This window comes from Shewanella sp. WXL01 (assembly GCF_012263345.1).
GTDB classification, from domain to species: Bacteria; Pseudomonadota; Gammaproteobacteria; order Enterobacterales; family Shewanellaceae; genus Shewanella; species Shewanella maritima.
Genome location: NZ_JAAIKQ010000001.1, coordinates 1 through 115,343, shown reverse-complemented (window position 1 = coordinate 115,343; position 115,343 = coordinate 1). Strand labels below are relative to the sequence as shown.

The following is a 115,343-nucleotide window of genomic DNA, read 5'->3' as shown; positions in this document are numbered from 1 at the left end:
TGGTAAAAAATCCCTTTGGTTAAAAATTACTTTGGTAAACATCGACGTGTTTGAACAAGTGTAGGAGTTGCAATTCAGCGCCGCTGAATTTATCATCAGCGGCGTCTTTGGGGAGTAACTTACTGCTAGCACAATAAAGCTGCAGTTTGTACATCAACATAATTGGTGCAAAATCACCATGGTGTATGAGATCTTCTTGCCACATCAGTGACATAGGATTTAGTGAGACCATAGACAATACACACGAACCGAGGTGGGGCGTGGCGTATTGTCTTGGTTTGAACAATCCCACCTCTATAAGAATCTAATTGTGAGCGTACTAGCTATTTCTATCACCACAGTCGCACTGGCTGAGATTGGTGACAAAACTCAACTACTGTCATTGCTGCTAGCCAGCCGTTACCGTAAACCTGTACCCATCATTGCCGCGATTTTTCTGGCAACCATCGCTAATCATGCACTAGCGGCCTATCTAGGTGTCGTCGTCGCCGACTACTTATCACCACAAATACTTAATTGGGTGTTAGTTATCAGCTTTCTTGCCATGGCAGCCTGGGTTCTGGTGCCAGACAAACTAGATGATGACGAGCAAATCTCCAATAAAGGGCCATTTATCGCCAGTTTCATTGCCTTTTTTGTGGCAGAGATTGGCGACAAAACCCAAATTGCCACCTCAATTCTAGGCGCTCAATACGCAGACGCACTTGCCATGGTTGTACTAGGCACCACCATAGGCATGCTATTAGCCAACGTCCCTGTGGTACTAATCGGTAAGCTGTCGGCCGACAAGTTGCCGCTAGCGCTTATCCGAAAAGTCACAGCTGCATTGTTCGTACTGCTGGCAGTTGGCGCAGCATTTTATAGTTAGCTTATCTTCTGAATTACATGCACTTAGAAAGAATTTTGAATTTATTTCAAAATTCTTTCGTCTTTTTTCATCGGGCTTCGTCTTATAGGTAAGTGAATTATTTCGATACCTTTTAACGATATAAAAATCCAGGAAGCCCCAAATGATTAAAGTTGTAAGTTTTAAAATCTGTCCTTTTGTTCAACGCGTCACTGCTGCACTAGCGGCGAAAAACATTGCGTTTGAAGTTGAATACATCAGCCTAAAAGACAAACCACAGTGGTTTTTAGATATCTCGCCGAATGGCCAGGTGCCAGTGCTGATCACCGAAGCGGACACCGCACTATTTGAGTCTGATGCCATTATTGAATATATCGAAGATGAATACGGCTCATTAGAACTCGACGTCACGAATGAGCAGCGTGCACTAGACCGAGCTTGGAGCTATTTGGGAACTAAGCATTACTTGGCCCAATGCAGCACCATGCGTAGCCAGGATGAGCAAACCTTTGTTGAGCGCTGCGGCAAGTTACATAAAGCGTTTGCTAAAGTTGAGAAACAGCTAAGTGCTCAAGCTAAAGCCAGCAAAGGCAACAAGTTCTTTAAATCAGATAGCATTAGCAATGTCGATATTGCTTGGTTGCCACTATTACACCGTGCACATATCGTCAAACAAGCAACCGGACACGACTTACTGTGTTGTCTACCCAAGGTGCAGCAATGGCAACAAAACCTGCTTGAGTCAGGGCTTATAGAACAAACTGTAGCTGATGATTTTGTTGAAAAGTTTAGTGATTTTTACCTCAGCAACACTTACATTGCTGAAAATGCACCGAGCTGCTCAGACAGTTGCTACGAAATGTGTGGTGAAATGTGCAGCGAAGAGTGTTGCAGTGATGATTGCTGTAAAGACGATTGCTGCAAAGACGACTGCTGCAAAGACGACTGCTGCAAGGATGATTGTTGTAAAGACGACTGCTGCAGCGAACAAGTTAAAGCGGATTGTTGCCCAACAACACCAACCTCAACTAAAGGTAGCTGCTGCTAACAATTAGCATTTAACTACCAACCCTATCTAGGCGGGCTGTCATCCAAACCGATGGATATCACAGCGCGCCTAGATGGTTTGCATATAACCTGAATTTGGGATAAGGAAGTGTCAATAGCGCTCTGAAACAGCGCTATACCTAGCTTAATGTTTCTAGCGAGATAGTTTTGTTTAGTTCAAGGCAAAGTTGCGCGTCAATAGCTGGTCTATTGCAAGTAGCTTCAACACCCTCTTTATTACTAAGAGACGAGCAAAAATAGCCGTTAGAAACCGATTTATTGTCCCGAGTTCAGGTTATATAGTTATACCCAAGCTTAAAAAGAGAGCAAATATGACAACAGAGGTTGAGGTAAACATTGAGCTGATTTGGTCACAGTACCGCAGCAGTTTAAAAGCATTTCTCGCGAAAAACGTTGCCAATTTGGATGACGTGGACGATCTGTTACAAGAAATTCTAATCAAGAGCTATCACAGTTTAGATAAGCTCAATGATGCGAAAAAACTCAAGTCCTGGTTATTCCAAATCGCTAACCGCACCATCATCGACTTTTACCGCAGTCGCGCCAGTTACAATAAAGGCCAAGTAACTGGCTCTCTTTACGAAAATACAAGCCAGCAACACAGTGAAGATTCAAGCAACGCTCTGCAATCAGAGCTTGCAGCCACGCACTCTTTGACAACAGAGCTCATCGAAAGCGAAGATATCTACCAACAAATGTCAGCCTGTATTACACCATTTATCAATGCTCTTCCCAGCGAGCAAGCTGAGCTGCTCACTGCTGTTGAGCTAAATGGGGAAGCACAAAAAGACTACGCGGCGCGAAAACAGATTAAGTACTCGACGTTAAAGTCTCGAGTGCAAAAAAGTCGCCAGGCACTGCATGGGCTGCTCAACCAATGCTGCAAATTCACCTTAGATGCACACGGCAACTTAATCGAGTACACACCTAAATCAGGTAAGTGCTGCTAAGAGGCCACTTACCAAAAACTAGCGTTACCAGTATTCAGCGGCATCTAACGCGCTAACACATTGCGATGTAACCCCTTGCACATCAATAGCCTTACCCGACAGTGATTGGGCTATCCAACCATTGGGATAACTGAGCTTATGAGGGGCTTGCACCACATCTTCAGTTATCGCTTCAAAGCCTACTTTACAGTAATAATTTGGGTCACCATAGGTGAATAACCAGTCGACATTACGCTCAACTAATTGTTGCTTGCCCCAGTTTATTAACTGCTGCCCAACGCCTTTACCTTGCTCGCTTGTCGCGACCGCAACTGGTGATAACAAATAACAGCTGTGACCGCTAGACACTGGCATAGGCGTTAGCATAATCGCGCCAACCAGTGCGTCATCTTCAAAGGCCAATGCACCAACTAGCTCATCTGCGTCGGTAGTGTCGAGCATATTATTTACAAGCTCGCCAATTACCTTACCTTCAGCTTCCCCTTCAGAGTCACTAAACGTGTGCTTAAACAGCTCAATCACACTGTCATGATGGTGGTTTTGATACTTTATAAACTGCAACATAAGGACATTTCTCGAATGAATAACCAAGCTTAATTATACCCAGCCTAAAACAGTGTTGCAGCAAAGCGAGTTGTTTCTGGGCCGCAAATTACCACCTTCTAAAGAAGACGGATTTGCGTGCGCCCCTTAGAAGGTAACCTAATCAACTGAAGATATAGCTTAGAGTTGCGATAGCATTTAAAGCCTTTGAAAACATGGATGTTTTCGTCGATCATTCTTGTAAAATAGAGAGGGGATGTGCTTGCTGCGAGCTTTAAATGTCATTGCAACGGAGGCTAACGATTGCCCCGCAGAGATTTAGAGTATTAGAACTGACTGACGATGTCTGAATAAACGATAACCGCTTACTGAAATAGATAATTTAGGACTGAAAACCCAAATGCACCGCTTAACGGTGCATTTTGTTATTGAGCTGCGCAGATTTACGACTCAGCGAAACGGTCTAAACAACGTTGTTCGCGGCGCTTGCCTTGCTTAGCAATTTTCGCCTCGACTTCTTCAGTGCTCATCTCTTTAAAGTCTTCGCTCTCAAGACTTTTCACTAATTTGTCGATTTTGCGAATACGTGACTCTTTTAACTCATAAAACATCTTCGCTGGTGAACGGTCGAATTGATCTGAATCGATCATGTCTTCACGCATCAGCTCTTTAATGTCACTAGCAGAGAAGCCATCAACTGCTGCCTGCATCATGCTGCTCTCATAATTACCTAAAAACTCACATTGCTCAGCAACCGATGCTTCGACAGGAAAGGTTTGATCCAGGTTCCCCGTATCTGCACTACTGGTAAGCGACAGTAGCAGTAATACCGCTACAACCGCGCCACCACCAAAGATAAGTTTCTTTTTATTATCTTCACCGCCAAGTGCTTGGTTAGTGTCATTTGTTTGCTTAGTATCAGTCATCATCTTCATCCTTTTGCTTGTCGGTATTAGTTAGCAAGCCAACGGCGCATCTCATTTTTTGCGCTAACAATTAGCTTGTTATTTGACTTGGGATGAATGATAAGTAGATGTTTGCCACAGACACATTGACGTAAGGGTAAATTATTTACGCAATTTTATTTTCTATAGCTAACTCGTCATCGGTACTCATACAAACCCTACGAGCTATTGGAGTAAGTTTTCTCGGCAGGAATGCCGTGGCGAAGCCATCACGGCGTCTTGCGGAAATAGCGCGTAGGATTGATTCCAAATGGGGTACACATGCAGTCACTCAGTGCGATAGATGCAAACAAAAACAGCCACCCAATCTGGGGAGCTGTTTAATCTAGAGACACCTTAACGCTTAAGCGTTACTTAGCTTCAACTACATGAGCTGGTTCTTGGGTCGACATTTGGGCTGGCACAGCAAAGCTGTCGCCATAATCCTTGTCGTAAGCCTCTGCATCGACTTTTACCCCTTTTACGCGCTCAACCACCATGTAGTTTACTGGTACTAAAATCAGCGTAATAAAGGTCGCAAAAATGATACCAAAGCCCAGTGATATCGCCATTGGGATTAAGAACTGCGCCTGAGTTGATTGCTCAAGTAGCAAAGGCATTAAACCAATAAAGGTAGTCAAACTGGTCAACATGACGGGTCTAAAGCGCTTAGCGCCCGCGGTTAATACCGCTTCAACCAGCTCCATGCCCTCTTCACGCTTCTTGTTGATGAAATCAACCAATACTAGTGAGTCATTGACCACCACACCAATCAAGGCCAGCATACCGAGAATACTGAAAATAGTCAGCGGGCTGCCCATCAACCAGTGACCAACAACCGCGCCGATTAGACCAAATGGAATCACACTCATCACAATCAACGGCTGAATGTAAGACTTAAACGGAATCGCCAGTAAGCTGTAGATCATGAAGAACACAAACACTAGACCCCACTGCAGTGAGCCAAAGCTGTCTCTTTGCTCCCTCGCCTCACCTTCAAGCTCGTAAGTTACACCAGGATATTGAGCAACTAGACCATCTAGGTACTCTTTCAAGCTCGCCTGAAGCACCGTCATATTAGTATTGTCTTTGTCGACATCAGCGGTGACGTTTAAGACGCGGTAACGATCAATACGCTTAATGGTTGATGGACTTTTTCCTGAGGTCATTTTAGCTACATGCCCTAAAGGTACTTGAGTACCCTGGCCTGTACTAATCAGCACTTTTTCTAGATCAGCTAATGACTTACGCTCATCAAGTGGCAAGCGTACCATCACCTCAATATCATCACGGCCACGCTGAATACGCTGTGCCTGTGAGCCGTAGTAATAACTACGCACCTGGCTGACCACTTCACTGCGGGTTAAACCAAGCGCCTTACCTTGCTCAGTTAACTCAATGTGCAGTTCCTCTTTACCGTCGGACAGGCTATCAGCAATTTCAAACACGGTTGGATAAGTCGCTAAATGGGCTTTTACCTCTTCAGCCACCTTATCTAACGTTTCAAGTGAGCTTGCTGCGAGTTGTACATCAATAGGATCTGAACTTCGACCAATTTCAGCACGGTAAGTTAACGACTCAGCTCCCGGTACATCACCCACCATTCGACGCCACTCTGCAACAAGTTGTGCAGAGGTGATATCAGATACCCGTGACTCTGGCGGCGTGATTTCAAAACGCACATTACCCGCATTAGAGGTACCACCACGACCGCCAGTGGTTTCCAGGATATTCATGATGATGCTTTCACCTGTAAGCTCATCGATATACTTGTCTTGTAAGATCTTGGCTTTATCAGCTATAGCAACTAGGTGTTTATTAGTCACTTCAAATGGTGTACCTGCTGGCATTGTCAGGCTTAAACGCACTGTCTCGCTCGGGATACGTGGGAAGAAAGTAAACTTAGTCCAGCCTGTTGAGATTAACGCAGCAATAATCAACAGGACGCCAGTAAATAAGCTAAGCGTCGCGGCTTTGTTCTTCAACGCAATACGCAGGAAAGGCTGATAGAACTTAATAATCGCGCGCTCAAAGCCATCAGCAAAAGCTTGCTGCAGTTGCTCTAGCTTGTTTTGCTTTTTCTTCTCATGGCGAAGTTTGATGTACTTAAGGTGCGCTGGCAGTACAAACTTAGATTCAATCAACGAAAACAGCAGCACAGGGATAACTACAATAGCAATCTGAGCGAAGATAGCGCCACGTGTACCTTCAATGAACAGCATAGGCAGGAATGCCGTCACTGTGGTCAAAATACCAAAGGTAACCGGTGCCGCAACTTCCTTAGTGCCATTGATCGCTGCTGTTTCACCATTAGGTGCGGTTTTTAAGTGGCTATAGATATTCTCGCCGGTAACAATGGCGTCATCCACCACGATACCCAACACCAGAATAAAGCCAAATAAGCTCATGACGTTTAACGACACATTAAAAAACGGCATGAAGATAAATGCGCCCATAAATGACACAGGAATGCCGATAAACACCCAAAAAGCGATTGATGGACGTAGGAACAAAGTCAGCAGTAACAGCACTAAAATACCGCCTTGCATCGCGCTACCCGCTAAGGTGGATATGCGGTTTTTCACAATCAGTGAGTCATCGTCCCAATAACTTAGCGTATAACCGGCTGGTAAAGAGTCTTGGCGCTGATCAATGTAATCTTTTACTTTGTCAGCCACTTCAATCGCACTTTGCTGACCGATACGGTATACATCAATAAATACCGCCTTTTCGCCGTTAAATCGTGTACGAACCGGTGTTTCTTCAAAGCCGTCCTGAACATAGGCAATATCACTTAAACGAATAATGGTCCCGTCAGCCGCTGTCTTAATGACGATGTCAGAAAACTCATCTTTATAGTAAGCCTGACCTTTTGAACGCAATAGAATATCGCCACCATCGGTGCGCAGGTTACCGGCCGAAATATCGGCACTAGAAGCACTAATAGCATTAGAAATTTGGTTTAACGTTAAATTGTACTGTTGCAGCTTATCTTGCGGTACTTCAAGCGTGACTTCGTAATTGCGTACCCCTGCAAGCTCAAGTTGAGTAACCCCCTCTAAACGCAACATCTCATCGCGAACCACCTCGGCAAACTCTAGGGTTTCTTTTTCACTGTATTGACTAGTCACAGTAACAGCGAGTACATCTCGCTTGCGCTGAGCTAAGGCAATAACGGGCTTTTCAGCATCTACAGGAAAGGTGTTAATCGCATCAACGCGACTTTTAATGTCGGCTAGTAATTCACGAGGCTCATAGCCACTATCAATTTCAATGTTGACGTTAGACGATGATTCCGAGGAAGTTGAAGTAATTTTCTTGATCCCTTCTAGATCTTGAACCGCCTCTTCAACACGAATAGTCACGCCTTTTTCTACATCCTCAGGCGTTGAACCTTTAAGCGATACTCTAACCGAGACCACTTCTGATTCGACACTAGGAAACACTTCTAGCGGAATGCGCGTTGATAATGAACCAAGGCCAATCACCAACAAAAACAGCATCAGTAAGTTGGCGGCCACATGGTTACGGGTAAACCAGGCTATCATAGGGTCGCCTCCTTCTTAGGAGCGTTTTCAGGTTTACTGCGCGGCTTGTCACCATTACCACGAGGGCCTCGTTCGCCAGCTGGAGCGTCAGCTGTGCGCTGACGTTTAGGTTTCGCTTCACCAGCAATGGCTACTGGCGTACCCGAACTGACTTGACCGAGCGAAGTTAACACCAATTCATCCTGTGGGCTTAAACCTGACGAGATAACAGCATCAGTGCCATTTTGCCAAAGGATATTCACATCTGTGCGTAGCAATACTCCATCGCGTACACGATAAACATAGCTGCCCTGATAAATGGCGCTACTTGGGATAACAATCGAGCTTTGGAGCGTTTTACCTTGTATTTTAGCCGTAAGGTATTGGCCAATTTTTAGTGGCGTCTGCTTACCCTGTTGGTAGCTAAACGGATCATCAATTTGCGCAACAACGTACAATTGCTGCGAACTGTCATCAATCGCGCCTTCAGTGCGATCTAACTGCCCTTGCCACAGCTGACGACCCACTAAGTCAGACTCAAACTCAACCGGTGCAACGGCTGACTTACCTTGCTCTGGTAGCTCGACCAGGGCCAAATCTCGGTTATGAATTGGCAAACGGATTTCCACATAATCAGTAGCATAAATCGTCGCTAGCTCAGAGTTGCTAGTCACCACGCGACCGATATCAACATTTTTTTGTAAAATACGGCCATCAAATGGCGCTACTACTTGGGTGCGCTCGAGTGCTAACAAGGCTTTGTCTAACTGTGCCTGGCTCGACAGCATAGCAGCTTGCGCGGCGGCTAGTTGCGGCTTACGTAACACCAAGTCGTTTGGCTCGCGGCCGTTGCCTAAACGCTTCCAATCGATCAAGGCTTGTTCAACGCGCGCTTGCTCTTCCAGTAAACTTTGCTGTGCTTGCAGCAATCCAGCCTGAGCAACTTTAACCTCAGCTTGATAATCACGATCGTCAAGCTGCACTAGCACTTCACCCTGCTTGAAGAAACCACCTTCACGGAAGTTTTGGCTAATGGTTAAGATCTGCCCTGAAGCCTGTGCCACCAGCGAGCTTTGGGTACGCGGCTTGACCACGCCAAAGCTACTGACCTCAATTTGATAGGCTTGCGGTTTTATGGTTTGCGTCTCGACGGTCACATTGGCGGCCGACTTTTTAGGGCCGCGTTTTGAGGTTGGCGGATTGCTGGTAATCCACATGATTGCTGCCACAACGACTGCAACGATGGCTACAGGAATAAGGTATTTTTTATTTAGCATTTTATTGTTGTTCCCCATTCGCTTGAGCCACAGCGACTTGCGCCTGGCTTGCTTGACTATCTTGCATACTAATGCCTTTATCTAGCTCACCACCTAACGCTAGGTGCAGCTGGATACGGTTAGCAATAATTTGATTTTTAAGATTAATAACTGAAGTTTGCGCGACAAAAGAGCGGTCTTGAGCATCGAGCACTGTGGTGTAACTTTCTAAGCCGCTTTGGTATTTCTCAAACGATAACGTTTCTGCTTGTAGCGCGTTTTCTTGCGATTTTAGCGTTGACTGATATTGCAGCTGTAAGCTGGCATCTAAGTCGAGCGCGTTTTCAACCTGCTCAAATGCACTAAACAAAGTATTTAAGTACTGCTGCTCTTGCTGCTTCAAAATCAGCTTTTGTTGCTCGGTTTGTGCCTTTAACTTGCCCGCGTTGAAGATAGGCGACGTTAACCCAGCAAACACCGACCAGCTGGTGTAGTCACCGTCAATCAAGTTAGCAAACTCACTACCACTGCTACCAAAGCTGCCACCAAGACTCAGCGACGGGTAGCGCTGCTTTTGGGTGTAAGCAACGTTGGCATCTTGAGCTAACAATTTATACCAAGCGCTTTGTAGCGATGGCTTGCGCTTAACCAGCTCGCTCGGCACACCAACTGTAATACCCTCAGGCAATAGTGGTAGCTTAGCGTCCACCATCAACTTAGCCGCGGGGTAACCACCCAGCAGGCGCTCAAGGGAGCGAATATCACTATTAAGCTGATTACGCTGAGATATCAGGTTTGACTGCTGGCTATAAAATTCATTTTGTGTGAGATACACATCAAGTGCAGTGTTTAAACCCTGCACATAGCCCGACTCAATGATCTCAAAGCTCACTTTAGCGTTGTCAGTTCGCTGCTCGTATAACTTCACCAGAGCTTGAGAACTCACCACCTTGTAATAAGCGGAAACTATGTCTGCAACTAAGGTATCGCGGGCTTGTTGATAGTCAGACTCAGCAACCAATAGATTAAGTTTGGCAGCGCGAGCACTGTCAGACAGCTTGCCCCAAATATCTAGCTCATAGCTAAGGTTCAAACTAGCACTATTGCTATTTGACTGACCGTCATTATCGCCATTACGTGCGGCATTGACTGAACCTGTGAGCTCAGGCCAAAAATTAGCGTCATTCACGTTGAGTTGCTGTTTTTTTACTTCCACTTCCAGTGCAAGCTGTTGCAACTGCTGATTACGATTGAGGCCGATACTGGCAAGCTCTAGCAATTGCTCGGTAGCAATGGCATTAACCCAAGGTTGATTCTCTTTTAATGCTTGTGCATTGGTGTACCAGGTTTGCGGCAACTCAGGGGTAACTTGCGCCTCGTCCAAATAGCTTGTGCTTGAACAAGCTGCCAATACACTCAGCGATAGGGCTAACGCCACTTTAGTGACAGGTTTACTCATCTGTCTCGCTTCCTAGATTTGATTATTTTTATGATTATGATTTTAGTGATTTGCGATACGAAATAAAATGCGATTTAGATGACTTTGCACGCTTTTACAAAGCGCCTCACACTTGACGGTAAATTTGTGTAAACCTAGGAGAATTAACGAAAATAACGATTATAAAAACGGCAGCCATTCAGTGCGATAAACCATTAAAATCAGACACTTGAAAAAGTATTCGATACAATTCATTCACTTTAACTACTGCTATTGCTTAAGTGAAACAAATACACACTTTCTTACAATCTGTGGCGAAGGCTCTGACAAGAGCTAAAAGCACACGTTCCTAAGGCAACCAAACGCCATCAACTAGATATTTCCGAGATACTTAAGCACCAACAAACAGCATGTAACTCGCAGCAATGGAATACACCAGCAAGATGCTAGCGAGTGTGGTAAATGGTTTACGTTTCATCCACTTAACCGCGCGGTACATAGGGCTTGTTGAATATTCATCAACGGCTTCACCTGCTAGGTATGCACTAAGTACCTGCTCAAACTCACTGGAGGAAGCAAACCTTTGCTCGGGCAACTCGCCCACTGCGCGCTTAATAATCGCGCTTAACTCTAGTGGCAGCAGCTTTTGCATCTGTGCTTTTTCAGCCTGCTGCTCAGCGCTTTCCATGGCAAAGCGTTTCGGCTCACGGTAGATATCAAGCTTGAAGCTTTGAGTGAACAAATAGTGCAATACCACGCCAAGAGAATACACATCAGATGCTACACTCGTAGGCAGCCCGGCTTGCTGCTCTGGCGCGCTCCAATTACGAGTAAACGCTTTAACACTTGTTAGGCTCGACTTTTGATGGTCAGCTTGCTTTTCAGGCTCTTTAGGTGTCTCCGCCTTGTATTTGCGTGCTAAGCCAAGGTCAATTAACACCAATAAACCTTGCGGGTTCACAATAATATTCTGCGGCTTAATATCGCCGTGATACATGCCCTGACTATGCAGGTAATCCACGGCGTTTAGAAGTTGCTTAAATAGTTCGAGTTTGAGCTTATGCCGCGCTTTGGAGCCCAGCTGAGTATTGATACGTATCAGCCAATCAGTGAGCGGCTCACCATCAATAAAGTCCATCACAATACACGCTTGTCCAAGTACCTTGGATGCCCCATAAATACGGCACAAATTGGGGTGATCAAGCAGCATCATTGCAGAGGCTTCGTTGGCAAAAACCGCTTGCTGCTGGGCAGAGCTAAGTTTATCAGTGCGCAGCACTTTAATGGCCGCGTTATGCACTGTGGAACTTTGCTCATCTAAGCTGCTTAAGCGCTGCTCGCCTAGGAATACGAGTCCCATACCGCCGGTCTCTGACACTAGCTCAGTAATGGTAAAGTCCATCACCTGCTGCCCAATAAATGCCTCGGCTTTAAGTGCTTGAGTTTGCTGACTCTCAGTTAACATCTGCTCAGACAGCATTTTCTCTGCCTCAAGGGGCGTATCATCAATAAGCAGCATCTTATTTAAAGTTTGCCAATCTTCGCTACTCAACTGTGATTTAAGCTCGGTAAGTTTTAGCGCTAATTGCGCTTGTGGTAAATCAGCTATCTGAGGATAGATTTCGGCTATATCAAGCGGTTTAGACTGTTGCGACATGGGTTTATTGATGACTTTGTTGTGGTTTTATTTTTGTGGATCTATTGTGACTTAAATTCAGCAAGAGCGGGCAAAATTAACTCTGCTCTTGCAGGCTTAGGCTTCGTTAACAGGGTTATTTGTAACTGGACCATTTCTAACTGAACTCTTTCTAACTGAGCTTGGCACGCAACCACACAGTGGCAAACTTGAGGTCATTGTCGACAGTACGTGGCGACAACTCTAACATATCAGCAACTTGCTGGTGAGATACCATTGCAAAGTGTTTTAGCTCAAACACCTCAGCCTGACGCGGATGAGCCTGCTGCAATAGCTCTAGCGCCGCAGACAAATTGAGGTTTTCAGTCCAGTTTGGCAGCTCTACTTCAGTTTCATCCAGTTGTTGATGCAAAAACTCATGCTTGGCCTGCTGCTTGTTGACCATGGATTGATGCGGCTTACCAAACAATAAATGCCACACCGACACACGCACATAGTCAAAAAACTCCTGACGGCTCGCAAAAGGTTGTTCGTCATTACGCCAGCGGTGCAGCTTAACTACAGACTCACTAGCAAGCTCGGTAATGGAGGCATCATGCAGTAAGGTTTGATTTGGTTGATGCTGACTCAAGTAGCGCTCAACAATGGCGCGAATATCCTGATAGGCATAGGTGAGAAACTCAGCGCTCTGGCTTTTATCGCGACTTTGCCAGCCTTGTAACAACTCAGTGGCATTAGCTAGCTCTCTAATAGACACTCTATTGACTCCTTCACCTATGTCAGTTTTTCTAGTTTAAATCGTTACTAAACGGCGGCTCTCAAAGGGTGAGACTTAATATTCCAGCTTAGTGTTATTGAGATAAACGCGGACAATTAAACAACTGATATTTTTCCATAATTATGCCAACGAGTTAACCCCCATCGCTCACACATATCACCACAATTACTTTTTCAACCTGAGCTCTGGATAAGGAAGTGGCAATCACTCTCTAGGTCTGAGTTATACCTTCCATTATGTTTCTAGCGAGATAGTTTTTGTTTAGTTCAAGGCGAAGCTGCGCGTCAATAGCTAGCCTATTGCAAGTAGCTTCAACGAAGAAATGGGCAAAAATAGCCGTTAGAAACCGATTTATTATCCAGAGCTCAGGTTTATAACTAATGCATACCAGCTGCGGCCAGTTGCAACTCAGGGAAAAAGAAGTCGATACGAACCACAGTTAACTTCTTGTTGTGGGTGAATGTTTCGATCCAGTAACGATTACGCATCTGTGTAATCCAGGGAACGGGGTCATGGCCATGGACTACAGCATCAACGCCGCTGACGCTATACCAGGGTTTACGCTCATCAAGCGGCCTGTGCCAAAGGAGTTGCCAAATATCATGCTCGGACAACTCTCCCGACTGCACATGCTGCCAGTCTAGCGGCGTATTGGCGTGACTAATGCCTATGGTTTTACCAGCAAACTCTATGGTGCGCGCCAGTGGCATAGTCACATCAATCAGGGTTTTCCAACGCATGAGCAAATCAAGCCTGTCTAGGTATGGTGTTATCCATTCACCACCTTGTTTTTGCATCATTTGCCAGTATTTACTTGATTCAAATCCCTTTAAAAACAACTGTTCGTGATTACCCAACACTGCGTAAAACCATTTTTCAGTTAACAGGTTAAGACAATCAATGCTGGTGTCACCTTTATCAATAATATCGCCAGTGCAAAACAAGCGGTCAGTTTCATAATTAAAGCCAACCCTTTCAAGCTCAAACTTGAGGGCATCCACTTCGCCGTGGAGATCACCGACAATATAATCCTGCCCTTGAATATTAGCCTGGTGATAAATATGCTGTTTACGCGGGGAAAATTTCATCACGTAACTCCTTGTTTATGCTTTAATTAAAACACCGATAGCTAGCGCAGCGAGGCTAAAATTAAGCCTCGCCCACTCCTTGCTCGCCCTCGTCCACTCCCCGAGCTGCGAACCATCTCCGTAGAAAGACTGTTGCAGCTCAAGCTTGAGAGTGTCGTTCACATCTGCAGGATGTTTGCCGCCAGTAAGTCACGGTCGAGGCTAACGTCGTCTTTCTCTGCTAGTTCAATCATGTAATCGAGCTGACACTCGTTATAAATGTCGTTTTGCTTTTCGCTCATTTGATCCATCAAACCTTTTACGCCCGCTTTCTTAAAACAGGTGTTGAGCATCTTCATTTTCATGTCAACGTCAAACGAGTGGTTCCACTCATTAATCCAGGTAAGCTGCTCTTCTTCGCTTGAGCCACCGCAGCCCACCAGCATCGCGCTGGTCAATGCAACCAATAAACCTGTTTTAATACTTGTTGCTAATTTCATGTCGATTTCCTTTATCTGCGTTATTTGAAATTTTTGCTTAGCGCTGTGGTTTACCTCAGCGCCTCAGTTGTTGATAACGAGGATATAAATCAACGCCCTGAAACAGCAGTGACGTAAACAAAATCAAATTACGCAAAAATAATTAGTCGATTGAATTTGTTATGAAAAGCAATGTTATTTAGGAAGTAACAGAAGTGAACGCAATTGATGGCAGGCAATAAAAAACCATGCCTTGGACTCAGCCCAGGCATGGTTATTTGTTTCCTTAGCGCACTAGCGCTGAAATAACAATTAAGGTGGTATTTAGCCGTTAGCTTTTAACAACCTTTGATATAGGGAATCTTTAAGCTCGGCGCGGTCATGCTTTAATTGATGCATAGCTTCATCATCAATTGGTGCATTCTTTAACTCTAAGGCGCGGATTTCATCATCCAAGCCGTTGTACTTTTTAGTATCCGCTGCAAAGGTTTCATCACTGGCTACTAACTTGGCGATAAGCTCGCTGTGCTCTGGAAACTCATTTGCTAACGAATGACTCTCACCCAACATATATTGCACTCCTTTGTGATAATAAACTGGTTCAAGTATAGAACTGAAAACAGCACTTGATTAAGTTTATTAACTCACGTTCGTCAGGAGAAAAATGAGATCAAGATCACACCAGATGTGATTATCAACAACTTGTTGGTGACGCTACATTTCTAGCGGTTCAACCTCATTAGCCCTAATTTTCTGTTGCTTGACCACTTGCAAAGCAAAATACACAAAGTAACCAACAAGTGGCATGAGGAATAATCCGGCAAGCCACCACCAGTGCTTATTGAAGTACGCAAATGCACCAAGGTAAATGAAATGAACGCCGTAACAAGCAAGAAAAGCCAACATGATGTAAAAGTCATAAGGCTTAAGAATAAAACTAGCACTAGCAAAGTCTTGAACGTAAATGAGCAGTAACGCAAAAGCCAGGCCGAGCAACCCAATCAGATTAAATTTTTTACTAAATATCATTGATATTCCAACTCATACTCTCAAATTTATGCATGCTGACCTAGCTAACACCAACCTATTCGCTAATCATACGACCTAAGCCACTCTTATCAAACCTGTTTATCGAACAGCAGAACCTATACCACTCACTTTAAGGTACTGACCTTATTGGCCTCAATGCTCAGAAGCTAACCTGAGTTCTGGATATTAAATCGGTTTCTAACGGCTACTTTTGCTTATTTCTGTGTTGAAGCTACTTGCAATAGGCTAGCTATTGACGCGTAGCTTCGCCTTGAACTAAACAAAACTATCTCGCTAGAAACTTAATACCATGTATAACTTAGGACTATAGAGTTATTGGCACTTCCTTATCCAGAGTTCTGGTTAGATATTTATGTTACTCATCGTTAAGATGTGTGACGGTAAATTTTCAGGGAGAGTATCAATGAATTCAATTATGGTCGCCAACCGCAAGGTAACCCCATCTAAAGTGGTGTGTATTGGCAGGAATTACGTTGACCATATCAAGGAATTGGCGAATGAACAGCCCACTGAACCGGTGATTTTTATTAAGCCCAACTCAGCTATTTCGCAGCAAATAGTCTTAAGCGGCGGCGATGAAATCCACTATGAAGGTGAAATTTGCTTTGCTGTCCAATCAGGGCAATTAAGCGCCGTGGGCTTTGGGCTGGATTTAACGAAACGCCAGGTTCAATCGCAACTAAAAGCCAAAGGATTACCCTGGGAGCGAGCAAAAGCCTTTAACGGCTCCGCAATATTTAGTGATTTTGTAACTCTGCCGAGCGATATAACTGAGCTGCATATGGAGCTATATATCAATGAAAAGCTCACTCAGGCAGGCGACTACGCACAAATGATCTTTAAACCCGCTGAGTTTTTAGCTGACATCAGCAACTTTCTCACCCTTGAAGATGGTGATGTAATTATGTCTGGCACCCCAAAAGGCGTGGGGAAAATAGATGTGGGAGACAAATTCACCGCCAAAGTTTTTGCTGGCGACAATTTGATACAAGAGTGCACTTGGGTGGCGCAGGATTAGCGTGCTAATTTTGATTGATACTGCCCACGTTTAGTTAAAAAAATCAGATAAGAAACTAGCTCAATAACATACCGCCGCAAGGATTTTGCGAACGCTTGAGCTAGGTCAATCATAACGACAAGGAAGTGATAATAATGGAACTTTTAAGCGCTTTTTTTGGCGCCCATCCCTTTGAAATTACCTTCAAAGTATTCTTAATCTGCGTTAGTAGTTACCTAGCGATAAAACATTTTAAGCTAGCTCACAGCTGCCCAAAACCACAACACAATTACCGCGCTATCGTGTATTTAGGGATTTTACTAAGCATCATTGTATTTGGCGTAGGGGAAGTACTTCGAATTACCGCTAGCGTGCCCGCAGAACGCATCGTTTATTATTGCGATGTTCCAGCATTCTTGATTGCAATAATCGTCATCTTCTATGCATTCAAATTGATAATGAGCTCAAGCAATAGCTCCCATAAGGAAAACTAACTAAGGTCTTGGACATGTAACCTTTGGGACGCTAAATATTTAATCAGTAAATTATAGTTGTTCAACTATAATTTACTGTGCATACTGCGACACACGACTTTTAACTATAAAAATCATAGATAGGTTCTAACTTTAAATTACAGCTAACCACCTGAATAATCAGTGGTAATATCAACTGAGCACAGCAGTTGCATCAACTCCTACATTGCTATGAACAGCTCGTTTATGTAGCAAGCTCTCCCCCATAACCTTACACACTAAAATTATGGAAAAACCATGAAATCGAATCAAAGAGTTAAGAGCATGCAATTTGGGATTTTAGCTAAAGTCTACCGTGACGCTTATTCAAATTTATATATTGAAAGTAATGCTGGTAAGAAGTTAAAAATGACAACGAAGTTCCCTAGAATTAACTTTATCGAGCAAAAAGCTTTGAAACTAGTTGGTAAACAGGTAGCTATATATACTTCAAAAACAACTGGTGACTGGTCTTCAAGTGAATACTTTTGCGACATTGAAGCCATCGCAAAAGGCAACACAAATTCAATCCACCCCAAAGAAGATGACATATTTTGGAGTGATGTTTCTGGTAAGGATTTACCATTCTAACTAACTTAGCATTCACTTAGTTCCATTGAAGCTTTCCACCTTCAACGCCATAAACTGACCATAACTAAAATGCATGACTAAATGAAGAAGTGACACAGAATCTGTTACCGGGTTACATAGTTGCTATCTATGGCTCTAAGCCGATGCAAATAAATTTCTAAAGTAACCTTGTGAAGACCATTTCCCAGGTTGTTCTACAGGATCCCAGGACGTTATTACCACAGGTTTATTAATAAGAGACTGAGCTTTTTTAGTAATGTTACCAGCCCTGTCAAATGTACTTGTTTTCATATACCAACGCGCTCCATTTGCGAGGGTAATTACGGTACAAAGTGAGCCTCGATAGTTTTGATTTTCCTCAACTCTAATTAGGGTGTGAGGAGAAATTTCTTTAACAGTACTATTTTGATTTGCAGCTTTTGCTCTCTCATCTGCAAGTTCTTGTTTTAACTTTTTGTTTGCTGCTTCTAAAGCAATATTTTTTTCTTGGTATCGCTTTTGAAGCTCAGCAACGTACCTATCTGTTTTACTTTGAATCTTCTCAACTTCTGCTTCAGTACGGGAATGGCTAATATCCTTAACTAAATCAGAATGCTTGCTGAGCTCTCCACGAATATATTTAGGATGAAGAGTCAAGAGATGCTCTGAGGTGAGCACACCATCTTTTCGCAAATTCTTCATTACTTCAGATAGATAATGCTCAGTATCCTGATCATTTCTCCAGGCGGTAACAAACTTAAGGTGTTCGTTAATCTGTAGAACCACAAATGTGCCTTCGCATTTTTCCTGAGTGGTAGGGTTTAGTATGTAGCCTTGGTACTTTAATCTTTCAGGCCTATGCGGACTAGGTTGTGGCTCAGAGGTCGTGTATAGCTTCAGCCATGTATCTGTCTTACAACTAAAGCCAAACCTTAGTGGGAAAGAATCTAGGTTGCAGTGCTCATCGTGTTTATTAAGGACTTCAAATTCTACTATCTTCATAATACTGGTAGCCTGATTAATGATTGCCCAACTTGATCATAACGTGATTCTATTGATTATTCAGAACTAATCTCGCTTTGTCACTTGCCTGATAAGCTCTAACTTGCACCTTAGTTTCCTATACTCAACATTTGGCTCTGTTGCCGACAACTATAACCTTTATTGCACAATCCACCACCTCAGTTAAAACGCAACTGCCTCACCATCTTGCGGAATCGACACTTTATCGCCTAAACCACGGCGCTCAAGCTCAGCAGCTAAAGTTTTACGGTCAATTGGGCAGTGGTTTAAGGCTTCCATATGGTTAGCAATCACTTTACCTGGTGATGCGCTAATAAACTCACACACTTCATCTAACGCCATTAACAGGGGTTGACCCACATCCATTTGCGCTTGCCCTGCTGCCACCACGGTAATATCAGGTTTAAGCTCGCTTAGTGCGCGTTTTACATCTGCCGTAAATACGGTATCACCGCTAATATAGATACTTGGCTCGTTTGGAAGCTGCAACACGAAGCCTAAACCGTTAGCCATCACTTTATGGATCCAACCATGTCCATGCTGACACGGCACAGGCGTTATTGTGCCACCGGCAAACTCCTGCGCTTGCCACGGCATTAATGGCGCAGCGATATTCAAACCTATTTTTTGCAAGTAGCTGGCATCTTTTGCAGGCGTTGCAACCGGAATATTTCGTGCGGTTAGAAACGCTTCACCTGCTGGGTCTAAATGATCTGCGTGCTGCAATGGGCGAATGCCAAAGGTATTAGAGTGAGTCAGTAAACAATGGGTAACCTTATCTAACAGGTCATTGGCATTGCTTGGTAAATCTACCGTCGGATTCTTTTGCGCTTTAAAGCGCAGCAAACTAAAAGGCGGCAGAGAACCTTTTGCCCCGAGCATAGGATCAATAAGAATAAACTTATCGCCAGATTCGATGATAAAAGTTGCGCTACGTAAGTGATGAATCTTCATAATATGCTCCAACAAAAAGTGGTTTAAACCAGCAAAAATTGATGATGTTAGTTTGCCTATTAACCAGAAGCGTCAACAGTGGCCCATAAGTCATATTTCGATGCTTTTAGGCCAACATTCAATATGTCAGAGCATATAAGAAACCAGATTTTGTAGCCGCATTAAAAGCTAATCCTTTTGGCCTAATTTGCCAACTAAACTATTATTGAGCCAAAGTCTTCATTTACTACATCCAAATGCCTCTACCTCTCGATGTCGCCATTGTCGCGTTTGATAATATTAGCCCGTTTCACCTAGCTGTGCCTTGCCTAGTATTTAACGATGCTTTTGTTAGCCCTAACCCTGCGGACAAACCGTTTAACGTCACTGTATGCGCCGAGCAAAATGGTTCGCTTACAAGTAGCTCACCCATTGGGCTTAACATAGCAAGTGACTTAAGCTGTCTTGAGTCGGCAGATATTATTATCATCCCCAGCTGGCATGACGTTGCACAAGCACCGTCAGCTAAACTTATCGATGCTCTTAAGCAGGCCAACCTTCGCGGTGCAACAATTGTGGGGCTGTGTTTAGGGGCATTTGTACTGGGTTATGCGGGCTTGCTTGAAGATAAAGCGGCAACAACCCACTGGGCGTATTCGGATAAATTTGCCGAGCTATTTCCCAATGCTCTGCTCGATGCCGACCCGCTGTTTATTGAGTCAGGTAACATCCTCACCTCAGCAGGCACTGCAGCAGCGCTAGATTGCTGCTTACACTTAGTGCGTCACTTTCTCGGTAACGCAACAGCCACACAAATCTCACGCTTAATTGTCGCGCCGCCTTATCGCAGCGGAGGTCAAAAGCAGTTTATTCCCACACCTGTGCCGCAAACTAAAGGCAGCCAGGCAAACATTCAGCGAGTGTTAGATGAGATATTGGGTGACTTACAACAGGATTACAATGTAGATAGCGTCGCGCAGGCTTGCGCTATGAGTCGGCGCAGTTTTACTCGCCATTTCAAAGCACTCACAGGCGATAGCTTTAACCACTGGCTTATAAGTCAGCGACTTAATTACTCTCAGCAATTGTTGGAGCAAGGTGGATTATCAATAGCCAGAGTCGCTGAATTAGCCGGTTTTAACAATGAAAGCGTGTATCGCAAACACTTTAAAGCAGCCTACGCCATTGCACCTAAGCAATGGCAATATGCATTTGCAGGGCAAAGCAGCACTTAGACTTAAAGCCCCCCAAGGGATAACGCATCTAGCGTTAACGGACCTTGAGCTAACTCGCTAGAAGTTAAGAAACCATTAAGCGCGCTGTTTCTCAGTCACCATGGTATCAATCAGCCTTAACAGCTGGTTGCTCGATGCTTCCATTTGCTCAACGTATTCCACAATCTCATTTCGCAGTTTGGCATCGCTTTCCCAGCCTTGGTCTAGCAAATCGATTGCCGCGCTAATTGAGCTATGCACTTGAGCATGCGGCTTCTCAATCGCGTGATACGAGCTAGTCATATTGAAGTGAGCACCATGCTCGCCATAGTACCATTGACCAAACGAGCAGCTATGGGTATCAACCGAAACCGCTTCGCGGCTGACTAAGTCGCTTGGGTCTGATATTGCGCTATAGGCGGTTTGTTTAAACACCAGCAGGTCGGTTTTTACCAGTGCGCCTGCTACCTGATCTTTAGCAAAGGCGGCATAGCTATTCGTTTGCTTAGCAGAGGCGAGTAAGTCCTCAATGTTAGCGTGCACCTGTGCCACCAGCTCATTGGCATCTGTGGTTGACTGAGTTGACTGTTTCGACAGCCCAGTAATAGTTTCCACTCGGGTGGCAAATGACGCCAAAATCGCATTAATTTCATCGGCAATGGTTTTGGTTCTGTCAGATAACGATTTCACTTCTTCCGCCACCACAGCAAAGCCGCGGCCATGCTCACCAGCTCTTGCCGCTTCAATCGATGCGTTAAGCGCCAACAAGCTAGTTTGGTCAGCAATATCAGTAATGTTTGATAGCGACTTGGTGATCACCTTACTGTCAGTTGCTAACTCGTCAACCACGCCAGAAACCCCCTCAACATTGTCACTAATGGTGCTTAACGCACTGACAATATGAGCAACAGACTCAGTACTTTGTTGAGTTGATTCAGCATTGTTACGAGCAAGGCGCTCAACCTCAGCGATTTTCTCGTTCATCACATTCAAGTCGGTTTGGCTTGCCTGCAAATCTTCAATTAAAAAACGGGTGTTTTGCGCATATAGGCGGCCATTGAGCTCATTTTTGGAGATGTACTCAATGTTGGCTTTCATTGCCGCCAGCGACTCATTTACATGCTCAAGTGAGTGCTTTAGTGAGCCAGGTAAAGCTACCGGAAAAGTCGGTCGCGAGAAATCATTCTTAGCGGCATAACGAAAGCTGCTTTCCACTTCGTTGAAGTAATTTTCTAAAACATCGAGAAACTCATTTAACTCCCACGCCACCTTGCCAACTTCGCCTAAGCCTTTGGCATCGGTTATTCGGCCACTTAGATAGCCGCGATTAGCGTCCAACAAAATGGCGTTAATTTTTTCTAGTGTCAGCAAGTATTTACTCATACTTGAGCTAACTTTAAGCGCCACCACAATCAATACTGCGGCGACGATCATCATCGGCCAAAAGGTATTGCTAGTCACATAAGCATGCAGCACCAAAAACAGCGCGCAGGCAATAAAAATGCCCACAAAGACTTTGAGCTTAGTGTGCAACATAGGGTTGGCTTTGTAGTGTTTATCACTATCAGCAAGTTTGGAGGCAGGTTGCGCGTTTATCATGTTTACTTCCTATTTCCCTTGCTCAAATAAGTTGATCACCAAATGCTGATACTCAATATTCATCTGGTCTAATTGCTGCTGTAGATAGGCAAGAGACTGCAGCTCGGCATCTTTACCATTACGCGCAGCACGCTCTAACTGGAGCATCTTTTTGTAGATAGGTTCAATGGTTTCAATAGCGCTGCGGGGTGGGCAACGACGCACAGATAGGTAGCCACAATGCTTACCATTAGCGTCATATTCCGGGGTCACATTGGCAAACACCCAATAATAACGACCGTCTTTTCGCAGGTTTTTCACAAAGCCGAAGAATTCTTGTTGTTTTTTTAGGGTTTGCCACATGAAACGATACACACCTTTTGGCATGTCAGGGTGGCGGACGATGTTGTGGTTGACGTTAAGTAGCTCTTCTTCGCTATAAAGCGCTATCTCCATAAAAATGCGGTTTGCGTAGGTCAGATGCCCTCTGAGATCTGTCTTACTGACAATAAACTCGCCTGCATTCATCCTAATTTCTTCATTGATCACGCTAATGCCGTCGGTCAATTTATTTGCTGCCATATTCCATTTACCCAATCATGCTTACCTAGCTTTTAAGCCACTTGTTAAACTATGCAGTCGACTAAGACCACACATTTAAAGTGGTCTTATGAGATATCGGTCACAAATATAGCGTACTGAAAATAGGGTTAGAAATTTGCGAGGAATTTAACCGCACGCGGTTTGAACACATTCTGAGCAACTAGGAGTAAAAGGGGTAAAGCAAACCTGACAGCTACAGGCTAACCATTTGAAAGTTATAACTTTGATAACTCAAAATAGCTAAATGATACAGTTTGTAATCGCAGTGGCAAATGTAGGCTTTAGTGCCTACTTCATCGCTGCTTTGACATAAACATCAAAGCGGTTTTTCTTGGTGGCGATAACGGTACTTGGCTTTTTACCAGCGAGATCTTCGGCATAATCTGGGCGCTTCACCACCACACGCTTAGTGGCGAGCTCGTATGCGGGGGCAAGCAGGCCGTCGGCATCTAAGTCTGCACCTACCAAGGTTTGGAATACACGCATTTCTTTTTTCACTGCGGCGGATTTTTCACGATGTGGATACATAGGGTCAAGGTATACAACATCAATCTCATCTCCACTAACCTTAGCGGCATCAGCTAACGCCTCAAGGCTAGAGCCATGAAATAGCTGCATACGCTCGCGCATCCAAGCGCCAATTTCAGCATCGTCATAGGCGCGGCGCAGACCATCTTCAAGCAGTGCAGCCACCACGCTATGACGCTCAACCATAGTGACTTTACAACCTAGGCTAGCCAGCACAAATGCATCGCGTCCAAGGCCTGCAGTACCATCAACCACTGTTGGCGTAACACCTTGCTTAAGTCCAACAGCTTTAGCGATTGCCTGACCACGACCGCCGCCAAACTTGCGCCTGTGGGCGACAGCGCCGCTAACAAAGTCAACACTAATGCCAGCTAACTTCGGCTCATCACGCTTATGCAAAGTTAAGGTATTTTGCTCAAAACGCAGCTCGAACTCAGCGTCTTGTTGCCACACCAAATTCCAACGCTGGGCGATGTCGACAAGAGATGGATACTGCTGATTGAAAAATACCGGAAATTGCAACTGACTAACCCTACCAATAAGTGAGCGGCTATTATGCCAAAACCCGGCATCACTGAGAACTGTTGTGAGCAATAGGGCCTGTTGATCTTTCAAGATTACTTTTGCAGCTGCTTGTTGGAAATTTATACAAGGCAACGACTTTGATGTGTGGTTATTCCACATGAGTAAGTCGTTAACACAGTAGAAATGACAACAAGCGCTGCCTGAAAGGTTCGTTTAAAAGCGCTTTACTCTACGTTACGAGCCACTTGTTTAGTCGACTAAACTGCATAGCTCGCGTCTTGATTAAAGTGCTTTTAATTCGAACAAATTCTAATCAGCAAAGATCAACAGGCCCTAATTACAGCAACTAAAAAAACTTACCCGATGGCCCTGGAAACACCACAGGACTGACATTGCCGTTGGCAGCAACACTGGCAACACCAAACAGGTAGTTATCTATGACCATGTTTTCCACCGTAAACTCGGTCACCTTGCCAACATACCGACTATGTGTCCATTCTGGCGCAGTAGTCGAGCGCCAATAAACGCGATAACCCACGACACTATCATCAGTTGATTTTTGCCAGCTTAGGGTGGTACTTGGCGACACGTGACCAAAGATATTTACTTGCTGCGGCGGTGCTGGCGCCCACGCCATTGACGCAAGGCTAATGGCGTTTAACGCGGTGAGTTTAGCGTTAAAGTCAAAATCGACACCTTCGATGGTATCGCCATACTCAATGCCATCTTCAATACGTAAATCCTGATGCTGGCGATGATAGTGCTCATTCGTTTCCATCACGCGCACCGCTGGGAAACCAGCTTTATTAAATGGCAGGTGATGACCGCCGCGGCCGAACCTATCCAAGCGATAAACTAGCTGAACATCAAGGTTGGTCATGTATTGGTCGACCAAACGTTTGATGTTGCGCGCCAGATTACGTGAGGCGGAATCATTCTCGCCGCCACCAAAATAGCGTTGGCGCGCTTCATCTTCAGTCTCAACGTAACGCACTCCTTCAGAGAATACGCGCACCGTAGAGTTGTTGATTACACCATTAATACCCGCGATATTGCCGATCATGTCATTATTGAGCACACCTTGAACCCGCCAGCCCTGCTCTTTAGCGTAATCAGCTAAAATCTCGCCGCCGTATAAACCTTGTTCTTCACCCGAAAGCGCAGCGTAAACAATGGTGCCATTAAACTTATACTTTGACAGCACACGTGCTGCCTCTAACGCGCCTGCGACACCTGTCGCATTGTCATTCGCCCCAGGTGACAGTGATTTGGCATCTAACACATCGGTGACTCGCGAGTCGATATCACCACTCATCATCACTACGCGCTTAGGGTCGACACTACCACGCTGCAATGCAATCACATTGACCACTTCAGTTGGCTCTGCAATACGCTTACCTTGCACGGTTTTTGCCACGGTAAACACTTCTAAACAGCCGCCACACTCTTTAGATATCTGCTTAAATTCCGTTTCAATCCAGCGCCTTGCTGCGCCGATACCTGTGGTGTTTGACTCGGTATCAGACAAGGTATGGCGAGTACCAAAGCTCACCAGCTTAGTCACATCAGCGCGCAATCTATCGGCACTTGGCGCGGTTGCAATATCATACAGGCGCATATCTTCTTGAGATGGCGCAGGCTCGGCAATCGCGCCAAGCGAGCATACTGCAACAAGCGATGTCATAAGTTGTGAAACTAAGCGAGACATGATGAGTTCCTTAAAGTTATGAATACTGACAACGTCGACCAACAGGCAAACAGATTATTAGTTCTACTAAATTAACCAAGGTGAGTCCAAACAATCACTGCAAGTATTTGTTTCAGAGTTCATTTGGCAGAAGTAAGGAATAACGGTATTAATTAGGTGAGCGGCAGATCAGCTGGCTCTGTGGGCTTTTTGATAGCGTTTATACAGAATTTGTACTCGTTTTACATAGGCCTGAGTTTCGGGAAATGGCGGCACACCGTTGTGCTTGAGCACATTGCTTGGGCCGGCATTGTAGGCAGCGCAGGCTAGCTCAAGATCACCTTTAAATTGCTTGAGTAGCTTGGCAAGGTAGCGACTGCCACCATTAATATTGTCAGCCGCATTGAGTGAGTCCAGCACGCCCATTTCTTTTGCCGTAACTGGCATCAATTGCATTAAGCCTTTGGCGCCCACGCGGGATACCGCCTTTTCTTTAAAGGCAGATTCAGCATGAATAACTGCGCGAATAAGCGCCGCATCTAACTTGTGCTGGCGAGCGGCATTATTAACAAAGTGCTTATAGTCAGCAGTATTAAGCGGGATCTTATACCAATCGATAGTTGACTCTGGGCGGCAGGCAAAACACTCATACAACAAGACTTGATAGTCATTGTGCTGTGGGCTTTTATCGCTGAACACCGTAATGCCATCAGCATTTTGATATTGGTATACACGGCGCTTTTCCACCCCGATATCATTTAATATGCCATTTTCCGAATAGCTTGCTTTAATACTGCGTTTAGGTGCTTTAACTGAAGTGTCCTGTTCAAGAGGATAGTCGTTGTTAAGCACCACACTATCAGACTGATGTTGCTCAGGCGGAGACAGTTTAATCGCGGTTTTGCCTTGTTGACTCAGGCTTAGCTTGGGTTTAGAAATGGATTTTGAGCTGGCGTCTGTGCCTGAACCCGCAGCAAGCGCGAATTGGCAGCAAGCCAACAGCGCAAAACACAATAATTGCACTAACGTACACAACTTATTAACTCGCAGATAAATAGGTACGTTAGTGGTTTGGGTCACAGCAGCTTTCCTTACTAGACTCGCTCAAAGTTAGTTGATAGCTGGAGTGGCAAAGGTTGGCAGTGGTGAAAGGTTAGTTACGCGTGTGATCACTGCGCCCGGTAGTAAATTCACTCCAGAATTTAGCTCGGTTACGGTTTGATTATAGAAGCTTTGCACAGTCTCGATATCTTGAGCAAGTTGGTTTTGTTGCTGTTTTTTCTTGGCAGAGAAACTTGTTTCACCAATTAGCACAAAAAACTCATTCAATTCTTTATCGAGTCGTTGCCACACTTTAAGCATGGTGGCTAAATCAGTGTCGAGCTTTTGATCCCATGCGGATTCAGCTTCAAGCAGTTTTAGCTTATGGAATTTATTGCGCACATTGGCAGACCAAGAAGCTTGAGTCTCTTTAGAAAATGCCTGCAGCAGTGCTAAACGTAGGTCAATTTTCTGCTGTATGGTTTTAAGGGCTTTGATTGCTGAGCTACGACGCTTATTAAGACCGGCGTACCACAAGCAGCCTGATATCAATGCCAAACCTAGGCACAGTATGATGGCTAACATTGCTAAATCCTTCGTTTTTTGTGCTTATGGCGCACTTTTTTATTTTTATATTTAGCCTTAACTCGACTTTAGAAATTCAGCTGATGTTGTGTAATTACACTCAGTTGAAGCTACGAAATACGAGCTTAGCTAGACTAATACTAAGCATAAAATGCGACCGAGATCACCTTTTCATGGCTTCAAGATGTAAAGCCTGATGAACACTAGCTAACCATAAAGTTCTATAAACCCACCAATTCAGCCATTTAAGCATAAAAGCACTGTAAAACAGCTCATTAACAAGTTTTTAAGAACAACTTAAACAGATGAAAAATTAAAACTTATATAATTCAGACAAATAGCTAAAAATCATTAGTGAGACATTTTTAATCACTCGATCAAAAATTATTATATTTTTCGGCAGGCGATCAATGAACTAACTGCTCTTTTTACCCTGTACAATTGGACGCTAAGCTCAGGTTAGCATTAGCTTCGCTTTAACTGCCTCAAATACCCAATCTGAACAGTTTGTAGATTAAGGATATGAATTTCAGGCATAAAAAAGCCCAATCGTAATGATTGGGCGAATGACTTGTTCAATGGGGATAAAGGTAAGTCATAAGTGAGGCGAGCCTCAATGTTCCACATCCATGATCTTTATAATAGGTAACCTAAATTCAGGTTAATCTCTCATCATATTCTCTAACTATGTTTTCTAAGCATGCTCGCTAAACAGAACATGAAAACAAATAGTTACTTGCGTTCGCGCACGGATCATCGCTGAGAGCGGTTAGTGCTTTTCTAATTCGGTTATCAACGCTTCTACTCTTTTGCTGAAGTCATTAGCTTCAACGGCAACATCGACATAATTAATGACGTACTCATCAGACATAACTATGTGCAACTTGATATCGTTATTGCGGCAAACCACCTGAAACCAAGCTCGGTCTGAACGTGAGTTAATTTGCCCTAGCGAACCCGACTTAATATCGTCCTTTGGGCAACGATTAATGGCCTTGATTTCATCGTAGGCGTCATGTGCTTTAGCTGCGATGTCGCGCAACTTGTAGGCATCTGCTTTAGTGAGTGTGCTTAGCGAAACAAAGTCTGCACCTTTCGATTCGTACATTGTCCAATAGGTGTGCTCACGGTCAGTGTTTACCGTTACCTTCATAGTCGGCAAGCTTACACTGCCATCAATAGTGATCTCTTGAATTAGGGCTTGAGCTTGCCAACTCATCAACATGACAACTAAACCGATAATCTTCTTCATCTACTGGTCCGCCTATGTGGGTAACTGAAACAAGACGAAATACTAAAGAGATTGCTAAAGTAGCTCTGTTCTTAAAAGAACATAACCTACAAAATTGTCAGATATATCATTAGATTTTTTGAATGTAACATTAATAACAGTAAGTTATGAATTGGCAGGAACAAAAAAGCTCGGCATAAGCCGAGCTTTTTTCAGTTAACTAAGATTATCTCACGTTAACCTTGGCTTTGAGGTTTCGCTTTTTTACGTGCTTCACGCTCACGTTTACTAAAGACTTTCTCAACCACGAAGAAGAACAGTGGGATTAAGAAAATACCTAAGAAGGTCGAACTCATCATACCGCCAAGTACACCAGTACCTAGAGCATTTTTACTACCTGAGCCCACACCAGTACTAATCGCTAACGGTACAACACCGAAACCAAACGCCAGTGACGTCATTAGGATTGGACGTAAACGTACACGAACTGCATGCAGCGTTGCATCCATTAAGTCCGCACCTTTCTCATAGAACTCTTTGGCGAACTCTACAATCAAAATCGCGTTCTTGGTTGCGAGGCCGACTGTAGTCAACAGACCAACCTGGAAGAATACGTCGTTAGGTAACCCGCGACCATTCATTGCCAACAGTGCACCAATCACACCCAACGGCACCACAAGAATAACCGCAAACGGCACAGACCAGCTTTCATATAATGCTGCAAGTACCAGGAACACCACCAAAATAGATAGCGCATACAAGGCCGGAGCCTGATTACCTGACAAACGCTCTTCATATGACAAGCCGTTCCACTCAACGCCAAATCCAGGCGGTAGCTGAGCGACCATTGCTTCAATATCTGCCATTGCATCACCGGTGCTGTAACCCGGAACAGTTGCACCTTGAATGTTTACCGCAGGTACACCGTTAAAGCGTTGTAACTGAGGAGAACCGTAATTCCATTGCCCTGAAGCAAATGCTGAAAACGGTACCATTTCTCCTTCTGAGTTACGCACATACCATGAATCTAGGTCGCTGGGTTGCATACGATATGCAGCTTCACCTTGGACATAAACTTTTTTCACACGACCACGGTCAATGAAATCATTGACATAAGAACCACCCCAGGCCGTTGCCAGTATGCTATTGACGTTATCAATATCGACACCTAACGCACGAATTTTTGCTTGATCGATATTGATTTCATACATAGGCGCATCTTCCTGACCATTAGGACGCACCCCTACAAGGTTAGGATTTTGAGAAGCCATACCCAGTAGTTGGTTACGAGCATTGATCAGCGCGTCATGTCCTTGACCACTGCGGTCTTGTAGATATAAATCGAAACCGTTGGCAGTACCCAGTTCAATAACAGCAGGTGGTACAAAGGCAAATACCAATGCTTCTTTTATTTGAGAGAAGCGAGCCATTGCACGGCCAGAAAGTGATTTTACATCTTGCCCCGGATCTTGACGCTCAGCCCAGTCATGTAAACCAACAAACGACATCCCCATGTTTTGGCCCATACCTGCAAAGCTGAAACCAGCTACGCTAAATACAGATTTAACGTTTTCACCTTCCTCTTCAAGATAGAAATCACTAATTTCTTCTAATACCTTGATGGTACTTTCTTGGGTCGAGTTGGTAGGCAAAATAGCCTGAGTAAACATAATGCCCTGATCTTCATCTGGCAAAAATGCAGTTGGCATGCGAAGGAAAATCCACGCGGTAGCAACACCAATCATTAAGTAGACAAACATCATACGAACGCTGCGTTTCAAGATAGACGCAACACTCGCTTCATAACGCGAAGTCAGTTTGTCAAAATTACGGTTAAACCAGCCGAAGAATCCCGTTGTAGCGTGAGTGTGACCTTTTGGTAATGGTTTTAGCATGGTGGCACAAAGTGCTGGTGTCAGCACCATAGCAACAAACACCGACAAGGCCATTGCAGATACAATAGTGATTGAGAACTGGCGGTAAATAACACCGGTTGAACCTTCCATAAACGCCATCGGAACGAATACCGCAGATAGCGTTAAACCAATACCTACTAGTGCACCGGTAATTTGGTCCATGGATTTCCGGGTTGCTTCAAGTGGACTTAAGCCCTCTTCACTCATTACCCGTTCGACGTTCTCCACCACAACGATGGCATCATCAACCAGTAGACCAATCGCCAACACCATAGCAAACATGGTTAGCGTATTAATGGTAAAGCCAGTTGCTGAAAGAATTGCAAATGTACCAAGCAGAACCACAGGAACTGCAATAGTTGGGATCAAAGTAGCCCTAAAGTTCTGCAAGAACAGGTACATGATCAAAAATACCAGTACAATTGCTTCAAGCAGGGTATGAACTACACCCTCAATTGACTTTTCAACAAATGGAGTTGTGTCATATGGGTAGTGAATTTCTAGCCCAGCTGGAAAATACTGCTTGAGCTCATCTAAACGCTCGCGGATGTTATTTGCAGTATCTAACGCATTAGCCCCTGTCGCGAGTTTGAATGCTAAACCAGCTGCTGGCTTGCCATTATAGAATGATTCAACCGAGTAGCTTTCTGCACCTAGCTCAACACGTGCAACGTCTTCAAGGTACACATTGGCACCTGAAGAATCAGATTTTAAAATAATGCGTTTAAATTCTTCAGGAGTTTGTAACCGGCTTTGTGCGGTAACAGTCGCATTTAACTCCTGGCCTGGTAAAGATGGTGCCCCACCTAATTGCCCCGCAGAAACCTGAGCGTTTTGCTCACGAATCGATGCCATAACATCAATACTGGTTAGGTTATATTGCGTCAGTTTTAGCGGTTCTAGCCAGATACGCATAGCATATTGCGCACCGAATAACTGCAGTTCACCAACGCCCGGAACACGGCTCATTGGATCCTGTAGGTTAGCAGCCACATAATCAGAAATATCATCTTTGGCCAGCGAACCATCTTCAGATACAAACGCAGCAACCATTAAGAAGCCAGCACTGGACTTGTTAACGTTAACTCCTTGTGCTTGAACTTCTTGTGGTAGCAGCGTCATCGCCGCTTGCAGCTTGTTTTGTACCTGTACTTGCGCAATATCTGGGTCGGCTTCAGCATTGAAGGTAAGGGTAATTGTTGCGTTACCAAAGCTATCACTGCTTGAAGAGATATAACGCAAGTGGTCAATACCCGTCATGCGTTGCTCAATAACCTGCGTTACAGTGTCTTCCATGGTTTTAGCGGAAGCACCTGGGTAGGTAGCATCAATGACAACAGTCGGTGGCGCAATACTTGGGTATTGGGCAACAGGTAGGTCTTTAATAGCTAAGACACCTGCCAGCATGATTAAAATAGAGATCACCCACGCAAAAATAGGACGATCGATGAAAAAACGTGCCATAACGATTTCCTATTTAGTTGGTGTCGAAGTTGACACGACTTGTGGTGCTACTGGTGCTCCAGGGCGAATTTTCTGCAGCCCTTCAACAATGAGCTTATCCCCAGGGACTAAGCCATCGACAATACGCCATTGGTTGTTAATTGCTTCGGCAGTTTTAACCATGCGAACTTCAACAGTATTTTCAGCATTAACCACCATGACCATCGGCTGACCTTTAGGGTTACGAGTTACTGCCTTTTGCGGCACTAAAATTGCGCTAGGGTCAGTACCAGTATCTAAACGGGCACGAACATACATGCCTGGTAGCAATAAACCATCAGGGTTTGGAAACTCAGCACGGATCGTCACAGAGCCAGTTGCTTCATCAACACTGACTTCGGCAAACTTCAGAACGCCAGCATGTTCATATTCTGTACCATCTTCTAACAACAGAGAAACAGACGCATCTTCAGATTGCTGTAACTTACCGGCGCGTAACTGAGACTTGAGGCGTAACATTTGCGCACTAGATTGGGCAATGTCGACATTAATTGGATCTAATTGCTGGATAGTTGCAAGTGTAGAGTTTTGGTTTGCTGTTACCAATGCTCCAGCTGTAACTGAAGACTTACTAATGCGGCCTGAAATCGGTGCTTTTACTTCGGTATATTGCAAATTAATTTCCGCAGTATTGATTGCCGCTTCAGCTACAACTACACCAGCTTTTGCTTCTTGATAAGCAGCAAATGCTTCATCGTAATCCTGTTTACTAATCGCGTTGGTTTGCACCAAAGCCTCATAGCGCTCAGAAGTCGCTTTCGCAGAGCTTAATGCTGCTAAAGCACGAGCTAAATCAGCTTTAGCGCTAATCAATGTTGCTTCATAAGTTGCTGGGTCAATTTGGTACAGTGATTGACCTTGATCAACGATACCGCCCTCAGTGAAACCTCGTGAGGTAATGATACCTGTAACCTGCGGGCGAACCTCAGCCTCTAAATAGGCGCGGCTACGACCTGGTAGCTCCACTTCAATAGCTTGAGGTGCAGCTTTAACGGTAATGACTCCAACTGGGGTGGGCGGTCTTTGCTGCTGTGATTGGCCAGCTTGTTGTGCCTCTTGGTTACAAGCTGATAGCCACATTGTGGCTGCCACAACAGCGGCAATTTTGAGTGCTTTGTGCATGTTATCTATACTCCTAATGCATCCCCTAACTCGCCCACTTTGGTGGATCATATTATTCCTTGGGGATAATACTTTTTATTGCTTAAAAATTAGCTGGCGCCTTTATCTCACAGGCGTTTAGGGCTCACAACAAACTTGTGAGCCCTAAATTGTAAACAAATAATAAGATTCGCTCCGCTGTTATCAATCCATTAACATTCCACAAATTTTGACGACACTTAGACACGCAAATTAGTAAAATGCTAAGCAAATGTTAGTGGTTAAAATCTCTCTTGCCTAATAATTCGATCAATAAATGACCAAGTTAAACTCTGGTTTGTGAACTTAGTCAAAACAGCGACTTATATATTGTTAGCCACTGGTTTTATTGCTCCATTACTAGCGGTTTCGGTTTCAGCGCTGAGCATGGGCTTCCACCATGCATGGGTCGAACTCGCCTCACCAATCACCACTTCTTCACCAAAACGTGGCGTCACCAGCTCTACATTGTGCGCCTGGGCCAATTGGCTGATTTTCTCTAATGGCTCAAACCAGTCATGCAGCGCTAGGTCAAACGTACCGTTATGGATCGGCAACATAGTTTTACCTTGTAAATCGATATGCGCTTGCAAGCTCTGCTCAGGCAACATGTGAATATCGCTCCACAATTCGTTATACGCGCCTGTCTCCACTAAGGTTAGGTCAAACGGACCAAAGCGCTCACCAATCTGTTTAAATCCACCAAAATAACCACTGTCTCCACTAAAAAATATGCGGTGCTGTTGCCCTTGGATCACCCAGCTAGCCCATAATGTGTGGTCTCTATCTAATAAGCCACGGCCTGAGAAATGCTGAGTTGGGGTCGCTGTTAACTTTAATGAACCAAGCTCAATGTCTTGCCACCAGGCAAGCTGGGTTACCTTAGCGGCGTCAATGCCCCAATCAATCATATGGTCACCCACTTTCAACGGGGTAACAAAGTGCGCCACTTTTTCATCCAGGGCTTTAATTGCCGCCTTATCTAGATGGTCATAGTGATCATGGCTGATTATCACCGCTTTAATCTGTGGCAACTCTTCAATGCTGATTGGCGACTGATGGAAACGCTTAGGGCCAGCCCATTGCACAGGTGAAGCTCGCTCACTAAATACAGGGTCAAGTAAGATAAACTCACCATCGATACGCATCAGCAAAGTTGAGTGCCCCAAACGATAAATAGCGTCATGCGACTCAGCAATCAGCTGCGATTTGGTCAATGGCACAACTGGTACCTGCACCGTCGGTGCTGGCGCAGCGCGTTTGGCTCCAGCGTAGGCTTTCATAATCTGCCATATGTCACCTAAACCACTTTTATATTCAGTTTCACTATTGATGAACTTGTCACCACTGGTTTTTTGTTTGCTCATAGTACTTGCCTCATCTTCAACGACCGATTCAGCTTTGACGTACTTGCACGTATATATGCTCAGTGCGATGGCAAATAGCGCCATTAATGTGGCTGCAATTGTCATTTTCACCTTTCGACCTCTCAAAAAAGTAAACTACACGGTTTAGTTTACTCATGTTATCTTGAAAAGTAAACTACCCAGTGTAAAATACTCATCAACATTTTTATGCCCCTGTGCAATCAGCGAGACAACACCATGACAACCGAGCAAAAGAAAACCCGCAGTGAAATAAAGCGTGAGGCAATAATTGAAGCCGCACAGCAAGCTTTTACTGAATGCGGTGTGGCAGCAACGAGCATGGATAAGATTGCAGAACAAGCGCAAGTATCTAAGCGCACCGTGTACAACCACTTCAAAACAAAAGAAGAGCTGGTGATGCACCTAGTAAATCGCTTGTGGGAAGAGTCACTCGCGCGCCCTACGCTTGAGTATGATGCCGATCGCGACTTGCAAAGTCAGTTGACGGAGTTGCTACTAGGTGAAATCAACCAAATGGCTCAACAAGTTAATATTGATGTTGCCCGCATGGCAATTGGCCACCTGTTTTACGACACCACAGGTATGAGCCAGGAAATGCAACGTTTGAAAGATTCAGAAACAGCAATCCTACGCTGGATAAAAGCGGCAAAATTAGATGGTCGTCTAGAAGTCAGCGCCCCCTTATTTGCTAGTGAGCAGATTTGGCACCTAATGAAAGGCCATTGTTTCTGGTCACATATCATAGGTAACTTACCTCCGTTACCTGAAAGTGACCGACTGCATCTAGCTAAAGAGACTGCACTGATGTTTCTTGCTCGCTACCAAACAGACAAGTCATAAAATCCTCACTCGACGACGATAGAGCCAATACAGTGAGATAGATCACACAGACTCAACAACCAATGTATCACTTTGTATCTCTATGTAAATTAACGCAAAGATGCAAGTTAAAGCCATTGAATAATTTAGAGTGGGCGAGTAAATTTGCGAATATATGAATTATTCAATACGCCTTTATGAATATCAAAAGGTGAGAGTTTACACGGAGGTTAACTAAATTGATGCTGCACAAACTGTTGGTCAGGTTTACGCTACTATTGTTGCTTGTTAGCAACACGGCTATAGCGACTGACAATGCAGCTGCTCGTATGAAATACACCTCGGTAAATATCACCCCAAACTCAGTTACCGAAGCGACCGCGACAGAGAAAAATGTTGCCGAGCGTATCTTATATATCGCCGAAGATCACACCATGCTGCCAGCAGATATTGCCAAAGAAGCCGAGCAGCTATTGCAACTTTCTAAACAGAAAAACTGGCTCAAAAACGAGGTAATGGCTGCAGCAGCAAAAGCCTCGATGCTGAGCTATATGGAAGACATTCCAGAGGCCTTATCGCTAATTAATCGCTACTTACCGATAGCCCAAACCAATCACTATAAATCCACAGAGATTCGCCTGCGTTTAGCCTACCTAACGGCAAGTGACGCCATGGGACAGTCAGATGAAGCCCTGCAGCAAATTCAGCACTTATTAGATTTAATCCCCACAATTTCAGATCAAACGCAAATTGGGCGTGTCTATCTCAGTATTGCTGAATACCAATACGCCCAACGCGACTTTGGCGAATCGCTTACCTATATGCAAAAAGCCTATCAGCTATTTGCAGCATCAGATCACAAAGTAAAACTCAGTGACACCTTAAATGCACTCGCCAACTTATATAACGCCCTAGGTGATAGACAATCTGCGATTAGTTATTACCAGCAAGCTCTCGCGATGAAGCAAGAACTAAAAGACGACTACAGCACTGCAGTTATCGCCTATAACCTAGGCACAACCTACTCCCAAGATAGGCAATTTGATCTAGCCAAACAAACGCTAGCTTTAACGATAGAGCTCACTGAAAAAACAAAGGATGATGTCGGCACAGCGCTTGCTCAAATGGGAATTGCCGGGATTGCACTCAAGCAGGGGAAAACAGCTAAAGCTATTGAACTATTCTCCATCGCCAAATCGAGCTTTGAGCAAATTGGTGTAGCCAGAGGTTGTTTTCAAGCAACACTTGGACTTCATGATGCTTTCTACCAAACTCAGCAATATCAGCGCGCACGGGAACAATTAGAGGATTTACAACAGTTAGCGCAACAACTCGATTTAGATGACTTCTATGCAAAAGTGAGCAAACGTGAGGCTGACAACGCCGCAATAAAGGGTGACTTCGAACAAGCTTATATCAAACTACTTAGCTTTCATGAGCAAACCGTAGATAAGTATGAGCAGGAAAAGCAAGGCAATATTCAACAGTTAAAAGTGCGTTTTGATACCGAAATAGCCCAACAACAAAACCAACTACTGCAGAAACAAAATCAGGTAAAACAGCTTCAAATTGAGCAACAAAGTAACCAACGCCTCGTGCTGATATTGGCAGTATTAGTTGGTGGTATTATGCTGTTTTATCAATTTAGAAATCGCCAGTTCTATCGAAACCTTGCGATGAAAGATTCGCTCACATCTGCGGCAAACCGCCGGGCGATTATTAGTTCAGGCAAACAAAAGTGTGCTTGCGAGACTAACTCCACGACAGTTGTATTGGTCGACTTAGATAACTTTAAATCGATCAACGACACCTATGGCCATGACACTGGCGACGAAGTACTGATTGCATTTGCCCACGCCTGCAGACAAACCATGCGTAAACATGATGAATTTGGTCGTTACGGCGGCGAAGAATGGTTACTGTTGCTTGACCGTGCCAGCGAGCAAGATGTAATTGCCGTAATGCGCCGAATTCACAATACCCTAAACAAACAGGCTCTCAACGGTTATCCAAAGGATAAAGTCATTAACTTTAGTTGTGGCGTTGCAGTCAACCCTGCTCACGAGTCCCACCGACTAGACACGCTAATTAACCTCGCAGACGAACGTTTATATCAAGCCAAACAATCGGGACGTAATGCTATTGGCCTGACCGACCAGGTTGTTAAAATCTATCAAAGCTAATTGAAGCTAACAGACCTATCACCACAGAAACAAACGTTTAAGTATCAAACTGTTACACAGATTAAATAATCGTAAATTTTGCATTAAAACGCGTTGAATAAACTAGGCTAACAAGGTAACGTGTGGCGCTTAATTAACCAGTCTAGACACTGGTGTACTGATACGGACAGATTTCAAGGCTTAACCTGCATGCCACCTCACCTTGCATTCTATACTCGCTTGTTCATCACAACCGTGATGTTAACAACCAGCTTTGCAACTGTAGCCAAGCCCAGTAACATCATTGATGAAGCCGAAATTGCAGCAGGCAATGTCACCCAACTAACTATGCTTCAGCGTATTGAATACCTAGCACAAGACCAAGCATTAGCTCCTAACGACATCATTACCGAAACCGAGCAGCTCATTCGCCTTGCTCAGCATAATCAGTGGCTAAAAAATGAAGTGATGGCTGCAACGGTGCAAGTTGAAATGCTTGCATATATGGAGCGTGTTGAAGAGGCAAATACCCAAATTAACCACTACTTGCCCATTACTGAATCTCAACACTTTCAAGAGCTCAATATCAGGATGCAGCTCGCTCAGCAACGCATAAGTGATTCAGTTGGATATTCAGAAGAGGTCGAGCAACAAAAACAACTACTACTGGAAATCGCACCCACGTTAAGTAATCGGCACCTGGCTGGGAAAATTTATCTGTCGGTAGCCGAGCGCCAGTATGCTCACAACCAGCTAGATCAATCGCTGAAAAACATGCAGCAAGCCTACAATATTTTCTTTGAGCTAGATGATCAGGTTAATTTAAGTGATGTGCTTAACTCATTGGCAAACCTCTACAACTACCTTGGCGACGACCTAGCGGCGATTGACTACTTTAAACAAGCCTTAGCAATCAAAAAGCAGCTGAAAGACGAATTTAGTAGTGCCGTCATCGCCTATAACCTGGGGATCACATACAGCCACTTAAACAAACTCGAATTAGCAGAACAAGCATTGGCTGAGTCTTTCAGCCTCAGCCGTAGTATCGACGATGAAATTGGTGTTTTACTTGCCAAAGCCGGACTCGGCAGCGTTGCCCGTTTACAAGGTGATTATGAGCAAGCGATAAAACTTTATAGCGAAACTCGCGAGGCCTTTCTTGGCACAGGGGTAAATCGAGATATCTATAGCGCCACACTAGGTTTATTTGACAGTCATTTTGCGGCCGGCAACATAGCGCAAGCTCAGGCTTTATTGCCTGAGCTTGAGCAACTCGCCAGTCAACTTAACGCTCAAAACGCTTCGCTTAAGCTACTGCGACGACAAGCCAAAAACGCCTATGCCATGGGTGAGTACCAACAGGCATATAACAAAATGGAAAGTTATTACGAGCAAGAGTTAGCAGTATACGAGCACGAAAAAAAGAAGAAGCTACAAACCCTTAAAGTACGATTTGACACTGAAATGGCTCAGCAAAACAACGAGCTGCTGAAAAAAGACTTACAGCTAAAACAGCTGCAACTCGACAGCCAAAGTAACCAACGCTTGTACTTAATACTCGCCATTTTAGGGGGTGCGTTGCTACTATTTAGGCAGTTCAAACATCGTCAATTCTATCGCGATCTAGCGATGAAAGACCCGCTCACATCCGCTGCTAACCGAAGAGCTGTTATCAATGCGGGGCAACTAATTTGTGCCAACAGTCAAAGTGCTGCCACCATTATTTTGGTCGACTTAGATAACTTTAAACAAATCAATGACAGCTTTGGTCATGACACTGGCGATGAAGTGCTGATAGCCTTTGCCAACGCCTGCAAACAAACACTGCGCAAAAGCGACACTTTTGGGCGTTATGGCGGTGAAGAGTGGCTTATTTTGCTAGATCAGGCAAATGAGGGGCATGCTGTTGCTGTACTCAAGCGGATCCATCAAGCGCTTAACCAGCAAGCATTAATTGGCGTGCCAAACGACCAAGATATCAACTTCAGTAGCGGCGTGGTCATGCGCGAGGCTAACAGCGAGCTGCAGCTGGACACACTTATCAACCTTGCAGACCAAAGGCTATATCAAGCCAAAGCATCAGGTCGTAATGCAATTCAACTATCAGAACAATTGGTCGCTCTATCTTCCTAGGCCCTAGTTTTATATAGATTTTGTTGAAAGTCTTTCTTTATCAAGGCTCTTTTTCAACACTGCACTATCATTACAATGACCAACACTCGAAGAATATAGGATCACGCTTTTATGGACTCGTCTAAATCTCTACTCGCTTTGGCATTACTAGCAACCAGCACCATTGCAGCTACAGTGACCATCACTGGAGCCTATGCAGCCGACAAGCAATCTCACCTGGTAAGCGCCAGCGACATAAACTGGGGTTACTTAAACCCACTAAGAGGCGACAAGAGTCCGGGAGCGGCCGACCTGTGGGGCGACCGTACTAAAAATACCGCAACTGGCATGTTAGTGCGCTTTAAAAAAGGCTTTTCATCACCACCGCACATCCACAACATCTCATACCGCGGTGTTGTGATAGACGGTCTAATGCATAACGACGATCCGAGTGCAGAAAAAATGTGGCTACCAACCGGCTCATTTTGGACTCAACCAGCGGGTGAAAACCACATTACAGCGGCAGATGGTCAAACAAACCTTATCTATTTAGAAATCGATAGTGGCCCTTACCTTGTGCAACCAAGTAGTGAGCATTTTGACAATGGTGAGCGCCCGATTAACCAACACTCAAGCAATATGGTGTGGTTAGCACCAACTGATGCAACGGCTGTAAATCAGTCTAACGCTCAGGTTACTTATCTTTGGGGCAGTACCAAAATAGGTGAAATGGGCGGCGCCATGATCAAGCTGCCAGCCAAATTTGATGGCGAGCTAAAGGTAACGGCTGATGAATTTCGCACCGTGGTGATTGCCGGTGAACTTGACTATCAATCTAAAGAGCAACCTAGTATTAACCTAAAACCTGGGAGCTATGTTAGCTCAAATGGCGAGTTCAGCCACCAGCTGCAAACCGAGGTTGCTACCACCTTGTATATCAGAACAAATGGCAGCTTTAATTTAAACAGCAAATAACTACTGATTCTACAAAATGAAGGTTGACTGGTTATCGCTCTCAATGATAGCCAGTCCACCCAAATAGGCTGAGCAGCCTTAAAAGTTGTCAAGGGACTGTTAACACCGCCTCCCATTCAATACAAATTCAAAGCATTCCACCACCGCGCAAACAATCAACAACAACCAGTAACAGCACCCCTACCGTTTACAACAAGTTTGCAACAGCGCTTTTAGTAACACTCACAAAACACATTAAAGAAGTTTAGTGGTGAATCTCTGACTATCATTCTCATCCATTCTTGATAAGGCATACTTATCAAACACTTAAATGGCTCAACAATGGAATTGCCTAAGCGCCATATGAAGAGCAACAACAATCTAGTCAGAGAGATTATTTAATGAAAAAGTTCATCTTAGCTTCAATCGCTACTGCTGTTTTAGCAACTTCAACTGTTTCTGCAAGCGAGTTCACCATCAACCCAATGATTGGTGCTTCTAACAACAAAGCATTTGGTACTAGCTTTGCTGCTGGTGTTGAAGCAGGCTATGGCGATGTGCTTATGGGTTACACCTACACTGGCACTTCAGAGAAGACGTCTTCTGAATTCATCTACGACGGCCAAGAAGCATTCACCAACAGTAAAGACGAATTTTCTGCTCACTCTATCTACGCGGGTTACCAGTTTGACGTTGCGGCAGGTAAGTTAGCGGTTAAAGCTGGTGTTGAAATCTCTAAGCGTAAAGCTAATGGCTCATTTGGTTGGGAAGCAATGACACCAACACCATTCTCAACTGCAAACAACGAAGGTGGTATGCTGCAATCTTCAGTGAAAGGTGAATCTTTGGTTCGCCCAATGGTTGGTTTAGGCTACCACTTAGACAACGGTTGGAACTTCAACTTACACTACACTTTCCACCGCAGCGACCGCCAAGCTACAGCTAACTTTACAGGCGCTTATATGAGTGCAGATGGATTTGAAGAAGAAAGCATCAGAAACGTTAAGACATCACTTAGCGACAAAGACATGAGCACTTGGATGTTCACTGTTGGTTACCGCTTCTAAGCAGATAAGCTAATTAGTTTTATAGCTAAATAGCCAAAAAAATACCTCATGCTAGTGAGGTATTTTCTTGAACAAACTTTGCCTTGCAGCACTTTTACCAGCCCAGAGACAGTAACAGTGCGGTTTATTCAAGCAAGTTTGTCAGTTAAGGGATTCTCTGACACCAAGGATGGTTCTCAATCGCTTACGTCACCGACCTGGGTTCGCAATAATAAGCTGCTTTCTGCCAGTAATAACGTCAATTCCAGTGAATTACATGTGGTTATCACCCACGCTCAGCGAAATGATTTTGCTGATCTCGGCAAGTTTTAAACCGGTTTGCTGTTGATACTCATTGAATACTTGCTGGGTTTGCTTAAGCCCTGATTTCGACGTAAAACCACTATCGACTAACTTATTGGCTTTTAAATAAGCTTGCACATCTTGCGATAACAAAAAGGTATCTTTACCTATCGAGCGTAAAAAATACGGCCCTGTATTACCGCCCAAACGCGCGCCTTTTTGCTTTAGAATTTGCCATAAACCCACAATATCATCGCTCGGCCAGTGAGCAATAAACTCAGCAAAACTGCCGTGTTCACGGGTCATTTGCTGCACCATATAAGCGTTATCAACAATCGCCTGAGTTTTCTTTTGGTGGCGAATAAGCGTTGGGTTAGTTGCGCGATCTTGAATCTGCTCTGGCGACAACATCAATACTTTAAAAGGATCAAAGTCGAAAAAGGCTTTCTCATACTCAGGCCATTTGTTCTCAACCACTCGCCACACAAAGCCGCTTTGAAATACCCGCTTACTCATTACAGATAGTAACTCAGCGTCGCTGTACTCGCTTATTTGCGCGGCGCTCAGTGTGTCTGGCAACAATAATTCAACCGCATCAGGCCCGCCTTTACGCTCGCAAGCACGTTGATAAATAGACGAGAACTTTTCTAACTTAGCCACTTTGTGCTCCACAATATTTAATGGTATCTGCTATCTAAGCTTATCGAACCTAGGCGACTCTCTTTGCTTGCTCGACAGCTTGCTCAGGTACAGATTGTAATTTAGGTGCGAGATTTTGCTCTTTTTTAAGCTGTAGGAATTCTTTCCACTTCACCACTTCTGCTGGCATTTGTGGTTGCTCACCGTCAAAACCTGCTTCACGCACTAGTTCTGCAATCGGCACTTGTTTGCCTTTATGCAAGAACACACCGCGCACATGCACAATGCAGTGCAAGCCACGTTTAGTGACAAAGCGATGCTCAATGTAGAAGTATTTTTGATCCCAACCAACTATCTTGGTCTCAATTTCAAACTTTTCCATTGGCTTAATATCACGGATAAAAGTGAATTCAGAAGCATTAACAATCGGCAGCCAACCCAAGCGTAAAAAGCGTTTCATAAAGCCCATTTCAGCAATCATATGGGTGCGCGCTAAATCCATAAATGCTGGGTAACGCGAGTTGGTGAGGTGCATATTGATGTCGCAATCAAGCGGCAAGGCGCGAAAGCTAATACGGCTTACATCTAAAAAACCAATACGTTTAGTGCGATGAATACGCCACAGAAACAGCCAAATCAGGCGAAAATACAAGTTCATGACTACTACTCCTTAAGTCAAGCGCACAAGGCTAACAAAGGTCATACCAGCGAGCAAGAGTTTAAATCTGTTGCACTAATAACATTAAAGAATGTGATAGATACGGGTGTTTTTTCTCAGTCAGAAGCATTAGCATTAGTGCGCCTAATGGATAAGCCATTAGGGGTAATTCTCAGGGCGGGGCGAAATTCCCCACCGGCGGTAATTTATGTCAGGCATTGCCACATAATCAGCCCGCGAGCGCTCGATACGTCGAGGTCAGCAGATCTGGTGCCTTCCTCCAACATTGAGGGATATTCCAGAGCCGACGGTTATAGTCCGGATGAAAGAGAATAGAAAACCACTAGCAGCCCACGCTGTTAGTGCGCTTGCTATGGCCTGTAGGCCACTTTCCAAAGCCCTGATCCTTGATATTTTTTGGAGTAAACCATGGATCAGTTATCACTACTTGCGCCTTTTGGCGACCCAATTGAACGCGTTGAAAAAGCCCTTGCCGCACTTAAGCAAGGTAACGGCGTGTTACTGCTAGACGATGAAGATCGCGAGAACGAAGGCGACATCATCTATAGCGCAGAGCACCTCACGGCAAAACAAATGGCGCTGATGATCCGCGAGTGCAGCGGCATTGTGTGCTTGTGCTTAACCGACGAGCAAGCCAGCAAACTAGAATTGCCACCAATGGTTGAGAATAACAACAGCGCTAATCAAACTGCGTTTACTGTATCAATTGAAGCCAAAGTTGGCGTGACTACTGGCGTGTCAGCCGCAGACCGCGTAACCACGATTAAAACCGCAATCAACCCAGATGCAAAGCCAACCGACCTTGCCCGCCCAGGCCATGTATTTCCACTGCGCGCCCGTAAAGGCGGAGTCATGACTCGCCGCGGTCACACTGAAGGCACGGTTGATTTGATGCAGATGGCAGGTTTGCAGCCAGCAGGCGTACTTTGTGAACTAACCAATGAAGATGGCACCATGGCCAAAACGCCTGAGATCATCGAGTTTGGCTTAACGCACAATATGCCAGTGCTGACCATTGAAGATATGGTGCTTTACCGCCAACAATTTGAGTTAAAGTTAGCTTAGCTAAAGCTCTGCAGCTACAAACTAAAAAGCGCAAACTGAATGTTTGCGCTTTTTAGTGTTGGGAATGTTTTTCAAGCATTAAACCAGAGGCATTTATCAAAAACGCGCTCATGGAACCAGACTTGTGACGTCAACTTTGCAATCTCTGTATCTGTTAACTCACTTGCGTGAGTAAATCGTTTTACCTCAACTAACTCAGTGCTGCACTGGGCAATCGTCGGCGACACTTTATCAAACTCGGTTAACCAAGCGTCACAATAATTGCGGTAGTCGCTTGGGACGAGCTTATGCCCCTGTTTCTTTAACCAACTAAGTGCCCGACTGTCATAAATAATTACTGGGCTTTTATACTTCAGCCACAACAGCTTTGATGCGGCTGACACTGCATAGGTGCCATATACAGCTTCACACTGCTTAGCGAGTTCAGTCACTAGGTCTGCCGCCGTTTCCTGTCGAGGAAGCTCTACAGAATCAAGCATCTGCTGCAAGTAATACAAGCGCTGCGGCTCATCTATTCTGCCGAAATTCCTCACCACTTTGTAATATTTAGCAGCGTGCAAATAACCTTCTCGGGCCACATTAGCATCCTTAGATGCCACTCGCTCACAAAAAGGCTTATCCCAATACATCCAATCATTTAAGTACTGAGCAGCAAAATAGCGAAAGTTGTTCAAACCATCCTCTCAAAAAGTCGTGAATACTAACATCATTACAGCGTCTGCAAAAACGCCTGATACTTAGCCATGGTTTGCTCGTCATCGAGCATATTAGTATGAGTCGCATCTGGCACAATAATCAGCTCTTTATTGGATGACTGACTCGCTTGATACAGCTTGTTTGATAGCTCTACTGGCACCATATCATCATTCTCGCCGCCAATAACCAATAACGGACCTTTATAATACTTGGCAAGGACTTGTTGGTTATCGACTTGTCTAAAGTTACCTACCACCTCGATATCCACAAACGGCATATACCAAGGCGTTTTCTCATCTACCCAATCATCAACATTGGTTGCAGAGCCATGCATCACCAAAGCATCAATTTGATTAGACTTAGCCAGCTGCCCAGCAATAAAACTACCCAGCGAATAACCATGTAACACCAACTGCTTTGGCTGATATGTTTGCTGCAGGTATGCAAGCTGCGCCTGTGCGTCGCTGAGTAAATTATCAATAGTAGGTGAGCCTTCACTTGCCCCTAAACCGCGGCGGTCAATCACCACAATGTCGGTTTGTAGCTCGGCGAGCTTACTCAGCACTGACAAGCTATGAGGCTCTACCTTCATGCCATTACCTTGAAAGAACACCAACATGGTTTCGCTGTTAGGGTTGTCGATGTAAAAGCCTTTTAAATTGACCTTATCTGCTGTGGTGAAGGCGATTTGAGATACCTTACTTGGCGCCATTGCGTGAGTGAGTTTGCCAACAAACTCTTGGGTGTAAGCCGTATGCCCATCACTACGAGCAATAAATTGCTGCTCGTCGATTTTCAAGGTACAGCCTGCAAGTAAAGCCATTAAAGCGGCGCCCAACACGGCTTGAGCAATTGATTGATTTGCCTTGCGCTTCCATACGGTCATAGATAGCTCCATTAGTTATTATCTAAGATTGAGATATTAGATTGATAGCGAAGAATATCGCCTGGCTGACATTGCAGGTGCTGGCAAATGGCATCCAGAGTAGAAAAGCGAATCGCTTTCGCGCGGCCACTGCGCAACACGGATAAATTTTGTGGGGTAATCCCCACTTTTTCAGCCAGCTCAGTCGACTTCATTTTGCGTTTTGCCAGCATGACATCTAATTCTATGATGATTGCCATATTGCTCACCTTAGCCCGTTAAATCGTTAACTGCGCTTCAGCGTCTAACTCATGAGCCTGTTGCATCACATAGCCCACGCAGTAGAAAATCAGCCCAACTAAGGCGAGTTTGATTTCATCACTACCAATAGAAAGATATATCGACAACGGCTCTGCACCAGCAAATAACCTGAGAAAAACCACCAGCAACAGCGGATAGAAAAGACTTAACAGCACCCAGGCAAAAAACACGTAGGCGATACGGGTAAAGCAGGTAAAGTTCGCACGGCTAAACACTTCACCCCGGCTGTATAAACTAAACAAGCGTGCGAGTAGCCCATAGATAAACAGATATGGCAGCACCTCAACAGCGCCTACAAGCAATCCTGCATGAAAACCCTGCGCGTTAATATCTGCCACCAGCGCTTGCCAAGACGGTGAGAAATCAACACGTAGATAACTTTCAAACCATCCCCACCAGCTAAGGGTAAACTGATATTCAACGCCACCAGACTGGCCACTGACCGCCTCTCCTAGGGTCACTACCGTGATGTAGCTAGCAAGATGCAGCGTTGCCAGCAATAACAATAAAATATTTATCCAACGACTTAGGCGAGTGATCCGTTCCATGTATGCCTCTGTGAGCTTTAAAGATTTAGCACTAGCTAATATGAATAAGCTCAAGCTAACAAGACCACTCTTTCTCGACAACTAATTATCGTTTTTCGATAACAAAACCAAACTAAAGTTGTAGCCAACTAGTATCTATCTCCCATAAAAAAACCGACTAAAAAGCCGGTTTTATTACGTTGTTAAAGCGTCAGACTATGCTGCTATCCCACTATGGCGAAGCAGCGCATCGATGCTTGGTTCGCGTCCCATAAAGCGCTTGAATAGTTCCATCGGCTCTTCACTTCCGCCCATTTCCAGCACGTTCTCTAGGAAGTCTTGACCCGTTTTCTCATTAAAGATGCCTTCGTCTTCAAAACGTGAGAACGCATCGGCTGACAACACTTCAGCCCACTTGTAGCTGTAGTAACCTGCAGCGTAACCACCAGCAAAAATATGTGCAAAACCGTGTTGGAAGCGGTTGAAGCTTGGCGGTGTCATCACTGCAATTTGGCTACGTACTTCATCTAAAATGCCCTGCACGTTAGCGCCTTTGGCAGCGTCAAACTCATGGTGCATACGGAAATCAAATAGCGAGAACTCAAGCTGACGTAACATCATCATGCCCGACTGGAAGTTCTTTGCAGCCAACATCTTGTCTAACAGCTCTTTTGGCAATGGCTCACCAGTTTCATAATGACCTGAAATTTCAGCTAGCGCTTCTTCAGCCCAACACCAGTTTTCCATGAACTGACTTGGCAGCTCAACGGCATCCCAAGGCACACCGTTAATACCAGATACGCCACCTACATCAACTTTAGTCAGCATGTGGTGAATACCATGACCAAACTCATGGAATAAAGTGGTCACTTCATCGTGGGTAAATAGCGCTGGCTTATCACCAACTGGGCTGTTGAAGTTACATGTCAGGTACGCCACTGGCTTTTGCAGGCCAGTTGAGGTGACGCGGCGACCACGGCAATCATCCATCCAGGCACCACCACGCTTGCCAGTGCGAGCGTATAGGTCAAGGTAGAAGCTACCACGGTGTACATCTTGCACATCAAAAATATGGAAGAAGCGTACATCATCGTGCCACTTATCGAACTCAGTTTCTTCTTTAATATTTAGGCCAAACAAGCGGTTAACTGTGTAGAACAGGCCAGATAGCACTTTATCCTCTGGGAAATAAGGGCGAAGGATTTCTTGCGACACTTGATACTTATGCTGTTGCAGTTTTTCTGCGTAGTAGCTCAAATCCCAAGAGGCTAATTCATCAACCTTGTAGTGCTCTTTAGCAAACGCTTTTAGCTCAGCAAGTTCAGCTTCACCTTGTGCTTTTGAGCGCTCACCTAACTCGTTCAAGAAGCCTAACACCTGCGCTGGCGACTCTGCCATCTTGGTCGCAAGAGACTTATCAGCATAGCTGTCAAAACCAAGCAGATTAGCTAGCTCATGACGCAGGGCGACAATTTCATCCATATTGGCTGAGTTATCAAACTCACCGGCATTTGGGCCTTGATCAGAGGCACGAGTCACAAAGGCGCGGTAACACTCTTCACGCAGCTCGCGCTTGTCGCTGTGAGTCATCACAGGTAGGTAAGATGGGAAGTCTAACGTGAATAACCAACCGGTCTGTTCAGTCGCTTCTGCCATAGCTTTTGCAGCAGCAATAGCTGATTCTGGTAAGCCAGCTAGGTCAGCTTCATCGGTAATAAGTTTAGTCCACGCCTGAGTGGCATCTAACAGCTGGTTAGAGAAACCACTGGTTAACTCTGATAGACGCTTCACAATTTCACCGTAACGCGCTTTTTGCTCATCGGCTAAACCGATACCCGATAGCTCAAAGTCACGCAGGCTTTGCTCGATGACCATTTTTTGCGCTTGAGTTAGGTTGGCAAATTCCGCTGAGTCTTTAATAGATTTATACGCTTCATATAAACCCTGGTGCTGACCCACATAAGTACCGTAATCAGATAGCAAAGGCAGGCAAGCATCGTGGGCTTCACGCCATTCATCGTTACTAACCACTGAATTCATATGCGATACAGGCGACCAAATTTTGCTTAACTCGTCATCCACTTCTTCCAGCGGAGCAATAAGGTTGTCCCAGGTGTAGGTGGTGTTTTTGGCGAGTAGGTCATCAATGGCTTGACGACAGTTGGCAATCGCTTGCTCAACAGCAACTTGAATATGCTCAGGTTTGATTTTTGAAAACTGCGGTAACTCGCTGCCGCTTAGCAGTGGATTGCTCATAAGATTCCCTTGATGAATATGTAAAAGGTGCCAACTCATGTAAATGCTAGCTTAATGCTTAATACATGAGGGCTGCCAAGTGATTTTTCAACTTAATCTAATCGATTTAGCTGCTATCCAAATCTCGCAAGTGAGCAGAGCTTGAAGCATGGGTATAACAAGTCGGCTACAAGCCCAGCCTAGGGATACAAAATTTAACACCTCGCTCGCAAAATGAGCAAAAAATCCGTTGATATTGACGATATTCAACTATTATTGCCGCCGCGTATTTCAACGCAGTTAATTTGGGCGAAATTGTTTATGCAGAGTCTATCTATTCACAGAAGATCGAATCACAGAAAACCTACGCCCAGAACATCTGCATATATCAATTGGCACCAACAACCTAAGGTAAAGCGATGACCAGCAACTCATCATGGCTAACTCTCAGTTTTGCAGCGCTAACCGCAACGCTGCTACCTATTGCACACGCACAAGCTGCTGATGCGGATGAAACTAATGCTGTTGAAGCCAATGCAGTTGAAACTAGTTCTGTAGCAGTAAGCATCGACCTAGGTTACGAGTCTAAATACATTAGCGAGGGGCGCAATAACCTTGAAGATGGTGGCATTAGCTGGGGCATGTTGTCAGCGCAAGACGGCAAGCTCACCACATATGCGCTAGTCGGCCGCGCCGATCAACAGCACTATATTGAATGGCAACTGGGTTTTGAGTATGCCATTGAGCTAGGTGCTGATATTGAAGCCAGTGTTGGCTACCAAAGGGTCGAGGTTTATGGTGATGAGCGTGAGTCCGACAATGAGCTATTTGCCAGCGCAACCTATACTGGCAGCAAGTGGATTGAACCTAGCGTTGAATACACGTATTCAACTGAAAATGCCGGTTACTTTGTTGAAGTTAGTTTGCAGCACCATTGGCAGGCCACTGAACAACTCACCATCTCGCCTTATGCGATTCAAGGTTTTGACTTTCAGTACGCAACTGAACACTACAACGGCCCTAATCATTTCCAATTTGGCGCTGAGCTAGAGTACGCCATTAGCGATAGCATAGCTATTAACGGGCATATTAGTCGCACCATAGCGCAAGAAGATATTAAACGTGAATATGCTGATGACAGTGACATCAAGCTCAATGAAACCTTTGCGGGTTTTAGCATCAACATGACTTGGTAACGCTGACTGACTGTTAGCGCTCAACCTCACTTATATAAGCCAGCGGAATTTAACAAGAGGTATTTGTCGCCAATGCCCGCAACTGGCAAGTCCACACAGCTGAGCTACACTTAAAGCCCTCTGCAGGATGCAGCTTAACGAGCAAGGAGTGCTTATGTCAGCGAAAAGTGTCTATTCCACCAGTGATAACACAACTCATGTTTCTATCGGTTGTAGATTCCCCCGTCTCAAGGCCAAGCTAGCAGCTCAATTGTTGGCTACGTGCTTATTAATAACGCCAGTAACGGCTATCCACGCTGATGATTTAAGTCAGCTAATTCAGGCATCGAAAGCATCTACTGATTTAAACACTAGCCTGGGCACAAAAGATAAGCTCGCCCTAGGCACAGTTACCAATGCTCAAGGTGAACCAATCGCAATACCAGAACAAACCCAATCTAGCCTTGAGTTTGACGCCGACGACTATCTCGCCAACCCAAGAGTACGTAATCTTAATCAGCCCCAATCTTCAGCAAGCCGTGCTAAAGCTAAAGATAAAGCGAAATCTAGTACTAGCTATGTAGCCAATAACCCAAGCTGTCGCTGGCTGGCAAACCGCCTTAAGTATCTAGGCGATAAGCTTCACCGCAGAAGCGATAGTCATGGCGATCATTACCGCAATGAATTTACAGTGCGCAAACAAGAGTTTAATTGCTTAAAGTGCAGCGACACTGGGCCAGAGCAAAGCGACCACGCTCGCTGTCAGTATCGCCGCTAACTCAACCATTACTACTTGTTAATCCCCTCTAGCGAGAATGTTAATCAGCCCTTACAATGGCGTGCATACAAACATCACTAAGTGATTAACAGCGGAGATTATCATGGCTCAACATTTTGACTATATCGCCCTAGGTGCAGGTAGTGGCGGCATTGCCTCAGCAAACCGTGCAGCCATGCGCGGAGCGAAAGTATTATTGATTGAAGCGCAGCACGTCGGCGGCACCTGTGTAAACGTAGGTTGTGTACCTAAAAAAGTCATGTGGTATGGCGCACACGTTGCCGAAGCCATGAACCTCTACGCCAAAGACTACGGCTTTGATGTCACTGTAAATAACTTCGACTGGAACAAACTGGTTGAAAGCCGCGAAGCCTATATTGGTCGCATTCACCAAGCTTATGGTCGTGGTTTTGAAAGCAACAAAGTTACCCTGCTTAACGGCTACGGCAAGTTCGTAAACAACAACACCATTGAAGTTAATGGCGAACAGTACACTGCAGACCATATTCTTATCGCCACTGGCGGCGCGCCAACGATTCCAAACATCCCAGGTGCCGAGCATGGTATTGACTCAAACGGTTTCTTTGAGCTGCGCGAGCAGCCAAAACGAGTCGCCGTTGTCGGTGCAGGCTATATTGCCGTTGAGCTTGCCGGTGTCATGCATGCCCTAGGTAGCGAAACTCACCTACTTGTGCGTAAACATGCGCCGCTACGTAACTTCGACCCAATCTTAACTGATGCCTTGGTCGAGGCGATGGCAACAGATGGCCCAACACTGCACACGCACAGCATTCCAAAACAAGTTGTCAAAAATGATGATGGCAGCCTGACCCTTGAGCTTGAAAACGGTGAAAGCATCACAGTTGATACCCTAGTTTGGGCAATCGGCCGCTCACCAGCAACGGGCAACATTGGCATTGAGAACACTGACGTACAGTTAGATGACAAAGGCTATGTGATTGTTGATGAACAGCAAAACACCACAGCGAAAGGAATTTACTGTGTTGGCGATATCATGAAAGGCGGTGTTGAACTCACCCCAGTTGCAGTTAAAGCTGGCCGACTGTTATCAGAGCGCTTATTTGGCAACATGCCAGATGCAAAAATGGATTACTCACTGATCCCAACTGTAGTATTTAGCCACCCTGCCATTGGCACCATGGGCTTAACTGAGCCAGAAGCCATTGAACAATATGGCGAAGACAAGGTTAAAGTGTACACCTCAACCTTCACCTCAATGTACACCGCAGTAACGGCACACCGTCAAGCATGCAAAATGAAACTAGTGTGCGCAGGTGATAATGAAGTGGTTGTGGGTATTCACGGTATCGGTTTTGGTATGGATGAAATCCTCCAAGGCTTTGGTGTAGCAATGAAAATGGGCGCAACCAAAGCACAATTTGATGCAGTAGTCGCCATTCACCCAACTGGGGCAGAAGAGTTTGTGACTATGCGCTAGGGGATGTGTGTTAAGAGCTATGTGCTAATAGCCAGGCATTAACCCATAGCAATCAAACACTGAAAAGCTCGCGCATTTTGCGCGAGCTTTTTATTGGACGATTGTACTGCTTTTCTAAAGCCGCCCTTGGACATAAACGAGCTTTGCTTCTGACTTTCGAAGTAGGAAATTGGATTTAACTATCTAAGCGGCGTTAATCTTGTAGGAACAATTATTTTCAAAGTTTCTACGGTAAGTCGAACATCCCCAAAAAGTGCCATACTTACCCCGCCTCAATTTCATCTCACTACCGCAGTTTAAACACACTGGACGCTCATGTTCACAGCTAGAGTTAATGCAAACTTGATAACCATCTTTAATGTCATGACTCATAGGACTACCGCACTTATCACACGGAGTTTCTTTATGCTTACAACGTGGATAAAGCGTACAAGACATAAACTTGCCGTATTGACTAACACGAGGCTTAAGAACTCCCACCCTACAAGAGTGACAAACTGTTTTATCTACCTTAAGTTGTGTTAGGGAAACTTCAAACTCATTAGTCTCAACTGGATAATCGCCTTCAATAAGCTCAGTAACAAAGTTACTTACATCGGTCATGTCCGCGAGTAAGTATGCTCTGTGTTTAGCGCGGGTTATAGCTACATAGAATAATCGACGCTCTTCTGCATGTTCAAACGTATCACCTTGAGGAAGCAACGCATTAATAAGCGCGGGAGTTTGCTTCTCAGAAGGGAAACCGTGTTTACCTGTCGTTAGCCCCATAACCACAACGTAGTCCGCCTCTTTACCTTTAGATGCGTGGAACGACTGATTCTCAATGTCCAACATGTGATAACGCTGTCTGAGCCACTGTAGATAATTAGCATCTGGCATTTGATACCAAAACCTTGCCAGCAAATAGACTTTGTTTTTGTTTGGCGAACTAGATTCAACGACGCTGTTAGCAATGGACGTTAACGCTTTATCCAGTGGCGTCATCCCTTGCTCTTCAGCTCCTTGTCTAATGATGCTCACTGCTGGGTTGCTAACCTGAACTAGAGACTTTATCTCTTTTTTAAGCTGAACAGGGTTCTGCGTAACAAAGCGTGTTGCCACGTCTCCAATAGAACTATTAAATCTGAACGTCTTATCAAGCGTCGTTTTAGACGTTGCGCCGAAGTAATTTTCAAAGTCTGTCGTTAGACGAACATCTGCGCCACTAAAGCGATAAATTGCCTGCCAATCATCACCCACACAGAACAGCGATGAGTTTTCTTTATTGTCTCGAAGTGCCTTAACAAGCCTCGCCCTAGGCTCTGAGATATCTTGAAACTCATCGACGAGTATGTAACTCCAAGGGGATTGGAACTGACCTGTTTCGACATACGACAAAGCTTTTGAAATCATATCGTTAAAATCAATCACTCTCTCTTCTGTCAGAAATTCTTGGTAGCGCAGATACAGCGGCATCAACAGTTCCAAAGCCTTGGCAGTCTGCTTTGGATCAAGAGAGTTTTTTATGATTTTTTGAATAGCGGCATCATCAAGACAAGCAGCTTTATACAGGTCAACTAACGACCCTAAAAGGCGTGCTAGCTCCGTGACTTGTCCTGTTTGCTCTAAGTTATCCAATAACTCATTATCAGGCAGCGGATTCGTATTAACTTCACGAGCAACTAACTCACGCTCCAATACATCCAACATCGAGCGATTGCGGTGTTGATGGTAATACAGCTCGACATACCCTGTACCATACTTGGCATGCGTCTTCCTCTTCCACTCTATACCTTGTTGGTATCTCTCTTTATCGATATATGGAGGAGGATTGCCGTCCTCATCTGTACCGTAATACTCAATGTAGATGTCATAATCTGGCAGATAGAAGTCGGGTTCGTATTGTCGGTACTGCTCTGTAGCAACATCGATTCGATATTTAGCCTCATACTGGTAGTTGATGCCTTTTCTATAAAGCCAGTTGGCAATCACCATCTCACCAAAGCTCCTCACTTGTTCACCCTTTAGCGTGCGAACATCGTTATCGTTGAGGTATTTTAAGTGTTCGCCTTGAGTTTTGAACTCGAACGGGTCTTTTTCAACGAAATAATAGGCACTGAAATAATCGAGTAACGCTTTCTTATAACTAGTATTTTGCATCAGCGAGGCAATAGCTTCATTCATCCACTTCACTTTTGCCCGCATATCACCTTCCAAGGGTGATAAGCTCGGTGCTTTGCCTTCAACTTGTGAGATTATCTTCACGCCGAGGCTATGAAACGTGCTCGCTTTAACATCTTCAAATCCAAGTTTTTCCTTAATGCGCTCATCCATCTCTTCTGCAGCTATTCTGCCATAGGCCAGCATCAAAATATCGTTTGGTTGCGCTTGCCCACTTTTCACTAGATAGCCAGTTTTGCCAACCATAACGCTGGTCTTTCCTGTGCCAGCTCCCGCTAAAAGAAGGTTATTGTCGTTGTCAGTAATGCACGCAACTCTTTGTTTAGCAGTCAGCGGGTTAGATTCCACGTTACTGAAGAATGAATCAAAGGTGTTAAGCTCGCGCTCTACATACTCACGTCTGATATTCTCAATATCGGCTTGTTTCCAACTAGCAATTCGACTTAGCTGAGATGCTGTGTTTCTTGCGAAGTCGGATAGCCCCGAAGCCTTGTTCCAACCTCGCCAACGTTTGTATTCTGCTTTGGCAAAGCTCTGGATGCCCCATATGGCTGAGTCACGAAGAAATCTAGATTGGCATTTATTTTCCACCGAACCTAAGAACTCAGCTATATGCTGTGCGTTCTGGTTAGCCCATTGAGGAAAGAAACGGTGCGGATACTTGAAGGGGAGGAAATAGCTAAGCATAGAAAAGCGATAAGGCTTACCTTTTACGCTAAAACTTAAACAACCACCAGTGATTGAAGTCTTCAGAGTTGGGGCGCTATCCACATCTTCCCATTTGAAGCAACTGTGCTCATCACCTTGGTTGGTACTGATACCTGCTTCGCTGATCTCTACAATTCGCTGCTTCTTAAACAGCCGAGCAATAGGATTTGTGTTAAGCGTCCACTGAATCATTCTACGTCACCGCCTTACATAGTGGGATACCGAATAAAGTGGCGTAGTTTAACTCATTGGCGCTTCGCTAGTACTTGAGCTTTGTCAAGATTTGCTTTCTATCAACGGAGGAACCTTCGGGTTAGCAATTAAGCTAACAATAACCATACTTAACAGCTATTATCTTGCGACATGTAACACAGTTTTGGTGCATGTTTGAGTTTGGTGACACTCCCTATCACCACACCTAAATTCTCTATCCTTTAAAGCAACTAACCTCCTTAGAAAAAGACCAAGACCCCCCTATCCTACAAACCTTAAACCTTGGGTTAAAGGTTCTTACACGCACCCATGTCGGACTTATCGTTTAATAGAGCCATAGCAAAACGATAACCCAGTGGCGAACTTGATTTAACCACTACCGAATTTAACCGACAGAAGGTACATCCCATGAAAAAGACACTACTTGCACTAGTCATCGCATCAATCACAATGAGCGCTTCTGCACTGGATTTAGAAGGTGCAGACAAATACAAATCTTATGAAGAGCTTGGCATCATGCAGCCAGTTAGTGGCATCGTTGTTCCTGACGATAAGCAAGTGACTGCTAAAAATGCCATCTTTGGTGTGCCATACAACCGTTATGCATACCAACATATGCGCGAGTTCTTCGCATCAACTGATGTTGCACCTGCTAAGCAAGCTATTGAACTTGAGCGTGCTATCGACAACTCAGTTGAAAACATCAAAGTGAACAACGCAGACGGTGAAGCACGCACCTTCGACCAGTTCATGGATGAGACCTGGGGCGACTCAATCATCGTGGTACACGGCGGCAAGGTTGTTTATGAGAACTACCGCAACGGCATGACCAAAGACCAACCACACCAAATGATGTCAGTGACTAAGTCATTCGGTGGTCTAGCGGCAATGATGGCTGTTGAAGAAGGTAAGATTAACCCTAACGACAAGGTATCTAAGTACGTACCAGAATTAGCCGAAGACCGTGCTTTTGGTGGCGCAACCGTTCAACAAGTGATGGATATGACCAACTCGATGAACTACAACGAAGACTACGCCGACCCTGAAGCAGACGTTGCACGATACGGCGCAGTGCTTGGCTGGCTACCTAAGCAAGAAGGTAAATCATACCCAAATAACATGTATGGTTTCTTGCAAGACATTAAGCTGGAAAAAGGACTAGAACATGGTGAAATTTTCCACTACCAAACACCAAAAACTGACGCGCTAAACTGGGTTACGGGCAATGCAACTGGCGCAACCTTTGCCGACTTCGTTCAAGACGACCTATGGGCTAAGCTAGGCACAACCGGTGACACTTATGTATTAGTTGACCCAGTTGGTTTGGCAGTAGCAGGTGGCGGCTTAAATGCTAGCCCAGACAACCTAGCTAAGTTTGCCGCAATGATGCTAAACGATGGTCAATTTAATGGTGAGCAAGTGGTGCCAAAAGCGGTTATCGACCAACTAGCAGCAGGTGGTAGCACTGAAGCATTCGGAAAAGGCCCAGATGCAAGCAACAACATGCCTGCAGGTGAATGGAGCTACCGAGGTCAATGGTGGGTGAGCCATGAAGAAGGCGCAGAAGCATTTATGGCGATTGGTATTCACGGCCAATGGATTTACATCGATGTTGAGCGCGACGTAGCCATTGTTAAGCAATCTTCTCAACCTAAATCAGTGACTCCGGCACAAGAGCGTTACGACCTAAACGGCCTACGTGCACTGGTTAACCACTTTGCCAAGTAAGTAGTAAAGGTCTTAAAAGTAAAAAGCTCGCGCCAATGCGCGAGCTTTTTTATTGGTGGAAGTATTAACAATCCAAGCATTATAAAAGCGCTTTTAATTTAACGCCTTACCAATCGACGCCCCCTCTATTCGATGACACCAAGGGAGCATTGACAACCTAAAAGGGAGTCCAACTGCGCTGCGTATACAAAGTATCAACAGCATGCTTAGTACGTGCGGGATAAAAATAGAAGATAACCGCAAACTATGGCCCTTGACTCAATTTTAGAAAAACTAACATGTTGCTTTTGTCAACATGAACACGTATGTTGACAAAAGCAACATACTAATGGGAGGGAAATTAATGACAAATTTAGACAAAACTGTATATGAAGTTCGAAGCTTTAATAGATTTCACACTAAGTTAGTCGGTGCATTAGATGAGGGGTTGTTAGCCTCTAACTTCCCATTAGTACAAGTCAGAATTCTTTTTGAACTGGCAAACAACGAAAATTTAGCCGCTGCGGATTTAATTGAACGACTATCTATAGATAGAGGTTATTTGAGCAGAATGATTTCGGCACTTAGCCAACAAGGTTTGATAAATAAAGCCCCAGATGCAAAAAATAAGAAACGAATAGTGTTATCTCTATCTGACTCTGGCAAGGCAATTTTTGACCAGTTAGATAGTGCATCTTCACGAGAAATAGGTGAGCTGATCTCCACTTTATCTCGCCAAGAGCGATCTGAGTTGGTATCTGCCCTTAGGAAAGTTCGTCGCATGCTAGGAGAGCAACCAAGCAAACGAGAATATAGCTTGCGTGAACCCAAACCTGGAGACATGGGTTGGATAACCCACAGACAGGGATTGTTATATAACAATGAATATCAATGGGATTGGAAATTTGAAGCATTGGTAAGTCAAATTGTCGGCAACTTTGTCGTCAACTTTAATCCAGAATATGAACGCTGCTGGATAGCGGAAATGAATGGCGAAGTTGTCGGCTCAGTGTTCATTGTCCGTGAAAGCGATACGACCGCAAAACTACGACTTCTGTATGTAGAGCAAGCAGCGCGCGGGCTAGGCTTGGGCCAGAAATTGGTAGATGAGTGTATTAGCTTCTCACGCACTAAGGGCTATCAACGTATTGAGCTTTGGACTAACTCTGTCTTGCACTCGGCTCGCAAAATCTACGAAGCTGCAGGCTTTAAGCTCATCAAAGAAGAGCCTCACCATAGCTTTGGTCAGGATCTCATTGGGCAAGTATGGGCACTTGATCTATAACAAGCGCACCTCACAAAAACACTTTTAAACAGAATGAAGATGTCCAACTGCAGTGCTGTGATTGGCTGGCGACGTAAACAATCTTCTCAACCTAAATCAGTGACTCCGGCACAAGAGCGTTACGATCTAAACGGCCTGCATGCACTGGTTAACCACTTTGCAAAGTAAGCAGTAAAGGTCTTTAAAAATAAAAAGCTCGCGCATTTGCGCGAGCTTTTTTATTGGTAGAGGTATTAATACTCCAACTTACTTACATTCACCCCAAGAGATTTTCTCACCAGCGCGAGCTTGCTTAAACATGTCTGCGCACATTGGCTCAGTAAAGGCTTTTGTTTGAGCAAAGTTAATGTTGATTTGCGAACCATTACCTTCGTTGTAGTAAGTGGTATCACCTGTTTCTAGGTTATAGATGTAGGTTTCCCAAGTTGCGTATGACTCACCGTTTGTTGGGTCAATCAAGTCTTGAGGAACCTTGTTACCAAAGTCGAAGATACCTTTCATTTTACCGCGAGTATCAACCCAGTCAGCTTTAGGGTCTAACTTAGCGTGAGTAGTTGCATGGTAGCCACGAATATAGCGAGATGGCGAGCTGATATCACTTGGTAGCTCTTCTGCTTTGTTCAAGTCGAATTTTTTCGCATGCTCTAGGATATCTTGGCGAAGCGGCATGTTAGCCATTACGCGCAGGTCGCTGTTGATGTCACCACGGTGAACCACCATTTTACCGCCTTCATTCAATTGGAATAACGCGATATCGCCAGACTTATCTTGCACAGAGAAGTGGAAGCCATGCTGGTGCCCGCCAATACCGGTTTTCCATGCTGTTTGGAACTCGCCCGCTTCAAACGCATTAACGGCTTCATCAACAGTGGCGAATTGCGTCACCAAGAAGTTAACGATTTGCGACATATGAACTGTTGGCGCACCGTTATCTGCTGCATCTTTTACAAACTCTACAGAAGGGTTTTGATAAAGCAGTGATGCTGAAAGACCTTTATCGTTGATGGCTTCACCGGAAGTACCGTGGAAGGTTTCAACTTCAACGTAATCAACTGTGTGGTGTTTTACCGTCCAGCTTGCTGGGTTCTTGTACTCTGGTACTTTGTATGCTTCAACAGCAACACCTGCAGGGTAAGCTTTAGCGATAGATTGTAGCTCGCTGCCGCCCCAGTCAAATGAACGTGCAACCGTTACACCGTGAGTTTCACCACCGTCCATAATAAGACGTGAACATGCGTTTGCCGCAGATACTGATGCGATTGAAGCAACTGCGATAGCTGCGATTGCTAATTTATTAAGTTTGAAGTTTTTCATAAGATTCTTCCTCTAGCCATTACATAGTCAATTTTGAAATCTGGGGATTAGCAAAACGCTTTTTATTAACTGCCTTGCCAATCGATGAGTTCATTATGTAACTTTGGAATTAGAACCTTAACAGCACCAAGAGCGGCATAAACCCTCCCTTATGTTATGCTAGATTCATCGTGATTGGATTTTAAGAGCTAAAAATATGGCAATGACACTAGAACAACTCAGCGCTTTTGTTGAAACAGTCGATAAAGGCAGCTTTAAGCAAGCCAGCATTAAGTTGGGCAAGCACACCTCAACCGTCAGCGGCTTGATAGCAAACCTAGAAGCTGAGCTAGGCATGGAGCTATTCGTGCGCAAGCCTCGCTCATTGGAGATCACGCCAAAAGGGACTGAGATGTATCGTTATGCCCGGTCGGTGCTCAGAGAATGTGATTTGTTAGATGTGAAAGCCAATAGCTTGTTAGAGGGATTACCATCCACGTTTACCATTGCTGTAGATAGCGACCTGATGGGAGCGGATGTCGCCAAAACATGCGCCAAGTTGGTTAACAAGTTTCCATCAATTGAATTCAAAATCATTGCGGTAGACCCAATGCAAGTGCGCAGTCATGTACTAAATGAACAGGCAGATATGGGCTTTGGCATTGCATTGTTCAGAGGGCACCACGAGTTAACAGTGGCTGACGGTTACTCATTTAATGTGGTGATGGTGGCTTCACCACAGCTAGATTGTAAAGAGAAGTTGGTCTCGCTAGAGCAAGTGAGGGGAATGCTACAGGTATCGGCATTATTCATGAAGCAGACCGCTCAAGAAGATACTCACAACCTCAGCTCACGCACTATTTACAGCAATAACCTGCGCAACTCGATTGAACTGATAAAACACACTGAGGCATGGGCGATGCTGCCAGAGTTTCTTTGCTTAAAAGAGATCGAAGCAGGTGAACTGGATAAAATGTACATTTCACCCACGGCATCAAAGCGCCCTAACCAGTGGGCGACTGAAATAAGTTGGCTAACGGCGCGGCCACGGAATGCTGTTATGGACTATATGATTGACGAACTGGCAAAGCTGCCGAATCGATAAAGAGTTTGTCGAATATAGCTGTTTCTCGTTTCAGCTAGCTTTGTTAATTGTAGACAAAACAAGAATGGACTAAATTCGGTTATCCAATGAGTCGCCCGCGAAACTACTTATCAGTGAGCAAAAATAAAAAATCCCCGCTAATTTTTTAGCGGGGATTTTTTCATACTATCAAGTGACTAGGGTAACTGAAACAACCTTATTACTTAACGCCTTTTGGCAGCAGCTCACCTGTAAAGAACTTAGGAGCGCCTTTGCTGTATGCGCCAGCAACTTTAACTACTGTTGCAGTGTCATCCGGCTTACCAATAATTTGCATACCAAATGGAACACCGTCTGGGCTTAGGCCAGCTGGTACACTTGCCGCTGGCAACCAACCTAATAGGTTGAATGGTAGGGTGTACATCATACCAACAGCTTTGTCGTAAGTTACGCCATTTTCAACAATTGGCTCACCAACAATAAAGTCGTAATCAGCTGGAACAGTAACCGTAGGCATTGTAGGTGCAATAACTAGATCGTAGCCTTTTGCGTAGATTTCAGTTGATAACTTAGTCCACATGCGTAGTACTTCAGCTTCTGTTTTAGCTTGTGCACGACCGTCGTAATCTTCACGATGACTAACAGCTTTACCAATTAATTTGCCTGCATATGGTGACATTTGGTCAGTGTGGTCGCCGTAAGCGTCCATCATTGGCGCGCCCATCGCACCAGAGAATGCTAGGTTAGAGATACCTTCAAGCAGACCCATTTGCATTTCGAAGTCAAACTCAACAACATCAACAGTAGCACCTTGCTTACGTAAAACTTCCAGGCCGTTTTCCATACCTTTAGCAACGTAGTCAGCCATTGGGCTGGTGCCCATATCGCCGATGTAAGCGATCTTCATGCCTTTTAGAGACTCAACTTCTTTAGTTAGCTTAGGTTGCTCACCCACAGTTGGCACAGACATAGCAGCATCTTGGCCAGACATAACGTTGTACATCATTACCATGTCTTCAAAGCTACGTGCGATTGGGCCGCTACCTGAGAAGTACGAGTAAAGCATAGCGTTTGGTACAGTGAACGCTGCTGGCTTCAGGCCGTATAAACCGTTAAAAGATGATGGAATACGGATTGAGCCGCCCATATCTGAACCCGTTGCCATGGTTGCGTAACCTGCGGCAACTGCTGCGCCAGAACCGCCTGATGAACCGCCTACAGCGAAGTCAGGATTCCAAGGGTTACGGGTTGTACCCCATGCTAGCGTTGATGTTACCCAGCTGAAGTAAAACTCTGGCACAGTAGTTTGAATCACAGGGATCGCGCCAGATGCATTCATTTTAGAAACCATTGGATCCGCGTACTCCATTGGCGCGTCATCCATATGTAGCTTCGAGCCAAATGTGACTTTCCAACCCTTGTCATGGTGCTCATCTTTCACTGCGTACGTCACACCTTCCAGCTGGCGGTAAGTGCCATCTTCGTAACGTTTAGTCGCTTCTTTCGCAGCTTTCATTGCTGTTTCCCAGTGCTCAAAAGTCACTGCGTTAACAACCTTGTTGGTTGCATCGTACTGAGCTTTTTGCGCTTTAAGCACGTCAACAGGGGTAATTAAGCCACTCTTGAACAGCTCAATTTGTGTGTTAGCTGGCATGTATGCCAATTCTTCTTGAGAGAAATCTGCTGCTAATGCGCTCCCAGCTACTAGAGCTAACGCGATTGGTGCAAATTTAAAAGTGCGTGATAGTGCCATCTTGATACCTATTGGATTACTGACGGTTACTTCACCTGTTGAAGCAACGCTTTTGATGCGGACAATTATTATGCAGATTGATTTGACTCACCATGCTCTCAAGGATAGGTTTAACCTATTCATAGGTTGTAACATGGGCAAGCTAATGGCAATTTCAATCGAACAATTACATGCATTTAGTGAAACCGTAGAGAAAGGTGGCTTTAAACAAGCTAGCCGAAGCATAGGAAAACATGCCGTCACCATCAGTGGGTTAGTGGCAAATTTAGAAAGTGAGGTCGGCTTTGAGTTATTTGTTCGTAAGCCTCGATCACTGGAGTTGACGGAAAAAGGTAATCAACTGTTTGAGCATGCACGTTCAGTGTTGCGAGAGCTTGAGCACTTTGATGCTAAAGCCAGCAGTTTATTGGAAGAAGAGCCCAGTCGAATCACTATTGCGATGGATACCGCCCTCAGTGGAGAAGAATTATCACAGGTTTATAAGCAGCTTTTTGTTCGATTCCCAACGCTTGAAGTGAAAATACTGACTGGAGATGCGCTGTTGGTGAGAAGCTGGGTATTAACAGGACAAGCTGATATTGGCTTTAGTGTCGGTACTTTTTCAATGCCTCATGAGCTCTCATCAGCTAGGGCCTTTAGTTTCCAAATTGCCAATGTCGCCTCACCAGACCTAGGGATCGCTGGCAAACAATTGACCAAACACCAAGTTCGCGGATTACGGCAGATATCAGTTAACTTTCTGAAAGTTCTAGGCCTCAGTGAAGGCCACAATATCAGCAATAAAGTCACATATTGCAATAGCTTGCATGAAATATTGAATTTAGTGAAACATTGCTCCTGCTGGGCAATCATGCCGCTGTACTTATGCAGAGAAGCCATTGAAAACGGAGAAGTCGATAAATTTGAATTAGAAGTAGAAGACAGCGCACACTGGTATACAGACGTCATTTGGCGAACAGAAAAACCCGTCAACTCGGCAATGCGCTTAGTAATAGACGGCATATTAAAATTAGAAGACCGCTAAGTTTTATTATCTACACTGCCTTTAATTGAGCTAACGCACTGTAGGCAGTGTGTGGATCTCTTCAATAAACATCTTCATTGCAGGGTTGAGCACTTTTTGCTTTAGCCAGACGATGTTAGTGTTCCAGTCAGACACGCTTTCTTGCGTGGCTTGATACAGCTGAACCTGCTTTTCATTAAGCGCTTGCTGGCAAATAAAGCCCGGCAGCGATGCCCATCCCACACCTGCTTTTATCAAATTCAGAGTCTGCATTGCATTGTTGCAAAGCATAAATCGATGACTGGTGACATCAGCGCTGCGCATGCCTATATCCGATAAAAAAGACAGGCTAATTTGCAACTTATCATTGAGAAAGTCTGAGTCTAATTCAGCGGGTAAATCCCACGAGGCTGGCACTATGTGCTGCACACCAAAGGAGTAAGCTTTCTCGCTTTTAAGTTCATCGTGCAGGCGCAGTGTATTGAACATTAAGCCAATATCAGCAATACCCGAGAGAATCCAACTTTGAATTTGCATAGTGTCACTGGTCAGCAACTTCAATGACATGTGCGGGTAAGCCTTGGTGATACGCGCGATCATATTATCAATCTCACTTTCCATAAGACTTGAATCGATAGCAATCGTTAGCTTGTCAGGCACGCCCTGCAATATACTGTCTACGTTGGCATCAAACAGCGCAGCTTCTTTTAACATGGCAAGCGCCGACTTATAAAGCTGTTCGCCTTGAGAGGTCACTTCCATTGAGCGTGCGTGACGAATAAACAACTCCAGCCCAGTATCAATCTCTAAGTTGTTTAACTGCTCTCTCACTGTAGAGACATGCTTTCCCAGGTGCCTAGCGGCCTGAGCCATCCCTTTATTATCGACAGTGGCAACAAAAGCACGCAGTTGATCCAACGATGCTGACATCTTTCACCTCACTCTTTCTCTTCACCCATCTCACAAGCGCCATTAATTCACAAAAGCAAGCATTTCATAGGGGAGTCCCCTACCCTAAGCGGCTTTGAAACAACCAAGTGATAGCAATAATAGACTCATACACAGAAAGAGTCCTCAACTAAAGAGAGAATTATTATGAAATCATTCAAATTAAACTCAATCGCTATCGCCGCTGTTGCTGCAATGTCTATCGCTAGTGTTGCTAACCTTGCTGAAGCTTGTTCACGCTTTACATTAGACACACCACACGGTGTATCTACAGTCCGCTCTTTAGATTGGGGTGACCAGCTAGGTAACGTTGCTCAAGTAAACCCTGTAGGTGTTAAGAACGTTTCAGAAACGCCTAAATACAAAAACGCAATGGAGTGGACAACTAAGTACCACGCAATTGCTCAAATGGAGTGGGATGTATTCGGCGGTGTTGCCTCTGATGCAATCAACTCTGAGGGTCTAGCGGCTTCTCTACTATACATGTACGACTCGGCTAAGTTCATCGAAGCTTATCAAGACTCTGGCGCACCAGCTGTGAGCTTCCTAGACGTCATCCGTTACATCACTGAAACTTATGCAACGACTGAAGAAGCAGTTAAAGCCTTCAACAATAATGAATGGCAAATCGCTTGGAAAGACGGCCTTCACGGTCACGAGCACGGCTTACACATTTCTATCCAAGATAAGTCTGGCGACATCGCGCTGCTTCAGCTAAATAAAGGTGGCGAAATGGTTGTTTATCGTGGTGATACTAAGTCTGATCTACGTGTTATGGCGAACTCTCCACTACAACAAGATCACCGTGCATACGTTGAGAAGGTTAACTTAGACGATCTAGCAGCTACAGGTATCCCAAGCTCAATCAGCTCACTAGACCGTAACCTACGTGGTCTATTTAACACTCAACACGTTGAATTCAAAGAAGATGCAAGCTGGGCTCAAACTCGCGGCAAGCTACTAAGTACATACAATGCAGGTAACTTGATCCCACAAGACCTGATTGACCCAACTAACGGTGAGACATACGCAACTTGGACTCAATTTGTGTACAACCACCAAAACGGTGACTTCCTATTCACTAACTACGACACTCGTGCTCAAATCGGCTACAACTTTAACGACACGCTAGGGTTCACCGAAACCATGTGTGCAGACACAGTGAAACAAGCTGAACAAGGCCTACAGAAAGCCGTATTTACTCAGTGTGCAGCTCAGTAATCGAAGCTAACTAGCTAATCTCAGATCCCTCAGACTCTCAGTCAGAGGGATTTTTATGCCTGCTGAGCTTATATGCGTGCTGAAGTGGTATGCCTACTGAAGTAATAAGCCAAGCAAGCTAACTTAGATACAAATTACCATTACCGCTTGCCACCATAAAACGAGACGTTTTAGTCAAAGAAAACCTTATCCAATCCCTGTACCTGTTGCGTAAATAACTCACCAGCCAGAGTCACTTCTTGCTCTGACTGATAAATAATCTCAGCGTACCAAACCGTTTCGCTCGCACCCTCAATTGAGAATTCATTTACCATGCCCGAGTCAATATCAGCTTTGGCGACAAACTCAGGCACTCGCATCCAAGTATTATCAAACCTAAGCATAGACATCGCTTCTCTGAGATTATTGGTCTTAATAAATTGGTCACTTAATACGTAGTGAGCGTCGTGTCGATATTTAAAAACAACATTAGGCACAATTTGAGTCAGGCTTGCCAGCTCCAGCTCCGTTGCCACCGTGCCTCTATTTAACGTATTCACACCCGCGACATCTACAACCGGAAAGTTATAGGCAGGCACATGTACCACAGACTCAATTTGTGAAAGCGGTGAGAATATCAACCCCATTTCTACCTCGCCGGCTCTAACCCATTCAATAACCTGCTCTGTGCCGCCAGTCAGTACCTGTAAATCGATCGTGGGGAATTGCGCTATCACCTCCATGTAACAGGCTGTCAATTCAGGGCAAAGCAAGGTGTTGTCTAAGGCTAAATTAAACTGCTCTGGAATATCTTGCTCATAGCTAGATAACTGGTGGTTCAATGCCTCAGCGGTTTCCAGCACGCGTCTGGCGTAGCGATATAGCTTTCTACCCTGTGAGGTTACCTCTAAGCGTCGTACATGACGTTCAAACAACACTAAATCGCAGCTATCTTCCATCGTAGCCACCAGCTGTGCAATGACCTGACTTCGCTTACCCAATTCAACAGCAGCAGCCTTAAAACTGCCCTTTTCTACAGTGTAAACAAACGCTTGCAATTGTGAGAGTGAAAAGTTCACCAATATACCCCGCTTAAATGTGCTCAACTCTCCCACATTATAAACATTGAAATCATGTTCAATGGCATTTTTAAACACTTATTACCATGTTCATAATGAAGTCATCCAAGGAGAACGGCCAAGAATTAGCGTAAGGAATTCAACTTAGGGTAAATGCCCACTCAAATTTATAAGGCTCATATTATGAAAAAGACAATCTTAACTATCGCCACTGCAGCTGTGCTTTCAGCAGGTTTAACCGCAACAGCTAACGCATGTTCATACTCGACTTTCGAAGTAGACGGCAAAGCCTATGTATCTCGCACAATGGAAGCGCCAGACTTCATGGGTGAACACCTAGTCACTGTGCCGCGCGGCTATGAAATTAATGGTAAGTCAGGTGATTACGGCTTCATTGGTATGCGCCACGAAAACACTGAGTGGATTTCATCAGGTCTAAACGAGCATGGCGTTAATATTGAATCGCTAGCGCTACTTGAATCAGAATACCTTGAAGAAGGCAAAGGTGACATAAACTACCTAGAGGTGGTTGGTCACGTGCTCGCTAACGCAAAGTCTGTCGACGAAGCGGTCGAATTACTAAAGAAAACCAAAGTAGAAACCACCAAAATCAAAGTTGCCCACGATCTAACTGTCGGCATGCACTACGCCATTCGCGACAAAGAACGCGCGGTGGTTGTGGAGTATGTTGATGGCTCAGGTTACCCAACTATCTACGAAAATGAAGTGGGCGTGATGGCCAACGACCCAGCATACCCTGAGCAATTGAAGAATGCGCAAAAGCACATCGACGCAGCGACAGCACGCACTGATGAAACCGTAGATATTTGGCAAAAACTAGATTCTGGTTCTGACAGCCGTTTCTCACACCTAGCAGCAATCAATGCTGAATATAAAAATCGTGGTGCTGACAAAGACGCCCGCAACAATGGTCTAGGCCGAGCGTTCTCCATTCTCAACGCCATGGAAATTGTACCAAGCACTATGTACTGGTTATGGGTTTCACCTGACTCGCAAATGATTGGCTACGGCAATGTAGTGGATATTGAGAACAAAGATTACTACTACCGCACGGTGAACAACCCAGACATCCGTAAAGTAGACTTAGACAAAATCGACTTCAGTACGGTTAAGTACTCGGCGAAAGATATTTACCAACAAGCACCAAGCTTTACTGAGGTTTCAGCCGCAGAGTAAGACCCAACACCTAAAAAGCGCCATGCAATAGTACTTGCATGGCGCTTCATCATTCCGTCATTTTTGCGGCTCTAAGCACTTGAAACACTAAGTTCATATCAACATCTAAATGACGAAGTTCGTGAGGTTTTTTACGATTAGTAGTGATAATCCAGACAGTAGTTACAGGGCGTCCATTTATTGCGCTGTTACCTAAAGCAATGTCGGTGACATCGGAGAATAATATATGCTGCTGACGAAATGGATAACCAACCGCAAAGCCAGTGTTTGTGACACTAACACTTGTGGCGCTCGACAAATACTCATAGCCAATAAAAGCACATATGATTACCATCGAGCTAACGCCCATTATAGGCTTACCTGCTTGTACCAAGTAGTACCCAACAAGGATTGCAAGGACAACAGCGCCCCAATGAAGCACATGAAAAGAAAGGTTTTTTGAGAATGTTGATTGCGAGTGACCAGCTTCTAACAAGTTAACCTTGTCGTGCAAAACTATCCGAATTAACTCAAAGCCTACAAGTTGATGCTCAAGCTTAATTAGCTCATTGCCATTAATATCTTGCAGTTCAAGTCGTTGGTTCAGGTTTCGCTCTTTCATTCGACAAATTTTGTCCCAATGAACTAGCCCTTTAGCTTTACCAAGATACGAGTACCATATGCCGTCGTCATCGATAGAAACAGCTTGATATGGAATGGCCTTCAACCATCGCCAACTAATAACTGCGCCTGTCCCAAAAAAGACTATGCCGACTATTGGGGTAATCACATTACGAATTGGGCTGCTTTGCTCATCGAAAGATGTGGCAGCATATAAGCCTAATAATGTGAATCCAACAAAGACAGCGAAACCAAACTTAACAAGCCGCGTGGTGTTTTTACTTATTATAAATTCTCGCATTTCTACCTATAACTCGGCTCTGCATGTCAGTTGAATAGCTCGGCAACTCCCAGTAACTATTAACAAACTTGCAGACACCTTCCGTGTTAACTGATTGGCAACAATTCTATCCTATAGCGAGTCACTGCTATATTTAAGCTGAATCGAATGCTAAAAGGCTAAATCAACAGTGAACATCGACTTTATTCAAGTACCTCAACTTCAAGCATTTACTCCAGTTAATAATCTTGGTTTAAGTGCACCGGCTTCAATTCTGCTTCGAATTTCTTCATAAACCATATGGGGCCTACCCAAGAATAAGCAACTATCGCATACCAAATACCATTCAAAAACACAGTGGCATCTTGATATCCAGATCTGGCAAGCTCAATATGGGTTATTTTATAAACAATAAAAATTGTAATAAGCAGAAGAATTGTTCTCGCAACATTCCCTGTTGCAAGCCAAGTGTCAAAGCGCCACCAAAGCCCCATTACCGGGTTTTGTCTCGCTTTAATGCTCGTAAGTAATGCTAGTGCGGTTTCACTCATAGGGTCTTGAGACAATGCCCAGTGTGCATGCTCTTTAGACTCGTTTACTTTCCCTTCTCTAAGCAATACATTGCCCATACCTACTAACGAGTTGAAGTGTCTAGGGGCGATATTTAGAGCAGATTTATAATACGCCTTAGCATTGACAATATTATTCTTCTTTAACCAGTAGCCTCCAAGCTGGCACAGAATACAAGCGTCATTTGGGTTTAGCTCAATAGCTTTATCCAGTGTTTCCTTTGCCTTACCAGGCTGCCCCCCGTGTAACTGAACATCGCTAAGCAGCGCTAAATAGCTAGTGTTATCAGGCTCGAAACTAAGGGCCTGCTCAATGTAGACTTGTGCGGATTTCACATCGTTTTTTTCATATAAAATGGACGCTAGTGTATATTGAATATACGAAGCGTTAGGGTCTAATTTCATGGCTAGCCTAGCTTCATATTCCGCTGCATAAATACGTTTAAGTTTTAACAGCCCATAAGCCAAGTAACTGTGTAGCTCAGCATCATCCGGAGAAATAGCTAATGCAAGCTTAATGCTCTTCACTCCTCCCTCATAATTCCCATGCTCAAAATTCTGTGTTGATATGTCAACCAATTGTTCAACTGTAAAGTCCATTACTGCCCCCATGAAAGTAAAAAATCAGCGACAATGAACTCAACTTTACGCCCCGCTAGATAAGCAAGTATTAGCCCTGCAACAGGGTTTGCGACTTTTCCTTCGAAATGGGTATAAACGCTGAAACTTTTCATTTGCATTAGAAATAACTTATAAGAAAAGACCAACTTCATACATAATAATATTAATATTACGTAGTCTACTGGGATGCCTTTGAGGTAACCATTATTGAGAAATATTCCAGTTGCCACATGAGCGGCAACAAATACGAATAGCGCTATTACAATAGTGAGCAGTTCTTTGCCTCTATTAGGACTATTTAGAGCAAAGCTGTTAACTGCAAACCATAACCACCCAAATAAAGCGCCACCAACCATCGAACTCAATAGCGGCCACATTGGATTAACGGTAACTTTAGACATCTTACTATGTTGCGGCTCATCAATAACTTGATAGGTATTCATTTAATCAACTTCCATTTTTTTTGATAAAAGCAAGTACATCATCATATTGCCCGGCATCATTGCTGTATCTCGCATAATTTCTAGCTGTAGTTAGCCATTCAGATGTCGTTGCCTTACATACACGTATAGCTTCCTTGACGTGCATCTCATTGAGCGGAACTTCCTCTTCTTTTTCTATAGATTCATCTATAGCTTCATCTACAGCAGACTCAATTACATTCATTAAGTCTGCTCCAGAAAAGCCACTGGTCTGTTTAGCCAACTTAGATACGTTTATTGAATCAGCCCCCGGGCGTCCATCAAGTAAACCTTTGATAATTTCGGCTCGAGCCTGTTGATCTGGAGGGGCTATAAATACTACTCGGTCAAACCGACCGGGGCGACGAAAAGCAGAGTCAAGAGCCCAAGGAACGTTCGTAGCACCTAAGATCAACACTCCTTGATTATCTTGAGCAAAGCCATCTAGCTCCGATAAGAACAAACTAACTAGCTTAGACGATGTTGCTTCACGAGTGTTTTGGCGTTTTGCCGCCAATGCTTCGACTTCATCAAAAAAAATAACCGCAGGTGTGTTAGCCCTCGCTTCCTCAAAAATAGCATGGAGCTTGCGTTCTGACTCCCCAATGTACATATCCAAAATGTCAGAAATCGCTACATTATAAAATGAAGCATTACACTCCCCAGCAGTAGCCCGAGCTAACATAGTCTTACCGCAACCTGGTGGGCCGTAGAATAAAATCCCACCACCCACTTTTTTTCTAAACTTACTGAATAATGAGGGTTTCTGAAATGGAGTAATTATCTTTTTGCGTATTTGCTTCTTTACTTCCTCAAGCCCTCCAACATCAACAAATGAGATATTTTTATCAGCGGGCTTAATGAGGCGTGTAATCTCGGTGTCATTAGTGTCGTCATTTGAAATCACCCGCAATTTCACTAGATTATCTGGTGACGCATATACACCCTTAGATTCCACTTGACGAGCATACTCAATATCTTCTAATGCTGGATTTTCACAAATTGCTTTTTCATAGAATTTTTTAGCATTTTGCAGATCATCCAACGCATAATAAACCTTTGAGCGTTGTAAATTAGTTTCAGGAGAGTTTGAACAAAGTGGGGCTAATGCAGATTTAGGCCGATTAGCGGCCAAAAAAATATTCGAAGCTAATAGTTGTTGTTCTTCATCAAAAGTATTGAATTGAAGCTCATCAATTAACTTAACAGAACTTTCAAACTCATTTTTTTCAAAATATGCTTGAGCAATAGAAAGCCTTAACACTATATTTTCAGGGCTTTGAGACAATGCTGCCTGTAAATTTTGCAGTACACTCTTATCCATAGCGCATTTTTCTTATAGTTATAGTTGAACACGCGGCACATCTAACAGTAAGCAAATAGAAAAAACGTTCTTTGGATAACACAAAGTCCATTTCATTGAATTCTTTTTCCTTGGCGACAGAGGCCTATTTAACTGAAAGACTAACTGATATTTGAATGAAAAAAAAGCAAAGCATACGCCTAACTTCTTAATACAGAAAACTGTTGCGGTGTGTACAGTTATTCTAGAATGCTGAGTCGAACCAACAACTCATAATTTCTTCAAGCTGATGGCACAGCGAGTTTTTCGATTAGGCAGTTCGTTTATCGGCTATTGATACAAGCACGCGGTGTAGTTTGCGCTTTAGAGACTGAGTTTCACTAATAACGTTAGCCAAAATGAATTAACTGAATAAGTTCTGTACAATCTCATTTAATCGCTCCTCTAGTTTCAGGTACGTTATGTCATCTCGCCAAAAAACATTCTATGAGCAAGAGCTAGAGCGCCTTTACAATGAGGTGCTACCCAGCCCGAAGCAGTTCGCACTGATCCGCCAGTCGCGCAGTTTTATGCAAAAATATCACAGCGAGAATGTAGTATTAGATGACCTAGCTAAAGCTTCATTTATGTCGCGTTTTCACTATGTGCGTATGTTCAAGCAAATCTATGGTGTTACGCCAAGAGCTCACCTTAAAGATATGCGCATAGACAGAGCAAAGCTGTTGCTGCAACAAGGGCAAAGCATAACCAAAACTTGTTTTGACGTGGGTTACGAGAGCCTCACCACTTTTTCTGCCGTGTTCAAAAAGAGCACCGGATACTCACCTAAAGCGTTTCAGCAATTACATACTCCCCGCAAAAACGACGCTCGCTAGCAGGGTCCAAAACCGTAAAAGCAATCTAGAATAAGTTTTAAATACAGCAGTTGTTATTCTGTACTCAATCCAGTTGTTACCGTTTTTAAGAAAGGAAAAGTACACATGATTAAAATTGCACTCACTAGCGTGCCAGTCACTAACCAAGACAAGGCATTAGATTTCTACACCAATATTTTAGGCTTTGTGAAAAAGACCGAGGTGCCACTTGGTGAGCATAAGTGGCTAACGGTGGTGTCAGCCCAGGAGCAAGCTGGCGTTGAGCTGTTACTTGAACCTATGGCATTTGAACCAGCTAAACAGTATCAAGATGCGTTAAAACAAGCTGGTATCCCTTGGACATCATTTGCCGTTGATGATATCGACAGCGAATACCAAAGATTAGTTAAGCTAGGCGTTGAGTTCTCAATTGAGCCAAGAGAAGCTGGCACAGTGAAGATTGCTGTGCTCGATGACACTTGCGGCAACTATATTCAGCTAATGCAAACCCTGTAACACCTTTTAGGCATCATGATTCGCTAGTACTTGCTTTGGTATTACTAGCGCTAGCATGCACCGCCTGTGAACGGCCATTGTCTTTGGCTTGATACAGCGCGGTGTCGGCAAGTTTCACTAGCTCTTGCTGTGACACTTTGCTATCTGGATAGGTCGCCACTCCAGCTGAGATACTTACCTGCCCTAACGACAGCTTGTTCATTTCAATATGCATGGCGCTTACCTCTGCCACAACCCGCTCAGCCAGCTCAAAGGCTTGTTGCGCGGAAAAGTCAGGGCAAATAATCGCTAACTCTTCACCTCCCAAACGGCACACCGAGCCTTGAGTGCCAGCCACTTTAATCAGCAAGCTGGCGACCTGTTTCAGAACATAATCGCCAGCGTCATGACCAAAGTTATCGTTAAACTGTTTAAAGTGGTCGAGATCTAGCATCAGCACTGACAGCACGCTATTGTTTTGATTGGCGATTGCCCACTCACGCTCAAGTTTGTCTTCAAAATATCGGCGGTTATATAACTGAGTAAGCGGATCGCGCAGCGCCTGTGCCCGCAGCTTTTGCTGAAAACGCAGGTTAGCTAACGCCAAACCTAAGTGCTCAGCTAAGGTAAACGCGAGCTGCTTAGTCTCTTCAGTTAAACAAACCGCGCCCGTTGGAAAATACAAATGGAACAAGCCAACCGTGTTGCCATGGGCTGTGAGTGGAATGCACATGGCGGTGTGCTGCTCATTTAACTCACGCATGTGGTTACAACTTAGATTGTGGTTTTCATCTTGAGATAAATGATATTTACCCTTACGCATCGCCCAGCAATCATTTGGCTCAAATGCAGTGTGCGCAGGCCAGTTATCGCCCCAGTCTATGGTCACCTCAAGCAAGTTACGCGAATCGCGCATGATCGACACACAACCATTAATACCGACCAGAATACGCGGCACTATGTCTTGCACCACCACGCGGGCATCATCCATGTTTTTGCAAGCAGCCAGCATGTTAGCTAGCTGCCTAAGTAATTCAATTTCCTTGGTGCTTTTGTTTATGCGATCTTGCTGTTGCTGCTTTTCATGGTTAATGAGAATCGACATGCGCTGGTAGCTGTACCAAATTGATGCCACCAGCACCGCCATAGAAAACGCCATAATTAAATACAAAATGGCTTTTAAGTCTGCAGACATATCAGCAAGAGCAGTCATCGGCATTGCCATACGGATAACGTATTGCGAGCCATGCTCATCTGCATGGTGTTGATGTTGCGCGTCAATAATTTCAACGCGCACAGCCACATACAATAAGGTTTGTTTTTTAGTTGAACTGTAGCGCTCTGCAACCCCTGTACCCGTTGCAAATGCTGCTGCGACCTCATGGCGCTCAGCATGGTTTTCCATATTACGTACTTGATGAGGCTTAAGCGTCGAGTCACCAAGCACTACGCCACTACTGTCGATAATAGTGAAACGATTATCTGTAGTGGACTGCGACAGACTATCTAAAAAGTCATCAACCTCAGCGGGCGTGAGGTCATTAAAGTGGAGTTTTTGCGCTTCAACCTCGTACTGCACGTCGCGCACTATGCTGAACATGTACTGGCTAACAATATCGGTAACCCAGTTATGTAAGGTGTGGTGGTAAATATAGCCGCCAATAACAAACGAGCACGCCAACGCAATGGCTGGTATGTACAAAAATTTGCTGAATGCTGGCGTCTTCATTGCATCTCCCAACTCATGTCCACCTAAAGACTTAGTCTAGTTGAGAAACACCAATGTTGTTTTGTAATCTGGAGTTTGAACTCCTGCTGTGAGTACTCTATCAGAGAGGTTTTTCGCCCTAACAACTACCAAGGAGTGCCGACTCGTTCGCATTGATTAAATCGAGCAAACTGGGCTAATTGATGCTCGAGTGATGCCATAAAATCATCGTGACAACTTAGCGAAGGCTCAAGGAATAGCTTGTTCACTTGCAGTATTTTCTGCTGCTTGTTCACCTTACAGTCTAGTTTTGCGACTAGCTCTCCCTGCCACAATACCGGCAGGCAAAAATAGCCAAATTTACGCTTTGCCTCGGGTAAATAGCATTCAAGTTGATAGTCAAAATCAAATAAAAACCGCATACGGTCACGTTGAATTATCAGGTTGTCGAAGGGAGAAAGAATTATTGCGCGATTCCCTAGAGGCTGACTAGCAGCCTGGATTGCAGCAGGAGTAGTAAAATAAGTCTGGTCATTGATTTGCACAGGTAATATTTCGCCCGAATCTAGCAACTGTTTCAAACTGATTTCTATCAATGGGCGCACAGCTTTTAGTAAATAGGCCATTTGTGTAGCACGGCCAATGCCGTGAGCACGCAAGAAACCAAGTACCAAAAATCGGCCATATTCTTGGTCACTGGGCAAAGTAGTATCTACCTCTTCAGGTATTACCCTGTGAGTCAAATCATAGACTTTTTGAAAGCCTTGCCTGCGCGGGATCATTAAATCACCCTGCATGTATAAACACTCTAATGCTTGCTTAGCAGGTTTACTTCCCCACCCCTGTGTTTTAGTACTTGAACCAGAAAAGTCCTTGGCCATTAACGGGCCCTCGGCAGCTATTCTGTCCAACACATAGCGCATTAACTGATGGTCAGGCTTATACCAATGACGCAAGACTCCAGATTTAAAGGCTGCTTTTCTAGGTAAAGTAAAACGAAAATCTCGCATTGGAATGTAAGCTGCGGCGTGAGACCAATACTCAAATGCTTGTTTCCTAGCAACTAGCTCATCGAGATGGTGAGGCAAGTAATCACTATTGCGACTCCACATAACATGGTGATGTGCTCGCTGTACCACAGAAATGGAATCTATTTGTGCATAGCCAAGGTGTTGCAGCACAGCTAAGCTTGCATCAAAACTAGATGACTCACCAACCAAAGGCGATGTTAAGCCTTGGGCGGTAAGTGCGAGGTTTTTAGCTTGCTGTATTGGCAGTTTTAACATGTCATGATGCCATTAGCTGCTTAACACAATGCTGCGCGACATTTTCTAACGCTTCTTTTGACTGCCCAGCGCGAGCTTGTACTGCAATGCCGTTGCTCACAATGAGTAGGCTATTGGTCAGTAGTTCGACCTGCTTGGCACCTTGAGTAGGCTTTAATTTTCGCTCAATAAACATTGCTATCGTTTGAAATATTTCTTTGCCAATTTGCTCAAGCTGCAGAAGTACATCTGCAGGAAATGCTGCATTCTCAGCTTCATTAATACTCTTGATAAACAAGCAGCCTGTTGGCGTATCTCCTGCCGTAAATAGCTCGATAAGGGCTTGCAGGTGCGACATTAACTGCAGCTTAGGGTCTGCGTCTTGCTCTGTGTCTAATAGGTTATAGCAAGGCGTGATATATCGCTGGTAGTAAAACACGAGCACTTGTTGATAAAGCTGCTCTTTGTTGCCAAATGTGGCGTACAAACTGGGCGGATTAATCGCTAGAGCTTGCGCCAACTGAGCGATAGAAGTACCAAAATAGCCATTTTCCCAAAATACTCGCATCGCCTTATCAAGAGCCTGCTCTCTATCAAAAGTTCTTTTTCTACCCGCTTTCATGACTGCTGCCTTTAATTTTGATCTTAATCACTACCGATTTTGTAATGATCACTATAAAATGTCAATTTGTAACGATCACTACAAAATATAGGTACGAGTAATGAACCGCCCATTCAATATCAAGACATTTATCATTGTGATGCTATTAACTAGCATTTGGATCAACATTGCCGAGGTTGCACGCGCCATGTTGGTGGCGTTCCCAATGATGGAAGAATTTTATGCAGGTAGAATTGAAATTGGTCCTATGGGCGTCAGCAATGCATTAATCTGGGCGTTGTGGGATACCATTCTTAGCGGCACCTTAGTGTTTATATATTGGCTGTGCAAACAATCATTTACTCACACTAATCGCGCAATTGTTATCTCAGGTAGCGTCACCGCGTTAGCAACACTTGGTGTATTTTGGATAGCGTCTGTGAACTCAGGTCTCGGCACTTGGACGATGGCATTTACCATATTTCCGATTGCCTGGATTGAAATGCTTATCGGGGCTTTTATTGCCTCAAAACTGTATGACAAGTTTGAGCGCTAGCACTGCAACTGGCTCATACTCAAGACAGTAAGACATGCTCGACTCAATATGCTGACTTTACCTGCGCCATTATAAAGTCCACCGCTACTTTGACTTTTGGAATGGCGTAGGCGGCTTTTTGATACAGCATATACACGCCAAGCTCCTGATTTTTGGTAACGGCTAATGGCTCGGCAAAGTTGAGTTTTATCAACTCGCCGCTGGCGAGATAGGGCTTTAACACCCATTCTGGCATCATTAAAATCCCCTCACCGCTGATGGCTTTATCAGCCAGCCAACTGCCGTTATTGGTGGTTAGCACGCTTGGCGCCGACACATCTCGCCACTGGTTATCAATCAAGCTTAGCCAGGGCGTTGCACCATGGGGAGTGCGATAGAAAAGACCTTTGTGATTAGGTAAATCCTGGCTTGATTGCGGCATGCCATACCGCTCAATATAACTTGGCGCAGCGACGGCAATAAATTGATTATTCAACAATTTATGGGCAACCACATGCTCGTTTGGCGCAAAGCCGCCGCGGATGGCGATGTCTACATCATCACGATCAAGCTTTGACAGTTTATCGCTAAGCTCAACATCTAGCTCAATCTCAGGATATGACTGAACAAACTCATCGAGTATCGGTGCCAACACTCGCTCACCAAAACCCACCATGGTACTGATTTTAAGCTTACCTTTAGGCGTGGATTGATAGTTTTTTACGCCTTGATCAAACTGCTGCAACTGCGCCACCAGCGGTGAAACCTGAGCATAATATTGTGCGCCCACCTCAGTTAAGCTCACGCTGCGAGTGGTACGCTTTAAAAGCTGTGTCCCTAGGCTTGCTTCAAGGTCAGCAATACGCCGCGACACACTTGAGGCCGGCACGCCAAACTTGGTCGCCGCGGCTGAAAAGTTGCCCGCATCCACAGTGGCAATAAAGTATTTTAGCGCTCTTAGTTGGTCCATCTTCTCGCCGTTATTATTGTCTTTTTGACAATATAGATTGTCATTTTAGCCGCTATATCCAACCATGTTTATCATAAATAATAGGCTTAAGCACTCGATAATCTAAAGGGAAACAGATGAGCCAGTTCACGCAAATCCTGCTAAAGCAGCGTCCAGACGGTAAGCCATTTGGCGCACACATGTTTGATGTAGTTAAAAAAGACTTACCAGAAATCAGCGCAGATCAGGTTCTGATCAAGCAAACTCACATGTCACTCGACCCAGCAATGATTGGCTGGATGAGCCCAGACACCAATAGTTATATCCCTCGTGTTGAGCTAGGCGAAGTGATGCGCTCAAGCGGTTTCGGTGAAGTGGTTGCATCAAACAACCCTAACTTTGCTGTTGGCGACAAAGTCATGGGCATGATGGGCTGGACTGAATATTTTGTGTCTAACGGCAAAGGGATCAACAAGGTGCAAGCTGGCGTTAATGCTGAAATGGCATTGGCTGTGTTTGCCCTACCAGGGTTAACCGCCACCCAAGGTTTATTCAATGTCGGTAAACCAAAAGCTGGTGAAACCCTGGTTGTTACCGGCGCTGCTGGTTCAGTTGGTTCATTGGTTGGCCAACTAGCTAAAGCCGATGGCCTGCGCGTAATAGGCGTTGTTGGCAGTGATGAAAAAGCGGACTGGATTGTTAACGACCTAGGCTTTGATGGCGCAATCAACTACAAAACCGATGACCTTGAAGCCAAGCTTGCCGAGCTAACACCCGATGGCGTAGATGTGTTTTTTGAAAACACAGGCGGTCCAATTCAGCAGCACATTTATAACCGCATGAACATCCATGGTCGCATTGTGGTGTGCGGCATGATTGCTGATTATAAAGTGGGTGAGCCATCACCTGGCCCGAACTGGATTAACCTGATTAAAAAGCGCGTGACTGTGCAAGGTTTTGCTATGCCAGATCACTATGGCGAAGTACCAGCACTGCTTGCCAAACTCACCCCGTACGTGATGCGAGGTAAAATCAAATTCCGCACCCATGAGCTAGCTGGCCTTGAAAGTGCCATGGAGGGATTAAATCTGTTCTTCACTGGTGAGCACAAAGGTAAGTTGTTAGTGAAGCTGTAAACGTTATCCCCAAAAAAGCGCTGCCTAGATTTAACTAGGCAGCGCTTTTTATTTCCTGAAAATACTAGGGCGTGTTGATCTTTGCTGATTAGAATTTGTTCGAATTAAAAGCACTTTAATCGCGGCGTGAGCGATGACGTCTAGTCACCTAAACAAATTCGCTCACAACAAAGAGTAAAGTGCTTTTAAACGAACCTTTCAGGCAGCACTTGTTGTCATTTCTACTGCGTTAACGACTTATCATGTGGAACAACCACACATCAAAGTCGCTGCCTTGTATAAATTTCCAACAAGTAGCTGCAAAAATAATCTTGAAAGATCAACACGCCCTAACAGTCCTAATGCAAAGGCTTATGCGAATTAGTTTCTTGCTCACTGAGCCATAACTCAAAGTCTTTGAGTTTAGGTAAACGTTTTGATGAATGACCAATCAGCTGGGTCAAGGCGTAGCTAAGCTGGTGATACAGCTTAGGATCATCGTATTTTGATTTAGCATCATCTATGTTGATCATCGCACCGCGCAGATATTGAATCGCCAGTTCGAGTCGATCAAAGCCTGCCACCTCACCGATTTCAGTAATCACCTGACGATTCCACTCAATATTTTGCGCTCTTAGCGCTTCAAATCGTTGCCTATATTGCTCGCTACAATTTTCCAATAACGACTCATTTGGCATGACTCTATCAACTAAGAAATCTTGCTGCTTCAACAAGTCATAAATGCGGCTGCAATGGTGAAAGATAAAGCACAAATATGGGTCTTCATAACGCTGACGATTTTGCTGTGCTAAATCGTGCCATTGCTGATATTGATTACAGGCAACCGCCACAATTAAATCAGCCTCGCTGCTAAAATGATTGTAAATAGTGCCTTTTGATATCTGGCTTGAATTGACCAAATGCGAACGGCACAAATCAAAGGTTTTGTGACCCTTTAAGCATCTTTGTGACACCTCAACCAGGTATTTCTCTCTTTGCTCCCAAGTGCTCATCTTCTATCCCCTAAAAATGCGACATTGGTAGTTTGTTACTTCACAGTTACATCTTAACAAGGTTTAGTACTACCCAATATTGAGTAATAATTGGAGCAGTATTAGCAAACCGAATACCCCTATGCTGAAAATCGAATTGCTGGAAAGTTTCATCGCAGTTGCCGAGTGTGGCAACCTGTCAAAAGCAGCTGAAAAAGTCTGCCGAACTCAGTCGGCTGTGAGCTTGCAAATCAAAAAGCTTGAAGAGTCGGTAGGGCAAGAATTACTTAACCGCGATAACAAAGGGGCTACGCTTACTGAGTCAGGCCATACGCTGCTCAACTACGCCTATAAAATGGTGCAACTTAGCTCACAAGCGCTTGATGATCTTAAAGACTGTCAAACCCGAGAGATTATTCGTCTAGGTGTGCCAACCGACTATATCAAACGTTACCTTAGCAGCTGCCTGTTAGAGTTTATTCGTGAGTTCACCTGTATTGAACTGGTGATAGACACTGACGTGAGCGGCAACTTGTATAAACGATTACAGCAAGGTGAGTTTGACGTGATTGTTGCCACCCACTGGCAACATCCTGCTGCAGGCGAACTACTGTTTGAGCGCAAGTTCCATTGGGTTGCGGCGAAAAATAGCACCGCGCTGTATCAAGACACCATCCCTATGGCGTTATACCCCGAGAACTGCCCTATTCGCGCTCAAGTTTTTGCCAACCACCACATCACTATGCGCCCGATCAATGTGTTGCTATCAACACCATCGCCACAAGCCCTGTGTCTAGCGGTGGAAAATGATTTAGCGGTGGCGCCGATTGCCGAGTTTAGAATTAACGGCAATATGCAGATACTCGACCCAATTGAACATGGACTACCGAAACTGCCCACCTTTAATGAGTCGTTATATCTCAACCCAGAAACACAAACCAAGGCGACTGAGCAGCTAATTACATTAATTAAAGCCAATGTGGAAAACCTGGCTGAAGTAGCAAGCTGATTATTAATACAAAACTGAGAAATCAAGTAGATAAATCAATAAAAACTTCAAAACTTTAAATAAAAATGCCAGCAAGACGCTGGCATTTTTATTTAGATTAGCATTAACAAGTCAAACATCTTTAATTCCTGCACCCTTACCCCTAAGAGCAGGTTAAAACGCAGCTCGTCAATAAACCCGAAAATGAAGATAGATTAAAGCACATATTTAACCGAGAACATCACTCGATCAAGCTTACCTTTATCGTCATTCACTTTAGTATTTTCTGCATGCATATATTCTACACCCACAGTTAATGGTTTAATTGGTGAATATAACAGATTGATATAACCTGAATAAGATTCCTCATTAACTTGATCGCCAGTTAACATGACATCGTTATCCGCTTTAAAGCCTGAAGCTGTAATACTGCTGCGCCATTTATCATTCCACCAATGGCGGTAAGATACATAGCCACCAACTGAGCTGATGGTTTCCATTTGTCCTGTGGCATCTAATACCGCAGCATTGACAAAGTTCAGCGCCATATAACGCCCCATACCATCGCCATATGTAGCAGCGAATTTAATATCGTCATCGCCCACAGGCACAACACCGGTAACGCTCACACCATAACCAAATGCGGTGTCGTCATAGTTGGCGTTATCTAGGTTTAGCTGGCGCAATAGCGCCGCCGCGGTGAACTTGGCACCTGAGTCGGTTTTTAGGTTATAACGCGCAACCACATCTGGCACTATACCTGTGCCGCTCACGATACGGCTACCACCTGTGTATGGCGTCACTGTGGTTTCTGGTGTTTCTAATGCTAATTGCAAGCCGCCATTGGTGTAACGGATTTGCGCCTGACGCACAAAAGGTGTGCCTTCTGCCGCGCCCACAAAATCTAGGTTTTCTGGTAATGCACTTGGATTTTGGAATGTAGTCCAAGTTTGTCCCACCAGCCAGTTGTCGTAAGACACAAATGCATGACGTAAACGCGGCGAGTAGCTGTTTGACACGCGCTCGTTACCGTCGGCATGGGTCATAAAATCTAGCTCAATAAAAGCAGTCACTTTATGGCCATCTACATCCGCTAGGGTTTTAAAATTAAAGCGCGATTCACGAGCCTGAAAATCGATAACCTGCTTGCCTTCCCCAGGTGAGCCGTAAATCGTGCCTGGTACATAGAACTGACGTGAGATATGCCCTGATGATGGTGCGCCATTACTGTAGTCACTGACCATCACATCCGTTTTTACATAACCGCCAAACTTAAATTCTACATCATCTGCTTGTGCACTTGAGCTCAAAGCTGCGAGTATCGAAAGTGCAATTATTTTTTTGTCCATCTTTATCCCCATCACTATTTATTATCTTAATTCGGTACAATTAATTCACATCTAACCGATGTGCTTTACATAATAAATCTGGAATCAATTCCAAAAATTAGCCACGGGCGTATTTACTAAAAATATTGGCCATTTATTAGCAACAATTATCTAATAAAAATAACAAAAAAATGGCGATCAACTGAATTTAACAATCAGTGACCGCCGAAGGGATAGAAATATGAGAAACAATAAGTATGGAGTGAGGCAAATAGCCAAATAACTTATTAACAAAAATTTTAGCTAAGGAATGCATTCCAAAATGGTAGCCAAACAGCAATTAACATTATTGCGCTAAAATAATCTCAGCTAGCACAAATAAACCGATGAATATCAGGCATAAGAAGCACAGACAGTAAAGCATCCACATTTTGCTCTCCTAAATATCCAAAGTCTTATCTAATAAACATAATAAAAAGCCATATCTCAAAGATATGGCTTTTTTCACTTGCTGATTGCTGCGCTAGCAGACAATCTACTCAAGTTCGATTAACTTAACCCAAATCAGGTTATTTATGCTTATCGTACTTAAAGGTGTGGCAATTGCTACACATTGGTTTTTTCGGCTCATGCTCACCATGACACTCAATACATGGTAGCTCTTTACCATAGTGCAAGTTGTTGTGAGGGTTTTGCCACTTGTCTTCTTCGCTGCGGGCCGTTTGCTCTGCTAGCTCATCAACATCATGACACTGCGTACAAGCTTGATCAGATGGATAGTTCTTCAACCCTTGGTCATGACAAGTTTTACAATCTTTGCCAATCACATCTTTATGGTATTCACGCTGATCAACAGCCTGAGCAGATAAGCTTACAAAACTCGCTAAAGCAACAGCGAATACAAGGCTTAGTTTTTTCATCATCTTTCTCCTAGTCACTGTTGTTAGGCTTTCATCATAGTGCGAGCGGCGGTCATGCCCATCACCATACATTCAGGGATAGAGCAGCTACCTAAGCGGCTAACACCGTGAACACCACCACACACTTCGCCTGCTGCGTAAAGACCCGCAATCGGCTTACCGGTAAAGCTGTCTTTAACCTCAGCTTTGGTGTTCACCTGTACGCCACCTTGGCAGTAATGCACTTTTGGCCATAAACGAACGACAGTGAAAGGCGCTTCAATGTACTTGCCTTTAGCCTTGGTCATGTTTTTACCAAACTGCGCGTCATTGCCCGACTTAACGTATTGGTTGTATTCCTTGATTTGAGCTTTTAACGGTTTTAGCGGCACATTAAAGTGCTTGGCTAGCTCTTCTACAGAGTCGAACTTCCAGCCCACGTTGTACTTAATTACCTTCTTGGTATTTGGGTGTTTTTTCGAGTCTTTGTAGCTAGTAATCAAGATTGGAGGTAATGGGTTACCCTGCTTATCACGACAGGCTAACTCAGCATCAGCACGAGTTTTACGGTCAGCAATCTCATTCATGAAACGCTCACCGGTTAAGCAGTTAACCGCCATTGAATGTGGGAAGTTGTAAATCGAATAGTTTGATACATAACCAAAGCCACCTTCATCTGGCGATGCCCAAGGGCCAGATTGAATATGTGCTAAGTGGACAGGGATGGCACCAAGACGGAACATCTCGTACATACCTTCACCAGTTGCACCTGGAGCATTAGTACAACCTACTTCTGCCGTTAATGTTGGGTCTTGGGCCATACGTAAATTGACATTCTGAGCAAAGCCACCGGTCGCCATTAATACGCCACGCTTAGCTTTAATATGCATCAGCTTGCCAGTGTCTTCTTCACCAAAGTAGTAGCCTTGACGAATCTTAAAGCCTTCCACTTTGCCTTCATCATTGACTAGGAAGCCTTCAAACTTAGCGCGGTTATGGGTTTGTACGCCCAATTTGCGACACTCTTTTAGTAGAGGCTGAGTGATACCTGCACCACAACTCACTGTGGTTTGGTAAGTACGTGCAACCGAGTGACCACCAAGCTGTTGTAGGTATGGGTGATATTCACTACCCGCATCAAAGGTCATTTGCAGCGCTTCAACTGCGTGCTCAGCTACGTGACGCAACAAGGCTTCGTCAGCAATACCACGACCTGCTTTAAGCTGATCTTGTACCATGCGCTCAACTGAATCATTCACGCCTTCTTTTTTCTGCATTGGCGTGCCAGGAGCAGCGAACAGACCGCCGTTAATGGCAGAGTTACCACCGAAGTACGACATCTTTTCAAAAATATGCACATCTTTCGCGCCCAAGCGCATAGACTCAATACCAGCTGCTAAGCCTGCAAAGCCTGAACCGATAATGGCAATCTCAACTTCTTTGTCCCACTTTACCCCGTTAGCCGACTGCGACACTGCCATTGCTGGCGCTGCCATAGCCATACCAGCTGCACCAGCTGCTGCACCCATGCCCTTGATAAAGTTACGACGTTCCAGCAAATTTACTTTACTCATCTGTCCCCGTCCTCTTATTGATTATTTGTTGACGAGATAATGGTAAAACTGGAACCAGTTCCAAAACGGGAACTGTCATAGGATCTCCCTAAGTAACCTTAGGTAAAGTATGGATTTACAAACTTGGTTACAATTTAGCCGTTTTTGCTAGTCGATTAGCGTTTTGGAATGGGTTCCAAAATGACTACTACGAGCTTTGAGCATGATTTAAAAAAGGAAATGATCTGCCTGATAGCATGCGCAAAAACACAACACTTGAGATACAAGTGAAACACTCGTAACATTAGGGTCTGTTGTTCTTTGCTAATAAAATCTTGAAAGATCAACAGACCCTTGTATCTGAGGACGACCTCAACAGTGAATCTAACCAGCCCATTTTCACTGTCACCATTCGGGGACGGCCCCATCTGATTTCAATTAACAGATAGGAGCCACACATGCCGCGTACTAGTACTCAAATTGTCTTAAACCTTATTGCCACACTGGTGATTTACCTAGCCACTAACCCTTTAGCTCTGGCCAATGAGCCTCAGCACTCACATCAACAGCATTCACAACACCAGCACTTAGAAAATAAACACGAAATGCCTACCAGCATGGGCTTACATGGCATGTTACTGTTCGCCAATGATGCGGGTATTTACGCATCTCATTTACCAATGTTTCATGCCCCTCATAACGCCCAAGTGGTGTTTAAGCTGAGCTTTACAGACAACGGCCTCAATCAACAACTACACAAACAGCTTGCGCAAACCAACCAGGTTTGGACTATCGTGCCGCAAAAGTTCGATCTTGCAAGGTTAACGCCTAATTCCGCCGAGCCAATGACACAATTAACCCTTGATGTAGTACAAGGACACTTTGAGCGTGGCGGCAACAAGCAGCACTCACAGGTAACAGCGACTATCGACAATATGCTGTTGTTTAACGTGCTTGATATGACGCAAGGCAAACCAAAACCTACTCGCGCAAACTATATCGCCATTGGTAACAACGCAGATGCAAGCAGCTTTTTCTACATTAAACACCTACAAAGCCGCCCAGATGCAGACCAACTAGTGCGTGTTTCAAGCAATGGTGCTGAGCTGCCAGCTAAAATCTCAATTAACCTCAGCAAAGAGCAGCTACACGCAAGCGCTGAAGAGCTACAGCAGGCCCTAACTAACACCAACAACACTGTGAACATTGAGCCGATTTACCTAGAGCTAAACGAGTTACGCTAATGAATAGGTCGATTCTAGTCATTCAACACCATAGCGCCGAAGGGCCTGGGCGGATTAAGGATTGGGCCCAGCAAAGTGGTGTTAAGCTTAATTGCGTCATGGCAGATAGCTTTTTCTCGCCAGCGCCTCATCTCGGACAAGTTACTGAGCAAGTAGCCGAGCAATTGGCTGAACAAAAAGCTGAGCAAATAATAAAGGATTACCTTGCCGTGGTGATCCTTGGCGGGCCGATGAATGTTGAGGATAACCCGCAGTGGATGGCAGTTGAACGACAAGTTATTGCGAGGCTAATCGCCCACAAACAGCCAATCATTGCTATATGCCTTGGTGCGCAGTTGGTTGCCAGTGAACTAGGGGCAACCGTTTATGCGCTTGAGCAAGCTGAAAATGGCTGGCACTCAGTAAACTTGATCAGCGATACACCCACACATTTAATGGTGCCGCAGTGGCATGAACAAGGCTTTGAATTTAGCGCATCGATACTTGCCAAACATTCGCTGCAAATTCTTGCCAGCTCAAGCGCTTGTAAGCAGCAAATCTACCAAAATAGCCATATTCTCGGCATCCAGTTTCACCCCGAATGGGATACGCTGCAAATGCATGCCTTACAACAGGCATTTGCCGATGCGTGCCCGTTTGATATCGCGGAGCTTGATAAGAATGACCAGTATGAGGAAAGCCAACAACAACTCGCTCACTGGCTGTTCAATAAGCTCGATGAACGGCTTACGCGCTAGCTGCAAAATGTAAGCCGCTAAATAAAAAACCACTCACGATGACTTTCGGAGTGGTTTTTTTGAGAAAGAATAACTTAACTAAGCACTACTTAAGCCCCATCACCTCAACGGCTGTGCGCCCTAGTGTATAGCGACCCGATATCGACTGATTGTGGTTGTAATCTTCACACCATAACTGCAACTGAACGTTTAGCTGCTCAATGCTCTCAATCATATTGGCTTTTAAAAATGGCTCGTAAAACTCGTTAAATGCCTGAGTTTGAAAACGCGCCGCAAGACCATTCACCACTGGGCCGTTATATGCACGCATTTGCACATGGCTAATATTCAGCGCTTCTAGCGCATCTTTAAACGGCGCGGCTTTCCTGCCAGAGAATTCAGTACCACGGTCGGTAAGAATGGTGGTGATGTCAATCTTATGCTCGCGATACCAAGGCAAAACCTGTTGCTGTAAAAACTTAACCGCAGCACTAGAGTCCGCCTCAGTTGAAATCCACGCATGGGCATACTGGCTGTAACCATCAACAAAAGTGTGTTGGTACAGCTCACCTAGGGGCGCAATATCACCCAGCGCATAGGTATCCTGCACGCAAGTGTCACCGGGAGACAGACAATCAAAAATAGGATCAGCGGGGTCGATTTGATGCAACTGCTCATATTGCTGAGCAGCATCATCACCCTTTTGCAGCGCCTTTGCATGCAAGGCAATGAGGCGATTCTTCTTGGTCTCTAAATTATGTCGGACCCAAATGGTACGCACACCACTGGCAGAAATAGGGCAACCTCTTGCTGTCAGAATTTCTGCCGCCTTTGCCTGGCCATAATTTGGGTAATCGAGGGCGATTTCGATGACCTGCTCTTCTACCTCTGGTGACAGACGATTCTTAATCGCAGGCTTTTTTCGAGATAGATTCTTCAGGCCACGCTCGCCTGCAGTTTGATATTGTTTCTTAAAACGGTAATAGCTGTCTCGGCTGTAGCCCATGATTTCACAGGCTTTACTGATGCTACCTAGCTCCTCAGCCAATTGAAGCAAAGCTAACTTACTGCGAATTTCGTTACTCTTAGCACTCATAATTCTATCTCTCAAAAATCTCACAACGGCTGCATATAGTGCAAAGTCACCTCAGAAAATGAGCTTTGGTAAAAACCGAAAAAGGGTTTAGCTCATTGCATTAGTTTCTATATAAACATACAAAATATAGAACAACCAACACTATGATCTAAACCACTTTTTTGTAACTTGATGCTAACTTAGTAACTACAGTCACATTTGAATACGTACGCGCTCGTATTTACCAGAAGACACCATTAGGGGTATAGCCTAACCATTTGAACCAGGTTTCGCCCATTAAAATACTGACCACCCAACCTATCATTAGCATGGTAAAGCCAAACTTAAAGGTGTCACTCAAACTGTAATGATCAGTTGAATAAAGCAATAACGCAGGTTTACTGTTAAATGGCAGAACATAAACATGCTCAATAAGTAGAGCGACCGGAAGCGCCAAGCTCATCACGGGGAAATCAAAACGTTGGGCGATACCTATCGCAATCGGTACGAACAACATGGTACGCATGGTTTTCGACTGGAATACCAGCGAGCTTAACAGCATTGCCCCTGTGAGTGCGATGTAGAACACACTAAATGGTGTTTTATCATCTAAGCCAAAGTACTCCAGACCAAAGTTAACCACTAGGTTGGGTAAATCTGTCTGTTTGAAACCCGCGCCCAAAGTATACGCACCTGCTGAGAACAAGAGTAAATGCCAAGGTACGTCGACTTCATTCCAGTTAACCACACCAATGCGCGGCATCAATGCCACAATCGCACCAATAAAGGCCACAGCTGTAGCGCTGACACCGTGGTATTTATCAGTTGCCCAGAACACCAAAATAGTAATAAAGATAACCAGTGACTTAATTTCGCGCACTGACACCTTGCCCATCTTCAGTAGCTCTTGTTGCAGGCGCTCCATACCACCTTCAATTTGAGGCAGTCTTTCCTCTGGCGCGAGTGGGAAGAAAATACGCGTACCAATCAACCAGCCAACAATAATCATCGCCACCACAATTGGCAGCGCTACTATCATCCAGTCTGCAAAGAAGAAGCTACCACCAATGGCACCGGCAATTAAGCTTGCAGCCAGTAAATTAGCGCCCGAACCGGTCACAAAAGCGCCGGCACACAGGTTAATTTGCAGCAAGTTTTGCAACACAAGGTTACGACCAAAATTATTTTTATTATCGCCGCCACGCGCACCATATACAGCCGCAATTACCATGAAGATAGGCATTAAGATCGCCGCTTTTGCCGTGGTTGCAGAAATAAATGCTGACAGCACCAGGTTGATCACCATAAAGCTGTAAAAAATAGGCGTTGCACTGGTACCAAAGCGGCAAATAAACCATAGGGCAAAGCGCTTCGCCGCACCTGATGTCACTAGCATAGACGCAAGCACAAATGACAAGATGTTTAACCACATGATCTTGTGACCAAGCTGAGCGTAGGCAACTTTCTCTGGTAATACACCCGTTAGCACCATGGCGATAATCACCATCAATGAGGTCAAGTAGTTAGGGAATGGCTCAGTAATCCACAAAATGACCGCCGCACAGAAGATAGCCATCATGGCATTACCCTTAGCGCTAAACATTTCTAGGCCGTACTCCTGAAAGTTGGCCATTGCGGTTTTACTTAGCATCTCAGGGTCAAAGTTAACCAAGAAAGACGCAGGATCTGACATGAGAATACAAGTAAACGCGGCAAGCGCTATCCAAATACCTGCCCTAGCCAGCCATTGTTCAAAGTTACTTTTACTTCTTACCGGTAGGTTTTCCATCCGATATTGACTCATATCCAATGGGTCTACTTGGGAGATATTTTCGTTTTTCATTATTCTCATTCCCTCAACAAATGATGTTGGGATAACCATACAGATTTTGTTACGACAAAAAGCCGATCAAGATCAACAAAATAACAATCTAGTTTTATTTAAAAAATATTTTTAAAACAAAACAGCAATAAGCGGAGAAATAAAAACCATTAAAAATCAGGTAAATAAAAACAATTTAAACACATCACCTGCAAGCAACTGTAAGATTAGGTTAAAACTAATAATTAAAAATATTGATCTAGATCGAGTTTTTTTATCGCTAATCTCATTACTGTAATAACGCTCCTATTCAAAACACGTTCAAATAAAGGATTACAAATATGTCAGAGTTAAAAATCGGTGAGATTTCAAAACCACGCTTCGAGTTCCGTACTTTTGGTCAAAGCTTCGCTGAGTCAGCAGAGCGTATGGCACGTTTGTCTCAACCCGTACCAGAAAAAGTGTGGCACCGTGAAAGTGACGAGATTTACATTATGTCGCGCACTAATGACTTAAATAACACTAAAATCCGCGACGGCAAGATGGACATCAAAGCGTATGTTCAAACAGTAGACGGCCTTGAACAGTGGGACCCTAAGCTAAAAGCGGAATTCCCAATTACTAAAAAGCGCCTGGTTGAAGAAATCTTCCCAGCGTTTATCGTCGACATCCCAGAATTAACACAAGAAGAATACAGCTTCGACGCCTTTATCGGTCTAATCAATGACCACCCAGACTTACAAGCAGTAAAAATTCACAAAGAACGCTATGGCTACATGGTGAACAACACGATTTGTGAAGTTGCAAATGTACTGGTAAACGGTGCCAAGATTGTCAGCATTAACAGTGAGTCAACTGAACTTGAAGACATTCAAAAAACCATTAAAGACGTCAAGCTAGAAGGGGTAGAGAATATTAACTACCTGCAAGCCATCAAGCGTGTGATTGGCATGAAAAACCTGCCACTAGCAAACTAATAAGGAGGCAAACATGGCACAAGAAATTGAACGAAAGTATCTGGTAAAAAACGAAGATTTTAAAGCTATCGCAGCTCGCCAAGTGCGTATTATTCAAGGCTACTTAAGCTCAGTACCTGAGCGCACAGTACGCGTACGCGTTAAGGGCGATAAAGGCTTTTTAACCATTAAAGGTATTGGTAATGAGTCTGGCGCGTCACGCTACGAGTGGGAAAGCGAAATCCCAGTAGCAGAAGCACAAGATCTACTTAAAATCTGCGAGCCAGGCGTAATCGATAAAACCCGCTATTTAGTTGAGTACGAAGGTCATATTTTTGAGGTAGATGAATTCTACCAAAGCAATGAAGGCCTAGTAGTTGCCGAAGTTGAACTACAAAGCGAAGATCAACAAGTGAACAAGCCGAGCTGGTTAGGTGAAGAAGTCACTGGTGATGCTCGCTACTACAATTCAATGCTTATGAAACAGCCATACACTAGCTGGTAAGCACTGATGTCATTGTCGCTTTCTCAGGCCGATCAGTACCATCTGAGCATTAAGACGGATTTTTCCCCTGCCGTTAAACATGCTCAACTCAAGGTACACTTTTTTCTTCCCACTCGATTGGCTGAGAATAGCGACATGCTCGACCCGCATGGCTTCTACCATGCACTCATGCACAAGCAGTTACTTACCTCTACTACGCCGCCAAGTATTGAGGCGATGCGTCAAGCATTGTTAGCAATTAAGCAAACCGCTTATGCCCAAGCACAAGACAATGTGCAACGTTACCGCAAAGCGTTATCGCATTTTATTACCGACTTACGCATCTTGTTGCTTAGCGCATCCACCAGCGAGCTAAAGCAGTTTGATGAACTGATTCAGTCATTTATTTCGATACATGACAACCCAAGCCGACTGACAGATACCAGGCTATACACCCTTAGCCTGCAGCAAGTCAGCTACTACTATTATCAGGCGCTGCTGCGAGAGCAAAAATCTACACCATCTAGCATGCTAGAAAGCTTAATCGCCAAGCACAGCCAATTAGCGCAGCAACAGCACATTAAGTTGCACCATGAGTCTGAACATGGCCGTGAGCGCTTACTTAACAAGTTGCATTTAGGGCGCAAAGTGATCCACAGCCCTTATAAAGTCAGCAGCAAAATGCTTAAAAACGGTCAAGTCGCCGAGCAGCTGATATTTGGTGTAGCTGCCGCCCTTGCCATGGCATTTGCTACCGCTGTTGCATTTGCCACCCAAAAAATATTTGGCAATTTTTCTACGCCCTTTTTCTTCTCACTGGTGCTGTCTTACATTTTCAAAGACCGTATCAAGGAGCTAGGCCGACAGTACCTATTACAGCAGTTCTCGTCCAAATACTTTCAACATCATTTTCGCCTGTATCAGGGCAATAGTAAGCACCTGATTGTGGACGTAAAAGAAAGCTTCTTCAGGCAATCAAGCCGCAAATTGCCTAAAGCACTCCAAGCGGTGTTAAAACACCGACCTTTAAATGAATTTAGTGACAAAGCCCATTGGGTTTATCAACGCCGTTACTTTTTTAGTACTTATAAACGCAAACAAAAAACAGAAAAGTTTATAGATGAACTGACAATAAACTTAAGCAAATCGTTAAGGGCGTTACCTAAGATTTTAAGTAATCATCATTTCTATGATGCTAAGCAGATAAAGATGATCCCAGTACATAAAACTCACTATCTCTATCTACTTATTAGCCAAATTAATGATGGTAAGCCTGAATACGCGCATTTTCGCGTATCGGCAAGCCGCAAGGGAATACATGGAGTTAACAGACTAGACACCAACAAAACTAACTAGAAACACACCTAAACAGCATTACATTCCTTTTACTGTGCTTATTACCTCCAAAGCACGGACAAGCCTACTTTTTCCTGCAGTTTTTGACAATAAAACCAGACATTTAACTATGAATACTCAATCAAACAAAAAATGTAGAAGTTTTAAATTAATTGTACGATTAAGTTGAAATTAGTAGACATAGATCAAGTTTTTTCACAAACAATATCTCTACTATTTAGCCATACAGCAGGAACAATTTTTTACACAGCGTTAACACAAGCAGTTACATAAGGATAATTATTATGATGAAGAAAAATGTGTTTGCTCCTAACCGTGTTGCCCTTGCCATTTCGGCAACGTTACTTTGCCTGTCAACCTCGGCTGTTGCCTCTGAGTCAGACCGCATCAATGAACTAGAAGAACGACTAAATCAACTTGAAGTTGAGCTCATCGAAGCGAAAGACGCAGCCAAAAGTACCGACCGCGTTAAGTTTAAAACTGGTGACCCATCACCAGAGTTAATTTCTAAAGATGGTCAATCAACGATGCAGTTTACCGGCCGGATTCAAATGGACTATGTCAACGCTGATCCTTTCTACACGGGCGATGATCGTGAATACACTGAAGGTTTTGATGAAGTGAGTTTCCGCCGTGTGCGCTTTGGCGTCGAAGGCTATTTCTCAAACGTTTGGAAATACTCGCTAGAGTTTGATTTTGATGGCGCTTCAGAAGTTGAAGTCAAAGATGCGAATGTAAACTATCGCGGCTTTGAAAACTCTGAGATCAAATTGGGTTTCCAAAAATTTGGCTACGGTATGGAGGCGACTGGCAGCTCTAAAAACTTAGCGTTCCTAGAGCGTGCGAGTACCGATACTTTCTCACCTGATCGCGCAGTAGGTGCATCTTGGCTTTATAAAGGCGACGGTTATAACTTCACACTAGGCTACGGTGTAACCGCACTACTGAATGACGATGACGAAAATGAAAAACTCGACGTTTTAAATGGTCGCATCACCTATACCCCAATCAAAAATAGCGACCACCTATTACACCTTGGCGCGAGTGGCCTTTACACCAAAACCAATGATTACACCCAAAAAGTTCGTTACCGTGCCCGCCCAAATACTAAGGCGACAGGTCGCATCATCGATACAGGCAAAGTGAAAGCTGAATCAACTCAGCACTATGGTATTGAAGCTGCTTATCAGCACCGCAACTTATTAATTCAAGGTGAATACGCAATAGCTAAAACCGATGCAGTAGAAGGTGAAGAGTCGATTTCCGTAAACGCTGGATACATTCAAGCTGTGTACACCTTAACTGGTGAAAAGTGGGGCTACAGTGGCAAGAAAGGCGTATTTAAAACGGCTAAGCCAGACAACGCAATTTCTGCCGGTGGCTGGGGCGCCTGGGAATTAGCCGCACGTATCGATATTGCTGACTTTACCGATACAGATGCTGGTGTTGATGGTGGTAAAAAAACCGACTATGTACTTGGTGTGAACTGGTATCTAGAAAATAACCTTAAAGCCCAGTTTAACTACGTCCACACTCAGGCGGACTATGAAACAGCCTTTGAAGACATCAACGGCAACATGGTCTACGAGCAAGATGGCAATGTATTCCAAGCCCGTCTGCAATACGCATTCTAATTAGGAGGCACACATGAGAAACAATCTACTGTTAATTGGGTTGGTGAACCTCTGTTTGGGCGCCAATGCATACGCACTATCGCCAGATGCGTTTACCTCACTGGAGTACCACGTCAACACAGGTGTTGGTAAGACCTTACCTTATGCAACTGACACTATTACGCCAGAGTTTAAGAAAGCATTCGACTTTATAGACTTTGATAACGATGTGTCAGTCAAGCTGGTGACTTACCTAGACACACCTGATCGCGCTTTTAAAGCTAACGACATCAGCATCAGAGTGCGTGAGCATGTAACTAAGCCTCGCAAGAGCAAAATCACCGTAAAACTGCGTGCTGATAATCCTGAAGGCTTTGGGGATGTATCGAACTATCGCAAAGCAGAAATTGACTTCACTAACGATCAGGCTAAGTACAGTGTTAGCTACGATGTGCCGTACTCACCAGGTGAAATTGATGTTAAGAAAGTCGACTACGCCAAGGTTTTTGAAGTGATTAAAAAGAACAAGGCTGCCTGGGCATTGGTAAGCGACATTTACCAGAAAAATAAGCAAAGCCTTAAACAAACACTCGTCATGCGCACCCATGGCTGGGAGGGAGCATTAGACGATAAACGCTTTGACGACCTAGAAATTGACTTTCAAGTATGGACACCATACTACCGTCGCCCTCGCATCAGCTTTACTGAGTTTTCATTTAAAGGCAGTGCTAAAGACAAAGATCGCCTAGAGCAAGCCTATAAATACCTTTCAGATAAAGTAGAGCAAGTCGGCTTTGAGGCTGGTCACCAGGGTTCTAAAACAGGTTCAACCTTCAAAATGAGTAAAGCGTTCCAGTAAATCTGGTTCTCCCCCAGCAGGTAAGCTATCTACCGCTCCCATGATGGCTTACCTGCTCTTCCTCCCATCACAATAACTATAAGGAGATGCCATGTTTGGTTTTTCTCGGCTCAGCTCTTTGCTGTCTAAAAGCAGCTCTACAGAAACTAAAGTGTACCTATTTTTGGATCAGGTCACTTTATCCCACCATCAATTCACCCTGCTATGGAAAAGCTATTTAAAATACGGCGCAGACAGCGAACAATTCACTGATGCACTCGCCAAACTGCAAGCTATTGAACATCAAGCCGACAAGCTAAAACGCGAAATTGAACAAACCCTTTACCGCAAAACCTTAATTCCAGACTTACGATCAGATGTTGCCTCGCTAATTGAGCAGACCGACAGACTCATTAATCGCCAGGAAACCGTAGGCTTACACCTTAAAATTGAACGACCAGCCATTCCGTACGAATTACATGAAGATGTGCTGGCGCAAATTGCTACCATTGCTGACACCATAGACCACACCATACTTTGTGCCAAAAGCTACTTCACCGATCTTCAGCGCGTGCAAGAGTATCACCAAAAAGTCATCGCCTTTGAAACTGATGCTGATGAAGCCTGCACCCGGGTAAAAACCCACTTGTTTAATCTCGATATTCCGTTAATGCAAAAGGTACAGTTACGTTACTTTTTCGACCGCATTGACAGAGTAGCCAACCTAGCCGAAGACATCAGCGACCGCATATCTATCTTCACCCTTAAACGTGCACAGTAATGGGAGAAACTATGGATATTGCAATCTGGATTTTCCTCTCCAGCGGCCTGTTTCTCGGTTGGTCACTGGGCGCCAATGATGCTGCCAATGTATTTGGCACCGCAGTTGGTTCCAAAATGGTTAAATTCTCCACCGCAGCGCTTATTTGCTCAGTAATGGTCATTCTTGGCGCCGTGATTAGTGGCGCTGGTGCATCACACACCTTAGGCGCACTGGGTAAAGTCTCGGCCATTGGCGGTGCTTTTACCGTGGCGCTTTCAGCGGCAACCACTGTTTACCTGATGACCAAGGCTGGCCTACCTGTGTCGACCGGTCAGTCTATTGTTGGCGCGATCATAGGTTGGAACCTGTTCAGTGGCATGCCCACTGACTCGGCGGTACTGACTAAAATTCTCAGCACCTGGGTAATGTGCCCAATTCTCGCTGCCATTACTGCAGTGCTGTTATACATGGGCATCAACAAAGCGATTAAGCTGATTCGCCCAGGTATGTTCCAACTCGACAATTGGACGCGTATCGGTCTTATTCTCGCTGGTGCCTTTGGCTCTTACAGTTTAGGTGCCAACAACATTGCCAACGTAATGGGCGTGTTTGTCACCAGTACGCCACTTGACCCAATTGAGTTGTTCAACATTGAGTTTAGCGCCGCAATGCAGCTGTTCTTTATCGGCGCAGTTGCCATCAGCGTTGGGGTATTTACTTACTCTAAAAAAGTGATGATGACTGTGGGCGACAACCTCATTTCCATGACACCAGTTACCGCCTGGGTTGTGGTCATGGCGCACTCAATTGTGCTGTTTATCTTCTCGTCGCAATCCCTGTCTAACGCCTTTGTTGATATCGGCTTACCTGCCATTCCATTGGTGCCAGTGTCTAGCTCACAAGCGGTGATCGGCGCTGTCATCGGTATTGCACTGCTTAAGCGACTGCCAGTGCAGTGGAAAGTGTTGGGACGGGTATTAATGGGTTGGGTAATCACCCCTATTATGTCAGCGATTGCCTGTTTTATTGGTTTGTTTGTGGTGCAAAACCTGTTCAATCAGGTGGTGATATAAATCGCGTGCCACCCGCGCTTTGATTTGTTGTTAGCTAGAGGATGTTGCTATGAATTTGCGCTCTCGGTTCAATCTGTTTCTGCTGCCCAATGTGGCATTTGGTCTGCTTACTGTTGCTGCTTTTACCATCTATTTAAGCATCAATGCTATGCAGCAAAACGCCCTTGAACAGCTTGAAGCCAAGCAAGGGTTAATTGCCAAATCCATTGCTTACTGGGTCGACAGTAACCGGCAAATGCTGTCATCCCTCGCTAACAGCCCGGTTGTGACCGATGCGCTTACAACAAGTGCCAAACAAGCTCACGCATCGGCGCATTTTGCCAGTGTTGCCGATAGTTATGGCTATCGCAATATCGCCATCCTTAATCAAGATGGCACGGCTATCGCTGCGTCAAACCCAGCTCGAGTAGGCAAAGACTATGGTCACTTGTCTTATGTACAGCAGGCGCAGTCAACCAATGAGATCGTTATATCTTCACCACGTGCTAGTCGAGTTGATGGTACCTTGCTGATTAGCTTTGCCAAACAAATAAGGTCTGAAACGGGCAGCACTCGCGGCAGTATTTTCTTAAGCGTACCGCTGAATAACTTTTATCAGCAACACGTGGATGTCACTCAAGAATCACCTAATAGCTATGCATTTATCCTTACCCAAGATTGCCAACCGCTTGCTTATCGAGATATGCAAACTAAGTCGCAACCACACTTCGACAAGCTCTGTCGCCAAACGGGTGTGCAGCATAACTTTAGTGACAACGGCATTGAGTATTTGGCGATTAGCCATCGAGAGCCAACAACTGGCTGGTACATAATCACAGCAACCAAGCAACAGGTGCTAGATGATAGCTTTACCGCACTGAGCTCAAGCGCAGCTTTCATCGCGATATTAGCCATCATCATTATGGTTTTTGTTGTCATCAAACTCGTCGGCATTATCACCCAGGGGTTATCGACCATTACCGCTGCCGCAGATGATTTGGCAGACGGCGATATTGAATTACACCACCTCGACCAAAACAAATGGCGCATGCAGCTTAATCGCAAGGACGAGCTTGGGCATATGGCGAACGCCATGCAACGACTTATCGACAACCAGCAGCATCAAGTGCGCACGGCCCAGCGCATTGCCCATGGTGAGTTGATGCATCAGATTCGACATGCCAGTAAACATGATGTGTTAGGGCAAGCACTAACAAGCATGCAAGCCAGCCTTAAAACCTTGGTCAGCTCAGTTAAAACCACCAGCATGCAAGTATCTAGCGCCACTGAGTCACTAAACAATGACGGTCAACACCTTGCTGAGGGTGCAACCGAACAACTAGCATCAGTATCTTCAATCAGCGCAGCGCTACAAGAGATTGATAGCCAAATTCAGCTTACCGCGCAATCAGCGATGCAAATGAATCAACAGGGACAACAAACGCTAACCGCGGCAGAGGAAGGTAATGTCCATATCAGCCAGCTAACTGAGTCACTGCAAGCTATCAATGACTCAGGCGCACAGATCGCCGACATCATGAAAGAGATCACCAATATTGCCGAGCAAACTAACCTCATAGCGTTAAACGCGGCCATCGAGGCGGCGCGCGCAGGCGAGTTTGGTCGGGGTTTTTCAGTGGTGGCTGATGAGGTAAGAAACCTTGCATCACGCAGTGCTCAAGCGGCAAATAAGACATCTTCACTGGTGAATCATTCGCTTGAGAAAATGGCTGAGGGCAATCAAATTGCAGACCAAACTGCCACAGTATTTGCCAATATTGTTGAGCAGGTAACGACCTCGGCAGAGCAGCTTGATGCCATTGCCCAAGGCAGTCAGGAACAAGCGGGTGCCACAGCCGAATTGACCGAAGGCTTAGCGCAAATAGACTCAGTGGGGCAGCATGTGACCGCAATTGCCAATCAGGTTGCGCTGCAAAGTCAGGAGCTTGCCGAGCTAACGGAGCAACTGCAACACGCCAGCAGTCAGTTTAAAAGTAATGAGTAGTAATCACCGACGCCAAAGAGCCTGGCCACAAAGAGCTAGGCAGCGCCGGGCTAGCTGGTTTTTTACGGCTCAAGCGGGGCAAACCCAAGAGGCGAACCCAGAGCAGACTCAACAAGCTAGCCGTGATGAGCCACTTGCGTCAGATGATTGTAAAAGTGCATCACGTGCGCCTGCTCATACTGAGCTTTCGATAAATAACCGTAAGCAAAATGCGGCGTGAGCATGCCGCTAAAGCTATGAAACTGAGCAAGGGATGCTTTAAATCGCTGCGCAGCTGCAGCGACTGAGCCACCAGCAGCGAGCATTGGCGCGCCAGGAATAGGCTCGCTTAACCCGTGAGTCATGCGCCCCTTGGCAGCAAAGGCTGTAAACGCTAATGCACCAACACTGTGTTTGAATAAATCAGACTTATGCTCAGGAAACCCACTTAGTGAATATTCCACACTCTGAGCGCAGTGATTGAGCATTTGTGCCAAGTCCCACTCACCATTAACTGAAGCGTTGTTGTTGGCATAAGCAGCTAGTAGCTTATCTAGCTCAGCAAGCGCTGCAGCGATAGTTAACGGCTTGTCGTTGCCATCAATGGCAAACCAGCCTCCTGCCGACAGCATTACGCTACCAGCCGCTATGCCAATCACTAGATTACGGCGCTGATGATCTATCGCCATTTGCTCCAACTCCTCACTGCTCGTTTTTAGTCCGTTTATAACTACCGATCACAACTTCATATTGTTAGCCGCTACTTTGGCAGACCAAGTGTGGATAACCTTGGCTAGCCCGCCAAAACAACTACACCTTTTGCTGTACACCCTGTCCTTTTAGCTAATCATTTAGTACAAGTAGTCGCTAGACTTTTAGCTATACCAAGGGGTAATACTTTTGCCACAGCTGAATTAGCCACTAAGAGTGATTTTCAGCAAAACTAAGCCAACAAGCAACCATGGCTGTAAACATTTGTATCTTGTCACCTAAGTGTCACAAACAAGTCATATTCTCTCGGCAAATTTGCCACCGGTTGCCAAGATGAAGATATCCACATTAACTCGCATCGCCTCTGCACTTTTAATTGTCATTGCTATTGCAATGGCAGTGGTGATTTTTTGGAGTAACCAAGAACGTCAGGCGATTGAGCAGCAAAGCGATAAGCTGCAAGAACTGCAAAAGCGCTTTCTTGTGGATATTAAAGAAGAACTTCATGATTATCTCAACAGTGGCAACGCCGCACTGCTTGAACAAGCCAAGCAAGATCTGCAGCAAACCCAAAACGAGCTAGGTACATTTACTGGGCTGGATACCCAAACAACCTTGAGTGCTATTGAATCTTTCATTACTGCACTTGGCGGCGAATATCGCGCAGCGGGGAAATTAGCAGGCAACCCGAGGCAGTTGCTGTCTCACGCAGAGTCTGAAATGCTCGACTACAACTATCACCTTGCTAACTATAGTTTCAAAGGTCAGGCAACTAACCCTGATCTTGCTAACCAATACCTAAGTTTGGTTAACGATTTACCGCAGCTTGTTAATGAACTTTCACAGGTCACCACCGGCTATTTAATCAATAAAAATCAGCAGCTACAGCCAGTATTAGCAAGATTGATTGAGCAGCTTCAAGCATGGAATCAAAGGCTAACCGCCCTGCCGCTTATTGGGATTTATATCACCGAAGAAGTTGATGAGTTCGCTCTTGGCGATGATGAGCCTGAAACCATCGAGGTTGGTGAAGAGTATCGCTCAGAGTTACTGAGTTTAAGCTCGCGCTACAGTAAAGAAGTCGACAATACTCATCGCATGCTCAATGAAAATCAGCGTATTCAGCAAGCCTTGATCACCGACCTTGGACAAATCGAGTCTCAATTACTTGAGCTGGGCAATATGCAAAAGCGCAAGGCTCAGCAACTGAAAAGTACACTGACGATTGCCATCGTGGTTATGGTGTCTATTTTGATTGCCTTCTCACTCATCTATTTAGTACTGCAACAGCGCCGAGTAATCAAGCCGCTGAAACACTTAAACCATGCCTTCCACCAGCTGAGTGAAAGTAATAGCCGCGAGCCACTGAATATTACCCGTCGCTGTGAAACAGGGCAGATAGCCAACCACTTCAATCAAATGTTGCAGCGTTTTGAGCAAGAAGATGAACAGCAACGCCAACAGATCAGCGTGATCTCTCAGTCATTGTCGCAACTGGTAAATCGTATTACTGATATCTCCAGCAGCACAGCGCGCACTCAATCAGTGGTAGTCAATGCGCAACAGCAAACTGAGCAAATCCGCCAGCTGGCGACTGAGGTCAGCGAAACCTCAAATCAAGTAGAGCAAACCGCTGAAAAAACCAAATCACACATGCTGCAAAGTCAAAAAGAAGCCGAAGCCGTTTTGTCAGCAAGCGAGCAGTCACAACAAGCGGTTGAGCATTGTCATCAATCATTAGCCAGCTTAACGTCATCGGTGACCGATGTATCTCAAATTATTGATGTGATTGGCAACATCGCTGAGCAAACGAATCTACTGGCGCTCAATGCGGCAATTGAAGCAGCAAGAGCTGGCGAGCAAGGCCGTGGCTTTGCCGTGGTAGCTGATGAAGTACGTAATCTATCTCAACGCACCAAAACCTCCCTTGAAGAAGTCATGACGATTCTCAATAAACTCACCAAAGCCAATGCAGATTTAACCACGCGTGTTGAGGGCATTGAGCAGACGACCTTGAGCCAGAAAGAGCGTGCCCATAAACTATGGCAGGTCGCTCAAAGCGTGCAGCAGCAAGCCTCAGAAATGGCAGTAACCGCCAAACAAGGCGCGCACAGCTCGCAGTCGCAAGTCGTGCACCTTGATGAGTTTGTTAGCGCGATGGATAGCTTAAAAGATCATGCTCAAGCGGCAACCGCACAAACAAATTTAATTGCGGGTGAGGTGTCGCAGTCGGTCGAAGATATTGAAGTTAGCTTAGGCATCAAATCTGCCTAAGCGAGTTTCCGTAGAGGGGCGATATATTCGCGCTAGTTACCCATCTGTTTGCTGGCGCTATTTCCTTAATCTATTTACTAGCGCGCCTTGCATCAAACTGAGCTTTGGCCAGCTGGTTATATTGCTCAAGCAAGCTTAAATCAGACTCAGTTGTCGCAAGCTTTGCTAAGTCCATTTTGAGCTTACCCTGGCTATCAAACTGACTAGCATAAGTGCCCATGCCAATCATATCCACTTGCCAATTTGTAATCCGCCCTATCATATAGTTGCCAAACAAGAAGGCTTCATACTCATTTGATAAGGTTAAAAAGTCACTAAAGCCCATGCCTTTAATTTGCTTTTGCGCGGTAAATGACGCCTTGTAGCTGCGGCTGAACACTGGGTTAGCTTGCGTCTGATTTGGACGCATTGCTAGCTGTAATTGATAAGCGTGGCGGGTTTCGTGTAGCAAGAACGCTAGCGCGGCATATTGCGGCTGCGAGGCGAGTTTATCTGGGTTGAGATAAACCGTGCCGTTGTCTCTATCAGTCAGTTTAAAGTCAAAATACACCATCTTGCCTGGATAGCTATGGTTATCAATCACCAGTTTAGGCGGTTTAATGCCAAAGCTTGCCACTTCAAGTTCGAAGATTTGCCTCAACAAGGGGATTTGCTGCTCAAGGCTCAATGTATCCCAGTTTTGCAGCGCGGTTGATACCACTTTATCTTGCGCCATCAGGGCTAACAGCTTATCGGCATCAGCAATAGTTTTAGTTTGCGTGAGCGCTAAAAACTGCTGATTTGGCTGCTGCAGTACAAACGCTTGCGGCGCTTGCTGCTGAATCGACGGATTAGCATAGAACTTGTCGTTGGCATTGGCCGTTAGCGACAGGCTCGCACACACAGGCAGTGCAAGTGCGAACGCTATCTTAGTGAAGCCTTTTTTAGGTGAGATCATTTTATTACCCCTTGCTGCTCTTATTTATCATTGGCAGCTTCATCTCTCGGTTTTAATCAGTGGTGTTTAAATAGTGGTTTATTAATGGCGGTGTATTAGTCAGCGTTGCATTCATCAACGCAGCACTCGTCTACAAGAAAACCAATCACTTGCTGTAATTGCTCATATTGCGCGGTGCAAAATAAGGTTCGCCCTTCACGGCGCTGCTTAAGTAAGCCTGCTGAGACCAATCCCGTAATATGGTGAGATAACGTAGAGCCAGGAATATCGAGCTTTTGCTGTAACCCACCTACAGGAACCCCTTGATGCCCAGCTCTAACAATTGATTTGTAGATCATCAATCTTGTTGGATGCCCCAATTCTTTCAATGCCTTAGCAACTGCTTCAAGTTCCATAGCTATACCTTGATAAAAAATATATTTCGATATTACCAGAAATAACTTGACGCGTATAGTCAGCCTGCCTAAAATCTCCGCAACAATTAATTCGACAAAACTAGAAATATAGTTTTTAGTGAATCAACCAGTTCACTCTGTGAGGCAGTTATGAATACAGAAATGCTCATGAACACACTCAACATGTTTGCCTTTTTAACCGTTGAGCTAACCTTGCTATTTTTGGCAATTAGCTATCTGGTGGGCGTACTGCAAATGTATATTCCACCAGCAAAAATCCAGTCGATACTTAGCGCCAAGAATGGCAAAGGCTATGTGGTTGCCGCACTGCTAGGTGCTATCACGCCATTTTGCTCATGCTCAACCATTCCATTTCTAAAAGGGTTACTTAGAGCGCAAGCAGGCTTTGGCACCATGATGGTGTTTTTGTTCTCTAGCCCGTTACTCAACCCAATTATTATTGGCCTATTTGCGGTCACTTTTGGGCTTAAAGTTACTGTGTTTTATTTTGTATTTGCTATGGGAATTTCGGTCATTGCCGGTTACCTGCTAGAGAAGCTTGGTTTTGAAAAATACGTCAAACCTGAGGCTTATATCGCGCCAGAAACTAAGTCGTGTGGCAGCAGTTGTGGCGGCAAGGCTAAACCTGTTAGTAAGTGGCTAACAATTTGGAACAGTACCTGGAGCGACTTTAAAAAAGTCCTACCTTACTTAATGGCAGGTATTGCAATTGGCTCATTAATTTATGGATTTATGCCAACAGAGTTTGTGGCAAGTGTTGCCAGTGATGATAATCCTTGGGCAATTCCGGTATCAGCGGTAATTGGTATTCCTTTGTATATTCGCGCTGAAGCAGTTATCCCATTAAGTGCCGCCTTGGTTGCTAAAGGCATGGGGCTAGGTGCGGTAATGGCATTGATTATTGGTAGTGCTGGTGCCAGTTTAACTGAGGTCGTGCTACTGAAATCTATCTTCAAAAACCCGATGGTAATCACCTTTGTCGCGGTTATCTTAACCATGGCAATAGTGACTGGTTTTGCTTATCAAATGCTGTTTGTATAACGCTTTCCACTTAAAATAGCGATTGCTGATTAGACCCGGTATCCTTTATAAGGTCTGCGAATTAACTAAGGACTGTTATGAAATCAGCAACCGCTTTAGTCTCTAGAGTCGCTAAGTTGGCACTCGCAAGTAGCATTATGACGTTTTGCGCTCAGGCGAATGCCGAATCGTTCAACCTTGAATACCTAGCGCCGCAATCTAGCGCCGATAAACAGGCACAACAAGCCTTGCAATCAGCCAATGGGCTTGGCGCCATTAGTGATTTCATTAATCAAACATTTGATTTCGACCAACCGATAAACCTAGTGGTTGGCACTGAAGATGGCCCTTACTACGACAGCAGCGACGCGACTATCGCCTTCCCTTACTGGTTTTATACCGAGGTTAAACAGCGCTTTACCAAAGCCAACTATGGCGAGACAGGTGTATCTGTCGCTGATGCGAGCCTTGATGCCATGGTGCACACCACTTTTCACGAGCTTGCCCATGCGGTTATCGATATTCATCAACTACCGGTTGTGGGTAAAGAAGAAGATGCAGCAGATGGCTTGGCATCGGTACTCATGATTGAGTTTTTTGACAATGGCGCTGATATGGCAATCTCGGCTGCTGACTTATTTGACCTGGAATCAGAAGACAGAGAAGTGTTAGAAGATGCGGATTTTTGGGACGAGCACAGCCTCAACGAGCAGCGCTATTTCAGCACCCTTTGTCATGTGTACGGCAGCAACCCTGATGCTTATCAAGATATGATTAAGCAGCAAATTTTTACCGCTGAGCGCGGCGAGTTGTGTATTGAGGAATACCAAATACTGGCTGGTAGTTGGTATGAGCTATTATCACCTATGATGAAGCAGACAGACGAGTGATTAGCTTACTCTCCACAAATAAATTATCACCTTAAGAGTAAATTACCACGTTCTGAAGAAGGTGGCTGTGTGAGATCCCTAGAAGGGAGCCTAGCCTTACCGGTTGAAACTATATACTAGAGTTGTAATGACATTTAAAGCCGTTGAAAACATGGATGTTTTCGTCGAGCATTTTTGTGAGACAAAGAGGGGGAAGTGTTCACGACGTGCTTTAAATGTCATTGCGACGTGAGAAACAATCAAAGCTGCCGTGTATGGAAAACACTAGAATTTACTGGCAAAGCCAAATCGAATGATAACCACCTACTGAAGTATATGGTTTAGGGCTAAAAACAAAAACGGCGCAACCCTAGTGACTGTCTCTAGGTGCGCCGTTTTACGTTTTAACTTTGGTTTTTGGGGTGTGAGTTTCATAGCCGCTGTTATAGCAAGAGCCATAACAGCAGCGTCAAGTCACCTTAGTCTTTATCTAACGCCTGACCATTAGTCTGTGTGCTCTGCGGTTTTAGCAATGTTGGGTCGATATTCGCCTGCTGCACCGCTTCACGCGCTTTGCCGGTTAAGAAGTTATCGCCGGTTAGCATATCAGTAAGCGTACCGGTTTTATCATTCACCATACCTAGCTCTTGCAGCATGGCATCCACTACAGGTGCATTAGCGCGATAGTTTAGCGCTGCTGAAGTAATTTGCTCGGCAATGCCACCTGAGCCTGTCGCCATCACACTATCTGCGCCGTTACCCGCAGCGCCGACGCCACCTTGATAGCCTTGAAGAATTTTAATGCCTTCAATGTTTTCAAGCGGCTTAACAGCATTGGCCACCACTTCTGGTAGCGCTTTAAGAATAGCCAGTGCTTTTTGCAGCTCAATTTGCTCATCTTTTAGGGTGTTTTCGGCTTCATACAAGGCTTGCTTACCCGCAGCTTCAACGGCAAACACTTTCTCGTCTGCTTCTGCCTGTAGGATCTTGGCATCTGAATCCGCTTTAGCTTCGGTAAGAATAGCCGCAGCTTTATCTTCCGCCGCTTGCTTGTCTGCTTGAGCTTGCACCGTAATACCAACAGCTTCACGCTCAGCTTCTTTCTTCGCGTCAATCACCTCAATCTCTTTACGACGATTCGCTTCAGCAACTTGCTTAGCAGTAATTACCGCCTCTTCTTTCTCAACCTTGCCTTTTTCAGCGTCAGCCGCTTTAGCACGTGCTGCCGATTCTTCTTCAGACTTTTCTGCAACCGCAATTTGCTTATCTTGCTCAGCAACTTCAATATCACGCTGCTGCTGAATACGTGCTTGTTCTAGGTCTTTACGCTTAGCAATTTCACGGGTTTCAATGTCACGAGCCTTAGCAATCTCTGCCGCTTCAACCGCTTGTTCACGAGCAATTTGTGCTTCACGCTCTTCACGCTCGCGCGCTTCACGGGTTTTTGCAATTTCCGCTTTTTGCTCAGCACGCTTAAACTCAAGCACTTGCTCTTGCTCTAGGCGAGCCTGCTCTTCTTCTTTTTGGATCTCTAACGACTGACGCTCAGCTTCAAGGTTACGACGCTCAATCTTCACTCGGTTGTCTTGCTCAATGTCGTTGGTCTCTTTACGCTTTTCTTCAATAATCTTGGCTAAGCGAGCACGACCTTCAGCATCGAATGCGTTGTTTTCATTAAAGAACTGCAAGTCAGTTTGGTCGAACCCAGTGAGCGATACCGATTCTAGCTCAAGACCGTTTTTCTCTAGGTCATTGGCGACGTTTTGCTGTACTTTCTGAACAAAATCAGCACGCTGCTCATGCATCTCAGTCATGCTCATTTCTGCTGCTACGGCGCGCAGTACGTCAACAAACTTAGATTCCATGAGTTTTTTCAGCTCTTCAACACGCATGGTACGTGTACCCAGAGTTTGCGCAGCCATCGAAATCCCTTCCTGACTTGGGGCAACCCTTAGGTAGAAATCAGCTTTTACGTCGACACGCATGCGGTCTTTGGTGATCAGCGCATCTTTTTGGGTTTTCTCTACCTCAATACGCAGGGTATTCATGTTCACCGGAATGGTCTCATGCAGCACAGGCAGACAAATGGCGCCGCCATCTTTCACCACCTTTTCGCCACCTAAACCGGTACGAACAAAGGCAATTTCTTTAGTAGCGCGAATATAAAGTTTGGCAAAAATGAGGCCAATAGTAATAAAGGCGATAAGTGCAACACCGGATACCAATAAGATAAACATGGTATTGGAAGTGTTAGTAAGCTCTAAGGATTCCATATTTAATTCCTTTTAAAACAACGCGTATGGAGTGCGTTTAGTAAGCGCTTTGACCCAACAGAGCCAAAACTGATTGAGAAAATTAACTTAAAACTGTTGCTCGAACTTGGCGCCAACCCAAAAGCTATTTTGCTTGCGTAGTAGCACCACTTGCTCATGCTGATTGAAGCTTTCGGTATCGGTTTCAGGGGCAACCATCACATAGTGTTTCTGGTTGAATTGATCGACAAGCACAGCTTCTGCAGGGTGGTTAAACCTAGCTGTACCTAAGGTTATTTTGGCAACCTGGCCACTAAATGAATCCTTGCTGACCGCCATAGATTCATTTTTAGGTAGCACCTTGGCAAGGCCGCGACCAACAAAGCTTGTGGTAAATAACGCCAGGGCTAAAGCGGCGATACCAGCGATAAATGAAGTTAACACCTGCCCAGAGACTTGATATGTCACATAGTTCACGGCATAACCAAGCAAGGCAAAGCTGGTAAGAAACAGCACTATCCAAATAAGCAGTGGCAGACGGTTAAGGCACAGCCAACCGAGGATTGGCGTTACGCCGGTATTGGCGACCTCAAGGTCAACGTCGACATCAAGATCAATGGGAGAAAGATGGTCGAGTAAGTTGGATATACTAAACCCGATGACCATACCAACACCCTCCAGCAGCGCCAGCATTAATACAATACTTAATGCGATGGCGAATGGGGTATTAGCATTGAGTAACAAAAACTCTAGCATTGCTGTATTCCTTTACAGTCTTGAGCCACAAATGATTGGCGCTATTTGATAGCATTTTTATGGCATGGGTAACAATAAAACCCAATTTAACAGATGCTTTCTTGCTATTAAACAGATATTTAGCAATTTACACTAGGAAGTAGAGCTAGGTCATAGCCAAGCTAGTACTAGGTATTATTGCTACATCTTCTGCTTGGAAACTAGAGCCTAACTGCCCTCGCATTGAGATTTTCCAGCTGAATAACAACTTGGCTGACGTGGACACACAGCGCCGCGCGAGCAAATCAACCTTGCATCATTATCGATGCCGCGCTCTACCCAGTTGATATTAAGGATCTTGGCAACGCTGGTTAGGTCTTGCTTAATAGCTTTTGGAATATCCACTGAGCCACCGCCGTCAACACAAGCCTGCTTAAGGTCGTTTGCAATCCCTAGCGCATCTTTACCTTGAGCCTCAATCGCCGGGTTTAAATCGATACCTGCGCACAGCACATGTGGATTACCAGCAGAGTCATCTACCTTAATTGACTCACAACAATAAATTCTTGGCTCATCACCCACGTTTAAGATTGAGATTTGCGCCGAGGTTCCTTCAAGTGGCTCATTTATCACCCTAAACACCGCCCAATGCTGACAAGGGTCTTCCACCATACGCATATTGCCCCAAGGCAGCGGAATACCATTACCACGATAAACCGCTTTTAACTTGCCCGGCGCATAGGCATCAAAGTAATGCCAATGAGGATAAGGTGACACTACAGTCATGCGGCGCATAGCGACCGATGCCGAAACCTGCAGTTGTTTGTGTACATCAATCTCATAGCCATGACGATCAAGTAATTGCCTAAATGGCACTTTAGGGCACAGTAAAGCGCCGGCAAAAAAACTCGACTCAAAGTCACGCCATGCGTGGAGAATATCCTGAGCGTTAAGGGTATTTGACTGCATGATATCGTCGGTAGGTTCACGACTACCCGACAACATGACACTCTTTAAACCATCCTTGTTATGCAATACACAATGGCCAATATGTACAGCAAGATCATACTTGAGTCGGTGCACGCGCTTTTTCAGCAACTTGTTGATGAAAATCGTACTCGGCGGCTCAAAAAATGAAGTGGTAATTTGCTGTGAAGTTTGACCGTTACTGTCAATGATTTCTCGCGGCGTATCATCAATCCATTTGATTTTCAGCCCCATACTCTTGGCAATTGCCAACATGTCATCGGCAGATAAAGGCATTTGCTTTTTACCTATTTCTTCAGCTGCTCGCTCTAGGTCTGGAAAGTGATTTTGATGATGTTCTTGATGGGCGCGGATAAGCAAATGAGCAAACTGACGCCCAGAAGTGCCGGTTTGCGACAGCATCTCAGGAATGGCGATTTGGAGAATATCATTAGAGAATAAAAAGCTTGGCTCAAGCGGCATGCCACTGATCCCGCCGCGACTGCCCTTATCAGGTGTAATCGCCTGCTCTTCAGGTACGTCATCTAAAAACCAGTCAACATCTTTTTGAAAAACCGCAGCAATCACCGCCAACATTGCGGCACTAGGTACACGTTTTCCGCGCTCGATCATCGATAAATATGACACGCTAGGCGCGTTACTTGAATCCACTCTTATACAACGAGCAGACAAGTCTTCCATAGTTAAGTTGTTGCGTTTTCTTAGGTTTCTTATCTTTGTCCCTAAGAAATGGCTTTGACGTATTAAGCTTTTTTCACTGCGCATTTTGTAAAATTCACACTGTAAAATTTTTATTGTGAAATTGTAGTGAAAAATACACTAGACTACAAATTAACCAATCGAGATAAATTCACATTTGGTTTATTAGCATCAATAAGTCTTCGCTCAGTCACTCATTAAGTGGCAAAACGTAGCAAGAATAGAAGAGGATAAGGTTATGAATATGTCGACACCACAACACACCACAGCCGCTCACAACCTTAGCAACTTCATTGAAGAGCAGATTGTAGCTTGCACTAATCAGCCAACTCGCACCGCAAAGGCTAAGCAGTTTCTGGATGAGCAATTTCCACTGACAAAAGGCTCACATGCCGATGTTTGTAGCTATGTTGTGTACTACACACACCTACTCGCCTTTATGAAGGATGGCACTCAATGTGGTTTACAAAACCCCTGTCAGTTTGTTGCCCTAAGCGGTCACAAAGAGTCGCCAACTAGCTTAGTGTTTAAGCACAACGACACGCATGTTGAAATTTGCTTTGACCGCAACGGACTCATTGGCGCTAATGACCAAGCACACATTGATGACATCCAGGTTACTTTGCCGATTAAGAACTTACCTACACCGTTCAAGCAATGGGTAAGTATGCTGCACACCCAAAGTCAGCCAACCAAAGGCAACTGCAAGCTGTTCACCGCCAAAGACGGCAGCGACTACCGCATTAACCAGTCATAGCCTACCGGGTTAATCAGCACAACTTAAAATAAGGCCAGCCGACTAAGGCTGGTCTTATTGATCCTTCCTACCTTTATGCTAGCGCTCACCTACAAACTATTTTTTACCAATCTTTGCCATTACTAATGGCTATTCCAACTACTACTAGCAATTAAAGAGATGTTTAGTAATCGCCATATTCATAAGCTATTGCCGTTAAATCGGGTGACAGTAACCGAGCTTTTAAGAATGGGAGATTCAAATGAAAAAACTAACTGCAGTAGCATTAATGGCATCAGCACTTTCAGGTTGTTCTGTTTACAACACCATCAAAGAAGTAGGCCAGCTCGTGGATTACGATATGGTTTCTAACGAAACACACTTCATCACAGCTGAAGGTCACCCATTTCAGATTGCGAAGCATCGCAAAGAAGAAGTTGCAAAAATCTTAGTATGTTCAGGCGCTTCCGGAGTTTTCTACAAAGAAGCTGAACCAGATTTACGTCAAGCAGCTAATGAGTGGTTAGCACAAAAGCAGCCGGGTAAAGCTGCCGGTGAGTCTAACGACCGCTCTGGTACTTGGGATTCAAAAGCATGTTTCGAGTTCGACGTTATTGATCCACAACCAATTGGTGCTTACCTTGACGAGAAAACCGGTGAAGTCGTTGTTGTTGGCGAGAGCCACTAATTTTTCTAACTAACTCACTTAGTGATATAGCAAAATATGACCAAATCACTGAGCGATTGATGCTCACCGCTTAAAAGTCATTGGCGAATGCTGATGACTTTTAGTAAAAGCCAAATAAAACATACAGCTACCTAAAGAGTTAAACTTTCACTCCTGCGCACTAGTCACTCGCCACATCACGACGCCTGCTGAGTAAGGCAAGACTTTCCGTGATCAACAACACAAATCAGTAACACTTCCTTAAATTAACCTTAATTTTGTGCGTCAACTCGCAATATTGTTAATAATAATAATTATCATTTGTAATTTTAACGACATAACATTTAACATACGCGTCATTATAAAAACAAAATAATCGCTCAAACTGTTTTTAATGCATAAAAGGGAAATTTGACTCCTATGATGAAGTACTCACTTTTAGCAGCTGCTGTAGTCAGCGCGCTATCATTTTCAGTACAAGCTACTGATGATATTGAAGTTATTGAGGTAAAAGGCGTTCGTCAGAAACTGCAACAAGATGGCCGCTTGAAAGACGTGATCCAAAAGACTGAAGTGCTTGATGAGATCATGATCGAAAACAAAAACGCACTAAGCTTGACTGATGCAATCAACAATGAGCCTGGTGTAAACGTCTCAAACGAATGCTCTATGTGTGGTGTTAAGCGCGTGATGCTTAACGGTATGAAGGGCGAGCACACAACAATTTTGGTCGACGGCTTACCAACACACACTCTTATCTCAGGTTTCTACGCTGTTGATGCTATCTCAACAACGGGCGTCGATCGCATCGAAATTGCTCGCGGCGCGGGTGCATCTCTTATCGCTCCAGAAGCCATTGGCGGCACAGTCAACATTGTTACCAAAGAAGCTTATGAGAACCAGGTAGCTGTTGACGTAGCAAAAGGCTCCCACGACTTCACCGCTTTCAAAGGTATGGCGACAGGTATCTCTGAAGATGGACGCACTGGTATCACCTTAATCGGTCAATATGATAAGCAAGACCAAGAAGATCACGACGACAATGGCGTGAGTGAAGCACCGCTGCAGGAAAACCAAACCCTAAGCGCGCTTATTAGCCACGACTTAAACGACTACAACAACATTCACGTGCGTGTCGCTAAAGTACGCAGTGAAGTATTCGGTGGTCCAGTAATTGGCGATACAGTTGGTTCAATTCAAGAAGCACTAGGCAGCTATGATGGTATTGAATCAGATCAACTCTTTGTCGATGACGATGTGCGCAACCGCTACATTGGTAAGCCATGGGAAACCACTGAGTGGATTCAGACTAACCGTGACGAAGCCTACGTAAAATGGCTAAGCGAGTGGAACGACTCTACCACTTCAGAACTTGCCGTTAGCTACGCAAACCACAAACAAGACTCTTTCTACGAAGGTATAGACTACCGCGCAGAAGATGAAATGTTGTACTTGCGTGCTAAATTCGACACCGAGCTAAATGATCAGCATTTCTTAAGCTATGGTGCTGATATGCGCACCGAAGAAATGCGCTCAGACACAAAAGCACTGCAAGATGTACCTGACTATGTAAGCGACTCGTTTGATTACGATGTAAAAGGTATCTTCATTCAGGATACATGGACACCGACTGACAGTATCGAAATTGCCATGGCTGTGCGTATTGACCAAGTAACAGCTGACTTTATTGACCCGAAAAAGCCTGGTGTTGAGATTGACGAAACATTCGTTGCACCACGTGTTGATATGCGTTATTTCCACAATGATGAGTTCACATCGCGCTTCTCTGCAGGCCGAGGCTACCGTGCGCCATTATCTTTCTTTGAAACTGACCACGGCATTCTGGATTCAGAAAAAGGTTACTTAATCGATGTAGACTCTTTAGAAGACTCGCTATCGGTTAACTACGCACTGAGCTATGAAGGCGACAAGTTAACCAGCACTTTCTCCGCCGCTCACTCTAATGTTAAGAACCTAGCATCACTGCAAGAAACGGATGCTGGTGTACCTATCTTAACTCAGCTTGATGAAGATGCATCTGTAACAACTATCGACATCGTTGCCGGTTACAGCATTAACGACAACCTGACTATTAATGGTAGCGCTGAGTACTTCGACTACAACGACGTGTTCCGTTCTTCATACGCGATTGCGCCAGTTGAAACACGCGCAAACTTTGAAATTGAATGGAAGAATGACGATTTCACGGTATTCTGGAACACCACCTGGTTTGGTAGCCGTGACCTACGTGACTATGGTTACGAAGGCTACAACATCAAAGGTGACCCAACTTCACTTAAGAGCCAGGACGCACCATCATTCACCGTCTCTAACGTTAAAGTGCAATACAACTTAACTAATGAGATCAAAATTTACGGTGGCTTATCTAACATCTTCAACTACACCCAAATCGAAGAAGGTGAATCACCGTTATTCTATGATGCAGATGGCGGCTACGACGTAGCATACATCTGGGGCCCATTACACGGACGCGAGTTCTACTTAGGTGTTGAAGCTAAGCTTTAATGGCCTGTTATTACTAGCCGCACTTGCGGCTAGCAATACTTGGGCACAATCTCTCTCTGTCACGCAGATTGAACTCAAAGATCTGCGCGGCAGCTCCTCAGCTGTATCGTATGACAACAGCAAACCCACTGTACTTATGTTTTTCCAACCCGATTGCCGCTGGTGCAAAAAACAAGGCAAGGTTATGGCGAAACTACTGGAGCAGTGTGGCAATAAAATTCACTTCAATCTTGTTGGCGATAAAGGCTCAAGAACTAAGCTCAAGCGCGAACTAAGGCACTTTGCTGACGCCTTACCTGCACAGCAAAATAGTAAGTTATTTGCTCGCAAAAGTGGTGGGGTCATCGGCTACCCAACGACACTAGTGCTCGACACCAATGGCGAAGTGCTCGCTAAGAAACGCGGCGCAATTGAAGAGGCAAAGTTAATAAAGCTAGCCAGCCAACTCAGCGATGGCGAATGTGAGCTTTAGTCAAACTAGAGCTTACTTTCTTACAACTTAGATATTTATAGATATAGCTAAGCACGTGGCATATCTGTATCTACAGGTTGCCCTCACCGATCAACATCCAAAACACAAATCCAGACAAAGTTATTAGTGTGGGTCAGAACTACATAACTAATACCTTAAACCTCTGCCATAGACTGTATTAAATGAAAATTGACAAATAAACAGGTATCAACCAACCAAAGATAGGCATTGCCCCCCGCATTAGGTAAGGATGCTACAAAACCTTAATGGCATTGATATGGAAAAATGGCAGATTTACATCGGCCAAACGCAAAAAATCCATTTAAAATAGGTGGCATCTTCATTACTCACTATTCGAGAAGTTAGGCATCTGGAAATAGCTAGCTTCGAATAAATTCTCCGCCTTCAACATCACCATAAAGCTTTGCCCGGTAAACGGGGCTCTCACATGAGGGCGTAAAATGCACGCTTTGAAAGCAATGCTTTCAGGGTCTTTGAAGCGCGAGCAAGCAGCGACCGCCAAGGATGGCAGAAATGTCGATTATGCAGAATGTAATCATCGACGGACATTAATGTAGGCATTCATGCCTACATTAAGTAAATAAGTCACCTAACCTCAATAACATTGGTATGGGGGAAGGCAGCATAATTTACATTGCCCCAAGCGCTAAAAGCGCCTGGAAATGGCCAGATTCAAATAAATTCTCTGCGTTCACATCACCATAAAACTTTGCCCAGTAAACGGGGCTCTCACATGGGGGTTAATCAAGCCAGCTTTGAAAGCGAAGCTTTCAGGGCTTTATTAACGCGAAGAGCGTGCTCGTAGCTGGGAGCCAGGCTTAGCCTCGGGTAACATCGAGAGCAGTCATCGCGAAGCGTATATACGAAAAAAGCCCCAACACTTAGTGCTGGGGCTATTTCGTATATTAGGCGTCTGGAAATGACCTACTCTCACATGGGGAAACCCCACACTACCATCGGCGCGATTGCGTTTCACTGCT

Annotated in this window: 100 protein-coding genes, 1 pseudogene and 1 riboswitch; of the genes and pseudogenes, 44 read left to right on the top strand and 57 right to left on the bottom strand. The window is 44.7% G+C overall.

What is annotated here, in order from left to right; genetic code table 11:
* Nucleotides 1-19: 19 nt before the first annotated feature.
* Nucleotides 20-286 (bottom strand): hypothetical protein, encoded by a 267-nt coding sequence (locus G3R49_RS00495; RefSeq protein WP_130599297.1) that lies wholly within the window; start codon nucleotides 284-286, stop codon nucleotides 20-22.
* 24 nt (nucleotides 287-310) lie between these two features.
* On the opposite strand from G3R49_RS00495, the gene G3R49_RS00490 reads away from it, so the two are divergent.
* Both G3R49_RS00490 and G3R49_RS20325 read left to right on the top strand, forming a co-directional pair.
* Nucleotides 311-868, top strand: coding sequence for a TMEM165/GDT1 family protein (locus G3R49_RS00490; RefSeq protein WP_130599299.1), 558 nt, complete (start codon nucleotides 311-313; stop codon nucleotides 866-868).
* A 142-nt stretch (nucleotides 869-1,010) separates the two neighbouring features.
* Nucleotides 1,011-1,577, top strand: a pseudogene (locus G3R49_RS20325) (glutathione S-transferase family protein); the annotation flags it as partial.
* Between the two features lie 122 nt (nucleotides 1,578-1,699).
* Here G3R49_RS20325 and G3R49_RS20320 read toward each other — a convergent pair.
* Nucleotides 1,700-1,786, bottom strand: coding sequence for a hypothetical protein (locus tag G3R49_RS20320; protein ID WP_369407452.1), 87 nt, complete (start codon nucleotides 1,784-1,786; stop codon nucleotides 1,700-1,702).
* Nucleotides 1,787-2,226: 440 nt separating this feature from the next.
* Here G3R49_RS20320 and G3R49_RS00480 point away from each other — a divergent pair, with 440 nt between their 5' ends.
* Nucleotides 2,227-2,865 (top strand): sigma-70 family RNA polymerase sigma factor, encoded by a 639-nt coding sequence (locus G3R49_RS00480; RefSeq protein ID WP_167868293.1) that lies wholly within the window; start codon nucleotides 2,227-2,229, stop codon nucleotides 2,863-2,865.
* Nucleotides 2,866-2,889: 24 nt separating this feature from the next.
* Here the strand turns inward: G3R49_RS00480 and G3R49_RS00475 are convergent, their stop codons facing one another.
* The 11 genes from G3R49_RS00475 to G3R49_RS00425 all read right to left on the bottom strand — a co-directional run bounded on the left by G3R49_RS00475 (nucleotide 2,890) and on the right by G3R49_RS00425 (nucleotide 15,562).
* A complete protein-coding gene (locus tag G3R49_RS00475; protein ID WP_167868292.1) occupies nucleotides 2,890-3,429 on the bottom strand; it encodes a GNAT family N-acetyltransferase in 540 nt (179 codons plus the stop codon).
* A 422-nt stretch (nucleotides 3,430-3,851) separates the two neighbouring features.
* Nucleotides 3,852-4,337, bottom strand: a complete 486-nt coding sequence (locus G3R49_RS00470; protein ID WP_167868291.1) for a hypothetical protein — start codon at nucleotides 4,335-4,337, stop codon at nucleotides 3,852-3,854.
* Between the two features lie 386 nt (nucleotides 4,338-4,723).
* Nucleotides 4,724-7,900 (bottom strand): efflux RND transporter permease subunit, encoded by a 3,177-nt coding sequence (locus tag G3R49_RS00465; protein WP_167868290.1) that lies wholly within the window; start codon nucleotides 7,898-7,900, stop codon nucleotides 4,724-4,726.
* Nucleotides 7,897-9,156, bottom strand: a complete 1,260-nt coding sequence (locus G3R49_RS00460) for an efflux RND transporter periplasmic adaptor subunit (RefSeq protein WP_242620372.1) — start codon at nucleotides 9,154-9,156, stop codon at nucleotides 7,897-7,899. Before G3R49_RS00460 ends, G3R49_RS00465 begins: the two co-directional genes overlap by 4 nt.
* Nucleotide 9,157: 1 nt before the next feature.
* Nucleotides 9,158-10,594 (bottom strand): efflux transporter outer membrane subunit, encoded by a 1,437-nt coding sequence (locus G3R49_RS00455; RefSeq protein ID WP_130599311.1) that lies wholly within the window; start codon nucleotides 10,592-10,594, stop codon nucleotides 9,158-9,160.
* Nucleotides 10,595-10,964: 370 nt separating this feature from the next.
* Nucleotides 10,965-12,230 carry a serine/threonine-protein kinase gene (locus tag G3R49_RS00450; RefSeq protein ID WP_130599313.1) on the bottom strand — a complete coding sequence of 422 codons (1,266 nt, stop codon included), beginning with the start codon at nucleotides 12,228-12,230 and terminating at the stop codon, nucleotides 10,965-10,967.
* A gap of 151 nt (nucleotides 12,231-12,381) precedes the next feature.
* Nucleotides 12,382-12,966, bottom strand: coding sequence for a sigma-70 family RNA polymerase sigma factor (locus G3R49_RS00445; RefSeq protein WP_165398999.1), 585 nt, complete (start codon nucleotides 12,964-12,966; stop codon nucleotides 12,382-12,384).
* 398 nt (nucleotides 12,967-13,364) lie between these two features.
* A complete protein-coding gene (locus tag G3R49_RS00440) occupies nucleotides 13,365-14,075 on the bottom strand; it encodes a metallophosphoesterase (protein ID WP_130599317.1) in 711 nt (236 codons plus the stop codon).
* Between the two features lie 158 nt (nucleotides 14,076-14,233).
* Complete coding sequence (locus G3R49_RS00435; RefSeq protein WP_130599319.1) at nucleotides 14,234-14,554, bottom strand: hypothetical protein; 321 nt, start codon at nucleotides 14,552-14,554, stop codon at nucleotides 14,234-14,236.
* A gap of 303 nt (nucleotides 14,555-14,857) precedes the next feature.
* A complete protein-coding gene (locus G3R49_RS00430; RefSeq protein ID WP_130599321.1) occupies nucleotides 14,858-15,103 on the bottom strand; it encodes a YdcH family protein in 246 nt (81 codons plus the stop codon).
* Between the two features lie 144 nt (nucleotides 15,104-15,247).
* A complete protein-coding gene (locus G3R49_RS00425) occupies nucleotides 15,248-15,562 on the bottom strand; it encodes a hypothetical protein (RefSeq protein ID WP_130599323.1) in 315 nt (104 codons plus the stop codon).
* A 424-nt stretch (nucleotides 15,563-15,986) separates the two neighbouring features.
* Here G3R49_RS00425 and G3R49_RS00420 point away from each other — a divergent pair, with 424 nt between their 5' ends.
* Nucleotides 15,987-16,601 (top strand): fumarylacetoacetate hydrolase family protein, encoded by a 615-nt coding sequence (locus G3R49_RS00420; RefSeq protein ID WP_167868289.1) that lies wholly within the window; start codon nucleotides 15,987-15,989, stop codon nucleotides 16,599-16,601.
* Nucleotides 16,602-17,350: 749 nt separating this feature from the next.
* A complete protein-coding gene (locus G3R49_RS00415; RefSeq protein WP_130599325.1) occupies nucleotides 17,351-17,683 on the top strand; it encodes a hypothetical protein in 333 nt (110 codons plus the stop codon).
* 135 nt (nucleotides 17,684-17,818) lie between these two features.
* On the opposite strand, the gene G3R49_RS00410 is transcribed toward G3R49_RS00415, so the two are convergent.
* On the bottom strand, nucleotides 17,819-18,664 hold the full coding sequence (locus G3R49_RS00410) for a hypothetical protein (RefSeq protein ID WP_130599327.1): 846 nt from the start codon (nucleotides 18,662-18,664) through the stop codon (nucleotides 17,819-17,821).
* A gap of 183 nt (nucleotides 18,665-18,847) precedes the next feature.
* The gene (locus G3R49_RS00405; RefSeq protein ID WP_167868288.1) at nucleotides 18,848-19,639 is read right to left on the bottom strand and encodes an MBL fold metallo-hydrolase; all 792 of its coding nucleotides are present in this window, start codon (nucleotides 19,637-19,639) and stop codon (nucleotides 18,848-18,850) included.
* Between the two features lie 236 nt (nucleotides 19,640-19,875).
* Between G3R49_RS00405 and G3R49_RS00400 the strand changes: the two genes are divergently transcribed.
* Complete coding sequence (locus tag G3R49_RS00400; protein ID WP_167868287.1) at nucleotides 19,876-20,853, top strand: GlxA family transcriptional regulator; 978 nt, start codon at nucleotides 19,876-19,878, stop codon at nucleotides 20,851-20,853.
* A gap of 75 nt (nucleotides 20,854-20,928) precedes the next feature.
* Here G3R49_RS00400 and G3R49_RS00395 read toward each other — a convergent pair whose 3' ends face one another.
* The 10 genes from G3R49_RS00395 to G3R49_RS00350 all read right to left on the bottom strand — a co-directional run bounded on the left by G3R49_RS00395 (nucleotide 20,929) and on the right by G3R49_RS00350 (nucleotide 34,641).
* Nucleotides 20,929-22,431 carry a methyl-accepting chemotaxis protein gene (locus tag G3R49_RS00395; RefSeq protein ID WP_167868286.1) on the bottom strand — a complete coding sequence of 501 codons (1,503 nt, stop codon included), beginning with the start codon at nucleotides 22,429-22,431 and terminating at the stop codon, nucleotides 20,929-20,931.
* A gap of 9 nt (nucleotides 22,432-22,440) precedes the next feature.
* Nucleotides 22,441-22,992 (bottom strand): PAS domain-containing protein, encoded by a 552-nt coding sequence (locus tag G3R49_RS00390; RefSeq protein ID WP_130599337.1) that lies wholly within the window; start codon nucleotides 22,990-22,992, stop codon nucleotides 22,441-22,443.
* Nucleotides 22,993-23,301: 309 nt separating this feature from the next.
* Nucleotides 23,302-24,063, bottom strand: a complete 762-nt coding sequence (locus tag G3R49_RS00385) for a class I SAM-dependent methyltransferase (protein ID WP_130599339.1) — start codon at nucleotides 24,061-24,063, stop codon at nucleotides 23,302-23,304.
* A gap of 349 nt (nucleotides 24,064-24,412) precedes the next feature.
* A complete protein-coding gene (locus G3R49_RS00380) occupies nucleotides 24,413-25,774 on the bottom strand; it encodes a M28 family peptidase (protein ID WP_130599341.1) in 1,362 nt (453 codons plus the stop codon).
* Between the two features lie 168 nt (nucleotides 25,775-25,942).
* Nucleotides 25,943-26,608, bottom strand: a complete 666-nt coding sequence (locus G3R49_RS00375; protein WP_242620402.1) for a lytic transglycosylase domain-containing protein — start codon at nucleotides 26,606-26,608, stop codon at nucleotides 25,943-25,945.
* A 255-nt stretch (nucleotides 26,609-26,863) separates the two neighbouring features.
* The gene (locus G3R49_RS00370) at nucleotides 26,864-27,379 is read right to left on the bottom strand and encodes a hypothetical protein (RefSeq protein WP_130599343.1); all 516 of its coding nucleotides are present in this window, start codon (nucleotides 27,377-27,379) and stop codon (nucleotides 26,864-26,866) included.
* A 769-nt stretch (nucleotides 27,380-28,148) separates the two neighbouring features.
* On the bottom strand, nucleotides 28,149-28,631 hold the full coding sequence (locus G3R49_RS00365; protein WP_130599345.1) for a hypothetical protein: 483 nt from the start codon (nucleotides 28,629-28,631) through the stop codon (nucleotides 28,149-28,151).
* A gap of 215 nt (nucleotides 28,632-28,846) precedes the next feature.
* Complete coding sequence (locus G3R49_RS00360) at nucleotides 28,847-31,990, bottom strand: efflux RND transporter permease subunit (RefSeq protein ID WP_130599347.1); 3,144 nt, start codon at nucleotides 31,988-31,990, stop codon at nucleotides 28,847-28,849.
* A gap of 9 nt (nucleotides 31,991-31,999) precedes the next feature.
* Nucleotides 32,000-33,151, bottom strand: a complete 1,152-nt coding sequence (locus G3R49_RS00355; protein WP_130599349.1) for an efflux RND transporter periplasmic adaptor subunit — start codon at nucleotides 33,149-33,151, stop codon at nucleotides 32,000-32,002.
* 341 nt (nucleotides 33,152-33,492) lie between these two features.
* Nucleotides 33,493-34,641, bottom strand: a complete 1,149-nt coding sequence (locus G3R49_RS00350; RefSeq protein WP_242620373.1) for an MBL fold metallo-hydrolase — start codon at nucleotides 34,639-34,641, stop codon at nucleotides 33,493-33,495.
* A gap of 132 nt (nucleotides 34,642-34,773) precedes the next feature.
* Here G3R49_RS00350 and G3R49_RS00345 point away from each other — a divergent pair, with 132 nt between their 5' ends.
* From G3R49_RS00345 to G3R49_RS00325, 5 genes are all read left to right on the top strand, one after another.
* Nucleotides 34,774-35,397, top strand: coding sequence for a TetR/AcrR family transcriptional regulator (locus tag G3R49_RS00345; protein WP_130599351.1), 624 nt, complete (start codon nucleotides 34,774-34,776; stop codon nucleotides 35,395-35,397).
* Nucleotides 35,398-35,705: 308 nt separating this feature from the next.
* Nucleotides 35,706-37,559 carry a GGDEF domain-containing protein gene (locus G3R49_RS00340; protein ID WP_167868285.1) on the top strand — a complete coding sequence of 618 codons (1,854 nt, stop codon included), beginning with the start codon at nucleotides 35,706-35,708 and terminating at the stop codon, nucleotides 37,557-37,559.
* Between the two features lie 189 nt (nucleotides 37,560-37,748).
* The gene (locus G3R49_RS00335; RefSeq protein WP_130599355.1) at nucleotides 37,749-39,671 is read left to right on the top strand and encodes a diguanylate cyclase; all 1,923 of its coding nucleotides are present in this window, start codon (nucleotides 37,749-37,751) and stop codon (nucleotides 39,669-39,671) included.
* 111 nt (nucleotides 39,672-39,782) lie between these two features.
* A complete protein-coding gene (locus tag G3R49_RS00330; protein WP_130599357.1) occupies nucleotides 39,783-40,625 on the top strand; it encodes a DUF4437 domain-containing protein in 843 nt (280 codons plus the stop codon).
* 380 nt (nucleotides 40,626-41,005) lie between these two features.
* The gene (locus G3R49_RS00325) at nucleotides 41,006-41,671 is read left to right on the top strand and encodes an outer membrane beta-barrel protein (RefSeq protein WP_130599359.1); all 666 of its coding nucleotides are present in this window, start codon (nucleotides 41,006-41,008) and stop codon (nucleotides 41,669-41,671) included.
* Between the two features lie 252 nt (nucleotides 41,672-41,923).
* Here the strand turns inward: G3R49_RS00325 and G3R49_RS00320 are convergent, their stop codons facing one another.
* Together G3R49_RS00320 and G3R49_RS00315 are read right to left on the bottom strand one after the other, a co-directional pair.
* The gene (locus G3R49_RS00320; RefSeq protein ID WP_167868284.1) at nucleotides 41,924-42,613 is read right to left on the bottom strand and encodes a DNA-3-methyladenine glycosylase I; all 690 of its coding nucleotides are present in this window, start codon (nucleotides 42,611-42,613) and stop codon (nucleotides 41,924-41,926) included.
* Nucleotides 42,614-42,662: 49 nt separating this feature from the next.
* Nucleotides 42,663-43,250 (bottom strand): thioesterase family protein, encoded by a 588-nt coding sequence (locus G3R49_RS00315; RefSeq protein ID WP_167868283.1) that lies wholly within the window; start codon nucleotides 43,248-43,250, stop codon nucleotides 42,663-42,665.
* A gap of 164 nt (nucleotides 43,251-43,414) precedes the next feature.
* Nucleotides 43,415-43,588: riboswitch (FMN riboswitch) on the top strand.
* 91 nt (nucleotides 43,589-43,679) lie between these two features.
* On the opposite strand from G3R49_RS00315, the gene ribB reads away from it, so the two are divergent.
* On the top strand, nucleotides 43,680-44,336 hold the full coding sequence (ribB, locus tag G3R49_RS00310) for a 3,4-dihydroxy-2-butanone-4-phosphate synthase (RefSeq protein ID WP_167868282.1): 657 nt from the start codon (nucleotides 43,680-43,682) through the stop codon (nucleotides 44,334-44,336).
* 71 nt (nucleotides 44,337-44,407) lie between these two features.
* Here the strand turns inward: ribB and G3R49_RS00305 are convergent, their stop codons facing one another.
* The 5 genes from G3R49_RS00305 to prlC all read right to left on the bottom strand — a co-directional run bounded on the left by G3R49_RS00305 (nucleotide 44,408) and on the right by prlC (nucleotide 49,001).
* Nucleotides 44,408-45,010 carry a hypothetical protein gene (locus tag G3R49_RS00305; protein WP_167868281.1) on the bottom strand — a complete coding sequence of 201 codons (603 nt, stop codon included), beginning with the start codon at nucleotides 45,008-45,010 and terminating at the stop codon, nucleotides 44,408-44,410.
* A gap of 35 nt (nucleotides 45,011-45,045) precedes the next feature.
* Entirely contained in the window at nucleotides 45,046-45,918 is an 873-nt protein-coding gene (locus G3R49_RS00300) for an alpha/beta hydrolase (protein WP_167868280.1), read from the bottom strand.
* 11 nt (nucleotides 45,919-45,929) lie between these two features.
* Nucleotides 45,930-46,157, bottom strand: coding sequence for a helix-turn-helix transcriptional regulator (locus G3R49_RS00295; RefSeq protein WP_167868279.1), 228 nt, complete (start codon nucleotides 46,155-46,157; stop codon nucleotides 45,930-45,932).
* Between the two features lie 18 nt (nucleotides 46,158-46,175).
* A complete protein-coding gene (locus G3R49_RS00290) occupies nucleotides 46,176-46,766 on the bottom strand; it encodes a DUF2975 domain-containing protein (protein WP_167868278.1) in 591 nt (196 codons plus the stop codon).
* A 195-nt stretch (nucleotides 46,767-46,961) separates the two neighbouring features.
* A complete protein-coding gene (gene prlC / locus G3R49_RS00285; protein WP_167868277.1) occupies nucleotides 46,962-49,001 on the bottom strand; it encodes an oligopeptidase A in 2,040 nt (679 codons plus the stop codon).
* Nucleotides 49,002-49,399: 398 nt separating this feature from the next.
* Here prlC and G3R49_RS00280 point away from each other — a divergent pair, with 398 nt between their 5' ends.
* From G3R49_RS00280 to gorA, 3 genes are all read left to right on the top strand, one after another.
* Entirely contained in the window at nucleotides 49,400-50,176 is a 777-nt protein-coding gene (locus tag G3R49_RS00280; RefSeq protein ID WP_167868276.1) for a hypothetical protein, read from the top strand.
* A 154-nt stretch (nucleotides 50,177-50,330) separates the two neighbouring features.
* The gene (locus G3R49_RS00275) at nucleotides 50,331-50,933 is read left to right on the top strand and encodes a hypothetical protein (protein ID WP_167868275.1); all 603 of its coding nucleotides are present in this window, start codon (nucleotides 50,331-50,333) and stop codon (nucleotides 50,931-50,933) included.
* A 103-nt stretch (nucleotides 50,934-51,036) separates the two neighbouring features.
* Nucleotides 51,037-52,392, top strand: coding sequence for a glutathione-disulfide reductase (gene gorA / locus G3R49_RS00270; protein WP_167868274.1), 1,356 nt, complete (start codon nucleotides 51,037-51,039; stop codon nucleotides 52,390-52,392).
* A 183-nt stretch (nucleotides 52,393-52,575) separates the two neighbouring features.
* Here the strand turns inward: gorA and G3R49_RS00265 are convergent, their stop codons facing one another.
* Nucleotides 52,576-55,452 carry a UvrD-helicase domain-containing protein gene (locus G3R49_RS00265; RefSeq protein ID WP_167868273.1) on the bottom strand — a complete coding sequence of 959 codons (2,877 nt, stop codon included), beginning with the start codon at nucleotides 55,450-55,452 and terminating at the stop codon, nucleotides 52,576-52,578.
* A gap of 429 nt (nucleotides 55,453-55,881) precedes the next feature.
* Between G3R49_RS00265 and G3R49_RS00260 the strand changes: the two genes are divergently transcribed.
* The 3 genes from G3R49_RS00260 (at nucleotide 55,882) to G3R49_RS20210 (ending at nucleotide 58,633) form a co-directional block, all read left to right on the top strand.
* Entirely contained in the window at nucleotides 55,882-57,201 is a 1,320-nt protein-coding gene (locus G3R49_RS00260) for a serine hydrolase (RefSeq protein ID WP_167868272.1), read from the top strand.
* Between the two features lie 343 nt (nucleotides 57,202-57,544).
* Nucleotides 57,545-58,465: a bifunctional helix-turn-helix transcriptional regulator/GNAT family N-acetyltransferase gene (locus tag G3R49_RS00255; protein ID WP_167868271.1), complete on the top strand. Its 921-nt coding sequence runs from the start codon at nucleotides 57,545-57,547 to the stop codon at nucleotides 58,463-58,465.
* A 39-nt stretch (nucleotides 58,466-58,504) separates the two neighbouring features.
* On the top strand, nucleotides 58,505-58,633 hold the full coding sequence (locus tag G3R49_RS20210) for a hypothetical protein (protein ID WP_280954580.1): 129 nt from the start codon (nucleotides 58,505-58,507) through the stop codon (nucleotides 58,631-58,633).
* A gap of 78 nt (nucleotides 58,634-58,711) precedes the next feature.
* Here G3R49_RS20210 and G3R49_RS00250 read toward each other — a convergent pair whose 3' ends face one another.
* The gene (locus G3R49_RS00250) at nucleotides 58,712-59,779 is read right to left on the bottom strand and encodes a linear amide C-N hydrolase (RefSeq protein WP_130599391.1); all 1,068 of its coding nucleotides are present in this window, start codon (nucleotides 59,777-59,779) and stop codon (nucleotides 58,712-58,714) included.
* A 196-nt stretch (nucleotides 59,780-59,975) separates the two neighbouring features.
* On the opposite strand from G3R49_RS00250, the gene G3R49_RS00245 reads away from it, so the two are divergent.
* Entirely contained in the window at nucleotides 59,976-60,863 is an 888-nt protein-coding gene (locus G3R49_RS00245; protein WP_167868270.1) for a LysR family transcriptional regulator, read from the top strand.
* A gap of 199 nt (nucleotides 60,864-61,062) precedes the next feature.
* On the opposite strand, the gene G3R49_RS00240 is transcribed toward G3R49_RS00245, so the two are convergent.
* Nucleotides 61,063-62,595, bottom strand: coding sequence for an amidase (locus G3R49_RS00240; RefSeq protein WP_167868269.1), 1,533 nt, complete (start codon nucleotides 62,593-62,595; stop codon nucleotides 61,063-61,065).
* On the opposite strand from G3R49_RS00240, the gene G3R49_RS00235 reads away from it, so the two are divergent.
* Nucleotides 62,579-63,619, top strand: a complete 1,041-nt coding sequence (locus tag G3R49_RS00235; RefSeq protein ID WP_167868268.1) for a LysR family transcriptional regulator — start codon at nucleotides 62,579-62,581, stop codon at nucleotides 63,617-63,619. The two genes, G3R49_RS00240 and G3R49_RS00235, sit on opposite strands and share 17 nt — an antisense overlap.
* Nucleotides 63,620-63,649: 30 nt before the next feature.
* Here the strand turns inward: G3R49_RS00235 and G3R49_RS00230 are convergent, their stop codons facing one another.
* Entirely contained in the window at nucleotides 63,650-64,528 is an 879-nt protein-coding gene (locus tag G3R49_RS00230) for a LysR family transcriptional regulator (RefSeq protein ID WP_167868267.1), read from the bottom strand.
* A gap of 165 nt (nucleotides 64,529-64,693) precedes the next feature.
* On the opposite strand from G3R49_RS00230, the gene G3R49_RS00225 reads away from it, so the two are divergent.
* Nucleotides 64,694-65,767, top strand: coding sequence for a linear amide C-N hydrolase (locus G3R49_RS00225; RefSeq protein ID WP_167868266.1), 1,074 nt, complete (start codon nucleotides 64,694-64,696; stop codon nucleotides 65,765-65,767).
* A 170-nt stretch (nucleotides 65,768-65,937) separates the two neighbouring features.
* Here the strand turns inward: G3R49_RS00225 and G3R49_RS00220 are convergent, their stop codons facing one another.
* Nucleotides 65,938-66,825: a LysR family transcriptional regulator gene (locus G3R49_RS00220; RefSeq protein WP_167868265.1), complete on the bottom strand. Its 888-nt coding sequence runs from the start codon at nucleotides 66,823-66,825 to the stop codon at nucleotides 65,938-65,940.
* Between the two features lie 183 nt (nucleotides 66,826-67,008).
* Here G3R49_RS00220 and G3R49_RS00215 point away from each other — a divergent pair, with 183 nt between their 5' ends.
* The gene (locus tag G3R49_RS00215) at nucleotides 67,009-68,022 is read left to right on the top strand and encodes a linear amide C-N hydrolase (RefSeq protein ID WP_165399000.1); all 1,014 of its coding nucleotides are present in this window, start codon (nucleotides 67,009-67,011) and stop codon (nucleotides 68,020-68,022) included.
* 49 nt (nucleotides 68,023-68,071) lie between these two features.
* Here G3R49_RS00215 and G3R49_RS00210 read toward each other — a convergent pair whose 3' ends face one another.
* The 4 genes from G3R49_RS00210 to G3R49_RS00195 form a co-directional block, all read right to left on the bottom strand.
* Entirely contained in the window at nucleotides 68,072-68,923 is an 852-nt protein-coding gene (locus G3R49_RS00210) for a hypothetical protein (RefSeq protein WP_167868264.1), read from the bottom strand.
* 218 nt (nucleotides 68,924-69,141) lie between these two features.
* The gene (locus G3R49_RS00205; protein ID WP_167868263.1) at nucleotides 69,142-70,071 is read right to left on the bottom strand and encodes a lipopolysaccharide assembly protein LapB; all 930 of its coding nucleotides are present in this window, start codon (nucleotides 70,069-70,071) and stop codon (nucleotides 69,142-69,144) included.
* Nucleotides 70,071-70,535 (bottom strand): hypothetical protein, encoded by a 465-nt coding sequence (locus G3R49_RS00200; RefSeq protein WP_167868262.1) that lies wholly within the window; start codon nucleotides 70,533-70,535, stop codon nucleotides 70,071-70,073. Before G3R49_RS00200 ends, G3R49_RS00205 begins: the two co-directional genes overlap by 1 nt.
* A 4-nt stretch (nucleotides 70,536-70,539) precedes the next feature.
* The gene (locus G3R49_RS00195; RefSeq protein WP_167868261.1) at nucleotides 70,540-71,877 is read right to left on the bottom strand and encodes an AAA family ATPase; all 1,338 of its coding nucleotides are present in this window, start codon (nucleotides 71,875-71,877) and stop codon (nucleotides 70,540-70,542) included.
* Between the two features lie 440 nt (nucleotides 71,878-72,317).
* Here G3R49_RS00195 and G3R49_RS00190 point away from each other — a divergent pair, with 440 nt between their 5' ends.
* Both G3R49_RS00190 and G3R49_RS00185 read left to right on the top strand, forming a co-directional pair.
* Nucleotides 72,318-72,731 (top strand): helix-turn-helix transcriptional regulator, encoded by a 414-nt coding sequence (locus G3R49_RS00190; RefSeq protein ID WP_167868260.1) that lies wholly within the window; start codon nucleotides 72,318-72,320, stop codon nucleotides 72,729-72,731.
* Nucleotides 72,732-72,836: 105 nt separating this feature from the next.
* Nucleotides 72,837-73,226, top strand: a complete 390-nt coding sequence (locus tag G3R49_RS00185) for a VOC family protein (RefSeq protein WP_130599415.1) — start codon at nucleotides 72,837-72,839, stop codon at nucleotides 73,224-73,226.
* Between the two features lie 13 nt (nucleotides 73,227-73,239).
* Here G3R49_RS00185 and G3R49_RS00180 read toward each other — a convergent pair whose 3' ends face one another.
* The 3 genes from G3R49_RS00180 to G3R49_RS00170 form a co-directional block, all read right to left on the bottom strand.
* On the bottom strand, nucleotides 73,240-74,934 hold the full coding sequence (locus tag G3R49_RS00180) for a sensor domain-containing diguanylate cyclase (RefSeq protein WP_130599417.1): 1,695 nt from the start codon (nucleotides 74,932-74,934) through the stop codon (nucleotides 73,240-73,242).
* A 125-nt stretch (nucleotides 74,935-75,059) separates the two neighbouring features.
* Entirely contained in the window at nucleotides 75,060-76,199 is a 1,140-nt protein-coding gene (locus G3R49_RS00175) for a winged helix-turn-helix domain-containing protein (RefSeq protein ID WP_130599419.1), read from the bottom strand.
* Between the two features lies 1 nt (nucleotide 76,200).
* Complete coding sequence (locus G3R49_RS00170; protein WP_167868259.1) at nucleotides 76,201-76,800, bottom strand: TetR/AcrR family transcriptional regulator; 600 nt, start codon at nucleotides 76,798-76,800, stop codon at nucleotides 76,201-76,203.
* Between the two features lie 100 nt (nucleotides 76,801-76,900).
* Here G3R49_RS00170 and G3R49_RS00165 point away from each other — a divergent pair, with 100 nt between their 5' ends.
* Nucleotides 76,901-77,335: a hypothetical protein gene (locus G3R49_RS00165; RefSeq protein ID WP_167868258.1), complete on the top strand. Its 435-nt coding sequence runs from the start codon at nucleotides 76,901-76,903 to the stop codon at nucleotides 77,333-77,335.
* Nucleotides 77,336-77,378: 43 nt separating this feature from the next.
* On the opposite strand, the gene G3R49_RS00160 is transcribed toward G3R49_RS00165, so the two are convergent.
* On the bottom strand, nucleotides 77,379-78,284 hold the full coding sequence (locus G3R49_RS00160) for a LysR family transcriptional regulator (RefSeq protein ID WP_167868257.1): 906 nt from the start codon (nucleotides 78,282-78,284) through the stop codon (nucleotides 77,379-77,381).
* Nucleotides 78,285-78,400: 116 nt separating this feature from the next.
* Here G3R49_RS00160 and G3R49_RS00155 point away from each other — a divergent pair, with 116 nt between their 5' ends.
* The gene (locus G3R49_RS00155; RefSeq protein ID WP_167868256.1) at nucleotides 78,401-79,399 is read left to right on the top strand and encodes an NADP-dependent oxidoreductase; all 999 of its coding nucleotides are present in this window, start codon (nucleotides 78,401-78,403) and stop codon (nucleotides 79,397-79,399) included.
* 338 nt (nucleotides 79,400-79,737) lie between these two features.
* On the opposite strand, the gene G3R49_RS00150 is transcribed toward G3R49_RS00155, so the two are convergent.
* The gene (locus G3R49_RS00150; protein WP_130599429.1) at nucleotides 79,738-80,391 is read right to left on the bottom strand and encodes a TetR/AcrR family transcriptional regulator; all 654 of its coding nucleotides are present in this window, start codon (nucleotides 80,389-80,391) and stop codon (nucleotides 79,738-79,740) included.
* Nucleotides 80,392-80,512: 121 nt separating this feature from the next.
* On the opposite strand from G3R49_RS00150, the gene G3R49_RS00145 reads away from it, so the two are divergent.
* A complete protein-coding gene (locus G3R49_RS00145) occupies nucleotides 80,513-81,379 on the top strand; it encodes a LysR family transcriptional regulator (protein ID WP_167868255.1) in 867 nt (288 codons plus the stop codon).
* 194 nt (nucleotides 81,380-81,573) lie between these two features.
* Here G3R49_RS00145 and G3R49_RS00140 read toward each other — a convergent pair whose 3' ends face one another.
* From G3R49_RS00140 to G3R49_RS00130, 3 genes are all read right to left on the bottom strand, one after another.
* On the bottom strand, nucleotides 81,574-82,707 hold the full coding sequence (locus G3R49_RS00140) for a DcaP family trimeric outer membrane transporter (RefSeq protein ID WP_167868254.1): 1,134 nt from the start codon (nucleotides 82,705-82,707) through the stop codon (nucleotides 81,574-81,576).
* Nucleotides 82,708-83,255: 548 nt separating this feature from the next.
* A complete protein-coding gene (locus G3R49_RS00135; RefSeq protein WP_167868862.1) occupies nucleotides 83,256-83,606 on the bottom strand; it encodes a cytochrome c3 family protein in 351 nt (116 codons plus the stop codon).
* Between the two features lie 23 nt (nucleotides 83,607-83,629).
* Complete coding sequence (locus G3R49_RS00130; protein WP_130599435.1) at nucleotides 83,630-85,159, bottom strand: flavocytochrome c; 1,530 nt, start codon at nucleotides 85,157-85,159, stop codon at nucleotides 83,630-83,632.
* A gap of 437 nt (nucleotides 85,160-85,596) precedes the next feature.
* Between G3R49_RS00130 and G3R49_RS00125 the strand changes: the two genes are divergently transcribed.
* Entirely contained in the window at nucleotides 85,597-86,382 is a 786-nt protein-coding gene (locus G3R49_RS00125) for a hypothetical protein (protein ID WP_167868253.1), read from the top strand.
* Complete coding sequence (locus G3R49_RS00120) at nucleotides 86,382-87,119, top strand: type 1 glutamine amidotransferase (protein ID WP_167868252.1); 738 nt, start codon at nucleotides 86,382-86,384, stop codon at nucleotides 87,117-87,119. The genes G3R49_RS00125 and G3R49_RS00120 overlap by 1 nt, the downstream gene beginning before the upstream one ends.
* A gap of 85 nt (nucleotides 87,120-87,204) precedes the next feature.
* Here G3R49_RS00120 and G3R49_RS00115 read toward each other — a convergent pair whose 3' ends face one another.
* Nucleotides 87,205-88,194, bottom strand: a complete 990-nt coding sequence (locus tag G3R49_RS00115; protein WP_167868251.1) for a helix-turn-helix domain-containing protein — start codon at nucleotides 88,192-88,194, stop codon at nucleotides 87,205-87,207.
* A gap of 220 nt (nucleotides 88,195-88,414) precedes the next feature.
* Nucleotides 88,415-90,016, bottom strand: coding sequence for a DASS family sodium-coupled anion symporter (locus G3R49_RS00110; protein WP_130599443.1), 1,602 nt, complete (start codon nucleotides 90,014-90,016; stop codon nucleotides 88,415-88,417).
* A gap of 320 nt (nucleotides 90,017-90,336) precedes the next feature.
* Between G3R49_RS00110 and G3R49_RS00105 the strand changes: the two genes are divergently transcribed.
* From G3R49_RS00105 to G3R49_RS00070, 8 genes are all read left to right on the top strand, one after another.
* Nucleotides 90,337-90,972: a hypothetical protein gene (locus tag G3R49_RS00105; protein WP_130599445.1), complete on the top strand. Its 636-nt coding sequence runs from the start codon at nucleotides 90,337-90,339 to the stop codon at nucleotides 90,970-90,972.
* Nucleotides 90,973-90,985: 13 nt separating this feature from the next.
* The gene (locus tag G3R49_RS00100; RefSeq protein WP_130599447.1) at nucleotides 90,986-91,456 is read left to right on the top strand and encodes a CYTH domain-containing protein; all 471 of its coding nucleotides are present in this window, start codon (nucleotides 90,986-90,988) and stop codon (nucleotides 91,454-91,456) included.
* Between the two features lie 6 nt (nucleotides 91,457-91,462).
* Nucleotides 91,463-92,791: a hypothetical protein gene (locus tag G3R49_RS00095; RefSeq protein ID WP_167868250.1), complete on the top strand. Its 1,329-nt coding sequence runs from the start codon at nucleotides 91,463-91,465 to the stop codon at nucleotides 92,789-92,791.
* A gap of 284 nt (nucleotides 92,792-93,075) precedes the next feature.
* Complete coding sequence (locus tag G3R49_RS00090) at nucleotides 93,076-94,425, top strand: OprO/OprP family phosphate-selective porin (protein WP_130599451.1); 1,350 nt, start codon at nucleotides 93,076-93,078, stop codon at nucleotides 94,423-94,425.
* A gap of 13 nt (nucleotides 94,426-94,438) precedes the next feature.
* Complete coding sequence (locus tag G3R49_RS00085) at nucleotides 94,439-95,263, top strand: hypothetical protein (RefSeq protein WP_167868249.1); 825 nt, start codon at nucleotides 94,439-94,441, stop codon at nucleotides 95,261-95,263.
* Nucleotides 95,264-95,354: 91 nt separating this feature from the next.
* A complete protein-coding gene (locus G3R49_RS00080; protein ID WP_130599455.1) occupies nucleotides 95,355-96,023 on the top strand; it encodes a DUF47 domain-containing protein in 669 nt (222 codons plus the stop codon).
* Between the two features lie 11 nt (nucleotides 96,024-96,034).
* Complete coding sequence (locus G3R49_RS00075) at nucleotides 96,035-97,078, top strand: inorganic phosphate transporter (RefSeq protein ID WP_167868248.1); 1,044 nt, start codon at nucleotides 96,035-96,037, stop codon at nucleotides 97,076-97,078.
* Nucleotides 97,079-97,127: 49 nt separating this feature from the next.
* The gene (locus G3R49_RS00070; protein ID WP_167868247.1) at nucleotides 97,128-99,062 is read left to right on the top strand and encodes a methyl-accepting chemotaxis protein; all 1,935 of its coding nucleotides are present in this window, start codon (nucleotides 97,128-97,130) and stop codon (nucleotides 99,060-99,062) included.
* 116 nt (nucleotides 99,063-99,178) lie between these two features.
* Here the strand turns inward: G3R49_RS00070 and G3R49_RS00065 are convergent, their stop codons facing one another.
* Nucleotides 99,179-99,730, bottom strand: a complete 552-nt coding sequence (locus G3R49_RS00065; protein ID WP_245335211.1) for a DUF1569 domain-containing protein — start codon at nucleotides 99,728-99,730, stop codon at nucleotides 99,179-99,181.
* 355 nt (nucleotides 99,731-100,085) lie between these two features.
* Between G3R49_RS00065 and G3R49_RS00060 the strand changes: the two genes are divergently transcribed.
* Nucleotides 100,086-102,026, top strand: a complete 1,941-nt coding sequence (locus tag G3R49_RS00060) for a methyl-accepting chemotaxis protein (protein ID WP_167868246.1) — start codon at nucleotides 100,086-100,088, stop codon at nucleotides 102,024-102,026.
* A 70-nt stretch (nucleotides 102,027-102,096) separates the two neighbouring features.
* Here G3R49_RS00060 and G3R49_RS00055 read toward each other — a convergent pair whose 3' ends face one another.
* Together G3R49_RS00055 and G3R49_RS00050 are read right to left on the bottom strand one after the other, a co-directional pair.
* Entirely contained in the window at nucleotides 102,097-102,963 is an 867-nt protein-coding gene (locus G3R49_RS00055; RefSeq protein ID WP_167868245.1) for a hypothetical protein, read from the bottom strand.
* 95 nt (nucleotides 102,964-103,058) lie between these two features.
* Complete coding sequence (locus tag G3R49_RS00050; protein ID WP_167868244.1) at nucleotides 103,059-103,358, bottom strand: helix-turn-helix transcriptional regulator; 300 nt, start codon at nucleotides 103,356-103,358, stop codon at nucleotides 103,059-103,061.
* A 150-nt stretch (nucleotides 103,359-103,508) separates the two neighbouring features.
* On the opposite strand from G3R49_RS00050, the gene G3R49_RS00045 reads away from it, so the two are divergent.
* Both G3R49_RS00045 and G3R49_RS00040 read left to right on the top strand, forming a co-directional pair.
* A complete protein-coding gene (locus G3R49_RS00045) occupies nucleotides 103,509-104,420 on the top strand; it encodes a permease (protein ID WP_167868243.1) in 912 nt (303 codons plus the stop codon).
* Nucleotides 104,421-104,497: 77 nt separating this feature from the next.
* Complete coding sequence (locus tag G3R49_RS00040; protein ID WP_245335210.1) at nucleotides 104,498-105,289, top strand: DUF4344 domain-containing metallopeptidase; 792 nt, start codon at nucleotides 104,498-104,500, stop codon at nucleotides 105,287-105,289.
* A 458-nt stretch (nucleotides 105,290-105,747) separates the two neighbouring features.
* On the opposite strand, the gene G3R49_RS00035 is transcribed toward G3R49_RS00040, so the two are convergent.
* From G3R49_RS00035 to G3R49_RS00025, 3 genes are all read right to left on the bottom strand, one after another.
* Entirely contained in the window at nucleotides 105,748-107,541 is a 1,794-nt protein-coding gene (locus G3R49_RS00035) for a flotillin family protein (protein ID WP_167868242.1), read from the bottom strand.
* Between the two features lie 87 nt (nucleotides 107,542-107,628).
* A complete protein-coding gene (locus G3R49_RS00030) occupies nucleotides 107,629-108,276 on the bottom strand; it encodes a YqiJ family protein (RefSeq protein ID WP_130599475.1) in 648 nt (215 codons plus the stop codon).
* A 207-nt stretch (nucleotides 108,277-108,483) separates the two neighbouring features.
* Nucleotides 108,484-110,007 carry a DUF3612 domain-containing protein gene (locus tag G3R49_RS00025; RefSeq protein WP_130599477.1) on the bottom strand — a complete coding sequence of 508 codons (1,524 nt, stop codon included), beginning with the start codon at nucleotides 110,005-110,007 and terminating at the stop codon, nucleotides 108,484-108,486.
* 172 nt (nucleotides 110,008-110,179) lie between these two features.
* On the opposite strand from G3R49_RS00025, the gene G3R49_RS00020 reads away from it, so the two are divergent.
* From G3R49_RS00020 to G3R49_RS00005, 4 genes are all read left to right on the top strand, one after another.
* Entirely contained in the window at nucleotides 110,180-110,698 is a 519-nt protein-coding gene (locus tag G3R49_RS00020) for a malate synthase (protein WP_167868241.1), read from the top strand.
* A gap of 241 nt (nucleotides 110,699-110,939) precedes the next feature.
* Nucleotides 110,940-111,365, top strand: coding sequence for a hypothetical protein (locus tag G3R49_RS00015; RefSeq protein WP_167868240.1), 426 nt, complete (start codon nucleotides 110,940-110,942; stop codon nucleotides 111,363-111,365).
* A gap of 399 nt (nucleotides 111,366-111,764) precedes the next feature.
* Nucleotides 111,765-113,870 carry a TonB-dependent siderophore receptor gene (locus tag G3R49_RS00010; RefSeq protein WP_167868239.1) on the top strand — a complete coding sequence of 702 codons (2,106 nt, stop codon included), beginning with the start codon at nucleotides 111,765-111,767 and terminating at the stop codon, nucleotides 113,868-113,870.
* On the top strand, nucleotides 113,851-114,342 hold the full coding sequence (locus G3R49_RS00005) for a thioredoxin fold domain-containing protein (protein ID WP_130599485.1): 492 nt from the start codon (nucleotides 113,851-113,853) through the stop codon (nucleotides 114,340-114,342). The genes G3R49_RS00010 and G3R49_RS00005 overlap by 20 nt, the downstream gene beginning before the upstream one ends.
* The last annotated feature ends 1,001 nt before the right edge of the window (nucleotides 114,343-115,343 follow it).

Excerpts from the sequence above, each read along its gene's own strand:
- G3R49_RS00215 (WP_165399000.1), top strand. The coding sequence starts at position 67,009 with ATGAAAAAGACAATCTTAACTATCGCCACTGCAGCTGTGCTTTCAGCA.
- G3R49_RS00315 (WP_167868283.1), bottom strand. The coding sequence starts at position 43,250 with ATGAACTTGTATTTTCGCCTGATTTGGCTGTTTCTGTGGCGTATTCAT.
- G3R49_RS00080 (WP_130599455.1), top strand. The coding sequence starts at position 95,355 with ATGTTTGGTTTTTCTCGGCTCAGCTCTTTGCTGTCTAAAAGCAGCTCT.
- G3R49_RS00090 (WP_130599451.1), top strand. The coding sequence starts at position 93,076 with ATGATGAAGAAAAATGTGTTTGCTCCTAACCGTGTTGCCCTTGCCATT.
- G3R49_RS00335 (WP_130599355.1), top strand. The coding sequence starts at position 37,749 with ATGCCACCTCACCTTGCATTCTATACTCGCTTGTTCATCACAACCGTG.
- G3R49_RS00390 (WP_130599337.1), bottom strand. The coding sequence starts at position 22,992 with ATGGCAGCAAATAAATTGACCGACGGCATTAGCGTGATCAATGAAGAA.
- G3R49_RS20210 (WP_280954580.1), top strand. The coding sequence starts at position 58,505 with ATGTCCAACTGCAGTGCTGTGATTGGCTGGCGACGTAAACAATCTTCT.
- G3R49_RS00095 (WP_167868250.1), top strand. The coding sequence starts at position 91,463 with ATGTCATTGTCGCTTTCTCAGGCCGATCAGTACCATCTGAGCATTAAG.
- G3R49_RS00360 (WP_130599347.1), bottom strand. The coding sequence starts at position 31,990 with ATGGCACGTTTTTTCATCGATCGTCCTATTTTTGCGTGGGTGATCTCT.
- G3R49_RS00165 (WP_167868258.1), top strand. The coding sequence starts at position 76,901 with ATGAACCGCCCATTCAATATCAAGACATTTATCATTGTGATGCTATTA.
- G3R49_RS00405 (WP_167868288.1), bottom strand. The coding sequence starts at position 19,639 with ATGAAGATTCATCACTTACGTAGCGCAACTTTTATCATCGAATCTGGC.
- G3R49_RS00260 (WP_167868272.1), top strand. The coding sequence starts at position 55,882 with ATGAAAAAGACACTACTTGCACTAGTCATCGCATCAATCACAATGAGC.
- G3R49_RS00470 (WP_167868291.1), bottom strand. The coding sequence starts at position 4,337 with ATGATGACTGATACTAAGCAAACAAATGACACTAACCAAGCACTTGGC.
- G3R49_RS00180 (WP_130599417.1), bottom strand. The coding sequence starts at position 74,934 with ATGAAGACGCCAGCATTCAGCAAATTTTTGTACATACCAGCCATTGCG.
- G3R49_RS00350 (WP_242620373.1), bottom strand. The coding sequence starts at position 34,641 with ATGACAATTGCAGCCACATTAATGGCGCTATTTGCCATCGCACTGAGC.
- G3R49_RS00340 (WP_167868285.1), top strand. The coding sequence starts at position 35,706 with ATGAAATACACCTCGGTAAATATCACCCCAAACTCAGTTACCGAAGCG.
- G3R49_RS00355 (WP_130599349.1), bottom strand. The coding sequence starts at position 33,151 with ATGCACAAAGCACTCAAAATTGCCGCTGTTGTGGCAGCCACAATGTGG.
- G3R49_RS00110 (WP_130599443.1), bottom strand. The coding sequence starts at position 90,016 with ATGAAAAACGAAAATATCTCCCAAGTAGACCCATTGGATATGAGTCAA.
- G3R49_RS00020 (WP_167868241.1), top strand. The coding sequence starts at position 110,180 with ATGAATATGTCGACACCACAACACACCACAGCCGCTCACAACCTTAGC.
- G3R49_RS00205 (WP_167868263.1), bottom strand. The coding sequence starts at position 70,071 with ATGGACTTTACAGTTGAACAATTGGTTGACATATCAACACAGAATTTT.
- G3R49_RS00025 (WP_130599477.1), bottom strand. The coding sequence starts at position 110,007 with ATGCGCAGTGAAAAAAGCTTAATACGTCAAAGCCATTTCTTAGGGACA.
- G3R49_RS00150 (WP_130599429.1), bottom strand. The coding sequence starts at position 80,391 with ATGAGCACTTGGGAGCAAAGAGAGAAATACCTGGTTGAGGTGTCACAA.
- G3R49_RS00100 (WP_130599447.1), top strand. The coding sequence starts at position 90,986 with ATGGCACAAGAAATTGAACGAAAGTATCTGGTAAAAAACGAAGATTTT.
- G3R49_RS00300 (WP_167868280.1), bottom strand. The coding sequence starts at position 45,918 with ATGACCGTATGGAAGCGCAAGGCAAATCAATCAATTGCTCAAGCCGTG.
- G3R49_RS00400 (WP_167868287.1), top strand. The coding sequence starts at position 19,876 with ATGCCTCTACCTCTCGATGTCGCCATTGTCGCGTTTGATAATATTAGC.
- G3R49_RS00255 (WP_167868271.1), top strand. The coding sequence starts at position 57,545 with ATGACAAATTTAGACAAAACTGTATATGAAGTTCGAAGCTTTAATAGA.
- G3R49_RS00415 (WP_130599325.1), top strand. The coding sequence starts at position 17,351 with ATGAAATCGAATCAAAGAGTTAAGAGCATGCAATTTGGGATTTTAGCT.
- G3R49_RS00265 (WP_167868273.1), bottom strand. The coding sequence starts at position 55,452 with ATGATTCAGTGGACGCTTAACACAAATCCTATTGCTCGGCTGTTTAAG.
- G3R49_RS00435 (WP_130599319.1), bottom strand. The coding sequence starts at position 14,554 with ATGAAATTAGCAACAAGTATTAAAACAGGTTTATTGGTTGCATTGACC.
- G3R49_RS00185 (WP_130599415.1), top strand. The coding sequence starts at position 72,837 with ATGATTAAAATTGCACTCACTAGCGTGCCAGTCACTAACCAAGACAAG.
- G3R49_RS00480 (WP_167868293.1), top strand. The coding sequence starts at position 2,227 with ATGACAACAGAGGTTGAGGTAAACATTGAGCTGATTTGGTCACAGTAC.
- G3R49_RS00060 (WP_167868246.1), top strand. The coding sequence starts at position 100,086 with ATGAAGATATCCACATTAACTCGCATCGCCTCTGCACTTTTAATTGTC.
- G3R49_RS00145 (WP_167868255.1), top strand. The coding sequence starts at position 80,513 with ATGCTGAAAATCGAATTGCTGGAAAGTTTCATCGCAGTTGCCGAGTGT.
- G3R49_RS00125 (WP_167868253.1), top strand. The coding sequence starts at position 85,597 with ATGCCGCGTACTAGTACTCAAATTGTCTTAAACCTTATTGCCACACTG.
- G3R49_RS00455 (WP_130599311.1), bottom strand. The coding sequence starts at position 10,594 with ATGAGTAAACCTGTCACTAAAGTGGCGTTAGCCCTATCGCTGAGTGTA.
- gorA (WP_167868274.1), top strand. The coding sequence starts at position 51,037 with ATGGCTCAACATTTTGACTATATCGCCCTAGGTGCAGGTAGTGGCGGC.
- G3R49_RS00465 (WP_167868290.1), bottom strand. The coding sequence starts at position 7,900 with ATGATAGCCTGGTTTACCCGTAACCATGTGGCCGCCAACTTACTGATG.
- G3R49_RS00140 (WP_167868254.1), bottom strand. The coding sequence starts at position 82,707 with ATGGACAAAAAAATAATTGCACTTTCGATACTCGCAGCTTTGAGCTCA.
- G3R49_RS00430 (WP_130599321.1), bottom strand. The coding sequence starts at position 15,103 with ATGTTGGGTGAGAGTCATTCGTTAGCAAATGAGTTTCCAGAGCACAGC.
- G3R49_RS00380 (WP_130599341.1), bottom strand. The coding sequence starts at position 25,774 with ATGTCTCGCTTAGTTTCACAACTTATGACATCGCTTGTTGCAGTATGC.
- G3R49_RS00425 (WP_130599323.1), bottom strand. The coding sequence starts at position 15,562 with ATGATATTTAGTAAAAAATTTAATCTGATTGGGTTGCTCGGCCTGGCT.
- G3R49_RS00440 (WP_130599317.1), bottom strand. The coding sequence starts at position 14,075 with ATGAAATTTTCCCCGCGTAAACAGCATATTTATCACCAGGCTAATATT.
- G3R49_RS00170 (WP_167868259.1), bottom strand. The coding sequence starts at position 76,800 with ATGAAAGCGGGTAGAAAAAGAACTTTTGATAGAGAGCAGGCTCTTGAT.
- G3R49_RS00250 (WP_130599391.1), bottom strand. The coding sequence starts at position 59,779 with ATGAAAAACTTCAAACTTAATAAATTAGCAATCGCAGCTATCGCAGTT.
- G3R49_RS00420 (WP_167868289.1), top strand. The coding sequence starts at position 15,987 with ATGAATTCAATTATGGTCGCCAACCGCAAGGTAACCCCATCTAAAGTG.
- G3R49_RS00410 (WP_130599327.1), bottom strand. The coding sequence starts at position 18,664 with ATGAAGATAGTAGAATTTGAAGTCCTTAATAAACACGATGAGCACTGC.
- G3R49_RS00070 (WP_167868247.1), top strand. The coding sequence starts at position 97,128 with ATGAATTTGCGCTCTCGGTTCAATCTGTTTCTGCTGCCCAATGTGGCA.
- G3R49_RS00325 (WP_130599359.1), top strand. The coding sequence starts at position 41,006 with ATGAAAAAGTTCATCTTAGCTTCAATCGCTACTGCTGTTTTAGCAACT.
- G3R49_RS00055 (WP_167868245.1), bottom strand. The coding sequence starts at position 102,963 with ATGATCTCACCTAAAAAAGGCTTCACTAAGATAGCGTTCGCACTTGCA.
- G3R49_RS00345 (WP_130599351.1), top strand. The coding sequence starts at position 34,774 with ATGACAACCGAGCAAAAGAAAACCCGCAGTGAAATAAAGCGTGAGGCA.
- G3R49_RS00230 (WP_167868267.1), bottom strand. The coding sequence starts at position 64,528 with ATGTCAGCATCGTTGGATCAACTGCGTGCTTTTGTTGCCACTGTCGAT.
- G3R49_RS00155 (WP_167868256.1), top strand. The coding sequence starts at position 78,401 with ATGAGCCAGTTCACGCAAATCCTGCTAAAGCAGCGTCCAGACGGTAAG.
- G3R49_RS00135 (WP_167868862.1), bottom strand. The coding sequence starts at position 83,606 with ATGAAAAAACTAAGCCTTGTATTCGCTGTTGCTTTAGCGAGTTTTGTA.
- G3R49_RS00015 (WP_167868240.1), top strand. The coding sequence starts at position 110,940 with ATGAAAAAACTAACTGCAGTAGCATTAATGGCATCAGCACTTTCAGGT.
- G3R49_RS00035 (WP_167868242.1), bottom strand. The coding sequence starts at position 107,541 with ATGGAATCCTTAGAGCTTACTAACACTTCCAATACCATGTTTATCTTA.
- G3R49_RS00195 (WP_167868261.1), bottom strand. The coding sequence starts at position 71,877 with ATGGATAAGAGTGTACTGCAAAATTTACAGGCAGCATTGTCTCAAAGC.
- ribB (WP_167868282.1), top strand. The coding sequence starts at position 43,680 with ATGGATCAGTTATCACTACTTGCGCCTTTTGGCGACCCAATTGAACGC.
- G3R49_RS00040 (WP_245335210.1), top strand. The coding sequence starts at position 104,498 with ATGAAATCAGCAACCGCTTTAGTCTCTAGAGTCGCTAAGTTGGCACTC.
- G3R49_RS00460 (WP_242620372.1), bottom strand. The coding sequence starts at position 9,156 with ATGCTAAATAAAAAATACCTTATTCCTGTAGCCATCGTTGCAGTCGTT.
- G3R49_RS00210 (WP_167868264.1), bottom strand. The coding sequence starts at position 68,923 with ATGCGAGAATTTATAATAAGTAAAAACACCACGCGGCTTGTTAAGTTT.
- G3R49_RS00290 (WP_167868278.1), bottom strand. The coding sequence starts at position 46,766 with ATGGAACGGATCACTCGCCTAAGTCGTTGGATAAATATTTTATTGTTA.
- G3R49_RS00120 (WP_167868252.1), top strand. The coding sequence starts at position 86,382 with ATGAATAGGTCGATTCTAGTCATTCAACACCATAGCGCCGAAGGGCCT.
- G3R49_RS00295 (WP_167868279.1), bottom strand. The coding sequence starts at position 46,157 with ATGGCAATCATCATAGAATTAGATGTCATGCTGGCAAAACGCAAAATG.
- G3R49_RS00045 (WP_167868243.1), top strand. The coding sequence starts at position 103,509 with ATGAATACAGAAATGCTCATGAACACACTCAACATGTTTGCCTTTTTA.
- G3R49_RS00030 (WP_130599475.1), bottom strand. The coding sequence starts at position 108,276 with ATGCTAGAGTTTTTGTTACTCAATGCTAATACCCCATTCGCCATCGCA.
- G3R49_RS00370 (WP_130599343.1), bottom strand. The coding sequence starts at position 27,379 with ATGTTAGCCATCATACTGTGCCTAGGTTTGGCATTGATATCAGGCTGC.
- G3R49_RS00075 (WP_167868248.1), top strand. The coding sequence starts at position 96,035 with ATGGATATTGCAATCTGGATTTTCCTCTCCAGCGGCCTGTTTCTCGGT.
- G3R49_RS00475 (WP_167868292.1), bottom strand. The coding sequence starts at position 3,429 with ATGTTGCAGTTTATAAAGTATCAAAACCACCATCATGACAGTGTGATT.
- G3R49_RS00160 (WP_167868257.1), bottom strand. The coding sequence starts at position 78,284 with ATGGACCAACTAAGAGCGCTAAAATACTTTATTGCCACTGTGGATGCG.
- G3R49_RS00115 (WP_167868251.1), bottom strand. The coding sequence starts at position 88,194 with ATGAGTGCTAAGAGTAACGAAATTCGCAGTAAGTTAGCTTTGCTTCAA.
- G3R49_RS00010 (WP_167868239.1), top strand. The coding sequence starts at position 111,765 with ATGATGAAGTACTCACTTTTAGCAGCTGCTGTAGTCAGCGCGCTATCA.
- G3R49_RS00130 (WP_130599435.1), bottom strand. The coding sequence starts at position 85,159 with ATGAGTAAAGTAAATTTGCTGGAACGTCGTAACTTTATCAAGGGCATG.
- prlC (WP_167868277.1), bottom strand. The coding sequence starts at position 49,001 with ATGAGCAATCCACTGCTAAGCGGCAGCGAGTTACCGCAGTTTTCAAAA.
- G3R49_RS00275 (WP_167868275.1), top strand. The coding sequence starts at position 50,331 with ATGTCAGCGAAAAGTGTCTATTCCACCAGTGATAACACAACTCATGTT.
- G3R49_RS00085 (WP_167868249.1), top strand. The coding sequence starts at position 94,439 with ATGAGAAACAATCTACTGTTAATTGGGTTGGTGAACCTCTGTTTGGGC.
- G3R49_RS00225 (WP_167868266.1), top strand. The coding sequence starts at position 64,694 with ATGAAATCATTCAAATTAAACTCAATCGCTATCGCCGCTGTTGCTGCA.
- G3R49_RS00190 (WP_167868260.1), top strand. The coding sequence starts at position 72,318 with ATGTCATCTCGCCAAAAAACATTCTATGAGCAAGAGCTAGAGCGCCTT.
- G3R49_RS00105 (WP_130599445.1), top strand. The coding sequence starts at position 90,337 with ATGTCAGAGTTAAAAATCGGTGAGATTTCAAAACCACGCTTCGAGTTC.
- G3R49_RS00330 (WP_130599357.1), top strand. The coding sequence starts at position 39,783 with ATGGACTCGTCTAAATCTCTACTCGCTTTGGCATTACTAGCAACCAGC.
- G3R49_RS00240 (WP_167868269.1), bottom strand. The coding sequence starts at position 62,595 with ATGGCACTATCACGCACTTTTAAATTTGCACCAATCGCGTTAGCTCTA.
- G3R49_RS00245 (WP_167868270.1), top strand. The coding sequence starts at position 59,976 with ATGGCAATGACACTAGAACAACTCAGCGCTTTTGTTGAAACAGTCGAT.
- G3R49_RS00395 (WP_167868286.1), bottom strand. The coding sequence starts at position 22,431 with ATGATAAACGCGCAACCTGCCTCCAAACTTGCTGATAGTGATAAACAC.
- G3R49_RS00450 (WP_130599313.1), bottom strand. The coding sequence starts at position 12,230 with ATGTCGCAACAGTCTAAACCGCTTGATATAGCCGAAATCTATCCTCAG.
- G3R49_RS00175 (WP_130599419.1), bottom strand. The coding sequence starts at position 76,199 with ATGTTAAAACTGCCAATACAGCAAGCTAAAAACCTCGCACTTACCGCC.
- G3R49_RS00050 (WP_167868244.1), bottom strand. The coding sequence starts at position 103,358 with ATGGAACTTGAAGCAGTTGCTAAGGCATTGAAAGAATTGGGGCATCCA.
- G3R49_RS00065 (WP_245335211.1), bottom strand. The coding sequence starts at position 99,730 with ATGGCGATAGATCATCAGCGCCGTAATCTAGTGATTGGCATAGCGGCT.
- G3R49_RS00200 (WP_167868262.1), bottom strand. The coding sequence starts at position 70,535 with ATGAATACCTATCAAGTTATTGATGAGCCGCAACATAGTAAGATGTCT.
- G3R49_RS00280 (WP_167868276.1), top strand. The coding sequence starts at position 49,400 with ATGACCAGCAACTCATCATGGCTAACTCTCAGTTTTGCAGCGCTAACC.
- G3R49_RS00365 (WP_130599345.1), bottom strand. The coding sequence starts at position 28,631 with ATGAAGAAGATTATCGGTTTAGTTGTCATGTTGATGAGTTGGCAAGCT.